The 115343-nt window shown below is 65.1% G+C and carries 93 protein-coding genes; 52 read left to right on the top strand and 41 right to left on the bottom strand.

Annotated features, from left to right (window positions below; genetic code table 11):
- Positions 1-140: 140 nt before the first annotated feature.
- The gene (gene cbiE / locus M1247_RS10650; RefSeq protein ID WP_317156621.1) at positions 141-1349 is read left to right on the top strand and encodes a precorrin-6y C5,15-methyltransferase (decarboxylating) subunit CbiE; all 1209 of its coding nucleotides are present in this window, start codon (positions 141-143) and stop codon (positions 1347-1349) included.
- Between the two features lie 18 nt (positions 1350-1367).
- Here cbiE and bluB read toward each other — a convergent pair whose 3' ends face one another.
- From bluB to M1247_RS10625, 5 genes are read right to left on the bottom strand one after another with little or no spacing between them, the layout of a single operon-like run.
- Complete coding sequence (gene bluB / locus M1247_RS10645) at positions 1368-2018, bottom strand: 5,6-dimethylbenzimidazole synthase (RefSeq protein WP_317156285.1); 651 nt, start codon at positions 2016-2018, stop codon at positions 1368-1370.
- 5 nt (positions 2019-2023) lie between these two features.
- The gene (gene cobM, locus M1247_RS10640; RefSeq protein WP_317156284.1) at positions 2024-2803 is read right to left on the bottom strand and encodes a precorrin-4 C(11)-methyltransferase; all 780 of its coding nucleotides are present in this window, start codon (positions 2801-2803) and stop codon (positions 2024-2026) included.
- Complete coding sequence (locus tag M1247_RS10635) at positions 2800-4329, bottom strand: precorrin-2 C(20)-methyltransferase (RefSeq protein WP_317156283.1); 1530 nt, start codon at positions 4327-4329, stop codon at positions 2800-2802. Before M1247_RS10635 ends, cobM begins: the two co-directional genes overlap by 4 nt.
- Positions 4326-5006 carry a precorrin-8X methylmutase gene (locus M1247_RS10630; RefSeq protein WP_317156282.1) on the bottom strand — a complete coding sequence of 227 codons (681 nt, stop codon included), beginning with the start codon at positions 5004-5006 and terminating at the stop codon, positions 4326-4328. Before M1247_RS10630 ends, M1247_RS10635 begins: the two co-directional genes overlap by 4 nt.
- Entirely contained in the window at positions 5003-5914 is a 912-nt protein-coding gene (locus tag M1247_RS10625; protein WP_317156281.1) for a ferredoxin-like domain-containing protein, read from the bottom strand. Before M1247_RS10625 ends, M1247_RS10630 begins: the two co-directional genes overlap by 4 nt.
- 171 nt (positions 5915-6085) lie before the next feature.
- Between M1247_RS10625 and cobA the strand changes: the two genes are divergently transcribed.
- Entirely contained in the window at positions 6086-7240 is a 1155-nt protein-coding gene (cobA, locus tag M1247_RS10620) for a uroporphyrinogen-III C-methyltransferase (RefSeq protein WP_317156280.1), read from the top strand.
- A 15-nt stretch (positions 7241-7255) separates the two neighbouring features.
- Here cobA and M1247_RS10615 read toward each other — a convergent pair whose 3' ends face one another.
- Positions 7256-8308 (bottom strand): enoyl-CoA hydratase/isomerase family protein, encoded by a 1053-nt coding sequence (locus M1247_RS10615; RefSeq protein ID WP_317156279.1) that lies wholly within the window; start codon positions 8306-8308, stop codon positions 7256-7258.
- A 118-nt stretch (positions 8309-8426) separates the two neighbouring features.
- Between M1247_RS10615 and M1247_RS10610 the strand changes: the two genes are divergently transcribed.
- From M1247_RS10610 to M1247_RS10590, 5 genes are all read left to right on the top strand, one after another.
- Positions 8427-8849, top strand: a complete 423-nt coding sequence (locus M1247_RS10610; RefSeq protein WP_317156278.1) for a cobalamin B12-binding domain-containing protein — start codon at positions 8427-8429, stop codon at positions 8847-8849.
- A complete protein-coding gene (locus tag M1247_RS10605; RefSeq protein ID WP_317156277.1) occupies positions 8849-10267 on the top strand; it encodes a phenylacetate--CoA ligase family protein in 1419 nt (472 codons plus the stop codon). The genes M1247_RS10610 and M1247_RS10605 overlap by 1 nt, the downstream gene beginning before the upstream one ends.
- Entirely contained in the window at positions 10264-11250 is a 987-nt protein-coding gene (gene meaB, locus M1247_RS10600) for a methylmalonyl Co-A mutase-associated GTPase MeaB (protein WP_317156276.1), read from the top strand. The genes M1247_RS10605 and meaB (M1247_RS10600) overlap by 4 nt, the downstream gene beginning before the upstream one ends.
- Positions 11247-12974, top strand: a complete 1728-nt coding sequence (locus tag M1247_RS10595; RefSeq protein WP_317156275.1) for a methylmalonyl-CoA mutase family protein — start codon at positions 11247-11249, stop codon at positions 12972-12974. Before meaB (M1247_RS10600) ends, M1247_RS10595 begins: the two co-directional genes overlap by 4 nt.
- 99 nt (positions 12975-13073) lie before the next feature.
- Positions 13074-13820, top strand: coding sequence for a FadR/GntR family transcriptional regulator (locus M1247_RS10590; RefSeq protein WP_317156274.1), 747 nt, complete (start codon positions 13074-13076; stop codon positions 13818-13820).
- 99 nt (positions 13821-13919) lie between these two features.
- Here the strand turns inward: M1247_RS10590 and M1247_RS10585 are convergent, their stop codons facing one another.
- Entirely contained in the window at positions 13920-14771 is an 852-nt protein-coding gene (locus M1247_RS10585) for a putative endonuclease domain-containing protein (protein ID WP_317156273.1), read from the bottom strand.
- Positions 14772-15093: 322 nt separating this feature from the next.
- Here M1247_RS10585 and M1247_RS10580 point away from each other — a divergent pair, with 322 nt between their 5' ends.
- Positions 15094-15576 carry a FadR/GntR family transcriptional regulator gene (locus M1247_RS10580; RefSeq protein WP_317156272.1) on the top strand — a complete coding sequence of 161 codons (483 nt, stop codon included), beginning with the start codon at positions 15094-15096 and terminating at the stop codon, positions 15574-15576.
- Here M1247_RS10580 and M1247_RS10575 read toward each other — a convergent pair.
- Together M1247_RS10575 and ilvC are read right to left on the bottom strand one after the other, a co-directional pair.
- Complete coding sequence (locus M1247_RS10575) at positions 15551-15994, bottom strand: hypothetical protein (RefSeq protein ID WP_317156271.1); 444 nt, start codon at positions 15992-15994, stop codon at positions 15551-15553. The genes M1247_RS10580 and M1247_RS10575 overlap by 26 nt on opposite strands.
- The gene (ilvC, locus tag M1247_RS10570) at positions 15994-17022 is read right to left on the bottom strand and encodes a ketol-acid reductoisomerase (RefSeq protein ID WP_317156620.1); all 1029 of its coding nucleotides are present in this window, start codon (positions 17020-17022) and stop codon (positions 15994-15996) included. Before ilvC ends, M1247_RS10575 begins: the two co-directional genes overlap by 1 nt.
- A 193-nt stretch (positions 17023-17215) precedes the next feature.
- On the opposite strand from ilvC, the gene M1247_RS10565 reads away from it, so the two are divergent.
- The 5 genes from M1247_RS10565 to M1247_RS10545 all read left to right on the top strand — a co-directional run bounded on the left by M1247_RS10565 (position 17216) and on the right by M1247_RS10545 (position 23985).
- Entirely contained in the window at positions 17216-18604 is a 1389-nt protein-coding gene (locus M1247_RS10565; protein WP_317156270.1) for an MFS transporter, read from the top strand.
- 47 nt (positions 18605-18651) lie between these two features.
- On the top strand, positions 18652-19971 hold the full coding sequence (locus M1247_RS10560; protein WP_317156269.1) for a GAF domain-containing protein: 1320 nt from the start codon (positions 18652-18654) through the stop codon (positions 19969-19971).
- A gap of 114 nt (positions 19972-20085) precedes the next feature.
- Positions 20086-21600, top strand: a complete 1515-nt coding sequence (locus M1247_RS10555) for an aldehyde dehydrogenase family protein (protein ID WP_317156268.1) — start codon at positions 20086-20088, stop codon at positions 21598-21600.
- Between the two features lie 67 nt (positions 21601-21667).
- Positions 21668-22333: a gluconate 2-dehydrogenase subunit 3 family protein gene (locus M1247_RS10550; RefSeq protein WP_317156267.1), complete on the top strand. Its 666-nt coding sequence runs from the start codon at positions 21668-21670 to the stop codon at positions 22331-22333.
- Complete coding sequence (locus M1247_RS10545) at positions 22330-23985, top strand: GMC family oxidoreductase (protein ID WP_317156266.1); 1656 nt, start codon at positions 22330-22332, stop codon at positions 23983-23985. The genes M1247_RS10550 and M1247_RS10545 overlap by 4 nt, the downstream gene beginning before the upstream one ends.
- A gap of 46 nt (positions 23986-24031) precedes the next feature.
- Here the strand turns inward: M1247_RS10545 and meaB (M1247_RS10540) are convergent, their stop codons facing one another.
- The 4 genes from meaB (M1247_RS10540) to M1247_RS10525 are packed head-to-tail and all read right to left on the bottom strand — an operon-like array spanning position 24032 to position 28695.
- Positions 24032-24973 (bottom strand): methylmalonyl Co-A mutase-associated GTPase MeaB, encoded by a 942-nt coding sequence (meaB, locus tag M1247_RS10540; protein ID WP_317156265.1) that lies wholly within the window; start codon positions 24971-24973, stop codon positions 24032-24034.
- A complete protein-coding gene (locus M1247_RS10535) occupies positions 24970-26631 on the bottom strand; it encodes an AMP-binding protein (protein WP_317156264.1) in 1662 nt (553 codons plus the stop codon). The genes meaB (M1247_RS10540) and M1247_RS10535 overlap by 4 nt, the downstream gene beginning before the upstream one ends.
- Positions 26628-27041 (bottom strand): cobalamin B12-binding domain-containing protein, encoded by a 414-nt coding sequence (locus M1247_RS10530; RefSeq protein WP_317156263.1) that lies wholly within the window; start codon positions 27039-27041, stop codon positions 26628-26630. Before M1247_RS10530 ends, M1247_RS10535 begins: the two co-directional genes overlap by 4 nt.
- 25 nt (positions 27042-27066) lie before the next feature.
- Positions 27067-28695 carry an acyl-CoA mutase large subunit family protein gene (locus tag M1247_RS10525; protein WP_317156262.1) on the bottom strand — a complete coding sequence of 543 codons (1629 nt, stop codon included), beginning with the start codon at positions 28693-28695 and terminating at the stop codon, positions 27067-27069.
- A 134-nt stretch (positions 28696-28829) separates the two neighbouring features.
- On the opposite strand from M1247_RS10525, the gene M1247_RS10520 reads away from it, so the two are divergent.
- From M1247_RS10520 to M1247_RS10505, 4 genes are all read left to right on the top strand, one after another.
- Complete coding sequence (locus M1247_RS10520; protein ID WP_317156261.1) at positions 28830-30545, top strand: 2-hydroxyacyl-CoA lyase; 1716 nt, start codon at positions 28830-28832, stop codon at positions 30543-30545.
- Between the two features lie 83 nt (positions 30546-30628).
- On the top strand, positions 30629-31357 hold the full coding sequence (locus M1247_RS10515; protein WP_317156260.1) for a GntR family transcriptional regulator: 729 nt from the start codon (positions 30629-30631) through the stop codon (positions 31355-31357).
- Positions 31358-31455: 98 nt separating this feature from the next.
- On the top strand, positions 31456-32184 hold the full coding sequence (locus M1247_RS10510; protein WP_317156259.1) for an AzlC family ABC transporter permease: 729 nt from the start codon (positions 31456-31458) through the stop codon (positions 32182-32184).
- Positions 32181-32504, top strand: coding sequence for an AzlD domain-containing protein (locus M1247_RS10505; RefSeq protein WP_317156258.1), 324 nt, complete (start codon positions 32181-32183; stop codon positions 32502-32504). The genes M1247_RS10510 and M1247_RS10505 overlap by 4 nt, the downstream gene beginning before the upstream one ends.
- Here M1247_RS10505 and M1247_RS10500 read toward each other — a convergent pair.
- Entirely contained in the window at positions 32477-33040 is a 564-nt protein-coding gene (locus M1247_RS10500) for a histidine phosphatase family protein (protein WP_317156257.1), read from the bottom strand. The two genes, M1247_RS10505 and M1247_RS10500, sit on opposite strands and share 28 nt — an antisense overlap.
- Positions 33041-33046: 6 nt before the next feature.
- Entirely contained in the window at positions 33047-33907 is an 861-nt protein-coding gene (locus M1247_RS10495; RefSeq protein WP_317156256.1) for a 3-hydroxybutyryl-CoA dehydrogenase, read from the bottom strand.
- A gap of 130 nt (positions 33908-34037) precedes the next feature.
- On the opposite strand from M1247_RS10495, the gene M1247_RS10490 reads away from it, so the two are divergent.
- A complete protein-coding gene (locus tag M1247_RS10490; protein WP_317156255.1) occupies positions 34038-34577 on the top strand; it encodes a gamma carbonic anhydrase family protein in 540 nt (179 codons plus the stop codon).
- A gap of 2 nt (positions 34578-34579) precedes the next feature.
- On the opposite strand, the gene M1247_RS10485 is transcribed toward M1247_RS10490, so the two are convergent.
- Genes M1247_RS10485 through M1247_RS10475 form a run of 3 tightly spaced genes read right to left on the bottom strand, consistent with a single transcriptional unit; the run spans position 34580 to position 38997 of the window.
- Complete coding sequence (locus tag M1247_RS10485) at positions 34580-36592, bottom strand: acyltransferase family protein (RefSeq protein ID WP_317156254.1); 2013 nt, start codon at positions 36590-36592, stop codon at positions 34580-34582.
- Positions 36593-36597: 5 nt separating this feature from the next.
- Positions 36598-37044 carry a hypothetical protein gene (locus M1247_RS10480; protein ID WP_317156253.1) on the bottom strand — a complete coding sequence of 149 codons (447 nt, stop codon included), beginning with the start codon at positions 37042-37044 and terminating at the stop codon, positions 36598-36600.
- A gap of 18 nt (positions 37045-37062) precedes the next feature.
- The gene (locus M1247_RS10475) at positions 37063-38997 is read right to left on the bottom strand and encodes an SNF2-related protein (protein ID WP_317156252.1); all 1935 of its coding nucleotides are present in this window, start codon (positions 38995-38997) and stop codon (positions 37063-37065) included.
- A 67-nt stretch (positions 38998-39064) separates the two neighbouring features.
- On the opposite strand from M1247_RS10475, the gene M1247_RS10470 reads away from it, so the two are divergent.
- The 7 genes from M1247_RS10470 (at position 39065) to M1247_RS10440 (ending at position 44038) form a co-directional block, all read left to right on the top strand.
- Positions 39065-39778, top strand: coding sequence for a hypothetical protein (locus tag M1247_RS10470; RefSeq protein WP_317156251.1), 714 nt, complete (start codon positions 39065-39067; stop codon positions 39776-39778).
- A gap of 105 nt (positions 39779-39883) precedes the next feature.
- The gene (locus M1247_RS10465; RefSeq protein ID WP_317156250.1) at positions 39884-40102 is read left to right on the top strand and encodes a hypothetical protein; all 219 of its coding nucleotides are present in this window, start codon (positions 39884-39886) and stop codon (positions 40100-40102) included.
- A 35-nt stretch (positions 40103-40137) separates the two neighbouring features.
- On the top strand, positions 40138-41943 hold the full coding sequence (locus tag M1247_RS10460) for a molybdopterin-dependent oxidoreductase (RefSeq protein ID WP_317156249.1): 1806 nt from the start codon (positions 40138-40140) through the stop codon (positions 41941-41943).
- 338 nt (positions 41944-42281) lie between these two features.
- A complete protein-coding gene (nthA, locus tag M1247_RS10455; RefSeq protein WP_317156248.1) occupies positions 42282-42908 on the top strand; it encodes a nitrile hydratase subunit alpha in 627 nt (208 codons plus the stop codon).
- Positions 42905-43219 (top strand): SH3-like domain-containing protein, encoded by a 315-nt coding sequence (locus M1247_RS10450; RefSeq protein WP_317156247.1) that lies wholly within the window; start codon positions 42905-42907, stop codon positions 43217-43219. The genes nthA and M1247_RS10450 overlap by 4 nt, the downstream gene beginning before the upstream one ends.
- A gap of 1 nt (position 43220) precedes the next feature.
- Positions 43221-43580, top strand: coding sequence for an SH3-like domain-containing protein (locus M1247_RS10445; RefSeq protein ID WP_317156246.1), 360 nt, complete (start codon positions 43221-43223; stop codon positions 43578-43580).
- A gap of 2 nt (positions 43581-43582) precedes the next feature.
- A complete protein-coding gene (locus tag M1247_RS10440) occupies positions 43583-44038 on the top strand; it encodes a nitrile hydratase accessory protein (protein ID WP_317156619.1) in 456 nt (151 codons plus the stop codon).
- Positions 44039-44060: 22 nt separating this feature from the next.
- On the opposite strand, the gene M1247_RS10435 is transcribed toward M1247_RS10440, so the two are convergent.
- Positions 44061-46436, bottom strand: coding sequence for a lysylphosphatidylglycerol synthase domain-containing protein (locus M1247_RS10435; protein WP_317156245.1), 2376 nt, complete (start codon positions 46434-46436; stop codon positions 44061-44063).
- 174 nt (positions 46437-46610) lie between these two features.
- Between M1247_RS10435 and stpK7 the strand changes: the two genes are divergently transcribed.
- Positions 46611-48413 (top strand): serine/threonine protein kinase StpK7, encoded by a 1803-nt coding sequence (gene stpK7, locus M1247_RS10430; protein WP_317156244.1) that lies wholly within the window; start codon positions 46611-46613, stop codon positions 48411-48413.
- Between the two features lie 10 nt (positions 48414-48423).
- Here stpK7 and M1247_RS10425 read toward each other — a convergent pair whose 3' ends face one another.
- Positions 48424-48921, bottom strand: coding sequence for a flavin reductase family protein (locus M1247_RS10425; RefSeq protein ID WP_317156243.1), 498 nt, complete (start codon positions 48919-48921; stop codon positions 48424-48426).
- 91 nt (positions 48922-49012) lie between these two features.
- On the opposite strand from M1247_RS10425, the gene M1247_RS10420 reads away from it, so the two are divergent.
- The gene (locus M1247_RS10420) at positions 49013-50194 is read left to right on the top strand and encodes a zinc-dependent alcohol dehydrogenase (protein ID WP_317156242.1); all 1182 of its coding nucleotides are present in this window, start codon (positions 49013-49015) and stop codon (positions 50192-50194) included.
- 1 nt (position 50195) lies between these two features.
- Here M1247_RS10420 and M1247_RS10415 read toward each other — a convergent pair whose 3' ends face one another.
- The 3 genes from M1247_RS10415 to M1247_RS10405 form a co-directional block, all read right to left on the bottom strand.
- Positions 50196-50759, bottom strand: a complete 564-nt coding sequence (locus tag M1247_RS10415) for a hemerythrin domain-containing protein (RefSeq protein ID WP_317156241.1) — start codon at positions 50757-50759, stop codon at positions 50196-50198.
- Between the two features lie 99 nt (positions 50760-50858).
- On the bottom strand, positions 50859-50993 hold the full coding sequence (locus M1247_RS10410) for a hypothetical protein (protein ID WP_317156240.1): 135 nt from the start codon (positions 50991-50993) through the stop codon (positions 50859-50861).
- 90 nt (positions 50994-51083) lie between these two features.
- Entirely contained in the window at positions 51084-51953 is an 870-nt protein-coding gene (locus M1247_RS10405) for an NYN domain-containing protein (protein ID WP_317156239.1), read from the bottom strand.
- A 120-nt stretch (positions 51954-52073) separates the two neighbouring features.
- Here M1247_RS10405 and M1247_RS10400 point away from each other — a divergent pair, with 120 nt between their 5' ends.
- On the top strand, positions 52074-53210 hold the full coding sequence (locus M1247_RS10400) for a fatty acid desaturase family protein (protein ID WP_317156238.1): 1137 nt from the start codon (positions 52074-52076) through the stop codon (positions 53208-53210).
- Positions 53211-53380: 170 nt separating this feature from the next.
- On the opposite strand, the gene M1247_RS10395 is transcribed toward M1247_RS10400, so the two are convergent.
- Positions 53381-53812, bottom strand: coding sequence for a DUF6194 family protein (locus M1247_RS10395; RefSeq protein WP_317156237.1), 432 nt, complete (start codon positions 53810-53812; stop codon positions 53381-53383).
- A gap of 62 nt (positions 53813-53874) precedes the next feature.
- Here M1247_RS10395 and M1247_RS10390 point away from each other — a divergent pair, with 62 nt between their 5' ends.
- Both M1247_RS10390 and M1247_RS10385 read left to right on the top strand, forming a co-directional pair.
- On the top strand, positions 53875-54612 hold the full coding sequence (locus tag M1247_RS10390; RefSeq protein ID WP_317156236.1) for a MerR family transcriptional regulator: 738 nt from the start codon (positions 53875-53877) through the stop codon (positions 54610-54612).
- Between the two features lie 57 nt (positions 54613-54669).
- The gene (locus M1247_RS10385) at positions 54670-55920 is read left to right on the top strand and encodes a KasA/KasB family beta-ketoacyl-ACP synthase (RefSeq protein ID WP_317156235.1); all 1251 of its coding nucleotides are present in this window, start codon (positions 54670-54672) and stop codon (positions 55918-55920) included.
- Here M1247_RS10385 and M1247_RS10380 read toward each other — a convergent pair.
- Together M1247_RS10380 and M1247_RS10375 are read right to left on the bottom strand one after the other, a co-directional pair.
- Positions 55914-56801 (bottom strand): cyclopropane mycolic acid synthase family methyltransferase, encoded by an 888-nt coding sequence (locus tag M1247_RS10380; protein WP_317156234.1) that lies wholly within the window; start codon positions 56799-56801, stop codon positions 55914-55916. The two genes, M1247_RS10385 and M1247_RS10380, sit on opposite strands and share 7 nt — an antisense overlap.
- Before the next feature lie 40 nt (positions 56802-56841).
- Entirely contained in the window at positions 56842-57762 is a 921-nt protein-coding gene (locus tag M1247_RS10375) for a cyclopropane mycolic acid synthase family methyltransferase (protein WP_458695212.1), read from the bottom strand.
- A gap of 227 nt (positions 57763-57989) precedes the next feature.
- Between M1247_RS10375 and M1247_RS10370 the strand changes: the two genes are divergently transcribed.
- Complete coding sequence (locus M1247_RS10370; RefSeq protein WP_317156233.1) at positions 57990-59021, top strand: patatin-like phospholipase family protein; 1032 nt, start codon at positions 57990-57992, stop codon at positions 59019-59021.
- 17 nt (positions 59022-59038) lie between these two features.
- Here the strand turns inward: M1247_RS10370 and M1247_RS10365 are convergent, their stop codons facing one another.
- A complete protein-coding gene (locus M1247_RS10365) occupies positions 59039-59728 on the bottom strand; it encodes a sensor domain-containing protein (RefSeq protein WP_317156232.1) in 690 nt (229 codons plus the stop codon).
- 208 nt (positions 59729-59936) lie between these two features.
- On the opposite strand from M1247_RS10365, the gene M1247_RS10360 reads away from it, so the two are divergent.
- Positions 59937-60149 carry a hypothetical protein gene (locus M1247_RS10360; protein WP_317156231.1) on the top strand — a complete coding sequence of 71 codons (213 nt, stop codon included), beginning with the start codon at positions 59937-59939 and terminating at the stop codon, positions 60147-60149.
- A gap of 81 nt (positions 60150-60230) precedes the next feature.
- A complete protein-coding gene (locus tag M1247_RS10355; protein WP_317156230.1) occupies positions 60231-61583 on the top strand; it encodes a cytochrome P450 in 1353 nt (450 codons plus the stop codon).
- 19 nt (positions 61584-61602) lie between these two features.
- On the opposite strand, the gene M1247_RS10350 is transcribed toward M1247_RS10355, so the two are convergent.
- Positions 61603-62763, bottom strand: a complete 1161-nt coding sequence (locus tag M1247_RS10350) for an ROK family protein (protein WP_317156229.1) — start codon at positions 62761-62763, stop codon at positions 61603-61605.
- Between the two features lie 214 nt (positions 62764-62977).
- Here M1247_RS10350 and M1247_RS10345 point away from each other — a divergent pair, with 214 nt between their 5' ends.
- Genes M1247_RS10345 through M1247_RS10335 form a run of 3 tightly spaced genes read left to right on the top strand, consistent with a single transcriptional unit; the run spans position 62978 to position 66711 of the window.
- Positions 62978-64429, top strand: a complete 1452-nt coding sequence (locus M1247_RS10345) for an APC family permease (protein WP_317156228.1) — start codon at positions 62978-62980, stop codon at positions 64427-64429.
- A 42-nt stretch (positions 64430-64471) separates the two neighbouring features.
- Positions 64472-65494, top strand: coding sequence for an SIS domain-containing protein (locus M1247_RS10340; protein ID WP_317156227.1), 1023 nt, complete (start codon positions 64472-64474; stop codon positions 65492-65494).
- A gap of 29 nt (positions 65495-65523) precedes the next feature.
- Entirely contained in the window at positions 65524-66711 is a 1188-nt protein-coding gene (locus M1247_RS10335) for an alanine racemase (RefSeq protein ID WP_317156226.1), read from the top strand.
- A gap of 55 nt (positions 66712-66766) precedes the next feature.
- On the opposite strand, the gene M1247_RS10330 is transcribed toward M1247_RS10335, so the two are convergent.
- Complete coding sequence (locus M1247_RS10330) at positions 66767-67438, bottom strand: DUF4352 domain-containing protein (RefSeq protein WP_317156225.1); 672 nt, start codon at positions 67436-67438, stop codon at positions 66767-66769.
- Between the two features lie 150 nt (positions 67439-67588).
- Positions 67589-68080 carry a hypothetical protein gene (locus M1247_RS10325; protein WP_317156224.1) on the bottom strand — a complete coding sequence of 164 codons (492 nt, stop codon included), beginning with the start codon at positions 68078-68080 and terminating at the stop codon, positions 67589-67591.
- A 93-nt stretch (positions 68081-68173) separates the two neighbouring features.
- Here M1247_RS10325 and M1247_RS10320 point away from each other — a divergent pair, with 93 nt between their 5' ends.
- From M1247_RS10320 to M1247_RS10310, 3 genes are all read left to right on the top strand, one after another.
- Positions 68174-68920, top strand: a complete 747-nt coding sequence (locus M1247_RS10320) for a Mut7-C RNAse domain-containing protein (protein WP_317156617.1) — start codon at positions 68174-68176, stop codon at positions 68918-68920.
- A gap of 78 nt (positions 68921-68998) precedes the next feature.
- On the top strand, positions 68999-69667 hold the full coding sequence (locus M1247_RS10315) for a thioredoxin domain-containing protein (protein ID WP_317156223.1): 669 nt from the start codon (positions 68999-69001) through the stop codon (positions 69665-69667).
- A 211-nt stretch (positions 69668-69878) separates the two neighbouring features.
- The gene (locus M1247_RS10310; RefSeq protein WP_317156222.1) at positions 69879-70901 is read left to right on the top strand and encodes an alpha/beta fold hydrolase; all 1023 of its coding nucleotides are present in this window, start codon (positions 69879-69881) and stop codon (positions 70899-70901) included.
- 113 nt (positions 70902-71014) lie between these two features.
- Here M1247_RS10310 and M1247_RS10305 read toward each other — a convergent pair whose 3' ends face one another.
- The 7 genes from M1247_RS10305 to M1247_RS10275 form a co-directional block, all read right to left on the bottom strand.
- A complete protein-coding gene (locus tag M1247_RS10305; protein WP_317156221.1) occupies positions 71015-71437 on the bottom strand; it encodes a hypothetical protein in 423 nt (140 codons plus the stop codon).
- A gap of 205 nt (positions 71438-71642) precedes the next feature.
- Positions 71643-72923: an amino acid ABC transporter substrate-binding protein gene (locus tag M1247_RS10300; protein ID WP_317156220.1), complete on the bottom strand. Its 1281-nt coding sequence runs from the start codon at positions 72921-72923 to the stop codon at positions 71643-71645.
- A 16-nt stretch (positions 72924-72939) separates the two neighbouring features.
- Positions 72940-73653, bottom strand: a complete 714-nt coding sequence (locus M1247_RS10295) for an ABC transporter ATP-binding protein (RefSeq protein WP_317156219.1) — start codon at positions 73651-73653, stop codon at positions 72940-72942.
- Entirely contained in the window at positions 73646-74362 is a 717-nt protein-coding gene (locus tag M1247_RS10290; protein ID WP_317156218.1) for an ABC transporter ATP-binding protein, read from the bottom strand. The genes M1247_RS10295 and M1247_RS10290 overlap by 8 nt, the downstream gene beginning before the upstream one ends.
- Positions 74359-75387 carry a branched-chain amino acid ABC transporter permease gene (locus M1247_RS10285; protein WP_317156217.1) on the bottom strand — a complete coding sequence of 343 codons (1029 nt, stop codon included), beginning with the start codon at positions 75385-75387 and terminating at the stop codon, positions 74359-74361. The genes M1247_RS10290 and M1247_RS10285 overlap by 4 nt, the downstream gene beginning before the upstream one ends.
- Positions 75384-76259 (bottom strand): branched-chain amino acid ABC transporter permease, encoded by an 876-nt coding sequence (locus M1247_RS10280; RefSeq protein WP_317156216.1) that lies wholly within the window; start codon positions 76257-76259, stop codon positions 75384-75386. The genes M1247_RS10285 and M1247_RS10280 overlap by 4 nt, the downstream gene beginning before the upstream one ends.
- Positions 76260-76495: 236 nt before the next feature.
- Positions 76496-76858: a hypothetical protein gene (locus M1247_RS10275; protein WP_317156215.1), complete on the bottom strand. Its 363-nt coding sequence runs from the start codon at positions 76856-76858 to the stop codon at positions 76496-76498.
- Between the two features lie 727 nt (positions 76859-77585).
- Here M1247_RS10275 and arr point away from each other — a divergent pair.
- On the top strand, positions 77586-78014 hold the full coding sequence (gene arr / locus M1247_RS10270; protein ID WP_317156214.1) for an NAD(+)--rifampin ADP-ribosyltransferase: 429 nt from the start codon (positions 77586-77588) through the stop codon (positions 78012-78014).
- Here arr and M1247_RS10265 read toward each other — a convergent pair.
- The 3 genes from M1247_RS10265 to M1247_RS10255 all read right to left on the bottom strand — a co-directional run bounded on the left by M1247_RS10265 (position 78011) and on the right by M1247_RS10255 (position 80372).
- Complete coding sequence (locus M1247_RS10265) at positions 78011-78433, bottom strand: type II toxin-antitoxin system VapC family toxin (protein ID WP_317156213.1); 423 nt, start codon at positions 78431-78433, stop codon at positions 78011-78013. The two genes, arr and M1247_RS10265, sit on opposite strands and share 4 nt — an antisense overlap.
- Positions 78430-78681 (bottom strand): FitA-like ribbon-helix-helix domain-containing protein, encoded by a 252-nt coding sequence (locus M1247_RS10260; RefSeq protein WP_317156212.1) that lies wholly within the window; start codon positions 78679-78681, stop codon positions 78430-78432. The genes M1247_RS10265 and M1247_RS10260 overlap by 4 nt, the downstream gene beginning before the upstream one ends.
- A gap of 104 nt (positions 78682-78785) precedes the next feature.
- On the bottom strand, positions 78786-80372 hold the full coding sequence (locus M1247_RS10255; RefSeq protein WP_317156211.1) for a serine/threonine-protein kinase: 1587 nt from the start codon (positions 80370-80372) through the stop codon (positions 78786-78788).
- A 160-nt stretch (positions 80373-80532) separates the two neighbouring features.
- On the opposite strand from M1247_RS10255, the gene M1247_RS10250 reads away from it, so the two are divergent.
- The 11 genes from M1247_RS10250 (at position 80533) to M1247_RS10200 (ending at position 114293) form a co-directional block, all read left to right on the top strand.
- A complete protein-coding gene (locus tag M1247_RS10250; RefSeq protein WP_317156210.1) occupies positions 80533-81531 on the top strand; it encodes a glycosyltransferase family 4 protein in 999 nt (332 codons plus the stop codon).
- Positions 81528-83213 (top strand): alpha-glucosidase, encoded by a 1686-nt coding sequence (locus tag M1247_RS10245; RefSeq protein ID WP_317156209.1) that lies wholly within the window; start codon positions 81528-81530, stop codon positions 83211-83213. Before M1247_RS10250 ends, M1247_RS10245 begins: the two co-directional genes overlap by 4 nt.
- A 129-nt stretch (positions 83214-83342) precedes the next feature.
- Positions 83343-83729: a CDGP domain-containing protein gene (locus M1247_RS10240; protein WP_317156208.1), complete on the top strand. Its 387-nt coding sequence runs from the start codon at positions 83343-83345 to the stop codon at positions 83727-83729.
- Between the two features lie 98 nt (positions 83730-83827).
- On the top strand, positions 83828-86923 hold the full coding sequence (locus M1247_RS10235) for a DEAD/DEAH box helicase (RefSeq protein ID WP_317156207.1): 3096 nt from the start codon (positions 83828-83830) through the stop codon (positions 86921-86923).
- 180 nt (positions 86924-87103) lie between these two features.
- A complete protein-coding gene (locus M1247_RS10230; RefSeq protein WP_317156206.1) occupies positions 87104-90463 on the top strand; it encodes a hypothetical protein in 3360 nt (1119 codons plus the stop codon).
- Complete coding sequence (locus M1247_RS10225) at positions 90460-95400, top strand: DEAD/DEAH box helicase family protein (protein WP_317156205.1); 4941 nt, start codon at positions 90460-90462, stop codon at positions 95398-95400. Before M1247_RS10230 ends, M1247_RS10225 begins: the two co-directional genes overlap by 4 nt.
- A 158-nt stretch (positions 95401-95558) precedes the next feature.
- A complete protein-coding gene (locus M1247_RS10220) occupies positions 95559-98846 on the top strand; it encodes a helicase-related protein (RefSeq protein WP_317156616.1) in 3288 nt (1095 codons plus the stop codon).
- Positions 98847-98849: 3 nt separating this feature from the next.
- The gene (locus M1247_RS10215) at positions 98850-103457 is read left to right on the top strand and encodes a DNA methyltransferase family protein (protein ID WP_317156204.1); all 4608 of its coding nucleotides are present in this window, start codon (positions 98850-98852) and stop codon (positions 103455-103457) included.
- A 3-nt stretch (positions 103458-103460) separates the two neighbouring features.
- Complete coding sequence (locus M1247_RS10210; protein ID WP_317156203.1) at positions 103461-109844, top strand: DEAD/DEAH box helicase; 6384 nt, start codon at positions 103461-103463, stop codon at positions 109842-109844.
- Entirely contained in the window at positions 109845-112061 is a 2217-nt protein-coding gene (locus M1247_RS10205) for a 3'-5' exonuclease (RefSeq protein ID WP_317156202.1), read from the top strand. It abuts the gene before it with no gap.
- 30 nt (positions 112062-112091) lie between these two features.
- On the top strand, positions 112092-114293 hold the full coding sequence (locus M1247_RS10200) for a GmrSD restriction endonuclease domain-containing protein (protein ID WP_317156201.1): 2202 nt from the start codon (positions 112092-112094) through the stop codon (positions 114291-114293).
- Between the two features lie 3 nt (positions 114294-114296).
- Here the strand turns inward: M1247_RS10200 and M1247_RS10195 are convergent, their stop codons facing one another.
- Positions 114297-114656, bottom strand: a complete 360-nt coding sequence (locus M1247_RS10195) for a hypothetical protein (RefSeq protein ID WP_317156200.1) — start codon at positions 114654-114656, stop codon at positions 114297-114299.
- 177 nt (positions 114657-114833) lie between these two features.
- Here M1247_RS10195 and M1247_RS10190 point away from each other — a divergent pair, with 177 nt between their 5' ends.
- Complete coding sequence (locus M1247_RS10190; protein ID WP_317156199.1) at positions 114834-115283, top strand: hypothetical protein; 450 nt, start codon at positions 114834-114836, stop codon at positions 115281-115283.
- Positions 115284-115343 lie beyond the last annotated feature (60 nt).

The raw sequence follows: 115343 nt of genomic DNA, 5'->3' as shown, positions 1-115343 counted from the left end.
CGGCTCGGATCACCGCAGCGGGCCTGTTCCTCGCTCTGAATGGCTTCTCCCCGGACGCCTGCTGCGCCGTTTCCGACACAGGGGCACGCGGGGCACCTTGCGCATGTCACGCTAGCATCGCCGCCGTGCCGGTCTCCCACATGCGTCTCACCGTGGTGGGTATCGGCGCGGACGGCTGGGCCGGACTCGGCGCGACCGCCCAGGCGGTGGTCCGCGACGCCGAGGTGGTCCTGGGAGCCCCGCGGCAGCTGGGACTGCTGCCCGAGGTGGCAGGTCAGGAGCGTGTGCCGTGGCCTACCCCGCTCCGAAGCGGGCTGCCCGCGCTGCTCGAGAGCCGGTCCGATCGGCGGGTGGTGGCGTTGGCCTCCGGTGATCCCATGGTGAGCGGTATCGGCACGACGCTTGTCGAGGTACTCGGTGCCGAGAACGTCACCGTGGTGCCGCACGTGTCGTCGACCGCGCTGGCCCGCGCCCGGCTCGGCTGGTCGGCGGAATCGACCGCCGTGGTCAGCGTCGTCGGACGCGCCGTACATGCCGTGCTGCGCGAGTTGGCTCCTGCCCGTCGCGTGCTGGTGCTGTCCTCCGATGAGACGACGCCCGGGGAGCTGGCCACCCTGCTCGTGAATCGGGGCTATGGCGCCAGCAGGATCGTGGTGCTCGGGAACCTGGGCAGCGACTCCGAGACCCGGGTGGAGACCGCGGCGGCGGACTTCGGCGCCGCGGTGCCGAAGTCGCGGGTGCCGCGGCTGAATGTGGTGGCGCTGGAACTGGCGGGGCCGCTGCTGGCCGGCTGGGCACCTGGATTGCCCGACGACGTCTTCGAAAACGACGGGCAGCTCACCAAGCGCGATCTGCGGGCTGCGGCGCTGGCCAGACTGATGCCTGCGCCGGGTCAGCTGCTCTGGGATGTGGGCGCGGGCGCCGGCTCCGTCGGCATCGAGTGGATGCGCGCCCATCCGGCCTGTCGCACCGTCGCGGTCGAGGCGGACGACACCCGCGCCGCGCGAATCGGCCGCAACGCAAGCACTCTCGGGGTGCCTGCACTCGAGGTCGTGCACGGCAGCGCGCCGGAGGCACTGGCCGGCCTGCCCGCGCCCGACGCCGTCTTCATCGGCGGCGGCGGCACGCGTCCCGGCGTGCTGGACGCATGCCTGACGGCGCTGCGGACCGGTGGGCGACTCGTGGTGCACGGCGTGACCGTCGAGACCGAGGCGCTGCTCGCCGAGTGTTACCGGCAGCATGGCGGCGAGCTCACCCGGATCCACACGGAGCGCGCCGCCCCGGTGGGTTCGTTCACCGGGTGGACACCGGCCCGCGCCGTCACCCAGTGGGCGTTTACCAAGCTCTGAGAGCATTCACATCCCTTGTCAGCGTGGGCGGTAGCGCTCCTCGTGCACCACAGTGTCGAGCGGGCAACGGTTGCGCCAGCCGTAACGTTCGAGGTCGGGCACCTCGGGGAGATCGGCCACCTGGCCGACGCACAGCCAGGCGACCGGGCGGACGTGGTCTGGCATGTCCACCAGCGACCGCAGGAACTCCTCGCGGTAGAACGACACCCAACCCACGCCGAGCCCTTCCACCGTGGCGGCCAGCCACAGGTTCTGGATCGCGCAGATCACCGAGTACAGCCCGGCATCGTCGATCGCGTGGCGCCCGAGGATCTGTGGGCCGCCCCTGGTGGGGTCATAGCCGACGACGATTCCGAGGCCCGACTCGCAGATGCCCTCGATCTTGATGCGGGCGAACACCTCGGCCCGTTCGCCGGACAGGGTGTCGGCGAACACCGCGCGTTCCTGCGCGACGTGGTCGCGAAACGCCGCCAGCGTCTCCGGCGCGCGCACGAGGACGAAGTCCCAGGGCTGTGACATGCCGACCGACGGCGCAGCATGGGCGGCCGAGAGCACCCGCATCAGCACGTCGTCGGCGATTGGAGCGCCGGTGAACTCCCGGCGGGTGTCTCGCCTGCGGTGGATCACGTCGTAGAGACCGCCGAGTGACGGTGGTGCGGCAGTGTTCATCTCACTCATCCCCGACCGCCCGTCTGCTTCACCGAGCGGTCGCGCAGCGGGTCGTAGAGATAGCTGTCGGTGCCGTCCGGCCGCTCGGCCAATGCGCGACCGACGAGAATCACTGCCGCCTGGCGTAATTCGGCGGCTTCGACCTGGTCGGCGATATCGGCCACGGTGCCGCGGAGGACGAGTTCTTCGGGCTGGGTCGCGCGGTAGACGACCACGACGGGGCAGTCTGGTCCGTACTCCGGCGCGAGTTCGTCCATCAGCGAGCGGGTATGGGCGATGGCCAGATGCAGCACCAGTGTCGCCCGGGTCGCGGCGAACGCCGCCAGTGACTCCGACTCCGGCATCGCCGTCGAGCGTTGCCTGGTCCGGGTGAGCACCACCGACTGCGTGACCAACGGCACGGTCAGCTCGCGGCCCACCCGGGCCGCCGCGGCGGCGTAGGCAGGCACACCCGGGGTTACCGACCACCGCACCCCCGCGGCGTCGAGTCGACGCGTCTGCTCGAACACCGCGCTGTAGAGGGTGGGATCACCGGATACCAGGCGCACCACCCGCAGGCCCTCGCGATGGGCCGAGACCACGTGGGCGATGATGGCGTCGAGGTCCAGATCCTGGGTATCGACGAGTTCTGCGTCGGGAGAGCAGTTTTCGAGGACCGCGGGGTCAAGGTAGGTGCCGGGGTAGAGCACCACGTCGGCCTCTGCGAGCATCCGGGCGGCGCGCAGCGTGAGCAGATCCGCCGCGCCGGGCCCGGCGCCGACGAACTGGACCTCATTGACCGTCATCGGACCCACCGCGGCGTCCACACCCGACCGGAAGGCGTCACGCGCGTACTGGAAGCACCCACCAGCAGAAGGCATTTCATGTCGATGGCGTCGGTGTCGAGGTCACCGAGTGTGGTGACCTCCAGCGACTCGTCCTCGCGGCCGATGTCCCGTCCCACCACCACGACCGTGTCGGCGGCGCGATGTTCGAGCAGCAGCTTGCGGGCGACGGCGATCTGATCCGGCCGGGACCGGGAGGCGGGGTTGTAGATGGCGAGCACCAGATCGGCTTCGGCGATCGCGGAGAGCCTGGCCTCGATCACCGGCCACGGTTTGAGCCGGTCGGAGAGGCTGAGCACCGCGAAGTCCGCGCCGATGGGAGCCCCGGCGCGGGCCGCGACGGCCTGCACTGCCGACACCCCGGGCACCACCCGGATCGGAACCCCGGTGAACAGGTCTTCCTCGGCGGCCTCGAAAACTGCTGAAGCCATGCCGAATACGCCGGCATCACCGCCCGACACCACCGCCACTTTCTCACCTCGGCGCGCGAGGTCCAATGCGAAGCGGGCGCGGTCGACCTCGACGGTGTTACCGGACGCGTGACGCTGCAACCCTTCTCGTTGCGGCACACGTGCGACGTACGGGCCGTACCCGACCACATGGTCGACCTCGCTCAGTGCTGCGTTCGCCTCGGGTGTGAGCCAGCCCTCGGGTCCCGGGCCGAGACCCACGACGAGCAGTTCGGCGGCGTCACAGGCCGGCTCGCTCACCGAGACCGCGGTCTGCCCTGCAGGCGTCCGCGACCGTCGTCCGTTGAGCGAGTCCCCGTTGACCACGATCAGAGACAGGTACGGCACGGTGCTCTCGTCGACGTCGGCAACGGGCAGCCACCGCTGATGGGGGTGACTTGCCTTCTCGACATAGAAGGCGTGTGCGAGGCGGCCCGCGGACGCCAGGGCGCGGCGCACCGCGGGAAAGGTGCGGCCGAGCTTCATGATGATGGCGCCGTCGGTGTCGGCCAGGCGGCGCGCCAGTTCGGCTTCGGGAAGTGTTCCCGGCAGCACGGTGAGGACGTCGGTCTGGCGCACCAGCGGCGAGGAGGTGGCGGCGGTCGCCGCGACGAATGACGGTAGGCCGGGGACGACTTCGGTGTGGAAGCGATCCTTCAGCCGGTCGTGCATGTACATGTAGGAGCCGTAGAACAGCGGGTCGCCTTCGGCCAGCAGCGCCACTGTCCGGCCGGCTTCGAGATGGGCGGCCAGTCGCGCCGCGGACTCCTCGTAGAAGTCGGCGAGCGCGCCCGCATAACCGCCGGGATGATCGGTGCTCCCGGTGGTGATGGGGTAGCGCAGCTCCTCCTCGATCACGCCGTCGCGGATGAGGCCTGCGGCGATGCCGCGGGCGTATGACTGCTTGTTGACGCCGGCGTGGTAGGCCACCACATCTGCCTGGCCGATGATCCGCGCGGCCTTGAGGGTGATGAGCTCGGGATCACCGGGACCGAGCCCCACGCCGTAGAGGCGGCCCGGCGCCTGGCTGCTGGTCATTCCGCCTCCGATGCAAGCGCATTGAGGGCCGACGACGTGATCGCGGACCCGCCGCGGCGGCCCCGGATCGTCACGTAGGGAATGTCGATCCCGTGGTCGCGGGAGAAATTGACCAGCGCCTCCTTGGACTCCCTGGCCCCAATGAATCCGACCGGACAGCCGACGATGGCGGCGGGGCGCGGTGCGCCCTCGATGAGCATCTCCAGCAGGTGGAACAGCGCCGTCGGAGCATTGCCGATCGCAACGACGGCGCCGTCGAGCACCGGTGCCCACAGCGAGACCGCCGCAGCGGTGCGGGTCGTGCTCCATTCCCGGGCCAACGCAGGCACCCGGGCGTCGTGCAGGAAACAGTGGACGTCGTTGTCCGCGGGCAACCGGCTCGCGGTGATTCCGGTGGCCACCATCCGCGCATCGCACAGGATCGGCGCGCCCCGGCGCAACGCCGCCTGGCTCGCCCGTACCATCTCGGGGTGAATCACCAAGTCGCTCACCAGATCCGGTTGACCGGTGCCGTGGATCATCCGCACCGCCAGTTTCTCGGCGTCGGGTGGGACGGCGGACAGGTCGGCCTCGCGACGGATCGTGGCGAACGAGTCGAGGTAGATCGCCGGACCGTCGTCGACGTACTCGTAGCGTTTGGTGGGCCGTGATACTTCGCGGGTGGGGGAGCTGGTCAAGGGTTTGCCTCCAGTGTTCGTGGGACCAGGATGCCGTGCCACGGCGTCACGACGAATTCGGCGTCCTCCGAAGCGCTGTGTTCGAGTAGTGAGCGCGCCGGCTCCGGGCGCAACAGGCCGTCGGGCACCTGCCTGTGGGTGCCGCCGGGCACGGGGCCGTAGGGCAGTGGCGGGGCGGGTGCCGGTACCCGCGGGTCCGCTGCCAGCGGCGTGCGCAGCGGAGCCGGCAGCTCCCGCAGGTGCCAGGCCGCGTCATCACCGGTTCCCCGCACGTCCAGGAAGGCGGCGGCCAGCGCGACCAGGTGCAGGGCCGACTCGTCGAGCCGCACGACCTCACCCCAATGGTCGCCCACCCGCAACTGCACTTCGCTCTCGGAGAGCGCCACAAGTCCCAGATCGGTGCCGCGGCGTCCGGCACCGGTCAGCCTGTCGATCAGGTCTCCACGGCCGTCATCGAGGGTGAACAGGAAGCGCCCCGGCAGCCGGGCCAAGTGCGGATCGGCGCGCAACGCCGCGTCGAGGCACTGCGCGACCGGGCGCAGGTTCACCCGGCCACCGGCCAGCCCGGTCTGCGGTGACACGAGGATGTTCCGCACCAGATCATGCTTGCGCGATGGCACCAGCCCGGTGGACTCGATGGCGGCCAACACGCTCGGCGGCAGCTGACCGCCGTCGTCGGGCAACCCCCGGAGCTGGAGGTTGGCGCGACTCGTGAGGTGGATGTTGCCGTCGCCGAACTCGGCGCTCACCCGAAGCAACCGGGCCAGCGACCCGCCGTGGAGGAGTCCACCGACGAGGCGTAGCCGGACAAGGAGACCGTCCTCGGCCACCCACGGCCGGAGTACACCCGGGCACATATCCTGGCGTCGGCGCCGCGTGGTCACCCCGACGGCCCGAGTGATCTGCATGCTGACATCCTCCCTGTGTAGCCCAGATCACCTTACGCTATGTATGGTAGAACCACGCTGTGGTCTACCGGGGTGAAATCCCTGAGGCCGGACTTCCCATCCTGCGGAGGGTACGAACATGGTCAATCTCACCCGGATCCACCCGCGAACCGGAGACGGCGGCGCCCGACTGTGAGTGGCGCAGGCGTCCTTGTCGAAACGACCGGGCAACGCGACTCGCAGTATTCGGCCGCACTCGATATCCGGGGCCGCGCGGCAGTGGTGTTCGGCGGGCGCGGGACAGCCGTGCGCCACGTCGCGGCCTTGCTGCAGGCGGGTGCGTCGGTGACGGTGGTCAGCGCGGACGTTGACGCGACCATCGAAGATCTGGCTGGGCGGGGCCTGCTCACGTGGCATCGGCGCGACTTCGAAGACCCTGACCTCGAGAACATGTGGTTGGCCGTCGCCGCGACCGAGCATGCCGATGCCGATGAACGCATTTCGTTCGCGTGCGAGGCCCGGCGCCTCTGGTGTCTTCGCGAGCCGGGCGGTGAGAACCGTCCCAGCGGCCGGGGCCGGGTAACGCTGGTGGGAGGCGGCCCCGGCGATCCCGACCTGTTGACCGTCGCGGGCCTGCACGCCCTGCGTAACGCCGATGTCGTGGTCACCGACCGGCTGGCCCCGGTTTCGGTGCTCGCCGGGCTCGGGCCGGCCGTCAAGGTGATCGACGTCGGCAAGATCCCGTTCGGGAAGGCCACGCCCCAGGATGAGATCAACCAGATCCTCATCGACCACGCCCGGGCAGGCAACGCGGTTGTGCGGCTCAAAGGCGGTGACAGCTTCCTGTTCGGCCGCGGGGGCGAAGAACTGATCGCATGTGCCGCGGCAGGGGTACCGGTGTCCGTGATACCCGGTGTCACATCGGCGTTCGCGGTCCCGGCCTGTGCGGGGATCCCCGTGACCCACCGGGGCGTGACGCAGGGCGTCACTGTCGTCTCGGGCCACGTGCCACCCGAGGACCCGGCATCGACCGTCGACTACGCCGCCCTCGCCAGATCCGGCACCACGCTGGTGTTCCTGATGGCGGTGAACACGTTGCCTGCCATCACTGAAGCGCTGTTACGGCACGGCATGGCGGCGGGCACGGCGGCCGTCACCATCGCCGACGGCACGCTGGCGCAGCAGCGGACCGTGCGGGGCACGCTGGCGGGTATCGCCCCGGCAGTGCTGGCCGCAGGCATCAAGCCACCGGCCATCACCGTCATCGGCAGCGTCGCCGATTTCGACCCGGCGGTCCCGGAGTTGGCCGGGCTCAGCGCATCCCGGTCCTCGGTTGCTGTGCGCTGACTGACGTCTCCGGTGTCACCAGGTACCGAACTGCAGCCGAGGTCCGATCGGTTCGAAGAATGAACTGACCTCGGTCGCGGAGACCTCGGCCACCGTCGGCGGACTCCACTTCGGTCGACGATCCTTGTCCACGACCCGTGCCCGGATGCCTTCGGTGAGATCGGGATGCCGCGAACAATGCTGGCCGACCCGCAGGTCCTGTTCCAGGCATTCCGCGAGATCGCGCATGCGCGCGGCTCGGCGCAACGCTTCGTGGGTGACACACAGCGCGGTGGGTGAGGCGCTCGTCAGCGCGGAGAGGGCGGCCTCTGCGACGGCCGTGTCCGTTGTCGCGTGGGCCGACTCGATGATCCCGGCCACCGAATCACCACCGAACATCCGGTCGATGGCTGCGCGGTGGTCGGCGATCCACGACGGCGGCCGATCGGTGAATTCGCCGAATACCGTTGCGGCCGGGAGGTTTCGCAGGCGCTCGGTCAGTTCTTCGATGCGGTCATCGGGCACGTAATGATCGGCCAGGCCCATGTGCAGCGCGTCGCCGGCGTGCAGATGTGCGGCGGTGAGCGCGGCGAACGTCCCGGTGTGGCCGGGTGCCCGCGAGTACAGCCACAGCCCGCCGATATCGGGGGAGAGCCCGATCAGCACCTCGGGCATACCCATCCGCGTCGAATCGGTCACGACCCGGTGGGAGGCGTGCGACGCCAGTCCCATGCCACCTCCGAGCGTCAGGCCGTGGGCAATCGACACCACGGGTTTGGGACAGGTGGCGATCAGATGGTCGAGGCGGTACTCGGCGGCCCAGAAGGCGGCGAGGCGGTCCAATTCGCCCGAAACGATCATGGTGTGGACCTGTTTGATGTCGCCTCCGGCGCAGAATCCGCGCTGCCCTTCGCCGCGGATCAGGATGGTGCCCACCGTCGGATCGGCCACCGCGTCTCGGAGTAGCCCGGTGATGGAGTCGATCTCCTCCGGGCCGATCGCATTGATCGTCGCCGGCTTGCACAGCGTGATCGTGGCGAGCCGATCCGCGACATCCAACGAAAGGCCTGCGGCTGTTTCTGAGGTCATCCCTGTCCTTTCCACCCACTGTGTCGCGGGGTTCATCCGCCGGCGACTGTTGCGCGTATCACGCTACCTGTTCTATGGTAGAACCACAGTTTGGTCGTCCCACAGAAGAGGCAAATCCATGAATGAACCGTCGGCGCTGCCCATCCGCGTGATGCTGGCCAAGATCGGACTCGACGGACATGACCGTGGCGTGAAGGTCGTCGCCCGGACCCTGCGAGACGCGGGCATGGAGGTGATCTACACCGGCCTGCACCGCAGCCCGGCCCAGGTCATCGAGGCGGCGACCCAGGAGGACGTCGACGTCCTCGGCGTCAGCCTGCTCTCCGGGGCGCACATGCCGATCTTCACCAAGATTTTCGAGCTTCTCGATCAGATGGAGGAGCGGCCGCGCTTCTCGATCGTCGCCGGCGGCGTCATGCCGGACGAAGACGAGATCGAACTGCAGAAGATGGGCGTCGCGGCAGTTCTCGGCCAGGACACCACGCCGGAGAAAATCGTCGAGACCATCAAGGCGGCGGCCCCTGTGGAGGCGAACTCCTGATGCCGCAGATGGAGTCGTGGAGCTGGCCTCCGCGCTACGACGCCGACTACCGGCCGCCGCCCGATCAGCAGCACTGGTTTCCGGTGCGCGAGACGATGGATCCCGAGCAGCGCGATGCGGCGATCCTCGAACGTATCCAGCAGTTGATGGCATACGCGTGGGAGCGTGCGCCCTTCTACCGGCGCAAGTGGTCTGAGGCGGGCCTGGAGCCGGGAGACATTGCCTCACTGGAAGATTTCGAACAGGTCCCGGTCATCTACAAGGACGAGTTGCGCGCGGACCAGGCCGAGAACGAGCCCTACGGAAGCTATCTGTGCATCGATCCTCTCGATGTCACCCACATCAAGGGCACCTCGGGTACCACCGGTCGCCCCACCGCCTTCGGGATCAGCCAGAACGACTGGCTCGCGGTCGCCAATGCGCATGCCAGGGTCATGTGGGGCATGGGGATCCGGCGCGATGACGTCGTTCTGATCGGATCCCCGCTGACCCAGTACTGGGGTTCCTGGGGCGCGTACAGCGGCGCGGAACGCCTTGGGGCTGCGGTATTTCCGTTCGGCGCCGGGTTCTCCGGGCAGAGCCTGCGGACGTTGCAGTGGATGCGGCAGATGTCGGCGACGGTGTTCTACGGCACGCCGTCCTATGCGCTGCGCCTCGCCGAGGTGGCCGTGGAGAACGGTATCGATCCGCGCGGCCTCGGCCTGCGCAAGATGTTCTTCTCCGGTGAGCCGGGGGCGAGCGTGCCCGCCATCCGTCAGCGCATCATCGACGCCTTCGATGTCGAGGTCTACGACTCCGGCAGCATGGGCGAGGTCGCGCCCTGGATGCATCTCGGAGCGAGCAGGAACGAACCGGGCGTATTTGCTTGGCAGGACCTGGTTTACACCGAGGTGTGTGATCCGGCGACGATGAAGCGGGTGCCCTACGGGAGCGAAGGCACTCCGGTCTACACGACGCTGGAGCGCACGTCTCAACCCATGATCCGGCTGCTGTCCAACGACCTCACGCGGTGGGAGGCCCCCGATGCATCGCGCGGGCGAACGTATCCGTTCCTGCCGAAGGGCATCTACGGGCGGCTCGACGACATGTTCCAGATCCGCGGGGAGAACGTACAACCCAACGCCATCGACGAAGTGGTGATGAGCGCCGAAGGGTACGGCGGCGAGCACCGCATCATCATCTCCCGCGAAGCGGCGATGGACGAGTTGCTGGTCCAGGTGGAGTTCGACCCGGCCCTGACCACGATGAGCGAGGACGTCTGGGTCAAGCGGGTCGGGGAGGACCTGCGCACCGTCCTGGGTGTCGGAGCGAAAGTCGTGACGGTGACGCCGGCGACCTTCGAGCGCACCGATTTCAAGGCGCGCCGGGTCATCGACGACCGCAACCTGTTCGATTCGCTCGATAGGAGGTCATCATGAGTCAGGCCACCACCGCGCGTCCGGTTGAGGCCATGGCCGACCGGATCCGCGCCGGATCGCAGGTGTCGCTGGCGCGGGGACTGACTCTCGTCGAGAGCCGGTCGGACGCGGCGACGGAACTGCTGGCCGAACTCTGGAAAGACAGCGGCCGTGCCCACGTCGTGGGCATCACGGGACCGGCGGGCAGCGGCAAGAGCACGCTTGTGCTCCGGATGGCGCAGGAGTACGTCGCCAGGGGGATGCGGGTGGCGATCCTGGCCGTCGATCCCTCGAGCGCGTACTCGGGTGGCGCCATCCTGGGCGATCGCATCCGGATGACCGAACTCTCGGGTCAGAAAGACGTCTACATCCGTTCCATGGCCTCACGGGGCGCCACCGGAGGCCTGTCCCGCGCCGTCCTCGACGGGATCGTCGTGCTCGATGCCGCCGGCTTCGACGTCGTGATCCTCGAAACCGTGGGGGTGGGCCAGGCCGAGGTCGACGTGATCAGCGTGGCGCATTCCGTCCTCGTGGTCAGTGTTCCCGGGCTCGGCGACGACATTCAGGCGATCAAGGCAGGACTGATCGAGATCGCCGACATCCACGTGGTCAACAAGGCGGACCGCCCTGGCGCCGACCTCACCGTCAAACAACTGCGGGAATCACTTCGGCTGGCGCACAACCTGGCCAGTAAATGGGACGTCCCGATCAAGAAGGTCACCGCGGCCACCGGTGAAGGTGTCGCGGAACTCCTCGACGAAACCGCCAAGCACCGGGCCTGGATCAGCGAACACGGTGCCCTGCAGGAGATCGAACGGCGTAATGCCGCGACCCGGATCCGTTGGGCAGCAGAAGCTCTCATGGCCAACCGGCTTCGGACCGGTCATCGGGATTTCGACAACGCCGTGGACAGACTGATCGCCCGTGAGGAAGAACCGCGACAAGCCGCAGCACGGCTGTTGACCGCCATGGCCGTAGAACCAACAGGAGAAGGAAGACGATGACCGCTGAGAACACCGTCGAGACGTCGACGTCTGAGGAACTGCGTCTGGCCACCGATGCGCTGCGCAAACGCGCCCAGGCCGAACTCGAGGAATGGGAAAGCGACGAACTCGCCGAATTCCTCAAGCGCGCCCCCGAGTCGCGGGAGAACTACCTCACCGGCGCCGGGATGCCGGTCAAGCGCGTCTACGGCCCGCAGGATCTGCCCGAAAGCCTCGAAGAGATCGGCCTGCCCGGTCAGTATCCGTACACGCGGGGTCCCTACCCCACGATGTACCGGGGCCGTAAGTGGACCATGCGGCAGATCGCCGGTTTCGGCCAGGCCGAGGAGACCAACAAGCGGTTCCAGTACCTGATCGCCCAGGGGCAGACCGGTCTGTCCGTCGACTTCGACATGCCCACGCTCATGGGGCTGGACAGCGACGACGAGATGAGCCTCGGCGAGGTCGGCCGCGAGGGTGTGGCGATCGACGTCCTGCCCGATATGGCAGCGCTGTTCGACGGCATCGACCTGGAGAACATCTCGGTGTCGATGACCATCAATCCGTCGGCGTGGATCCTGCTGGCGATGTACGTCGCCGTCGCCGAAGACCGCGGCATGGACCTCAACAAGCTGTCCGGCACGATTCAGAACGACATCCTGAAAGAATATGTCGCGCAGAAGGAATGGGTCTTCCCGGTCCGCCCGAGCATGCGCATCGTGCGGGACTGCATCGCCTATGGCGCCGAGAACATGGCGCGTTACAACCCGGTCAACATCAGCGGGTATCACATCAGCGAGGCCGGCGGTAATGCGTTGCAGGAGGTCGCCTTCACGATGGCGATCACCAAGGCCTACGTCGAGGATGTCGTCAAGGCGGGTATCGATGTCGACACCTTCGCCTCGCGGCTGTCGTTCTTCTTCGTCTCTCAGGCCGATCTGTTCGAAGAGGTCGCCAAGTTCCGGGCGGTCCGGCGCTACTACGCGAAGATGATGAAGGAGCACTTCGGTGCGAAGAAGGCGAACTCGATGCGGCTGCGTTTCCACGCGCAGACCGCGGCCGCGACGCTGACCAAACCGCAGCCCATGGTGAACATCGTCCGCACCGCGCTGCAGGCGCTGTCGGCCGTGCTCGGTGGCGCGCAGTCCATCCACACCAACGGGCTGGACGAGGCGTACACGATCCCGAGCGAGATGGCGATGAAGTTGGCGCTGCGCACGCAGCAGATCATCGCCGACGAGACCAATGTCCCCAACGTGATCGATCCGCTCGGCGGTTCGTACTACGTGGAAGCCCTGACCGACGAGATCGAAAAGGGCATCGGCGAATACATGGACAAGGTCGAGGCGATGGGTGGGGTGGTGCCCGCCATCGAACAGGGTTTCTTCCAGAAGGAGATCTCCGACAGCGCCTACGACTACGCCAAGCGCAAGGCCACCGGTGACCGTCCGGTGATCGGCGTCAACAAGTACGTCGACGATCAGGAAGACCAGAAGATCGAGGTCCACCAGCTCGATCCCGAGTCCGAGGCGCGCCAGATCGCCCGGCTCAAGAAGACCCGTGCGGACCGGGATCCGAAGCGGGCCCAGGCCGCGCTGGCCAACCTCCTGGAGGTCGCCCGCGACGAGAACGCCAACCTGATGCCTGCCACCATCGAGGCGGTGCGTGCGCACCTCTCGATGGGCGAAATCACCGGTGCCCTCAGGGACGTGTTCGGCAGCTATCAGGAAACGCCGGTGTTCTGATCGGTTTCCGACGTGCCGACCACTGACCGGGTAAACCAACTTGTGGTCGGTACGATCGGATTCCCAGGGGAACTTCACGATGAAGTAAGAGGTGCGCGCGTGTCCGAGGAAACTCAGCCGCAATGGAAACCGCTTCCGCGCCTGCGTACGCATGAGCAGGTGGTGGCCGAGATCGAGAACCGCCTGGTAGCGGGCACGCTGAAGGCGGGGGACCGGTTGCCTCCCGAGCGGCAGTTCGCCGAGGCGCTCGGCGTCAGCCGGGGAGCGGTGCGCGAGGCTCTGCGCATCCTCGAAGCGATCGGAGTCGTCGAAGCGGGCACCGGCTCCGGCCCCACGTCGGGATCCATGATCGTTCGGGACAGCATCGCCGGGATGGCGATGGTGCTGCGGATCCATCTGCAGCTCGCGTCCTTCACGCAGGAGGACCTCGTCGAAATCCGCTTGCTGATCGAGAGTATGGCCGCCCGCAAGGCGGCCGAAAGCGCCACCGACGACGACATCGCCGGCCTCCGCGGATTCGTCGAGGAGATGCGCGGCACGCACACCACGGCGTCCTACAACGATCTTGACTCGGCATTCCATGTCGGCATCGTGCGGGCTTCGGGCAACAGCCTGGCGGCGGTGCTCATGGCGGCGCTGCGGGAAGCACTGCGCCAAGCCATGGTCACCGCGTTCGAAAGCCTCGAAGACCCGATGTCGACGATGAAGACGTTGACCGATGAACACGCGGCGATCGTCGAGGCCATCGCCGGCCGCGATGGAGACCGCGCCGCCGAGTTGGTGACCAGCCACATCCGCGCCTTCTACCGCGCCGTCGGATTCAGCGATATGAAGTGGGCCGGTTGATTTCAACCGCCGGCCTGAAACTCCAGTCGCTTACTACCGGCTATTTGCTTTGACGCCGATTTCGACACCAGGGCTGCGAAATCGGCGTCACAGCGACCCTCATGTCGAAGTCGGCGAATAGCCGCGACGTGTGAATGCCTCTCGCACCCGGTGCAGGATGAATGCTCGGCTGTGTTCGGCGACCACGTGGATGTCGATCCAGCCCTGACGGTCGATGAGCTCGTTACGCCCGATGTCGTGCAGGTAGCGAGGTCGATCCGTGGCGTGGTGCTTGCCGTCATAGTCGATACCGATTTTCGGGTCGTCGTAGCCCATGTCGATGAACGCCTTGTTGAATCCGTCAGTCACGCGGATCTGCGTGCGCGGTCGCGGTAATCCGCCGTCGATGAGGATGAGACGTACTCGGCTTTCCTGTGGCGATTGGGCGCCACTGTCCATCAGGTCGAGGGCGGTTCGTGCACTGCGGATTCCGCGTAGTCCCGGGTATCGGGTTGCCAGTTCGAGAACCTGTCCGGCGTCGATGCCGGTGGCACAGCCGAGCGCATCGAGGTGGGCCACTGCGGAATCGCGTGGGAGGAACCGTGCGAGGTCGAGCGCCGTCCGAAGAGGGGTGGTGACGCGCAGATCGCCGAGTCGGCAGGTTTCGTCGCGCCCGATGCGTTCGTCGCGCACCACGATTCCGGGTCTGCGGCGCCCATGCTTTGCGATCAATTCGACCGGGGCGTCGACATCGACGTATTGCGCACCGTGAAGTGCGGCGGCGGCCCGGCCGGCGATGATCGCGCGGCGACCGGTCCACAGCCATGCGGCCACTGTGTTGTCGGCCAGGGTCAGGGCGGCGCCCTTCGGTACGTAGACGCGCGGCTGAGCCGCGGCGTACCTCCATCGCAACTGTCCACGGGTAAGCGTGCCGCCGTCGATGGCCTCGGTACCCAGAAATGCCTCGCTCATGTGGGGATGCTGTGCGCAGGCGCCGACAATTCGGCTCGCCGTTGGCTGCTTCTAGGCCGGGGTTGTGGATAACTGCGGCTCGTCGTCGCGCCGATTTCGACACTACGGTCGCTGCGTCACGGGTTTCACCGCCCTGGTGTCGAAAACGGCGCAATAGAGGGGTGATGCCCTAGTATTGAAGGCGCGAGCCCGATGAAGCTGGTGTGAATCCAGCACAGTCGCGCTACTGTGACATTCCTGCTCAGCCAGGGGTGAAGTCAGACCTGACGGTTCGCGCCGCATCCATTGATCAGGGACGCAGATATCCCTGCAGGAGGTCACCATGGCGAGGCCCGAAGCTGCATACACGGCGCAGTGGAAACCATTGGCACGCATGCGCACTCATGAGCATGTCGTCGCAGAAATCGAGAACCGTCTGATGACGGGCCGGCTCAAGGCGGGTGATCGGCTACCCCCGGAGCGGCAATTCGCAGAGATCCTGGGCGTGAGCCGCAGTGCGGTCCGGGAAGCATTGCGAATCCTCGAGGCCGTCGGGGTCATCGAAGTCCGCACCGGGTCGGGGCCCGGTGCCGGATCGGTGATCGTCAACGACAGTGTGTCCGGGATGGCGATGGTGTTGCGTATGCACCTGCAGGCGGGCTCTTTCAGCCGGGACGACCTGGTCGAGGTTCAGCTGTTGCTCGAGCCGCGGGCGTCGGGCAATGCGCTGGCCGAGGTGCTGACCACTGCGCTGCAGGAAGTTCAAACACACACTGAGGCAACGGCACTCGACGAGACCCCTAACGGGCTGAAATGGGCCGGCTGAGGCCTGGCCCTGCCAGTGCGTACTCGCGGCTCCCGGCGGCGTTGTGGTCGAGCGCCCACCCCGTGATGTCCAGGACTGCGCGCAGGAACTGTTCGAATGTCGCGAATGGCAGGTGTCCGAGGCCGGGCCGCGTCCGGTACAGGTGCCCGGCCCACGGCTCATCGGCGGCGACGATGAATTTCCGCTTGGTCGATGGCTTTTCGCGGCAGCGACCGACCCGCGGCCGCGCATTCTGCGGCGGTTGGCCCGCGCCGGCAGCCGAAGCTGCGTGAAGCGGCCACGCGGTGACCGCCAGCACCGCACTGCAGAACGTTTCCACCGTGTTGAACGGGAGCCGCTGGTGACCGGGGCGGGTGAGATAGAGCTCGCCGGTCCACGGGGCCTCGGCCGCGACGATCAGTTTCCAGGCCATGGTCATCAGACCCGGGCTGCGGTACCCGTGTAGTCGGCGTCCTGCTGGATCCAGCTCATCAGCTTGCGGAGGTCGCGGCCGGTGCTCTCGATCGGGTGCTGCTCGCCGTTTTCGCGCAACTTCCGGAACTCGGCAGCTCCGCTGTCCTGATCGTCGATGAATCGCTTGGCGAAGGTTCCGTCGACGATGTCGGCGAGCACCGCCTTCATGTTGTCCTTGACGTCCGGGGTGATCACCCGGGGCCCGGAGACGTAGTCGCCGAACTCCGCGGTGTCCGAGCATGACCAGCGCTGTTTGGCGATGCCGCCCTCGTACATCAGGTCGACGATCAGTTTGAGCTCGTGGAGGCACTCGAAGTAGGCGACCTCGGGTTGATAGCCGGCCTCGATCAGCGTCTCGAATCCGTACATCACCAGTTGCGACGCACCGCCGCACAGCACGGACTGCTCGCCGAACAGGTCTGTCTCGGTTTCTTCGGCGAAGGTCGTCTTGATACCGCCTGCACGCAGGCCCCCGATCGCCTTGGCATACGACAGCGCCAGCGGCCACGTTTGACCGGAATGGTCCTGTTCCACCGCGACGAGCACGGGCACACCACGGCCGTTCTCGTACTCGCGGCGCACGAGGTGACCGGGGCCCTTTGGCGCGACCATGAACACGTCGACATCCTCGGGCGGGGTGATGTAGCCGAAGCGGATGTTGAAACCGTGGCTGAACACGAGGGTGTCGCCTGCGGTCAACCCCGGTGCGATGTCGTCGGCGTACAGCGTGCGCTGGTGCTGATCGGGGACCAGGACCACGATGACGTTTGCCTCTTTGGCCGCCTCGGCGGGGTCGAGGACGCGCAGGCCCTGTTCTTCGGCACTGGCGCGACTTTTGGACCCGGGCTGCAGGCCGATCCGGACGTCGACGCCACTGTCGCGCAGCGACAGGGCCTGGGCATGCCCCTGGCTGCCATACCCGAGGACCGCCACCCGTTTGCCCTGGATGAGGGACAGATCAGCGTCGTCGTCGTAGAACATCTCGGCGGCCAAGGCGTACTCCACTTCATCAATTGACTCACGGCCTCCATCTCGGACGACCATATATGTGGTCGGACCATACCGGGGTGTTTCGTAGCATGTCAAGAAGCAGACTGTGTTGCGAGCAACTGGACTCGATCGCTTGTGGCGCGTACCACAATTGTGGTAGGACCATAGTGAGATCCGCCCAGCATTGGAGACGCCCATGCATCAGCAGAGCCCTGCTCTGAATCTCGGTCAAGAACCGCCAACGGAACGCCGGAAACTTCGAAAAGTCGGTGCGGCGAGCCTGATCGGCACGACCATCGAGTACTACGACTTCTTCGTCTACGGCACCGCTGCCGCCCTGGTGTTTCCCACGATCTTCTTCCCGGAGGCCAGCCCCGCGATGGGCACGATGGCGTCGTTCGCGACGTTCGGTGTGGCGTTCTTCGCGCGGCCGGTCGGTTCCATTCTGTTCGGCCATTTCGGTGACGTCATCGGCCGCAAACGCACCCTGGTGTGGACGCTGTTGATCATGGGCCTGTCGACGGTGTTGATCGGCCTGCTTCCCGGCTATGACTCCGGAACGTTCGGGCTGTTCGAGAACGGCATCGGGCTGTGGGGCCCGCTGCTGCTGGTGGTGATGCGATTCCTGCAGGGCCTGGCGCTGGGTGGGGAATGGGCCGGGGCGACGTTGCTGACCGCCGAATACGCCCCGAAGAAGCAGCGGGGCCGAATGGCGGTGTACCCGCAGCTGGGACCGGCGTGCGCGTTCTTCCTCGCCAGCGGAACGTTCTTCCTGACCTCGATCACCATCGGCGATGCCAGCAAGGCGTTCATCAACTACGGGTGGCGCTTCCCGTTCATCGCCTCGCTTCTGCTGGTCATCGTCGGGCTGTGGATTCGGTTGTCCGTGCAGGAGACTCCGGTGTTCCAGGAGCATCAACGGAATCGGGATCGTCAGGCCGCGCCGGTGAAATTGCCGTTCGCCGACGCGATCCGGTCGCAGTGGCGCCAGATTGTCATCTCCGGTCTGGCGATGTCGACGGTGTTCTCGATGTTCTACACCGGGGCGACATTCATGACCAGCTACGGAACATCCACACTGGAGTTCAGCCGGACGATGATCCTCGGCTGCGGCATGGTCGCTGCGGTGGTGCTCGGCATCGTCACCGCCGCCGCCGCCATCTATTCGGACAGGGTGGGCCGCAAGAAGGTCATCGCGGCGGCCTACGCCGGCACGGTGGTGTGGTCGCTGTTGATGTTCCCGCTGCTGGACACCGGTTCGCCCATTGCCTTCCTGATCGCCGTGACCATCACGCTGTCGGTATACGGCGTCGCCAACGGGCCCGCAGGAGCGCTGCTGCCGGAGATGTTCGAATCGCGGTTCCGCTATACCGGTGCCGGGCTGAGCTACAACCTCGGCGGCATCATCGGTGGCGCGATTCCGCCGATCCTGGCGGCTCAGATCGTGGCCAGCCACGGCAGTTTCTGGGTGGGTGTGCTGCTGGCGGCACTTTCGGCGGTCAGCCTGGTGTGCGTGTTGGCGCTGCCGGAGACGAAAGACAACGTGCTCGAAGAGGCGTCTGCGGATGCGGGTTCTACCGATTAATTAGGATGGGCGGCAGTGCTCCACACCTAACCGACGGAGAGCTGGCGATGAGATTTCGCTCTGTTCTACCCGAACCATCGGTCGCAGTCGGCCAAGATCCGCGGAGCTATGCGCGTCTGATGTCGGCTGTCTACGATGCCACGATGGCGGGCGATTCAGCGCCGGCTCGGCCTCGACGGATCATCTGGGAATCGTGGCAACGATTGATGCGCAAGGGGATCCGCCCGGATCGGCGGCCTCCTCCGGCCGTGGGGAAAGGGCAGGTCGACGTACTGCGGCAGGCTTCTGGGCTGATGTCTGTCATCGACGAGTTGACTCGGGGTTTGGACCCGCTCATTGCCAACGGAGACAGCATTCTGGCTGTGACAGACGCGGACTGCACCGTGCTGTGGCGGTCGGGCGCGCCGAAGGTGCTGCACAACGCGGACAAGCTCGGATTCGTCGAGGGTGCGCAATGGGCGGAAACTGCGGTCGGCACTAACGCTTTGGGAACCGCATTGGTCTCCCAACGCGCAGTCCAAACCTTCTCGGCCGAACACTACAGCCGCAGTCAGCATCCCTGGACCTGTGCCGGTGCGCCGATTCGAAACCCCCGTACTGGCAAGGTGATCGGAGTCGTCGACGTAACAGGGCCCGCTGCGACAGTGCATCCGACCACCATTGCTCTCATCGATGCTGTGGCCAGATTGGCAGAGTCACACCTGCGCGAGGACCGCGATCTGACGTTGAACCGGTTGCGCATGGTGGCCGCACCGATCTTGTCCCGCATCAATGCACCGGCATTGGCTGTCGACGCAGACGGTTGGGTGGCCGCCGTTGACGCATTACCCGTGCACAACCGGATCTTGCTTCCGCCTGAGATCGCACCGGGACACACGTGGGTGCCGGGGCTGGGCCTATGTGATATCGAGCCGCTGCCCGGGGGCTGGTTGATACGCCTAATCGAGGACGACCTCGAGCAGGCAGTGACACGGGTGACGGTGGATCTGCGCGACAGCGGAGCCCCGCTGCTCGGAATGGTCGGACAGTTCGGAAATTGGCGCCATGACATCTCACTTCGGCACGCTGAGATCTTCTTGATCCTCGCCCTGAAATCGGGCCGTTCCGCCCACGAGTTGGCTGGGGATCTGTACGGAGATCCGTCGCGTGTGGGCGCGGTACGCGTCGAAATATCGCGAATACGGAAGCAATTCGACGGGATCGTGGCGGCCAGGCCGTATCGCTTCGCCGATTCAGTATCCGTCGAGGTGCTTTTTCCTGACGACGGTGCGGACCTGCTCACGGCATCGGTGGCCCCGGCAATTCGCGCGATGCGAGCCCGCCCGAAGTACGAAACCGTCGCACGAAATGCAGGTAACCTCATGTAACCATTGCCGGACCCCTCCCGCGACGTGTGTGCTGATTCACATGTTGCACTTATGTGAGTCCAATCCCTCAATCGGTGTGGCGGGCACACCCGAGTTCCGCCAGGGTGCAGTTCGATGACCCAGACGATGGCGACCGACTTCGAAGCGCGTACGGCCGAGTCGGCTCTGATGTACGTCGACGGTCAATGGATGCCTGCACGCAGCGGCGCCAGCTTCCCGACCTTCGACCCCAGCACTGGTCGCCGCATTGCAGACGTGCCTCGCGCAGATGGGACCGATGTAGACGCCGCAGTCAGGGCCGCGGCCGACATCGCCGTGGAATGGCAATTCACCGACGCCATCACCCGAGCCACGCTGTTGCGCCGCCTTGCCGTACTGGTGACCGAGAACGCCGAAGAGTTGGCTCGGATCGAAGCTATCGACTCCGGGCACTATCTGGCGAAGGCGCGTGAGTTGGTGGGCGCACTCCCGATGTGGCTCGAATACTGGGCCGGCGCGGCCGACAAAGTAGGCGGCCGGACCATCGAGGTTCCGGGTAACAAACTGAGTCTCACCTTGCTCGAACCGCTCGGTGTCACCGCGCACATCGTCCCGTGGAATTACCCCTTGCTGATTCTCGTGCGCTCGGTCGCCCCGGCACTGGCCCTCGGGAACACATGCGTGGTTAAACCTGCTGAGGATACGTCGCTTTCGGCTCTGAAGTTTGCCGAGTTGGTGCATGCGGCCGGCTTTCCGGATGGGGTATTCAATGTCGTCACGGGCTACGGAACCGAGGCGGGAGCGGCCTTGGCCGCGCACCCCGAGGTCCGAGGCATCACCTTCACCGGCTCCACGGAAACCGGACGGGAAATCGCGCGCCTCGGCGGCCAACACATCGCCCAGGTCAACCTGGAACTCGGCGGCAAGAGCCCACTGGTGGTCTTCCGGGACGCTCCACTCGACGATGCCGTTGAGGTCGCAGTGCAGGGATTCTGCTCACGGGCGGGTCAGGTGTGTGTGGCAGGCAGCAGACTTTTTCTCCATGAGGACATCGCCGACGAATTTCTGGAAAAGCTCGTTGCCCGACTCCGCACCGCCACCGTCGGTGATCCCTTCGACGAGCGCACCAAGATCGGCCCGCTGGCGTCACAGAAACACTACGACCGCGTGCGGGAGTACATCGACATCGGGAAGCAGGAGGCAACGCTCCTTTACGGTGGCGGGGTTCCGCCAGACGTCGACAACAGCGGATACTTCGTCGAGCCAACAGTTTTCGTAGATGTCGCCAAAGATGCACGGATCGCCCGCGAGGAAATCTTCGGTCCCGTCGCTGCTGTCATGCGTTGGTCGACCACCGACGAGCTGATCGAAACAATCAACGATTCCGAATACGGCCTTTTCGCCGTCTTGTGGTGCCAAGACATCACGGCAGCACTGGACACGGCGAAACGACTCCAAGTGGGTTCGGTGATGATCAACGATTGGTTCGGTGAACTTCCGATGACGCCGCACGGCGGCCACAAGCAAAGCGGCGTCGGACGGGAGGAGGGCCTTGAGGCCGTCCCCGGATACACCCAGATCAAGCACATCGGGATCAACCTGGACAGGTCGCCTGCACAGGCCACCGACTGGGCCGGTGCTCCGCTGTGACCACCGGTCGAACCGCAGATTCCCCGGCGCTCCGCGCGAAGCGCAGCACACCCACGAAGGAGAAACAATGAGCCAAGACGAATCGTTGGCGAATGCTCCCTTTGGAGCCCCGGCGCTCGGCGCGGACCGTCCCGACCAACCGCATTTCGAAACCGGTCGGCCACGACTGGGTGGATTGGCCACACCGGTCGAATTCACCGAACCCGAGGCGCGGGTTCTCGAAGCCATTGCCGACACACTCATCCCACCCGACGGTGGCTTCCCGGCCGCCAGCGCGGTGGGAATAGTCGACTTCTTCGGCCGGTATGTCACGCCAACCGGCTACCGAGCCAAGCATTTTCCGTACTTGGAGGCCGACGTACTCAAAGAGTTGCTGGCGCGGCTCGGCGCCGGGTTCGTCTCTGCCGATGCCGACCGCCGGGTCGAGGAGATCAAGGGACTGGAGAAAGAGCGGGAGGAGCTTTTCAGCCAACTCCGCAGCCTGGTCTATTACGGCTACTACTCCGCAGCCGAGGTCACTATGGCGATTCAACGGGAGATTCCGGCGGGACGCGACTATCACGGCCCGCCACTGCCTTACGGCTATCTGCACTGCATTGAGGACTGGGATGAGGGGTTGCTGGCGACCGCCGGACAAGGTGCCGGCTATGTCCCGACCGAGAGCGTAGTTCGCGTGGACCTCAGCAAACTGCCGTTCCTGCAGGCGCAGCACGACAAGGAGAATGTGAAATGAGTTCGACGATCGATGACACCGATGTCCTGGTGATCGGCGCGGGCCCTGGAGGTGCCGGGGTGACGTTGAAACTGGTGCAGGCCGGCTACAAGGTGACCTGCCTCGAGCAGGGCCCCTGGATCACCCCGAGCGATCACCCGCACTACCACCGCGAGTGGGAGATCGAGAAGCAGCGGGGTTGGGCGTACGACCCGAATGTCCGTGGTTTGCCGGAAGATTATCCGATCACCGGGTTCACCACCCCGTACCTGATGAACAACGTCGGTGGCAGTGCGATGCACTACGTGGGGCACTGGCCGCGCTACAAACCGGTGGACTTCCGAAAAGGCACCGAGCACGGCCTCGAAGGCACCATCGACTGGCCCATCAGCTACGAGGAACTCGCGCCGTATTACGACGAGAACGACGCGATCTACGGTATTTCCGGCATGGTGGGCGACCCTTCGTACCCGCAACGCGATGGTGTTGACCGAGACCCGCCGATCCTGCCAGGAAAACTCGGCCGCAATTTCGCGACGGCGTTGGGTGGTTTGGGTTGGCACTGGTGGCCCTCGGACAATGCGATCATCACCCGACCGCGCGAGAACCGTGACGCCGATGTCGCGGCAGGCAACGAGCTTTCGGGAAGCCCCACCGGCTCGCTCAGCACCCCGACGCACACCCACTGGCCGTTCGCCATCGCGCTGGGTGCAGATCTGCGGACCCACGCCCGAGTCGAACAGATCCACGCGAAGAACGGTAAAGCGACCGGTGCGACCTACATCGACACCCGCACCGGCAGGCGGCACGAGGTTACGGCCAAGATCGTGGTTGTCGCGGCTAGTGGGATCGGCACGCCCCGTCTGTTGTTGATGAGTGCTCAGAAGGGCCACCCCGACGGGCTGGCCAACAGCAACGGCCTCGTCGGCAAGTTCCTCATGCACCACATTTTCGCGTTCTGCGACGCATGGTTCGACAAGCCGATGGAAGGTTACAAAGGCGCGTTCGGTGCGCCGTTGTACTCGCACGAGTTTTACCGCACCGACACCGACCGGGGATTCGTCAACGGTTTCGGCATGCAGGTCGCTCGCAGCTTCGGGGCGGCGTTTTCTGCCATGGGCGCCCATACCGGCTACGTTGCCCCCTGGGGCGCTGACCACCGGAAGTTCTTCAACGAGCACTTCGGCAACCATCTGATGGTCTTCATGTTCGGTGAAGACCTACCGGTCGAGACCAACTGTGTGACCCTCGATCCTGATGCCAAGGATTCCAGCGGACTTCCTGCCGCACATGTGAATTGGGAACCGCACCCCAACGACATTGCGCTCGGAAACTTTGGTATTGACCGTATCTTCGACGCGGCCAGGGCGCTGGGTGCTGTGGAGACAAACGATACCGGAGTGCTCCACCCGCCGCCGGGTTGGCATCTCATGGGTACGTGCCGCATGGGCAACAATCCTCACGACTCCGTCACGAACAAATGGCACCAGACGTGGGATGTGCCCAACCTGTTCGTCGTTGACGGAAGTTCGCTCACCACCGGCGGCGCCGTCAATCCGACCTCGACGATCGGAGCTTTGGCGGTGCGGGCCGGCGAGTACATTTCGCAGAGATTCACTGACATCGTGGGTCAGCGGACCACGCCCAGCAATGCGGACGCGCCCGTGATCTGAGCCGCGCAGTCGCCGAAACTGCGTACAGGGTCGTGAATCTCGACTTTCAGGACCCTGTGCGCAGTCTCAGTCCGGTGCCCAGCCATTGGTCGGCGGCATCCCGCGGTGTGAGCGTCCCGTCGAGCACCCTCTGCCGCAGGTCGGCGAGCGTGGCCGAGTCCGCCATCGTCTCGCGCAGCATCGCCACGACCCGGCTCTCGATCGCGCGGGTGAGCTCACTGCTCTGCTGTTCCTGGCGTCGCCGCAGCCGCCGCCCGGAGGCTCGATCCCGCTCCTCGACGGCGCGCAGTTGCTTCCACAGTTCGTCGACACTGTCGCCTGACAGGGCGACCGTGCAGCACACCGGCGGCATCTCCGTGTGACCCTGGCGGGCTCCGACGGCCAAGGCCTGCTTGAGATCTCGCACGAACCGCGGAGTCTCCGGCCGGTCGGCCATGTTGACCACGAACAGGTCGCCGATCTCCATGATCCCGGCCTTGTTCATCTGCATGGTGTCGCCGAGGCCGGGCACCAGCACCACCGCCACCGTGTCAGCGACGGTGAGCACGTCGAGTTCCACCTGGCCGACGCCGACGGTCTCCACGATCACCACGTCGTAGCCGGCAGTTGAGAGGACCTTGACGGCGTCGCGGGCCGCGCGGGCCAGTCCGGTCGTGGAACCGCGGGTGCCCATGCTGCGGATGAAGATCCCGGGGTCTTGCGTGTGCGACGACATTCGCACCCGGTCACCGAGCACCGCCCCGCCGGTCAGGTGGCTCGACGGGTCGATCGCCAGGATCGCGACGGTCCGGCCGTCGGCCCGGATCTCGCTCGCCAGCACATCGACGAGCGTGCTCTTCCCCGAGCCCGGGCTTCCGGTGATGCCGATGACCTGCGCCTCGCGATCACCCGCGAGGGTCATGTCACTCGCGACGTCGGTGATCTCGCCGCGCTCGACCTGGCTGATCAGGCGGGCGACATGGCGCTCTGGGGGCAGGTGAACAGTCAACTGGCACTGCCCTTCTCGACAAGATGGTCGACGCCTCGTTTGACCGTCCAGCCGGCCTGTTCGCGGTCCCATTCCGCGCGCGAGTCGGGCATGGCCCGCAGCGTGCGCTTGAGGACTTTCCCGGTCGGGGTCTTCGGCAGTTCGCCGATGTACTCCAGATAGCGGGGAACCGCGAAGTAGGGGAGTCGTTTGACGCAGTGGCCCAGCACCGCGAGCGGGTCGGGTTCGGTCACGCCGTCGGCGAGCACCAGGAACGCCTTGATGTCGTCCTCGCCCTCGGCGGCCGGCTTGGCGACGACAGCACAGTCCTCGACGTCGGGAAGCTCGGTGAGCGCCACCTCGATGTCATAGGCGGTGACGTTCTCGCCTTTACGCCGGATCCGGTCGTTGAGGCGGTCGAGGAAATAGTAGTAACCGTCGGCATCCCGCCGTCCGGCGTCACCGGTGTGGAACCACAGATTGCGCCACGCCCCAACGGTTCTCTCCGGCATCGCGTGATAGTGCAGGAACGTGGTGAACGGAATCCGTGGGCGGACCACGATCTCACCGACCTCTCCGTCCGGCACCGGCTCGTCGGTTTCGGGGTCGACGACGGCCACCTCGAACCACTCCTCGAGCGCCTTGCCACAACTGCCAGGACGCAACGGCTCGTCGATCGGCCGGTAGATGGGCAGGCAGGTCTCGGTCATGCCGTAGGCCTCGACGCAGGTGGTGTCGAAGCGCCGCTCGAAGTCCTCGGCGATGACGGCGGGGATCGGAATGGTGATCATCCGCCGCACGCCGTGCTCGGAGTCTCGCGGGGTTTCCGGGCGGTTGAAGACGTACTGTGCCATGATCCCGAGCAGGCTCGTCACCGTCGCCCCACACCCGCGCAGATCGTCCAGCCAGCGGCTTGCGCTGAAGGAATCGGCCAGTACCGCGGTGGCTCCGGTCATCAGGCACGGATAGGCCTGCATGAACTGGGCATTGGCGTGGAACATCGGCAGACAGATGTAGTACACGTCGTTCTCGGCGATGCGCAGCTGCTCGACGACGTGGGCCGAGAAGGCGTACATGTGGCCGTGCGGCACGACGACGCCTTTGGCAGGCCCGGTCGTGCCGGAGGTATAGATGATCGAGGCGGGATCACGGTAGCTGACCTCGACCTCGGGGACCGCGGCGGTGGACGTGTCGAGATCGGCCAGAGCGGTGGTCTGCCAGGGCAATACGGGCAGCCCGCCGCGGACGACGACGGTAGCCAGGTTGGCGACCTCGCCGGCCACTTCACCGAGCACCTCGGCGTACTTCACGTCGATGACGGCCACCTTGGCGCCCGAATTGTTGGCGACGTGCACCAGGCTGGCCCCGCGGTTGGCGGTGTTGACCGGCACCTCGACACCGCCGAGCAGGTTGATGGCGAACCAGGAGACGATCATGTCGATCGAGTTGTCCATGATCAGCAGCACCCGGTCACCTTTGGCGACCCCGAGTGCGGCCAGGCCCGCGGCCCGCCGTTCGGTCAGCGCCAACAGGTCTGCGTAGCTGAGGCTGTCGCCTGACATGGTGCGGACGCACGGTTTGTCGGGGTGGCTGGCGGCCGTGCGTCGCAATACCGCGGGCAGGGTCCAGCCCTGTCGGTCCACGGCTGCGGGCGAGACCGGTCTGGTCGGGGCGCTCATGCTTGAAGGTGCTGCGTGCCACGCTGTTCGGTGACGCGCTCCTCGATGAAGGACACGATGTCGGCGGTGTCGGTGCCGGGTGGGAAGCAGCCGTCGATGCCCATCTTGCCCAGCGCCTCGATGTCCTCGGGCAGCAGGCTGCCGCCGGCGACCATGAGGATGTCGTGGGCTCCCGCGGCGTCCAGGCGCTCTTTGAGCTCCTTCATCAGGCGGACATGCTGAGCCGAGAGATTGGAGACGCCGACGACGTCGACGTCCTCCTGGACGGCGGCGCGCGCCACATCGGGGATCGTGGTGCGCAGGCCGGTGTAGATCACTTCCATGCCTGCGTCGCGCAGCGCACGCGCGACGATCTTGACGCCGACATCGTGACCGTCGATACCGGGCTTGGCGAGGAGTACGCGAATCATGACTTGCCTTCCTGTTCAGGAAATCTCAGTAAATCGGGGGAGCGATGTACTCGCCGACCTCGGCGATGACCCGTTTGACGATCTCGCCCTGGGAGGCGTGCGCCTTGCTGGCGGTGATGACGGCGTCCATGACGTTGCCGCCCTCGGCCACCACGGTCTGCAGTTCGTCGAGGGTGCGCTCGACCGCGGCGGGGTTGCGTTCGGCGCGGACCTTGTTCAGCCGGCGGATCTGTTCCTCTTCCGAGCGCTCGTCGACGCGGAACGTCTCGATGGGCCGTTCACCTTGCGTGCCTTTGAAGTCGTTGACGCCCACGATCGTTCGGCTCCCGTTCATGATCTGGAGCTGCTGGGTGTGGGCAGTGTCGGACACGGTCTGCTCCAGCCAGCCGGTCTCCACGCCGCGCACGGCGCCGCCCTGGGCGTCGACCTGCGCCATCCAGTCCCAGGTACGACGCTCGATCTCGTCGGTGAGGCTCTCGATGTAGTAGGAGCCGGCCAGCGGGTCGACGACGTTGGTGATACCGCTCTCGTAGGCCACCACCTGCTGGGTGCGAAGCGACATGCGCTGCGCGAACTCCGAGGGAATCGAGAACGCCTCGTCGAAGCAGGACACCGCCATCGACTGCACGCCGCCGAGTGCGCCGGCCATCGCCTGCAGGGCGCCGCGGACCAGATTCACCTCCGGCTGCTGATACGTCATGGTGCTGCCGCCGGTCTGGACGTGCGTGCGCAGCTTGGCGTTCTTCGGGTCGGCGCCGTAGCGGTCGTGCACCAGCTGTGCCCAAACCCGGCGCGCGGCCCGCAGTTTGGCGATCTCCTCCAGGAAGTCGTTGTGCACGTTGAAGATGAAGGAGAACCGGCCGATGAAGCTGTCGATCGGCAGGCCGCGGCCCAGCAGGTCTTCGATATAGGCGATCGCGTGCGCGAAGGTGAACGCCAGTTCCTGATCGGCGGTGGTGCCCGCCTCGCGAATGTTGTAGCCGTTGAGGCTGATTCCGTTCCACCGCGGCATGTGCTGCGCGCAGTACTCGATCAGGTCGCACGCCAGCCGCACCGAGGGGGCCGGTGGGAAGATGTAGGTCTTCTGGGCGTAGAAGTCCTTGAGCGGATCGTTCTGCACGGTGCCGCCCAGTTTGCGCAGATCGAAGCCGCGCATCTGGGCCGCGGCGATGTACTGGGCCACCAGCACGAACGCCGGGTGGTTGATCGTCATGGAGACGCTGATGTTCTCCAGGTCGATGCCGTCGAACAGGTCGTACATGTCGGGCAGGGTGTCGATGGCCACCCCGGTCCGGCCCACCTCGCCCACGGCGCGGGGATCGTCGGAATCGAGGCCGATCAGCGTCGGCACGTCGTAGTCGTTGGACAGGCCGGTCTGGCCCTGCTCGATCACGTACTTGTTGCGTTCGTTGGTCTCCGGCGCGGTGCCCAGTCCGACGACCTGGCGGCGGGTCCACTGCCGGGTCCGGTACATCGTGGGGTGGGGCCCGCGCGTGTACGGATACTCGCCGGGCGCTCCCAGCTTGTCGTTGGGACTCCAGTCGGCGAGCTGAGACGCGTCGTAGCGCTCGTGCACCGGAATGCCGGAGAGGGTCTCGAAGACCGGATTGTCGGTTTGCTGGCTGGCGCTGGACCGCGCATCTGAGACGGTCATTCGATCCCCTTTGGCTGTCGGTGTGAGCGGCGACATGTGGTTCGACCACTGTGACCCATGCTACTATGGACTCTGGATCCAGGATTTGCAATACACGCAACGTCAGCGTCGTCATCTCGCAGATTGGTGGTCACATGACCGATACGACCGTCTCCCAGCTCATCGCGAACCGCTTGAAAAGTCAGGGCGTACGCCGCATCTTCGGTCTCTGTGGCGGGCACATCCAGCCACTCTGGGACGCGGTGGCGCGCGCGGGCATCGAGGTCATCGATGTTCGCCACGAGGCGGCCGCCGTCTACATGGCCCAGGCCTCGGCGGAGCTTTCCGGTGAGTTGAGTGTGGCGATGGTGACCGCGGGCCCAGGTCTCACGAATGCGGTGACGGCGATCTCCAACGCGTTCGTCTCCCGCAGCCCCGTCCTCGTCATCTCCGGGCGCCCGCCACGTCTGCAGACCGGGATGGGCGCGATGCAGGACATCGCCCAGGCGGACATCGTCCGGCCCATCTGCCGCCTGGTGGAGCAGGTGTCCGAACGCCACCACGTGATCCCCAGGCTGGACAAGGTGATCGCGGCGACGCTGGGCGGCGCGACCGGTGCGACGGGCCCCGCCTACATCGACTTTCCCACCGACCTACTCGAGGAGACCGTCCATGAGGCCGACGTTCCCGCCCTGGCGCTGGAGCCGCGCCTGGCCGTGGAATTGGCCCCCGATGCCGCGGCCGTCGACCAGGCCGCCGAGCTGATCCGTGGCTCGTCGCGGATCGTCGTGATCGGCGGGCGCTCGGTGCGCACGCTGTCCGCCGAACTGAAGAGCTTCCTCACCAACGCCAACGCGCTGTATCTCGACTCCGGTGAGAGCCGCGGCGTGATCCGCGACGACGTGCCGTCTTTCGTGCCCGCGGTCCGGGGACGGGCCATGCGCGAGGCCGATCTCGTGATCACGCTCGGTCGGCGACTGGACTTCCAACTCGGCTACGGATCGCCCGCGGTGTTCGCGCCCGATGCCCGTTTCCTGCGCATCGGTACCTGTTTCGAAGAACTCGGCGAGAACCGTCGCGGCGACGTCGAGATGCATGCGAGCACAGGATCGGCGCTGGCAGCGTTGGCGTGGGCAGGCGCGGTACCGGACGCACCGGATGTCGCCTGGATCGGGGACATGCAGGAGTCCAACGCCAAGCGCGTGCGCCGACTGGCCGAGAAACTCTCCTCGCCGGAGCCTGACGCGGATGGCCGGATGTCTCCGAATTTCGTCGTCGGCGCGGTGAACGACCTGTTGTCGGACCGCTCGGTGGCGGTCGCCGACGGCGGTGACATCCTGTCCTTCGCCCGGGTGGGCCTCAAGCCGGTCGACTATCTCGACTGCGGGGCACTGGGCTGTCTCGGCGTCGGTGTCCCGTTCGCGATCGCCGCGGCGCTGCAGCGACCCGACGAGCCCGTGGTCGCCGTGATCGGCGATGGCAGTTTCGGTTTCACGGCGATGGAAGTGGACACCGCCGTGCGGCACCGGGCGAAAGCGGTGTTCGTCGTCGTCAACAACGAGGCGTGGAATATTGAACGCCACGACCAGGTCGACCGCTTCGACAACAACCTCGTCGGGGTGGATCTCCCCGGTTGCCGCTACGACCTGCTCGCGCGCAGCCTCGGCGCCCACGGCGAGCGGGTCGAGGACGCCGGTGAGCTGGCTGACGCGTTGAAGCGGGCCATGGACAACGCGCCCGCGGTGGTCGACGTCCTGGTGTCGCGGAGCGCCAAGTCCGCCGATTATCTGAGCGGGCTGGCCGAGGTGCCGCCGCGCCAGGCCGTGGGCCCGTGGAACGCCGCGGAGTTCGAGCGGTACGCGCGGCAGTGACGGTGCACGCAGGCTCGCGGGTCATAATGGCTCGTGGATCCACGCGACACCGCGGGACTCAAGCGGATACAAGGAGGACGGTTGTGAGCGTCAGCTCTGAAGGCATCACCGGCCTTGGGCGCCCGGATCCGTCCAGCTTCTCGGCACTGACGGCGCTGCCGCCCCGCGACGCCGGCGCCGTGGCCAGGTCCGTGCGGGATCGCCTGCGTCTGGCGATCGTGCTCGAAGAGTTGCCTGCGGGTGTGCGCCTGAACCAGGTCCAGGTTGCCGAGCAGCTCGGAGTCAGCCGCATGCCGGTGCGCGTGGCATCGGCGGACCTGGTCGTCGAAGGACTGCTGGAACCGTTGCCCACCGGGGGAGTGGCCGTCAAGGCGTTGTCGAAGCGCGATGTCGAGGCGGCGTACAAGGTCCGCGAGGCACTCGAGGCCCAGGCCGTGCGGGAGGTCGCTGCCGCGCGTCCCGAGGCCGGGCTCAAGGAACTCTTCGCGATCCTGGATCGGCATGAGGAGCTCGGCGGGGTCAACGACACCCAGACCCTGCTGGAGCTGGATCGGGCCTTCCACTGGACCATCCTCGATGCGACCGACAACCCGTACTTCAGCCGGGCGATGGTGCCGATGTGGTCGGTGGTCGAGCGCGCGATGGTCGGCATGCTGCGCACCGTTCCCGACATGTTCGATCTGGCGTGGCGCGAGCACCGGCAGATCGCCGAGGCGCTCGCGGACGGCGATGCAGACCTGGCCGAGCAACGCGCCAGGAAACACATCAGGGATTCCGCGGAGAAGTTCACGAAGTCCATCGACGACCAGTAGGTCAGCCGTCCGAAGTCGGTGGCGGTTCTTTCGCGAATCGTGGCTGGCTGCCGGGCTTGTTTTCGAGCCCGGCAATCGGATTCGTTACAGGAGCTCTTATGACCGAACAGGACGAAGAGCGGGTTTCCAGCGGGAGCCCGAGACGCCGGGCGATGCGCACCGGCGCCATTGCGATGCTTCCCATCATGATCGGCATTGCCCCGTTCGCGGCAGTCGCCGGCCTGGCCGGTACCCATAACGGGTTCAGTATTGTTGAGACAGCGGCATTCTCGCTGTTCGCCTACGCCGGCGCGGCGCAAGTGGCGGCACTGGATCTGATCGGTGGTGGGGCCGGGGCCGCGGTGGTCATCGTGACGGCGCTGATCATCAATCTTCGTTTCATCGTGTATTCGGCTGCGCTCGCGCCCATGTTCGCCGATTCCGGTTTCAAGGAGCGCGCCGCCGGCTCCTACCTGCTGGTGGACCATGCTGTCGCTCTCGTCTCGACGCGGACGAAGGATATGTCGCGGCGCGACGCGGTCGCGTTCTACACCGGAGCCTGCCTGGTGTTCTGGCTGACCTGGCAACTCTGCTCGCTGATCGGGTCGTTCCTGGGATCGCTGCCCGAGACCGGCGTGGCCGCATTCGCCGTGCCGATCTCCTTCCTGGCTCTGCTCGCACCGCAATTCACCGAACGGCCAAAGGTTTTCGCTGCGCTGGTCGCCGCCATCGTCGCGGTCGCCTGTGCGGGTCTGCCCGCCAACCTGGGCATGATGCTGGGGACCGCGGCGGGGATCGGGACCGGTGTGGCGATGGGCTGGAGCGCGGCCGGGGAGGAATCCGCATGAGTACCGCCACCATCTGGTTGGTCATCGCCGCGATCGCCGTCGGCGGATTCGCCTTGCGCGCCGCCTTCATTCTGGTGCCGGTGCTGCCGAGGCATCTTCCGCCGCGGCTGAGTCTGGTGCTCGGGATGGTGCCCGCCGCAGCGTTCGCGGCGCTGGTGGCTCCCGCGCTGTTCATCGACGACGGCGGCCGGTTCGAGCCGATCTCGCCTGCCACGTTGGCCGGCGCCATCGCCCTGCTGATCTCGTTGCGCTGGAAGAACCTTGCGCTCACCATCGTGTGCGGGCTGGTGGCCTACGCCTGCCTCGATCTCGTGCTGTGAGGGTTCATCAGCTCGGCCGGGATCGGCACGATGCACCCGTTCTCGGGTGGGGTGTCATCGGCTCTGTGCGCCTGCCACATCGAGAGTGCCGCGCGGATGACGTCGCCGTGCGTGACCACCACCGTCGGACCGTCGGCCGTGGTCAACGCCGGTGCCAGCCGGCGCAGGCGGGCGACGACGTCGTCGCGTGATTCACCGTGCGGCACAGGTTGATCTGCCTTCAATGCTGACTCTGCCAGCCGCCCTTCTGCTGCGGGCCTGCCCTCGAACACTCCCCAGCAGCGTTCGCGAAGCAGCGCGGTGAATTCGACCGGCAGAGCCAGCCGGGCGCCGATGATGTGTGCGGTCTCGGCTGCCCGTCGCAAATCGGAGCTCACGATGCGGACGGGTCGGTAGTCCAGGAGCTCGTCGACCACGGCACGCGCCTGGCGGCCACCTCTGGATGTCAGTGCCGGCCAGTGTGTTTGGCCCTGCATCACGCCGGCCCGGTTCCATGTCGACTCACCGTGGCGCACCCAGAGCGTATCTGCCCGCATCGGCGCCTAACTGTAGGTGAAGAACCCGCGACCGCTCTTGCGGCCGAGCAACCCCGCTTCGACCATCCTGGCCAACAGCGGTGGGCAGGCGTAGTGCGGGTCCTTGTATTCGTCGTAGAGCGAATCGGCGATGGCTCGTACGGTATCGAGCCCGATCAGGTCGGACAGTGCCAGCGGGCCTTGCGGGTGCGCGCAACCGCGCACGAAGCCCTCGTCGATGTCTGCTGCCGTCGCGACATCTGCCTCGACCATCCGGATCGCGGACAGCAGGAATGGGATGAGCAGCGCGTTGACCACGAAGCCGGCGCGGTCCTTGCAGTCGATCGCGTGCTTGCCCAACACATCCTGAACGAACGTGCGTGCGCGTTCGGTTGTCGCGCCGGCCGTCAGGAAGCTGGGCACCAGCTCCACCAACGTCAGCACCGGGACGGGGTTGAAGAAGTGGATGCCCATCACGTATTCGGGCCGCTTCGTCGCCGTGGCCAGTTTGATGATGGGAATCGAGGAGGTGTTGGACGCGAGGATCGCCGCGGGGTCGGCCACCACGCGGTCCAGGTCGCCGAAGAGCCGGGTTTTGACGCCCTCGTCCTCCATGATCGCCTCGATCACGATGCTTCGGTCGCTGAGCGCCTCGATGCCCTCGACTACCTCGATCCGATCGAGGACCTCAGCTGCCGAGTCGATCTTGCCGCGCGACTCTGCCTTGTCCAGCGAGGTCTCCAGCCGTCGCCGGCCGGCGTCCACCGCGGTGGCATCCGTTTCGACGACGATGACGGATTGACCTGCGCGGGCGCAGGTTTCGGCGATACCGGCACCCATCAGGCCGCAGCCGACGACGCCGACCTTCTCGTGTGCAGAAGTTGTCATGTCCTACCTCCAGCGTCTCTGTCGGACCACTGCGTGGTTCTACCATAGATAGCAATTCGCAGTGTGTGCAACAGCCAGACCCGGCCATGGTCGATTTCATCTGCCGCGGGCGCCTCGGCAGAATGTGCCCATGCCGCAACCGCTCATCCTCGCCGTACAGGGACACACCCCGCGATTGCATCCCGAAAGCTGGGTTGCCCCGAACGCGGCGGTGATCGGCAACGTGACTCTGGCCGAGAAGGTCAGCGTCTGGTATTCCGCCACGGTTCGCGCGGAATTCGATCCGGTCAGTGTCGGCCCGGGATCCAACATTCAAGACAGCGCCACGGTCCACGCCGACCCGGGTTTCCCCGTCACGATCGGTGCGCACGTCACCATCGGCCACAACGCCGTGGTGCACGGGTGCACGGTCGACGATCGCTGCCTGATCGGGATGGGCGCCATCATCGGCAACGGAGCCAAGATCGGCGCCGGCTCGCTGATCGCGCCGGGAGCGGTGGTGCCCCAGGGGATGACCGTTCCGCCGAGATCATTTGTGGCGGGCGTTCCGGCGAAGGTCCGCCGAGAACTCAGCGACGAAGAAATGGAAGTCAACGGCATCAACGCGCCGGCCTACGAATATCTGATCGGCATCCACAGCGCAGGGATCCCGGTCTCATCTGATGGGTGACGTCACCACCACGCGGTCGCGTCGGACATCTGCCGTGCGAGTTCCCGGGTGAGCGTGCGCACATAGGTGGCCGACAGGTGGTGGGCGTCGTGGTAGACCAGCACGTTGCCTTCGGCGGCGCGACAGATGGTCGGCCGGCACACCGCGTCGCTCAGGTCGAGCACGTTCATCAACGGATAGTCGGGCAGATGCTCCAGGGTCGGGTTGCGCGCGGCGAGTGCTTCGTCGCGCGGTAGGCCGCAGGTGTCGGCGTCGCCGCCGGCCGACAGGCAGTCGACGGGGGCGAAGAACATGCCTTCGCGCAGCATCCACGGGGTGTCGCGGATGCCGAGCATCGGAATGCCGTTGGCGGACAGCTCGTCCCAGATCCCGAGGTAATAGTCGGGCACGTAGTCGCCCGGCCCGTTGAGGATCGGCCGGGTGGTGGTGAAGAAGACGTAGTCCGGCCGGTCGGCGATGATCTGCGCCAGCGCGTGGTCCGACCAGGTTCGGCACTGCGGGTAGGGGTTGAATGCCCCCGCGATGATCGGCACTTCCTTGGTGGTCAACGGGCAGCCCATCTTCAGGTAGGTCGTCACCTTGAACCCGTGTTGGCGGCCGAGCGTGTGCAGTGCGGTCAGCCAGTGCTCCGAATGCGATCCGCCGGCCAATGCGATGGTGCGGTTCGCGGTGGGGTCGCCGTAGACACAGCGGATGACCTCCATGCCGGGGAAGTCGGTCGCACAGCCGTCGACCGTCGATGGCGGTACGTCGTCGGCAGCTTCCAGGACGGTGGGCCGCACCGGCACCCGGGGCGCCTTGTAGTTCTCGACCAGGGCCTGTGCGCCCGGGTAGTCCCGTGCGAGCAACGTGCTCAGTTCGGCGCCCTTGGCGCGGGCCGGGCCGAGTTGTCCGAGCCATGTCAGTGACGCCACGGCCAGGGCCACCGCGAGCAGCGCGACGGGCGGACCCCAGCCGAGCCGTGGTCGCCACCGTCTGGTCACGTACGTCGTCACGTATGCCGCCGCCACGGACACCGCGATGACCGCGACGCCGTCGAGAGCGCCGACGGCGTCGTCGTTGAGGTAGGCGAGCCAGAAGATCAGCAGCGGCCAGTGCCACAGATACAGCGGATACGCCATGGCGCCCAAGGCGACCAACGGGCGGCTGCCGAGCAGCCTGCCCGTCCACGGCCCGGCGCCGCCGAAGATGAGCAGCACGGTCGCACCGACCGGCACCAAGGCCCACCACCCCGGATACTCCGCGACCCCGTCGATCACCAGGCCGCACCACAGGATCGCCGCGAGCCCGACGGCCGCGGCGACGGCGCGCAGCCGGCCGGGCCAGCGCACCCGCGTGACGACCGCCGCGGCCAGCACGCCCGCCAACAGCTCCCACGCGCGCGTCGCACTGCTGTAGTAGGCGGCGGTCTGGTTGGTGCCGTGCGCCGTCACCGCGTAGGCGAATGACGCAACCATCGCCACACCGGCTACCCCGATCAGCACGTTGCGCCGACTGCTTCGCACCGTCTTCGTGACCAGCCAGGCGAGCACGAGGAAGGCGACGAAGAACTGGCCCTGTACCGACATCACCCACAGGTGCTGCAGCGGCGTGACCGTCTCACTGGCCTGCACATAGTCACTGGCCGTGGTGATCAGTTGCCAGTTCAGGTAGTACCCGAGGCTGGCCAGCGTCTGTTCGGCGAACGCCTCCCACCGTGTCTGCGGCTGGATGAGCACCGTCAACACCGCGCACACCGCGAGCACCAGCACGAGTGGCGGAACGAGCCGGCGCACCAGCCAACCAGTTTCGGCGCGGAGGGACAGGGCGTCGATGCGGCGCAGCACTCGCGCGCCGACGAAGAACCCCGTCAGCACCAGGAGGACGTCGACGCCGCCCGAGACCCGTCCCAACCAGACGTGACAGATGACCACCAACGCGACCGCGACGCCGCACAGCCCGGTGAGGTCGTCGCGGGTGTCTCGGGGGAGGGCTCGGTTTCGGGTGAGCAGCGGGTAGCGGACTGTGTCATGCAATGCCGTCACCGTCGTGGAATCTTCACACCCAGCAGTGCCAGCGCGTCCTTCATCCGCTTGTCGGCGCGGTCGATGGTCGTGCTCAATTTCAGCAGCGCGGTCGGACTGCTGTCGGGCGTCAATGCGACGCACTGGTCGGCCATGCTGCGGAAGCCTTCGATGCCGTCACGGAGTGCTTCGTTGACGTTGTTGTCGGGGCCGGGCAGCACTTGGTGCTGCATCGTGTCGAGCGAGGTGCGCAGGTCACCGCAGCTTTTGCGAAGCGCCGGGTAGTTGGTGGGCGCCATCGCGCTGGCAATCGGGCCCATCGCGTTGCCCAGCTGGGCGACCGCGCCAAGGACGGCATTACGCCATTCGTCGGTGACCGGGGCCGCCGTCGGTTGGCCCTCGATGGCGGAGGAGCAGCCGGTGAGCAAGGCCAGTGTGGTCACCAGCACCAAGACGTACCTCATGTAGAAGCACCTTATGGGCTACCCGCCCAGGCGCTCCTGCTCGGCCCGCACCAGGTCGTCCTGATGCGGCGGCGCCTGGTCGCGATTGCGCGCGAGCCGCCGCAACGGTTCGTCGATACTGCCCCGGGCCAGCAGCCGATGCACCCGCAGATTGGGCAGCTCGCTGATGCGCTGGGTCCGCCCGATCACCTGCCGCTCGACGCGTGGCTGCCAGTGCGGTTCGGCGACGATGACGACGAGCGGTGTCTCCAGCTTGCGCAGATCCAGCGCACCCGCATCGGTCCGCGCCAGCAGGGTGGCCGGGCCGCGGTGGGTGGCGAATTCGTCGATCACCGCCTGCTGATCCGGCACGGATTCATCGACAGGGCCGAAGGTGGTGGCGGGCAACGCTTTCCGGATGACATCGAGCACCGGCAGAAACTGTGAGAACACCACCACCCGTGCCCCGTTGATGTGGCTCTCGGCGGTGAGTTCGATCAGGCGGTCCAGCTTGGCCGCGGGCACCGGTGAGCCGGACGGCCACGCCCCCTGCCGGATCGCGGTGAAGTTGCCGCCGGCGACGGCCCGCCGGTAGCGCTCCCGGTCGGTGCGGGTGAACCTGACCCACTCCTCGGTGGCGATGCGCAGCGGTAACTCGTCGACGACATCGCGGTAATCGCGGCGCAGATACACCCCGTCGACGGCCCGGCGGAATGCGATCGACCCCCGCATTCCCGCGTTGGGCGCGACCCGGCCTGCGACGTCGGGTTGCAGAAAGTCGGCCAGGTGGCGGAAGCCGTCGATCCTGTTGTGCATCGAGATGCCGGCCAGGAACACGATGCGGTTGTCCGATGAGAGCACATTGCGCACCGCCCGGGTCCGGTCCGAGCTCGGGTCGCGCAGCAGGTGCGCCTCGTCCACGATGACCAGGCCCGGCCGTTCGGGCAGCTTGATCCGCTGCAGCCCGGTGAACGTGACGATCGCCAGGCCGCCCGTGGCCTTCCAGTCCGCCAGCCGGGCTTCGCGGTGACTACCCCGGATCTCGATCGGCCTCAACTCGGTGTGCTTGAGGGTCTCCTCCACCCAGTGGATGCTCAGGTGTGACGGGCAGATCACCAGCACATGGCGCATGTTGTCGACCGCCGCGAGGTGCGCCGCAACGGCAAGTGCCTGCACGGTTTTGCCGAGCCCGAGTTCGTCACACAGCAGCACCCGTTGCCCCGCAAGCGCGTACTGCGCGCCGAAGCGCTGATAGCCGCGCAGCTGGGTGCGCAGCAGCGACAGATCCAGGTTGACCTCTTCGGCCTCGGCCGCGGCCTCTGCGCCGACGAAACCTCGTTCGGCATCCACACCGGTTGTTCCCGAAGCGAATTCAGCTAGCAGGGTGTCGACGGCGGCGGGGTCGCTGCGGTAAGCGGCCCAGAGGTCGGACTCCGGTCGGCGGGCTTCGGTGATCCGGTCGAGCAGCTCGGCGACCTTGTCTGCCACCGGCTGCGCCTCGTCGGGCATGTCGAGCCGGGCACGCAACGGGGGAAGCAGCCGTCGCAACTGCTTGACCGGGGTGTCCGCCCGGGTCAACACGAGCAGGTCGGTCAGCAGCGCGGTGTCGCGCTCGTTCTCGGCGTTCAGTCGCGGTCGCACGCCTGCCCGGATGTGGTCGGCTTTGGCCTGGGCTGCGGTCTGGACGGCGCGTGCCGTCGCGATGTCGACCCCGGGCACCTGGGTCAGCGTCCGCGCAGGCACGGTGTGGATCTCGGCGACGGTGTGAAATTTGGAGTTCGCCAGCCCACCGATGCGGGTGCCCCGGGCCAGGTAGGGCCGCAGGCTGTCGATGGGCGCGGCCTGCAGGGTCTGGGCGACAACGTCGTCCGCACTGGATCGGATGCCTGCGGCGATGTCCGAGCGGAGTTTGCCGATGTCGTCGAGGGCGGCTTCAGCGCGGCGGACCAGCTCAGCGAGTTCTGCGCGATCCATGACTGCACATCATCCCACTTCAACGTCACGACGGCTGCGCCGAGTGGACCGGGGCTACGGTGGAGACATGGACGAGCCATCCTCGGCCCACAACCCCGCCACCGTGGAGCGGTACCGGCAGATGGCCCGCAACCCGCTGCTGCCGCGCAGCCAGGTGCAGGGTCTGCTCGCAGAATTCGACCGGTTACTTGAGGTTTCCGCACCACCGGCGGGCTTTCCCGCTCTGGGGACGACGGCGACGTCGCGGGCCGCGGCAGACGCCAAGCACGGCCTGCAGCTGGGCCTGGATGAGCGCGCCGCCGGAGATCGTGCCGAACCGCGCCGCGAGGAGCTTTCCGACCGGGTGCTGGCGGCACTGACCGCGCTGACGGCGTGCATCGACGGCATGCAGACGCTGGAGCGAGCCAAGATCGACGCCGAAGCCGGTGCCACCGCCGACGGTTTCGTCGTGCAGGAGGACTGGTGCATAGCACTCGGGCCCGGGCAGGTGCGCACTGACGAGCTCCAAAAGGCCCGTGCCCGCCACGAGCACTGCGTCATGTCGGCGCTGGCCGGGATGGAACAGCTGCAATACCGCACCGTGCATACGATCCGGGACCAGTTGGGGGTCGACGAGGGTGGGATTCCCTGGACGCTGATGGAATGCGCGCGGGCCGGGCTGGATCTGGGTGGCAGCTTCGAAGCCAGTGCCCGCCTGCCTGATTCGCCCTTGCGTGATCTGATGGAGCAGCTCGCCGACGACATGCGGCAGGCCAACGCGGTGGTACGCGGCGAACGTTAAGTGAGTCCTCAGCCAATATTCATGGTGCAGGCGCATATTGGAGTCAACCGTACGAGAGGTCGGGAGGTACGGACGATGAATATTCGCCCTGTTGCAGGTGTTCTGATGGCATGTGCCGCGGCGTCGATCGGGTTGGCGCCCATCGCGCAGGCAGCGACCGTGACCGCCGAGCCCGCAAGTCAGCACATCGCGCCGGCTCCGCAGTCGTGCACCACGACGAATGCGGGCAGCCAATGCATATCGCCGGGAAACGCGCAGATCAACGATGCTCCGCCGTTTGTGGACAACTTCCCGATGTACGGGTATTTCCCGTGGATTCTGTGATTGATTGACCGCGACGCGTCGCAGGAGGTCATTGCATGACTATCGATGACCCGCGCGCTGAGCGACTCACCGCCGACAGCCAGTTGGGAGCGCTGCTCGATCAGCACAACCCCAACGGCGCCCTTCAGGAGCGAATCGATGTAGCCGCCTTCGGCGGTGGGATTCCTCAAGTGCGGGCGCGGATCCCGATGATTCGGATCGGTCGGCGGTGGGTCAGCAGCGTGTGGTTGGTGGTGATCGGCGCTGTCGGGCTGCTCGTGCTCATCGCGGTGGCTCAGCAGCTGCGGCACTACGGCTGGGTGCAGAGCTTCATCGCCCGCTATCCAGGCACCGCAACGAGTTTCGCGCCTGCAGTAACCTCCGGATTTCCCGCGTGGCTGCGGTGGCAGCACTTCTTCAACATCATCTTCATGATGTTCATCATCCGGTCCGGGCTGCAGATTCTGGCTGACCACCCGCGGCTGTACTTCAATTCGGGGTGCAAACCGGGAACCGAATGGCTGCGGATGCGTGATCCAATACCTGCCGACCGTCTGGACAAGAATGATCCGCAGCGGGTGTGGACGTCCAAAGACGATGCGGTGGCCTTGCCGAAGAGCTTGGGTATACCGGGCTTTCGCCATTCGATCGGCCTGGCCCGCTGGTGGCACTTCAGTTTCGACCTGTTCTGGTTGATCAACGGGGCGATCTTCTATGTGTTGTTGTTCAGCACCGATCAGTGGCAACGCATCGTGCCGCAGTCGTGGACCGTGTTCCCCAACGCGCTGTCCACCGCGATCCAGTACGCCTCACTGAATTTCCCTGTCGATCAGGGCTTTACGAACTACAACGGCCTGCAGGTGCTGGCATACTTCATCACGGTGTTCATCGCCGCTCCGTTGGCGTTCCTCACCGGTCTGTTGCAGGCGCCTGCGGTCGCGGCACGGTTCGGTACGGGCCGTGGCGTGTTGAACCGGCAGGTCGCCCGGACCATCCACTTCGCGGTGCTGGCCTGGATGCTGGTCTTCATCGTCAGCCACGTCACCATGGTGCTGCTCACCGGCGCGGTGGGGAACCTCAATCACATCACGTTGGGCACCGACACCCATTCCTATTGGGCGGTGGTGATCGTCGTGATCGCCGCGGCGGTCGTGGGCATGTTGTGGCTGATCGCGTCGCCGTTGACGCTGCGCTATCCCCGGGTGGTGCAGCAGACAGGCCGGTTCGTCGTGGGCTGGGCGAAAGAACTGATGGAGCGCATGCCGGCCCGGGCGTCGTATCAGGAGAAGGACATCACCCCGTACCACTGGGCGAACGGACGGATTCCCGATTCCGAGCATTATCTGCGGCTGCGCCGCTCCGGCTGGTCGGAGTACGCGCTGCAGGTTCAAGGACTGGTGGAGAATCCGATCGTGCTGTCCTACGACGAATTACGGGCTTTGCCGAAGCACGAGCAGATCACCCAGCACTACTGCATTCAGGGCTGGTCGGGCGTGGCCAAGTGGGGCGGGATCCGGGTGAGCGACCTCATCGACATCGTGCGGCCGCTGCCCACCGCACGGTGGGTGGTGTTCTACTCCCTCGGCGACGGGCCCGAACCCGGGACCGGGCGGTACTACGCGTGCCACAAGATCTCCCACATGCGGGCGCCGATGGCCCTGCTGGCCTATGAGATGAACGGCGAGCCGCTCGGCGATCTGCACGGTGCGCCCCTGCGTCTGCGCAATGAACTGGAGCTCGGCTTCAAACAAGTCAAATGGATTGAGGCCGTTGAATTCGTCGCCGACATCAAAGATGTCGGGTGGGGGCAGGGCGGCTACAACGAAGACCACGAGTTCTTCGGGTACCGGATGCCGATCTAGGCTCGGCTGGTGGGTAATGCGGCGTACGCTGTGATGAACCTGTAGCTTCTTGATGCTTTTTCAGCCTGTGATCGCAAAAGGCTGCAGGCTCGGCACAGCAGGCCGCCAGAGAACCCGGGACGGAGGGGAGCTCCGAAGCGCTTGTGTCGAGGATTGTGGTCAGTAGGTGACTGAGATTCTCGGCTTAGTGCTGCGCAACGGGCGCCCACCTGCACAGGTGCATTGTTGCAGTTACCGCTGCAGATATTCGGATTGTGCGGTGCGCGAATGCTCGGTTAGATGTGGTCTAGCGCACAACCTGAGCCCGTGGCGGACCGGCAGAAGGGAAGTACCACATCATGGAAGAAATCCAGCGGAGCGATGGATACACCGACCCGCCACCGTATGCGGCGCTGCGGATCAAGGCGATCCAGTCGTTGTTGGTGGACAAGGGCATTGTCGATCCGGCCTCGTTCGACGAGATCGTTGACATCTACGAGAACCGGATCGGGCCCAAGGACGGTGCTGCCGTCATCGCTCGGGCTTGGGTGGAACCGGAATTCAAAGCCAAGCTGCTCGACGACGGTACGGCCACGCTGGCCGAACTCGGCATGACCGGTTTCGAAGGCGCGCATGTCATCTTCGTCGAGAACACCGATGAGGTGCACAACGTCGTCGTGTGCACGTTGTGTTCGTGCTATCCGTGGGCCGTACTGGGGCTGCCCCCCGCTTGGTACAAGGCACCCCAGTATCGCGCTCGGGTGGTCTACGAGCCGCGGGCGGTGCTGCAAGAGTTCGGCACCACTGTGTCCGGTGACGTCGAGATCCGAGTCTGGGACAGTACGGCGGAGGTTCGCTACGTGGTGATCCCACAGCGTCCTGCCGGTACCGACGATATGAACGTCGAGCAGCTCGCCGAGCTGGTCAGCCGCGACGCGATGATCGGCACGAAGCTGGCGGCGACGGCCGAAGGGGCAACGGTATGAACGGTATTCACGATGTCGGTGGCAAGGACGGTATGGGTGCCGTCCAGACCGAAGACAATGAGCCGGTCTTCCATGGTGAGTGGGATCGCGATGTCTTTTCGGTCATCGGACTGTACTTCGCCAGCGGGTTGTGCCCGTTGGACGAGTTCCGCCATTCGATCGAAGTCATGGACCCCGCTGAGTATTTGAGCACCCCGTACTACGTGCACTGGTTGCGCGCGGCGGAGAACCTCGGATTTCAGAACGGCTTGTTCACGAAAGAAGAGCTCGCCCAACGGGTCGCCGAACTTGCAGCAAGGGAGATGTCCTGACATGCAGAAGTTAGCGCCTGCACAGGTCTTCGGCGCCATTCGCACTCCCACTTCGTTCACGCGTGAGGTTACGGTCGAACCGCGATTCGCGGTCGGGGACCGGGTTGTCGTACGCAACCACAATCCGGTCGGCCACACCCGCTTGCCCGGTTACGCCAAACTCCACAACGGTGTCATCGACCTGCACCACGGCTTCTTCGTCTACCCCGACACCATGGCGCACGGGCTTGGCGATAACCCTGAGCATCTCTATTGCGTGAAGTTCAGCGCCGGTGAGTTGTTCGGCGAGCGGGGAGAGCCGAACACCTGGGTGTATGTCGACATGTGGGACAGCTATCTGGACCCGGAGCCGGCATCGTGAACATGCTGGTGACTGGCCGTGAAGATCCCGAGGTTGCGTTCGAAGAACCTTGGCACGTAGAGGCTTTCGCCGTTGTCGTGGCATTGACGCGGCAGCGCATGTTTACCTGGACCGAGTGGGTGGAGGAGTTTTCGACCGAGATCCTTCACCACCCGCGGCGTGACGACGAGACGGTCACCGAATCGTATTACCGTCAGTGGCTCGCGACGGTGACGCGGATGGTCGACAGGCACGCCTCCGTGTCGTCAGCGACCGTGGACGAACGGCACGAACAATGGCGGCGTGCCTACCTGGGCACACCACACGGCCAGCCGATTGAATTGTCCAATCATGTGCGGGTCCGGGAGGATTGCCCGACACCAGCGCACGATCACGATCACCCCGTGACGCCACTCGCCGACATCCGCGAACGGATCAAGCCCATCGCGGTGCACGCCGGGAACACCGCCGGCAACTGACCTGGGGCCCGTGTCGCCCCGCTCAGATCATCTCGTTCTTGGTCAGCCACCGCATCACGGGCCAGCCGACGAACACCGGCAGCCAGCAGGTGAGCACCCGATAGAGCAGCACCGCGGGCACACCAACCGCAGCGGGCACGCCGAACGCGGCCAAACCACCGATCAGTGCGGCCTCCACGGCGCCGACACCGCCGGGGGTGGGGGCGGCTGACGCCAGGGTGCCGCCGATCATGGTGACGACGGTGACGGTGACGAAGGAGGTGTCCCCGCCGAACGCCTCGACGCTGGCCCACAGTGCCAGAGCGGCGCCGAGAGTCGTTCCCGCCGCGCCCAATACGATCAGGCCGAGCCGTTGCGGTTCGCGGGCCAACTCGATGAGGTCGTCGGACACTTCTTTGAGTTTGGGCCGGATCTCGCTGGCCAACCAGCGCCGTAGCTTGGGAACCGCGAGGAACGCGCCGATGAGTCCAAGGGCCACGCCGCCGGCCAGGTACAGCACGGTGGCGTCTGGCACGAAATGCGACAGGTCGGTTGCCGCGCCTGCGGCGGTGGTGAAAAAGATCAGCAGCAGGATGTGCACGATCACCTGCACCGACTGCTGAAGGGCCACCGCCGCGGTGGCGCGCATCGTGCTCAGCCCGCCCTTTTGCAGGAACCGGGTGCTCAAGGCCAGTCCGCCGACACCGGCCGGGGTGGTGGTCGCGGCAAAGGTGTTGGCCACCTGCATGATCGACAGGTTGCGGAAGCTCACCGCGCCGTCGGCGCAGGCCCACAGCGCGGCTGCCGCACCGACATAGGTCAACGCCGAGACCGTCAGACCCATCAGGGCCCACCACCAGTTCGCGGTGCGCAGTTCGGAGAAGAACGTGGGCACGGTGCTGATGAACGGATACGCCACGTAGACCAGCGCGACGAGCAACACCAGCTGGATCACCTGGGTGCGGGTGAAGCGGGTGATGGTCTCGGTCTGGATCTGATCGGCGCCGGTCTGGTGCATCACCTCATCGCGGGCGGTGGCGATGACGGCCTTGGCGTCGGGCACGGCATCGCGCACCGGTGCAGGCACCGCGGATTTGGTGAGCCGGCGCGAAGCCGTCAGCACGGTGTCGCGGCCGAACGCCTCGATGGCGGCGCTCACCGCCGACGGGGCGTCGTACAGCGCGGTGGTGGTGACCAGTAGTTGCGCGATGTCGGATTGCAGTTGGGCCTCGGTGGCGCCGTATTCGGAATTGCCGAACCCACCGAACAGCACGGCCCCGTCCTCGACGGTGATCTCTTTGCTGCGCAGGTCGCCGTGCGAAATCTGGTGATCGTGCAGGGTCCGCAGCGCGCGCCACACCCGCCCGACGGTGGCATCGTCGGAGCACTTGTCCAGCGGGATACCGCGTTTCCGGTTGTGCGCATACAGCGTCCAGCCGCGATCGAGGGCCGCCACCGACATTGTCGACGTGCTGGCCAGGCCCAGATCGCCGATGGCGATGGCCATCAGCGCCTGGTGCTCGACGGCCCGGCGCATCGAGGTTTGCAGCGGGGCGGTTTCGTCGGTCCGGAACCGCAGTTTGCGCCACAGTTGGCGCATGGCACCGCCGCTGCGCTGGTTCGGGCCGTACAGCTCCACCACGGCGTTGGCGTCCGGATCTTGGGATGCGGCGTCGAGCAGCAGTGGCCCGGCCCCGGCGGGGCGGATCACGGTCAGTGCGGAGACCACGAATCCGCGCTGCGCCATGGCCCGTACCGCGCCGTCGAGCGGCACCTCCAGGGCCGGGGTGCCGACGATCAGCACCACCAGGGCGCCGACGAACCAGCCCACGGCCAGGCCCAGCAGCGACCGGGCCGGCACCACGGCGCTGACGACGAGGTGGATGGGCACGAACGCCAGCAGCAGCGTCCACCAGTACCGGCGGAGCCGACGCGACAGCCACGGGCCGGACACTGTGAGCACCGCGGCCAGCATGGCGATCCAGCGGGGGTCGTCGAGGAACTGTGACAGCTGGCTGTCGAGGCGGTCGTTCAGGTCGAAATGCCACTTCGGCGCCGCGATGCCGTTGCCGGTGATCGACAGCGACAGGATGGCGATCAGCCCGGCCGCGGCGTAGGCGCCGAGCAGCTTCCACTGCCGCGACAGGACCAGGCTGACCAGGATCACGAACGGCAGCGCGAGGATCGCGATGCCGTAGGCCAGATAGACCAGGTTGGACTGGGTCGGGGTCAGCACGCCGACGATCTCGGAGATCGACCGCTCCAGCGAGACCCATTCGTAGCGGGTGATCAGCGAGCTGGTGATGACCGTGGCGAGGAACAGGGTGGCCAGCGCCAGGCGCAGGATGTCATTGGTGCGTCGGGTCAGGGGTTGTAGCAGCCTGCCGGTGACGGTGATGTCCCGTCCGTCAACGCGCATGTTCCCCCCTTTCGCGGCTCGCCGACCAACGTAGCCGGAGGATTGTGCGATGTCGGTCATTGGTCGCCATCTGACGGAATTGTTTGCCGAGTCGTTGTGAGCGGGCGCTATCTGCAGGCAGGTGATGTAGTTTCGATCGACGACGCCGGGGGGCCGCTGCTGAGGAGTAATCGAGTGGATACGACACCATTCGGGCACTATCAGCTGCAAAAGCTGATCGGCCGCGGCGGCATGGGCGAGGTATATCAGGCCTTCGACACCAAAACCGACCGGATCGTCGCGCTCAAGGTACTGCCGCCGCACCTGGCCCAGGACAGCACGTTCCAGGAACGTTTCCGGCGGGAATCGCACGCCGCGGCCGGCGTCAACGATCCGCACGTGGTGCCGATCCACGGTTACGGCGAGATCGACGGCCGGCTCTATCTGGATATGCGGTTGATCGCGGGCCGCAACCTCGGGGCCATGCTGACCAGAACTGAACGGCCACTCGAACCGGCCTTCGCGGTGAATATGGTCGAGCAGGTCGCGACCGCCCTGGACGCCGCGCATCAGGCCGGCCTGACCCACCGCGACGTCAAGCCGTCGAACATTCTCATCACCGATCACGACTTCGTCTATCTGATCGATTTCGGCCTCGCCCGCACCGCCGGCGAAGCGGGGATGACCACCGCGGGCAGCACCCTGGGCACGTTGGCTTACATGGCGCCGGAACGTTTCGACGCCGGTCAGGTCAATCCACGCTCGGACATCTATGCGCTGGCGTGCGTGCTCTACGAATGTCTCACCGGGGCGCGGCCGTATCCCGTCGACAGCCTGGAACAGCAGATCGCCGGGCATATGGTGTCGCCCCCGCCGCGACCGTCGGCCACGGATTCCCGGTTGGCCGCCTTTGACGAGGTCATCGCCAAGGGCATGGCCAAGAAGCCGGGCAAGCGGTATCAGAGTGCGGGAGAACTGGCGGCCGCGGCGCGCGCGGCGCTGAGCGTGCCGGTCCGCACGACCGGCCGGTCGGGCCGGCATTCCGCGCAACGCGTCCGGACCCGGCCCCGGGTGCGGGTGCCGCGTCGTGTGGCGTTGATCGCGGCCGCGACGGTGCTCGTGGCGGCGGTGTGCGTGGTCGGGGTCTGGCAGTTGCGTGGCCACGGCGCGGAGCCGAGCCTGGCCGATACGGCGTCGACGACGGGTCCGGTGAAGGCGCCGATGGGGGCCGTCCCGGAGATCGCCGCGACGGTGCCCGCAGAGATCAAGGAGACGGGCCGGCTGGTGATCGGGGTCAATGTGCCCTACGCGCCCAACGAGTTCAAGAATTCCGACGGGGAGATCGTCGGCTTCGACGTGGACCTGATGAAGGCCGTGGCACGCACGCTCGGGCTGGTGCCGGACTTCCGCGAGACCGGGTTCGAGGGGATCCTGCCGTCGGTGCAGGACGGGAAGTTCAACGTCGGGATGGCGTCGGTCACCGACACCGTCGAGCGGGAACAACAAGCAGACTTCGTCACCTACCTGCAGTCCGGAACGCTCTGGGCGCAGCGTGCCGGGTCCTCGGTGGATCCCGACGCTGCCTGCGGGATGCGAGTTGGTGTGAAGTTCAGCGTGATTCAGGACACCGAGGAGATCCCGGCCAAGAGTGACGCGTGTGTGGCCGCGGGACTGCCGCCCGTCGACAAGGTCGCCTACACCCAACAGGACGAGGTGACGGCCGCGTTGATCGCCGGTGAGGTCGACGCCATGTCGGCGGATTCGCCGGTGACGGGGTTCGCGATCAAGCTCAGCGGCGGGGCACTCGAGCCGGCAGGCGACGTGTTCGACTCCGCGCCCTACGGTTGGCCGGTGGCGAAAGGCTCGGGGCTGGCCGAATCACTGCGGCAGGCATTGGAGCACGTGATGGCGACGGGCGAATACCGCACCATCGCCACCATGTGGGGCGTGGAGAAAGGCATGATCACCCAGCCGGTGATCAACGGGGCGCTCCGGTGATCAGCCCGGCTCAGGCCTGATGCCCTGGATCCAGGTCTTTCACATCGGCGAAGCTGACGAACGTCGGATGTGTGTCGGTGGCATACCCGGCGACCGGTTCCAACAGCTGGCCGACGTGATCGCCGAGATCGAAGCGGTCCAGGATCGAGCCGACGAACCAGGCGCACGCGGCATCGAGGATCGGCACGCCGGCGGGCCCGCGGTGCCAGGCACACCGGCTGAACTTGTCGAGCTGATCGCCGCTTTCGCTGCCGAACAGCTCCGCGAGTTCGACGTCGTCGCGCGTGATCAAATGCACCCCGAGATGGGTCGCGGCCCGGGCCACAGAGTAGGTGTGGTTGTTCGGCGACAGCCCGACCAGGAAACGCGGCGGGTCGATGCTGGACTGCGTCGCGAAACCCACCAGGCAGCCCGCGTTTTCGTCGCCGACACTGGCGGTGACGATGAACATCGGGTAATCGAGGATGCCGACGAACTCCTCGAACGCGGCAGCTGATCTTTCACCCATGCGGCCTCGCTTCCGGTTGACCCTGCCCAGTATGAAGGTGTTTGACCCATCGCAGCGGGGGTAGCCGACGCGGTATGAACAGGACAGTGCTGTGAAAGCGGTGACGTGGCATGGCCGACGCGATGTCCGGGTCGACACCGTCCCGGATCCGGTGATCGAGGAACCCGGCGACGCGATCATCGAGGTCTCGTCGACCAACATCTGCGGCTCGGACCTGCACCTCTACGAAGTGCTCGGCGCGTTCATGCACGAGGGCGACATCCTCGGCCATGAGGCGATGGGCACCGTGGCCGAGGTGGGCGGCGGGGTCGACGGACTGTCGGTCGGCGACCGGGTGGTGGTGCCGTTCCAGATCTCCTGCGGCCACTGCTACATGTGCCATGAACAGCTCTATACCCAGTGCGAGACCACGCAGGTGCGCGATCAGGGCATGGGCGCGGCGTTGTTCGGTTACTCCGAGCTCTACGGCCGGGTGCCTGGTGGTCAGGCCCAGTACCTTCGGGTGCCCCAGGCGCAGTTCACCCACATCAAGGTGCCCGACGGCCCGCCGGATGCCCGGTTCGTCTACCTCTCCGATGTGCTGCCGACGGCCTGGCAGGCCGTCGCCTACGCCGCCATCCCCGAAGGTGGCTCGGTGACCGTCCTCGGCCTGGGCCCGATCGGGGATATGGCCGCGCGCATCGCCCACCATCTCGGCTATCGGGTGATCGCGGTTGACCGCATCCCGGAGCGGCTCGCGCGCGTCCACACCCGCGGCATCGAGACCGTCGATCTCACCGCGGTCGACGGCTCGGTGGGTGAGGTGATCCGGTCCAAGACCGACGGACGGGGGACCGACTCGGTCATCGACGCCGTGGGCATGGAGGCACACGGCTCACCGATCGCCAAGATGATGCAACGCGTGACGGCGGCCCTGCCGGACATGGTGGCCAAACCCATGATGCAGACGGCCGGGCTGGACCGGCTCGACGCGTTGTACTCGGCCATCGACATCGTCCGTCGCGGTGGCACCATCTCACTGATCGGTGTCTACGGCGGCATGGCCGATCCGCTGCCGATGCTGACGCTGTTCGACAAACAGATCCAGCTGCGGATGGGGCAGGCCAATGTGAAGAAGTGGGTCGACGACATCATGCCGCTGCTCACCGATGCGGATCCGCTCGGTGTGGACAGCTTCGCCAGCCACGTGCTGCCGCTCACCGAAGCGCCGCATGCCTACGACATCTTCCAGAAGAAGCAGGATGGCGCGGTCAAGATGATGCTTAAGCCGTAGGTCAGGACATTGCGGCCTTCAGCGCATCCCGGCTGCGGTCCAACAGTGAGGCGAACGGACCGGCCGCGAAGTTGGCCAGCGACGATTCGGTGCCAGGATGCGGATGTGTGGGGGCGATCCGTTCGGCGGCTTGGACGAGGGTGGCGAGCTTGCGCAGCTCGTCTTCATCGAGGTCCGTACGCAGCGAGGCGAACTCGACCTTCTCCTCGGCTTCGGCGTGCTTGAGCACCGCATTCTGCAGATGGATGAGTTTCTTGCTGAATTCGGCAGTACCGTGCGGTATCTGCTCGAGTTCTTGCAGCGCGACCTTGGCGTCGTGTTCCTCGGCCAACCTCGCGTCGGCGACCGCATTGCCGTCATCAAGTTTGCGCCGTGCGCGGGGGTGCACAAACATCTCCTCGGCGGCCTCGTGCACAGCCAGCAGGGTCCGCAGCCGATTGAAGGCCGCACGCTGGGTATCGGCGTCAGAGGCGTCGAGTGTTTCGACGAAAAGGTCCCTGATCAGCTGGTGTTGATCTTGGAGATAGCTCACCACGTCGGTCTCGCTGGACGATTTCTGAGACATGTTTCCTCCCGGTGCTGGTATCGGAATTTTTCGGCGCAGGGGCTGCGCGCCTGAAAATTCGGATACCCGTCGCACCGCGAGGGCAAACTGTGAGGTTGGTCAGCGCTTCTTGGGGTGCAGCACATCCTCGGTCAACGCGGCGCTCGCACCCTTGGCGCGCTTGTCCGCGCGTTTCTCTTTCAGAGATTTCCCGGACTTTTTCGCCATACCCTGGCGCGGAGACTTATCGGCCATCGTGGCCCCTTTGATGTGGGGGCCTGTGTCGGTCCCGGTTCACACACCCTACGCGCACTTTGAAATTGCATGGGGCGCAGCGCACTGCCGTCACTCGCGCAACCGCACCATCCGCGTCGTCGTCGTCTCGTCCAGCTCCACCACATCCGACCGGGATCGCAGAAAATCACTGAAAGACCGGAAACCCAAAGATCTTTCGCTGAACGACGGATCCATGCGCTTCATCTGTGCCTTCAGCACCGAGTTGTGCAGCCAGTCGGCGTCGTCCTTATCCAGGCCGATCTGCAGTGCGCGGGTCAGCAGCGCGGTGGCCGCGGCCTGGGGGTCGGGTTCCTCCGGCTCCTCGGGTTCGGTCTTCTTGGTGCGGCGGGTGCGTTTCGGGGTCTCGGGCTCCGCGGACGGTTCGGGCTTGATCATCGGGACGCCCGGCAGCGCGTCGTAGACGACGAACTCATCGCACGCGGCGGCCAGGGCCCGGCTCGACGCACCGGCCACCCCGATGCCCACCACATAGCGGCCGAGCCGCTTGCAGCGCTGGGCGAGCGGTATGTAGTCGGAGTCGCCGGCAACGATCACCACGTGGGTCAGGTCGGGCAGCCGGAACATGTCTTCGACGGCGTCGACGGCCAGCCTGATGTCGGCGCCGTTCTTGCCGTAGGCCGCGGCCGGGAACAGCTGCACCAGGTCGACCGCGCGGCCCACCAACTGTTGGCGGTATCCGGTATTAACATCTGCTGACCAATCGGCGTACGCCCGGGTGAGGACCAGCGTCCCGAAGGAGGACGCATAGTCCAGGACGGCGCCGACATCGACCGTGGAGCGGGCCAACCGGTCGGATTCCAAGCCCTTGGCCTTGTCCCGCTGAAACGAGTTACGGCCGTTGACCTGGTCATACCGCGAAATCACGATGTTGTCGAAGTCCAGATAGACCGCGACTCGGGTAGGGGCGGGTTCGGTCATGCCCTCCAGTGTCGGGCATCGATCGGTGCGGTGGCACGGATCGGCATTCACGCCTAGGCTGACAGCAACATCGCAGGTGGCCCGGGACCATTCTGCCGCACTTCGACGGACCGGGAAATTTTGGCAATCAGTGACATCGCGGCATACGCACAGTTGAGCCGCGCGGACATCGAGGCATTCGGCACCGAGCTGGACGCCTTGCGTACGGAGATCGAGGAATCCCTCGGCGAGCGCGACGCGGCCTACATCCGGCGAACCATCCTGTTCCAGCGGACCCTCGACGTGGCCGCCCGGCTGACGATCGCGGGGACCCGTTCGAAGGCCGGCTGGCTGGTGGGGACGGCGGCGCTGGCCTACGCGAAGTCCGTGGAGAACATGGAGATCGGGCACAACGTCGGGCACGGCCAGTGGGACTGGATGAACGATCCGGAGATCCACTCCACCACCTGGGAGTGGGACATGGCGGGGCCGTCGGCGCAGTGGCGGTATTCGCACAACTACCGCCATCACGTGTTCAGCAATGTGCTCGGCGTGGATGACGACCTGGGTTTCGGTGTGCTGCGGGTGACCCGCGATCAGCAATGGGAGCCACAGCATCTGGTGCAGCCGCTGCGGAATCTGTTGTTGGCCGCAGTCTTCGAATGGGGCATCGCCCTGCACGATTTCTATTCCGAACGCGACCGCGCCGATACCGAGGACGGTAAGCGGGCGGCCAAGGCGGCGTTCCACTCCAAGGCGGGCCGGCAGTTGTTGAAGGACTATGTCCTGCTGCCTGCGTTGAGCCTGCGGCGGTGGCGACGCACGCTGGCCGCCAACGCCACCGCGAACCTGGTACGCAATTTCTGGGCGTACCTGGTGATTTTCTGCGGTCATTTTCCGGACGGCGCCGAGAAATTCGCCCCGGAGGCTCTGAAGGAAGAATCCAGGGCCGAGTGGTATCTGCGGCAGATGCTGGGTGCGGCGAATTTCAAAGCCGGTCCGGTGCTGGGGTTCTCGAGCGGCAACCTGTGCTACCAGATTGAGCACCACTTGTTCCCCGACCTGCCCAGCAACCGGCTGCCGCAGATCAGCGAGCGGGTGAGTGCACTGTGCGACAAGTACAACGTGCCTTACACCAGCGGACCTCTGACCAGCCAGTACTTCCAGGTCATGCGGACCATCTTCCGGCTTGCGCTGCCCGATGACGGCTGGCGCTCGGTGCGGCGGGAATGGCAACAACACTCAGCTGACTCAGCTGGAGCCACGCCACCACGCTGACCGGGATCCCGAAAAGGAACGTCACTTCTGTCGTCCCTGTGCCGTAATAGTCGAACAGGGAGAAGCTGTCGGTCAGCGGGCGGCGTGCCCTGAAACTCCAGTACACGCCGATTACGTGACCGTGTCAATGAAAACGGCGCTCAGGTTGGAAGGCCTTGCGGCACTGCGTCTTACGGGTTTTTCTTTCGACGGGTGAACTGATCGTGCGCGCGCCGGTGCGCAGAGCGGAGCAGGTCCTGCGCGACAGCGGCGGTGTGCCGGCCGGGATTGGCGATGGCCAGCCACCCTTGTCGCCCGTACACCGGGTGGGTGATGACGGTGTCGTCCCTGGCTTCCGGTGACGTGCTGCCGGTGTGCGCCGGTCCGGCCGCGATGTTCAGCCGGAAGGCGCCGGGCCGGTCGAGGCGGGATGCGGAGTCCCCCGGATAGTCCTTGGTGACGATGGTGGCGAACGGTTGGGTTTTGGGGACGACGCCGTCGGGGGAGTAGTAGAAGAACACGTCACCCCAGGCGACCTCGGGGGAGCCGTCGCCGGGCTGTGGTTGCAGGACCACGACGGCGTCCATTGCACGGACCAGGTCGATGATGTCTTCGATCGTCATAGACTCAAGCCTCACATTGAAGTGCTTATGTGGACTTTGACGACAATGTACTGGTGGTTTAGATGAAAAGTCTCAACCCAGGCCTTCGAACTGCCGATGTCGCACAGCGGACCGGCTACTCGGTGCAGCAGATTCGCAACCTCGAGCGCGCCGGCGTGCTGCCCACCGCGCCGCGTACGGCGTCGGGCTATCGGGTGTACAGCCACGCCCATGTGCGGTCGGTCGACGCCTACCGGGCATTTGCGGCGGCCGTCGGTCCGGTCGATGCCAAGCGGATCATGCGCGTCGTGCAGGGCACTGCATCGGAGGCGCTCGAGCTGGTCGACGAGGCGCACGCGCAGATCCACACGCAGCGTCGGGATCTGCGGCTCGCCCAGCGCGCGGTCGCGACGATCGTCGACGAACCCCTCGACGACGCCCGGCCGTCGGACTCGATGACGATCTCGGAACTCGCAGGGGCGCTGGGTGTTCGGGTTTCCGCACTGCGGCACTGGGAAGCGGAGGGACTCATCACTGCGGGCCGGTCCGCCGGCCGGGTCCGCAGGTATGCACCGCGGGATGTGCGCGACGTTCGGATCGTGCATCAGTTGCGGCTGGCCGGCTACCGCATCCCGCCGCTGCGGGCACTGATGCCCCTGCTGCGTGACGGACAGGACTGGGATGACGTCGGCGCCACGTTATCTGCCCGCGAAGACGACTTGGCGCGGCGGTCCCGGGAGTTGCTGGCGGGCGCTGCCGCACTGCACCTGTTGCTGTCCTCGACCGGCCAATCCGACCTCACTCGGGACGGGTCGTCCTAGAGTGGAACCAGTCACCGCAACAGAATGGCTCGCAAACGACGAAACGAGAGCACACCCATGGGTGCCAGGACCACCGGCGACGGATTGGCCGACGTCGTCGTCACCGCGGTCGCGTCGACGACTGCCCTTGCGGCCCAGGCCGAGGAGACCTGGGAACTGTTGCTGGAGGGCCGAAGTGGCATCCGCACCCTCGACAAGCCGTTCGTCACCGAGTTCGATTTTCCGGTGCGCATCGGCGGGCAGCTGACGGAGAGTTTTGAAGAAAGCCTGACCCGTGTTGAGCGGCGCCGCCTTTCGTACATGGAGCAGATGTCCAAGGTGCTCGGTCGCAGGCTCTGGGAGAGCGCCGGGTCACCCGACATCGACACCAGAGGGCTGCTCGTCTCGATCGGGCTGGCCCTGGGCTCGACCGAGGAAATGATCCTTCAGTACGACACCTGGCTGGTGAAGGGCCTGCGCGCGGTGCCGCCGACCGCGATCCAGAAGTACATGCCCAATTCGCCGGCGGCCACGGTGGCTTTGGAACGGCAGGCGAAGGCAGGCGTCATCTCACCGTTGATGGCCGACGCATCGGGGGCCTCGGCGATCGCGCACGCGTGGCGCCACATCATCCTGGGTGACGCCGACATCGCGATCTGCGGTGCCGTCGAGACGTGCATCGAGGCGGTGCCTGTCGCGGCATTCAGCCAGATGGGCATCATGTCGACCTACAACGACGATCCGCCCGCCGCGTGCCGGCCGTTCGACAAGGACCGCGACGGGATGGTGTTGAGCGAGGGCGGCGCGTTGATGCTCATCGAAACCGAGGAGCACGCCAAGGCCCGTGGTGCCCCGGTCCTGGCCCGCCTCATGGGTGTCGGCATGACCTCTGATGGCTATGACCTCGTCGAACCCAATCCCGACGGGGAGCTGGCCGGTGCGGCCATCTCCCGTGCCATCGAACTGGCCGGTCTCACCGCCGCCGACATCGATCACGTCAACGCCCACGCCACCGGCACGAGCTACGGTGACCTGGCTGAGGCCCGCGCCATCCACCACGCGCTGGGCCGCCACGTGCCCGCGGTGTACGCGTCGAAGGCGGCCCTGGGGCATACGCTGGGTTCGGCCGGGGCGGTGGAGGCCGTGCTGACCGTGCAGACCCTGCGCGACGGCGTCATACCGCCCACCCTCAACCTGAAGAACTGCGATCCCGAGATCGATCTGGACGTGGTGGCCGATCAGCCCCGCCGCGGCGACTACCGCTATGCGGTCAGCAACTCGTTCGGTTTCGGTGGCCTGAACGTGGCGTTGACCTTCGGCGCCTACTGAGCTCGCTTGGTGAAGGTGAACTGGGCCACCTCGGCGAGGCCGCGCCGGAAGAAATCGGCGCAGCCGGTCAGATAATGCATATAGCGGTCATAGACCTCTGCTGAGGTGATCGCGATCGCCTCGTCGCGGTGGTCGGCCAGGCTCGCCGACCAGGTGTCGAGGGTCCGCACGTAGTGCTCGTTCATGAGCTGCGGCTCGTCGGTGGAAAAGCCGGACCCGGAAGAGAACTCGCGCATGTCGTCGTCCGACGGCAGCTGTCCGCCCGGGAAGATCTCCTTGCCGAGAAACCGCGTGAACTTCATGTCGCTCAACGTGATCGGGATGCCATGCTCACGCCAGTAATCGATGGGATGGGTGAAGATCGTCTCCACCACCATGCGCCCATCCGGAGGCATCACCCGATGGGCAGTATCGAAAAATGCTGCATACCGGGACTTCCCGAACGCTTCGAAGGCCTCGATGCTGACGATCCGGTCCACAGGATCGTCGAACTGCTCCCAACCCATCAGGTGCACCAGGTGCGAGCGGTCGGTTTCGATCTTCTCCAAAAGGCCTCGGGTGTAGGCATACTGGTTTCTGCTGAGGGTCAGGCCGATGACGTTGACATCGTATTTCTCGACCGCGCGTTTCATCAGCGCGCCCCAGCCGCAGCCGACGTCGAGCAGCGTCATGCCGGGTTGCAGGCCGAGCTTGTCCAGCGCGAGATCGATCTTGGCGAATTGTGCTTGTTCCAGCGGCATGTCGTCGTACTCGTAGAATGCGCAACTGTAGGTCCGTGAGGGATCCTGGAACAGCGCGAAGAAATCATCGGAGAGATCGTAGTGAGCCTGCACCTCCTCGAAATGAGGTTGCATAGGTGCTGTTTCTGTCGTGACAGCCATGCGGACGACCTCCTCGATGGACGGATTTTTCTCGGCTGAGCTACGTCTTCTCGCAGGTGAACTGGCATACGTCGGTGTAGCCATCGCGGAACAGGTCCGCACAACCGGTCAGGTACTTCAGGTACCGCTCGTAGACCACGTCGGAGGTGATCGCGATGGCCTCGTCCTTGTGGGCTTTCAGATTGGCGGCCCAGGTGTCCAGGGTGCGCGCATAGTGCGGACGCAGCCGCTGTTTGCGGGTGACCGTGAAGCCGGCCTCGGTGGCGTTATCTTCAACCATCGCGATCAGCGGTATCCGGCCACCCGGGTAAATCTCGGTGACGATGAACCGGAAGAACCGCAGCAGCGACATCGTCGTCGGCAGCCCGAGTTCGGCCACTTCCTCCTTGCTGGTGGAGACGATGGTGTGCAACAGCATCACGCCGTCATCCGGCAGCAGCTCAAAGGTCTTCTTGAAGTAGTCGGGGTACTTCTCGAAGCCGAAGTGTTCGAACGCACCGATCGACACGATGCGGTCCACGGGTTCGTCGAAATCTTCCCACGGCTGCAGCCGAACCTCTTTGCTGCGTGGGCTCTCGGATTCGGCGAACCGCCGTTCGATGTGCTCGAGTTGGTTGTGCGACAGCGTCAGTCCGATGACATTGACGTCGTGTTTCTCCACCGCCCGCATGATCGTGGAGCCCCAACCGCAGCCGATATCCAGCAACGTCATCCCGGGTTGCAGGCCGAGCTTGCCCAGCGCCAGATCGACTTTCGCCATCTGGGCCTGCTCCAGCGTCATGTCGTCGCGCTCGAAGTAGGCGCAGCTGTAGGTCTGGGTGGGATCCTGCCAGAGTTGGAAGAATTCGTTCGACAGGTCGTAGTGGGACCGGACTTCGTCTGCCGTCGATCCGTGTCGCTCGCCGGGGCGGGCGCCGATGAAGGTGGTCGCGGTCTTCAGTTCTCGTGAAGTATCTGTCACTATCCGCCCCATTGAGACTCGGATTCGATAGTGGACCCGGCGTACCGCTTTTTTCATACGCCGTGACCGGAGATTACTCCTCCAAAACTGTGCGGGGAAGCGCTTTCGTCGAAGGTCCGCGCAGTCCGGTGTCTTCGTCCGAGGTGCGCGAACCGAAAAGCCGTATCCAGCACAAGAGTCGGCGGTTCTCCCGCCTGATTCCCAGCCTCGCGTGTCAGGCTGGGTCCATGAGTGCGAAACGGAACCAGCCGCGTCGCGCGGACCTCGTGCTTTCCGGTGGCGGGGTGAAGGGTATCGGCTTGGTGGGGGCGGTCGTCGCGCTCAAGGATGCGGGCTATGACGTACAGCGGGTGTCGGGCACCTCGGCGGGCTCGCTGGTCGGCGCGGTGGTGGCCGCGGCGTCGCAGGACGGCCGCCTGACGGGCGATCAGCTGCGGGATTTGGTGTTGAGTGTGCCGTACCGCAAATTCGGTGACGCCGGGCCGATCGAGCGGATCCCGCTGCTCGGCCCGGCCTGGGGACTGATGCGCGAGACCGGGGTGTACCGCGGCGACTTCGCCCACGACTGGATGCGCAGTGAGCTGAAGAACCTCGGCGTGCGCACGTTCGGTGACCTGGCCATCGACGACGACAATCTGCTGCCGGAGCGGCGCTACCGCCTGGTGGTCACGGTGGCCGATCTGACGACCGGGCAGCTGGTACGGCTGCCGTGGGACTACCAGCGGGTGTACGGGCTGGACCCGGACGAACAATGCGTGGCCGACGCGGTGCGCGCCTCGATGGCGATTCCGTTTCTGTACCAGCCGGTGACGTTGCGGACCGCGACGGGCCAACCCTGCACCCTGGTCGACGGCGGGGTGCTGTCGAACTTTCCGATCGACTCCTTCGACCGTCCCGACGGCGGCGAGCCGCGGTGGCCGACATTCGGGGTGACCGTGGTGCCGTACCTGCCCGCCCCGACGGTCGATCAGCTCATTCCGGGGCTGGGACCGCTGAACTGGTTCAAAACTACACTGCTGGAAAGCCTGATCAGCACCATGCTGGTCGGCCACGATCAGGCCCACCTCAGCCTGCCCTGGGTGAAAGCCCGTGCGATCCAGGTGGATTCGACCGATGTCGGGGTGCTCGACTTCGGCATCACCCGCGCAGAGGCCGAAGCGTTGTACGACAAGGGATATGCGGCCGCTGCCGAATTCCTGACCGCGTGGGACTGGCCGGCCTATCTGGACCGGTTCCGCCGGGCGCACCGGGTGGAATAGTTCGCGGGGTGGCCGCGTCAGAGCGCGTTGCGGCCGGCGATGGTCTTGGCCAGTTGCACCGCTGTGCCGTCGCTGATGTCCTGCCCGGTGATCCGCACGTCGACCACCATGTTGTCGACGGCCAGGATCGCGCGTCGGCTGCCGTATCCGGGGTAGACCGGTGAGTCGTTGTGCGTCACGTCGACGCCGTCGAGCACATCGGGTGCCGCCAGGAGGAACACGTCCGGGGTGTCATTGCCTGCTTCGCTGATGGTCAGGGTGTCGTTGGCGCATTGACGCCACACCGCGACCGTGCGGGTGACGACGGAGCGCGCCGCGGCCGGGTTGTCGAAGGTCGTGACGGCCTGGTCGACCTCCAGGTCACCGGTGTCATCGGTGAACAGTGTTTCGCGGAACTGGTGGTAATCGCTGTCGCGGTAGAGCCAGTCCATGGCGTTGCCGATGACGACCACACATTCCGGACGGGACGCCTGTTCATCCCCGTCGACCTTCGCGGGGACGCGTAGCGCGGTCTTGGGGCGCAGGGAATCGGTGCCCAGCATGGTGTTGAGCTCGGATTCACTGGCCAGCATGCTGCCCAGCACGTCGACCTGCGGGCCGTCGTCCTGCCGGGTTTCGGTCTGGCAGCCGGTGAGCGCGACGAGGCCGGCTAGTGCCAGGGCGGCCGCTGTGCGCCGCTTCGCGGGCGAAGCCTTGGTGTCGCTCATCAGCCCTTCTTCCTGTGCTGATCCTAGATCGGGTCGGGCGGCCCGGCGGGCGCCAATTTGTCGTTCCACCGATCGGGGGACACCGGGTTCACCCGGTGCGGGGGCCGGTCGGTCGATGGTTGGCGGCAGCGTTCGGCGGCATTCTTATCTCAACACCGGAACACACCGGATGAAGAACCGAAAAGCCTTATCCGACAAAGGAGTCGACATGACCACCATCGCCCGCCGCGCCGCCGCCGGTTTCACCCTCGCCGCCGCCCCCGTCCTGATCTTCCTGGGTGCCGCCAACGCTCAGGCCGAACCCGCCGCAACCCACACCGGCCCGACCGCCACGCACCACGACGCCTTCCCCCACCAGCACAACTTCCCCAAGCCCGGCACCGCCGAGCATCACCATCACCAGCGCAACCACGCCAAGTAAGCCGGCCGCGAAGCCCTGACGCCGAAACGGCGTCCGGGCTCTTTGGTGTTGTTCGGCCGATGAGGCTCGTAGGCTGGTGGTGTGAGCGCTTCCACGCCGGCGATGCTGCCGCCGGGGCCTCGACTTCCCCGGGCCGTGCAGGCCGCATTGATGCTGAGGTACTGGCCGCGGTTCGTGTCTGCCTGCCGACGCCGCTACGGCGACATCTTCACGCTGCGGGTCGCAACGCTGGGCACCCTGGTGTATCTGGCCGATCCCGCCGACATCAAAGTGGTGTTCGCCGGTGACCCGAGAGTTTTCCATGCCGGCGAAGCGAATTCGATGCTCAGTGGCCTGCTCGGCGACAGCTCGGTGCTTGTGGTCGATGAAGAGGTGCACCGGGATCGGCGACGGCTGATGCTGCCGCCGTTCCACCGCGACGCGGTGGCCCGGCAGAGCGAGATCATGGCCGAGATCGCCGCGGCGAACATCGCGGGCTGGCCCGTGGGCACCCCGTTCGCCGTGGCACCGAAGATGGCCGAGATCACCCTCGAGGTGATCCTGCGGACGGTGATCGGTGCGTCCGATCCGGCCCGGCTGGCCGCGCTGCGCACGGTGATGCCGCAGCTGCTCAGCGTGGGTGCGTGGGAATCGGTAGCGGTCGCCTCTCCCGGGCTGCAGCGTCGACGTCCGTGGCGGGCCCTGCGGCGCAACATCGGGGAGGCCGACCGGCTGCTGTACGCCGAGATCGCCGACCGTCGTGCTGACCCGCAGTTGGCCACCCGCACCGATGTGCTCGCGATGCTGGTGCGCGCCGCCCATGACGACGGCCGCGCCATGACCGACCGCGAACTGCGCGATCAGTTGATGACGCTTCTCGTCGCCGGTCACGAGACCACGGCCACCGGGCTCTCGTGGGCGCTGGAGCGGTTGACTCGGCACCCGGCGACCCTCGACAAGGCGGTGCGCGCCGCGCAGGACGACGACGAGTACCTCGACGCGGTAGCCAAGGAGACCCTCCGGATCCGGCCGGTGGTGTTCGATGTCGGCCGCATCCTCACCGAGCCGGTCGAGCTGGCCGGTTACCGCCTGCCCGCCGGGGTGATGGTGACGCCCGGCATCGGGCTCGTGCACGCCAGCGATTCCGTGTACTCCGATCCCGACCGGTTCGACCCCGACCGGATGCTGGGCGTGACCCATTCGCCGACAACCTGGTTCCCGTTCGGCGGCGGCAACCGACGCTGCCTCGGCGCCACCTTCGCGATGGTTGAGATGCGGGTGGTGCTGCGCGAAATCCTGCGCCGTGTCGAATTTTTCACCACCACCGCCGCCGACGAACGGCAACGCGTCAAGCACGTGACCCTGGTACCGCACCGCGGTGCCAGGGTCAGTGTGCGTGGCCTGCGGCAGGTGCAGGAACCTGAGTCTCCTCGGGCGTCGACGGCCGCACCCTGAGCGCAGAGACCGAGGGTAGCTATTCGCCTGCGGCGGGTTGGCGCGCCGTACGGACGTCGAACGCGTGGCGTCGGGCGATCTCCAGGCCGCTGGCGACGGCGCCCATAACGATCGCCTGCTGCCCGAGGGCGCCACGCGTCAACGGTGCGGTCATCGGTGAGATCGCGCGCAGCGCGGTCGTGATCGTCGATTCCATCAGATCAAAATTCTGGCCGATACCGCCTCCGAAAACAACCACCGCGGGATCGAACAGGGCGAGGACGGACGCGACCAGCTGTGCCAGTTGTTCAGCCTCGCGCTCAACGACTTTCAGGGCGATCGAATCGCCATTTCTGGCCGCGTTGAACACCGACTCTGCGGTGAGGGGCTCCGACATACCGAGATGGCGTGCCTGCGCGACGACAGCGTCGGCGGCGATCGCCTCCTCCAACATGCCGCGGGGGGGTCGGTCTGCAGGCGCCGGCACGAGCGTCTGACCCAACGGCAGATATCCGGCTTCGCCCGCGGCGCCGCGGGCACCGCGATACAGAGATCCGTTGAGGAACAGTCCGATCCCGACGCCGGTGCCGATCGTGATGTAGACGAAGTTGTCGATGTCGCGGACGGCGCCGTAGGAGTGCTCGCCGATCGCCGCGAGGTTTGCGTCGTTGTCGATGGTCAGCTCCGACCCGAGCTGCGCACTGAGCGCTTCTGCGATGCCGAGCCGTTGCCATCCCGGCAGGTTGGCCGCGTAATTTATCCGCTGCCGGGTGGCGTCGTACACACCCGGTGATCCAATGACTGTGTGTACCAACGCGCCTGCGGCGATGCCGGCTTCGGACTTGATCGACTCCACGGCCGAGCCCGTGAGGTCGACCAGACCCAGTGCGGTCGTGGCCGAGTTGCGGATGTCGGTCGCTGCAAGACGTCCACCGGTCAGGTCGGTCACGATCAGCCGCAGCCACTCGTGGCCGATGTCGACACCGACCACTGCACCGGCATCAGGGTTCGGCTCATAGGTGGCGGCGGGCCTGCCGTGCGCCACCTCGCTGAGGCCGGACTGGCGCACGAGGCCGACCGCTTCCAGGTCGTTGAGCGCTGCAATGACAGTCGGCAGTGAGAGCCCGGTGGATTGCGCCAGGCCCGGACGCGTCGCGGAGGAGTCGGAGAACAAGCGCTCGAGCAGCACGCGCTGATTCATCTGCCGCATTATCGACGGTGCCAGCGCCGGTCCAGAGTTGCGATTGCGCGCCACCAGGATCCTTCCTAAAGAGTCCTAGCAATTCTAGAGGCTGTTCAGCGCGTCGTTGACAAATAAAGAGTGTTGAGTAAATACTCTTTACTATGTCGAGAAGAGCCGGTTGCGCTGCGTTCGCCGTGCCCGGTCCTCTGTCCCTACGAATCGAGGTCCGCTCATGACCACTACGACTCGGGCACCATCCCATTCGCTCAAGGCCAACTCGGTGGGTGTGCTGAGTGCCGTTTTCATGTGTATGGCCTTCATGGGCCCGGCCATCAGCGTCGCGTACAACACTCCGGCCGCCGCCGGAGGAGCGGGCTTCGCGCTGCCGGTGTCGATTCTTTTCGCACTGATCGCTTGCCTGTTGGTCGCAAGTAACATCGCCGCATTCGCGAAGAAGCTGCCGTCGGCCGGCTTCGCCTACACCTACAACAGCCACGCCTTCGGCCCACACGCCGGCTTCCTGTCGGGGTGGGCAATGCTCACCGCCTACGGCATGGTGGGCCCGATGATCATCGCCGCTTTCGGCGGCTTCGCCTCGACGTTCTTGGAATCAGTGCTTCACATCAACCTGCCGTGGCAGTTGCTTTCCGCGGTCTTCACACTGTTCATCTGGGCAGTGCTTGCCGCGGGCATCACCGAGTCGGTCCGAGTGGCATTCGTGTTCCTGGCGATTGAGGTCGGCGTCATCGTCGCCCTCACCTGCACCATCCTCGCAAAGGGTGGCGCGAACGGGTTGAGCCTGCAAAATTTCAACCCCGCGGAGTCGCTGCACGGCATCGGCGGTCTTGGCACCGGAATGCTTTGGGGAATCTTGATGTTCATCGGTTTCGAGGCGGCCGCCACACTTGGTGAGGAAGCCAAGGGGTCGAGGCGCACCATTCCCGCCGCTCTCTTTACCGCGGTCATGGTGATCGGTGTCTTCTACGTCTTCGCCGCGTATGGATCGTCCACCGGCTTCGGGATCGACGGTGTCAGCGACTTCGCCTCCGATACGGACCCGTGGGCCACACTTGCTCAGAAGTTCTGGGGCGGAACCGCTTTGCTCACGCTGACCATCATCGCGAGCGCGGCGGCCAACGGTATCGCCGGTTCGAACTCCGCGGTGCGCATTCTGTTCTCGATGGGCCGGGAGTCGATCCTGCCTGCCGCGTTCGGCCGCACCAGTCGCAACGGCGTACCGCAGATCGCACTGGCCGCGTACCTGGCGTTCGCGCTGGGCTTCGTGCTCCTCATCGGCGTCGGGTACGGGCCTTTCGGAGTGTGGGGGTTCTGCGGCACTCTGCTCGGGCTGTCGATGGTGCTCATCTATATCGCCGTCAGCATCGCAGTCATCCCGTTCTATCTGCGCAAGCATCGCGACGAGTTCTCCGTGCTGCGCCACGGTGTCATCCCTGTCCTCAGTGCAGTTGTCATGCTGTTGCCGATCTACGGTCAGCTGCACCCATTGCCCGACTATCCGAACAATCTGGCCGTGTTCTTCATCCCGGTGTGGATGTTCCTCGGTGCCGCGTATCTGGTGTACCTGCACCGCAGGTATCCCGGCCGAGTGGCCGCCATGGGCCGGGTCTTCGACGCACCAGCCGAGACGGCGCCGGCAGCAACTGACGTGCCCGATCGGGTCTAGTCGCTTCAGACCATCCACTTCCGAGCGAAAGGAGCCGGCGCCATGCCTGGCGACTTCATGAAACGCGAGATCGCCGAACAACCTGGCGTATTGGCCGGGCTGGTCGCGCGCGGCAATCAGGTGTCACGCGAACTCAACAAAGTACCAACGGATTTCAAAGGCGTGGCGTTCCTCGCCCGCGGCTCATCGGATCGTGCCGCCCTGCTCGGCAGGTATGCGGTGGAAGCGGGAACGGGCCTGCCGACCTGCCTGATTGCGCCCAGTGTCATCGCAGGCGCACCGGCGCACCGGTTTGAGGGATGGCTGGTCGTCGCGTTGTCACAGTCGGGTAGAACCCCTGAGATCATCACCGCGGCCGAACATTTCCGGCGCAGCGGAGCCGTGGTCGTCGCGATCACCAACGACCCGTCATCCGCACTCGCGGGTTCAGCCGACGTGCATATCGACGTGGGCGCAGGGCCCGAGCGTGCCGTACCTGCCACCAAGACGGTAACCGCACAGATGCTGGCCTGCTTGCTGCTGGCCGGTGCGCTTGCCGAACCCGGCTATGCAGCGGGCGCGGACGAACTGGCCGAGATCCCGGACATCATCGGACATCTGCTGGCCGACGAGGATGCGGTGCGCTCCACCGCAGCTGAGTTGGCGGCCTACGACCGCGTCGCTGTGGTGGGGCGTAAATGGTGCTATCCCGCGGCGATGGAGACCGCGCTGAAACTGCAGGAAACCGTCGGGGTGATGGCGCACGGCTTCTCCTCAGCGGACTTCCGGCACGGCCCGATCGCAGTCTGCGGACCGACCGCCGCCGCGGTGCTGTTCGCCGGATCCTCGGGTGCCGCCGACGACGACACCCGAGCGCTCGTCGATGAACTGCGCGGCCGTCGGGCCTGGTCGATCCTGATCGGCGCGGGCCACGCGAGTTCCATCACTTGGCCCGCGCTCGGTCACGCCGGTGAGTGCATCCTGGCGACTGTGCGTGGTCAGCAGTTGGCATACCACTGGTCGATGGTGACCGGCGTGGACCCCGACCAGCCCGCGGGGCTGCGCAAAGTGACCCTGACCCACTGACCACCCGGTCCTGTCCCGAAGGCTCCGTCATGTTCCTCGACCCGCTGCGCCGTCGCAACCCTGGCCTGCTCGCCGCTGCAGTGCAGCTGCATCAGACAGGCGAACTCCCGCCCAACACCTTTGTTCTCGACCTTGATGCGATCACTGCCAATGCGGCCGCGATTGCCGACGAGGCTGCAAAGCATCGCCTGACCGTGTACGCGATGACCAAACAGCTCGGCCGCAACCCTGACGCCTGCGCGGCGATCGTCGCCGGCGGGATCACCGCCGCGGTCGCGGTCGACGTTGACTGTGCGCGTGCCACGACGGCCGCCGGAATGGAGCTCGGTCACGTCGGCCATCTGGTTCAGATCGCCGGCGCTGACGCCGACAACGTTGCAGACATGCGTCCGGCGCACTGGACCGTCTTCTCCGAGCACAAGGCCGCAGAGGCCGGCGCAGCCGCGGCACGACGGGATCGCCGACAGGCACTGCTTGCCCGGATCTACGCGCCCGGCGACGAGTTCTATCCCGGACACGAGGGCGGCTTCGACGCCGCCGACATCCTGCGGGTCGCCGACCGGCTCGACGCGTTGCCGGGCGCTGAGTTCGCTGGTATCACGACATTTCCAGCCCTGCTGTTCGACGCCCAAAGCGGCACGCTGCGCGACACCCACAACCTGCGCACACTCGAACAGGCAGCCGCAGTGCTAGCTGGACGCGGGCGGAAGATTCAGATCAACGGACCCGGAACCACGTCAGCGGTGGCCCTGGCGCAGCTCGCCGCGGCCGGTGTCACGCAGGTCGAGCCCGGCCACGCGTTGACGGGGACCACGCCGCTGCACGCGGTGCGCAGCGACCTGCCGGAGGTGCCGGCGGTGTGCTACCTGACCGAGGTCAGCCATTCCTACGGCGGGCGCGCCTACTGCTTCGGCGGGGGAATGTACATCGATCCGGTCTTCCCCGATTACCAACTGCACGCCATGGTCGGCACCGACCCGGACGGGCTACGCCACGTACCTGCCACGGTGCCGCCACCGTCGGCTATTGATTACTACGGCCAACTGCACGCCGACGGGCCCATCCCGGCCGCCGGTGCGAGCGTCGTATTCGCTTTCCGCGTCCAGGCTTTCGTCACCCGCGCGCAGACCGCGGGCGTCGCTGGAATTTCGACCGGCAATCCTCGGGTGGCCGGCATCTGGTCCGCCGACGGTCTGCACCCCGGGGTGCGGCGCTGACCAGGTCGACGAGGACTCGGACCGCCGCACCACGGGGCTGCCTGCACGTACGCGCCTACGGCGTCAGATTCACCGTGACCCCGCCGGAGAACATCGAGTCATGCAATTCGATGCTGGCCGGAACCGCGGCGACCGGCATGTCGTAGACCAGTGACACGTCGACCGCATTGCCGGGATTGATGTCGTCCCACACGGGAATGTCGGAGTCGCCCAACGCGATCTGCGCTCCGGCGTCGCTCTCGAAACTGCGGCCCTGGGCGTCGAACAACTTCTGATTCGACGGGCTGAACCCCTGCGCCTGATCGCCGATGTTCTCGACGCTCAGCGTGACGATGACAAACTGGCCCTGCGCCTTCTGGTTCAGGAACGGGTTGTCACCGACCTCGGCCAGTCCGGGCTGCACCGACGTCACCACGAACTCGAACTTTCCGTCCCGCACCGGGGTGTTCATCGTCGCGGTGGTTGCGGGTTCGGTCGGGGCTTCGGCGGGAGCCTGCGCGGCGGGAGCCTTCGCGGCGACCGCGGCGGTATCCGAGAAGTTGGCGTCCTCCTTTTTGTCCCCGTCGGAAAAGACCGACACCGCGACCACGAATGCGACCACACCGCCGATGATCGCCGGCCACTTGCGCTTCTTCTTGGCGGGTGGTGGCGGCGGAGGATACTGGCCGGGAAACCCCTGCGGGCCAGGTTGACTGGGATCTCCGGGGTGTTGATAGGGAGTGCTCATCGTGATCGTTCCTTCTTGTCCTGCGCCGGGCACCCATGCCAGGCGAACAGGCGAACGTACAACCCGGCACCGACAAGTTGGCTGTGCGAGTTTCACGGCCACCACCGATATCGACTTCGGGGTGGTGCGGATCGATTCGGAGGAGTGTCCCTAAGAGGGGGTTGCGGGTGTCAACCGGATGGCGGCGAGATGCTCTCGGCCGACCGCCTCGGTGAATTCCGCGAGCGTCGGTATCCGCTGCTCGCGGAATTTCAATCCCATCAACCGCTGTGCGGATCTGGCGCCGTAGGACTCGGCGCAGCGGCGGAACAGATCGGCGACCGCAGCGGGGTCTTCGATGAGCTCGCCGCGCATGGTCGTCGTCTGCCCGTCGTGGAGGACCTCGGCGGTGGCGCCGCCGCGGAAGTTGTGTTTCCACACCGCGTCGGTCATGGCATAGAGGTTGTTGTCGATGCGGTGCGCGGTCAAGGGAATCGCGTACTGCCGTCCGGTCTTTCGGCCGGGGACCGTCACCACCATGAAGTGCTTGCGCGCGGAGCCCGGGATCGGGGTGCGCAGCAGGAACCGCAGGATCGGGTTGACGGTCCGCAGCATCAAGTGCGGCGGATGAGCCACGGTGACCGCGGGTGACGGTTCTGTCATGGGCTCACGGTAGGCCGGTTGTCGGGGATTGCCCAGGTGGTCACGGGCCGCGACACCGTTGCGGCCTGCGAACCGGCGCGCGACCATGGCGGTATGGCTGGCTGCGTGAGCGTCCGGGCATATGCCGAGCTCAATGACTTCCTCGGCCCCGAGTCGCGCGGCCGGACCGTGCGGCGGCCCTGCCAGAGCCATCAGACGGTCAAGGACGTCCTCGAGGCGATGGGCATTCCGCACACCGAGATCGACCTGATCCTGGTGAATGGGGAGCCGGTGGGCTTCGAACATCGGCCTGCAATTGACGACCGGATCGCGGTGTATCCGATGTTCGAGGCGCTCGACGTCGCGCCGATGGCCCGGCTGCGGCCGGTGCCGCTGCGTGATCCGCGGTTCGTGGTCGACGTCAACCTCGGCCGGCTGGCCCGGCTGTTTCGCGTGCTCGGGTTCGACGTGTGGTGGTCGAGTGACGCCGACGACACGACGTTGGCCGCCATCAGCCTGGACGAGCAGCGGATCCTGCTCACCCGCGATCGTGGCCTGTTGAAGCGTCGTGCGATCACGCACGGCCTGTTCGTGCACTCCCAGCAGGCGGAGGCTCAGGCGCTGGAGGTGCTGCGACGGCTGGATCTGCGGCGACGGATCGCACCGTTCACCCGCTGCGTGCGATGCAACGGCAGGCTGTCGACGGTGACGAAGGACGAGGTCTTGCACCGCCTGGAGCCGTTGACCCGTCGCCATTACGACGAATTCAGCCGCTGCACAGGCTGCGGCCAGATTTATTGGCCGGGGTCTCATTTCGCGCGGTTGAACCGGCGTATCGATCGGCTCCTGGACCAACTCTGACCAGTTTGGGGCTGACCCGGCGGTTGTGGATGAGACCGCCCTAATCACTTCCCTCGGGCGACACGACATGATGGAGTCATGGACGGAACAAGGGTGAACCGGCCGATACGTGCCCTCGGGGCGGTCCTTGCGCTGGTCGTGGCGCTGTTGATGTGCGGACCGATCGCCGGGGTGGCCCAAGCGGACGTCGCCGCGCCGGCGGGGGATGCCATCTCGATCGGCGACCCGGCCGCGCCCGGGCAGATCGATCTCTACGTGGACCCCCTGTGCCCGTTCAGCGGGAAAATGATCCAGTCCAAGGGCGGGGAGATCGGTCAGCGCATCGAGGCCGGCAAGCTGCACGTCAACCTTCGGTTCGTGGACTTCCTGGACAAATACTCGGCCAGCGGCTCGTACGACAATCGGGCGATCTACGCCACCTACGCGGTGGCCGGTATGTCCCAGTCAAGCGACATCACGTGGCGCTTCGTCCAGCGGATCTTCTCGGCCGAGCAACAGCCGAAAGAGCATGGACCCACCGATCTCAGCAACGATCAGCTGGCCGGACTCGCACACCACGTGGGCGCACCGCAGACGGCCCAGGATCTCATCAGGTTCGGCCTCCCGATCGGCTACGACGCGCGTGCCGTCGCGTCCAACAACTACACCGCCCTGCACCGGTTTCCCAAGCCTTCTGTCCCGCTCGTCGTGATCGATGGCCAGCCAGTCGACGGGGCGTCGAACTGGCTCGACCAACTCCCGCGCTGAGAGAAAAAGGCGGCGACACATCGCCGCGAAAAGTGGTACCGCCGGCGGTACCACTTTTCCAGAGGCATCCGCACCCAGACCCGCGCTCGCCACAATCATCAATCTCGATGATGACGGCTATGAAAAGGAATCGTTGGACGAGATGACCGTTTCTGGGGTCTGATTGCGTCATGCGATACGCCGCCGACCTCCTCAGAATGGAACCGCGACTGTGAACGGCATCTCCCGAAGGAATTTCGCCCGCATCACCACGGCGGCCGCCGGAGCGCTGACACTGGCCGCGTGCGCGCCGAAGCCGGAGGATGCGGCGGCGAAAACCGCCGCGCCCGCGGCTCCCCGGCACACGCTGGGACCGGTCAAACAGATCGACACCGGGCCGCTCAGCACGGGCTACGTCGAAGCCGGCCCGGGAGACGGCCAGCCCGTGATCCTGCTGCACGGCTGGCCGTACGACATCAACAGTTATGCCGACGTCACGGCCGACCTTGCCGAGCAGGGCTTCCGGGTGATCGTGCCGTTCACCCGCGGGTTCGGCCCCACCCGCTTCCTGTCCGGCGACACCACCCGCAACGGGCAGCAGGCCGCCCTGGCCCACGACGTGATCGATCTGATGGACGCACTGAAGATTCCCAGTGCCATTCTCGGCGGATTCGACTGGGGCGGCCGCACGGCCAATGTCGTGGCGGCGCTGTGGCCCCAGCGGGTTTCCGGCTTGGTCGCGGTGAGCGGATACATCGTCGTCAACCTGGCCGCCAACGCCCAACCGTTGCCGCCGAAGGCCGAACAGGGCTGGTGGTATCAGTACTACTTCGCCACGCCGCGAGGCGAACTCGGCTATCGGCAGAACACCAAGGAGTTCAACCGGCTCATCTGGCAGAACGCTTCGCCGCTTTGGCATTTCGATGACTCCACCTACGACCTGTCCGCCGCGGCCTTCGACAATCCCGACCACGCCGACATCGTGCTGCACAACTACCGGTGGCGGCTGAGCTTGGCGCCCGGGGAAGCTCGCTACGATGCCCACGAACGTCGCCTGGCCGACAAACCTGCGATCACCGTGCCGACCATCACCATCGGAAGCGATTTCGACGGCGCCGCCAAAGATGGTGCGGGCTACCGGGACAGCTACACCGGTCCTTACGAGCACCGGGTCCTCGACGGCATCGGGCACAACGTGCCGCAGGAAGCTCCCGCCGAATTCACCGCCGCCGTCGTCGATGTGAGCCGGATGTAGCGCAGCACTCAGGTCAGCGGCGGCAGCGGGTAGATGATCGGTGCCTGGGCCGAGTCCGGCGGTGACCCGTAGGCATCCTGGAAGGCCTTCGCATAGTCGGCGGCCGAGCCGAATCAGGGCTTGGAATCGGCGGCTGGGGGCGTCAGACGCATGGCACCGTTCCCCCACGGCTCGATGAGCACGTCGGATCCGAAGGTGTAGCCGTCGGCACGCAGGTAGTCGCCACCGACCGTGACAGTCTTGACGACGGCACCGCGATCTTCGAACACCAGCAGGCTGCCTGATTGGTGCGTACCGGCGGAGATGACCGGGGATCCCACGATCTTCTCGATTGCCTCGCGCCGGGTGTGTTCGTTGAACAGGTGTACCTCGTCCCAGCTGAAGTCGGTCAGTTCACTCAGCGGCGCGGACTGTCCGTTCGCCTTCAGTTCGGACAGTTTGGACTCCAGCGGGTCGTCGCTTTTGACAACGCCACAACCGGCGATCGCGATACATGCGAGCAAGGCGATGATCCCCCGGCTGATCCGCGTCTTCATGGGTCCCCTTGTCGAATTCTGGGTTTTGGGTTGCGCCCGCGAGCAGTTCAACGACTTAGCCCCCTGCCGGCGGGTATGGCGGCAGTGGAGCCGGGGTCTGGGGAATCTCAGTAGGGCGACATGATGGGAGCCATGGCCTTCGCGCCCGCTGTCCTTGGCTTGGTCGTGGCGCTCCTGAGATGCGGACCGGCCTAGCCGGCAGCACTCAGGTCAACGGCGGCAGCGGGTAGATGATCGGTGCCTGGGCCGAGTCTGGCGGTGCGATCGCCTTGATCTGCCCGCCCTGGATCTGGACCAGCATCGGGTCGAGTGCGGTGTTGTTGTGGAAGTGGTCGCCCTCGGTTGCGAACTTGATCGGCCCGTAGAAGGTTTGCAGGTCGGTGGCGGCGATCAGGTCGTTGAGCTTGGTGCGGGCATCCTCGGACAGTGACGGTGTCTCGCCCAGCTTCTCGACCGCGGCCTGCAGCACCCGCCCGGCAGCGCTGCACCCGGCGGCGGTGTAGTCCGGCGGTGAGCCGTAGGCATCCTGGAAGGCCTTCGCATAGTCGGCGGCAGAGCCGAACAGGTCGTCGGTGAACTTCGCGGTCGGCAGCCACACCGAGATGCCCAGCACGCCGTCGGATTGGGGGCCAAGCGCTTTCGCGAAGGACGCATCGGTGATCCCGTAGTGCTCGATGATCGCCTTGGGGGTGTAGCCGGTTGCGGCCATCGCCTTCACGAAATCGACCAGCAGGATGTCGTGGCCGCCGACCGCGACGATGTCGGGCCGTTGCGCCGCGACCACTTGGGCGACCGGTGCCAGGTCGGCATTCGGCGGAAACAGCGAGAAATGCACCACATTTAGCTTCGCGGCCTCGGCGCCCGAGCGGAACCCCTGGGCAGTGTCGTCGGAGAACGGCTCGTTGGCGCCGACGACCGCGGCGGTGACCGGCTTGGGATTGGCGGTGTCCACGATCGACTGGATGGAGCGGGCCGCCGTCAGGTCGACGGCGGGGATGACGCCGTAGGTGAACGCGGGCTGCTTGCGCCAAACGTTGGGCGACTCCGCCGACCCGGCGATGCACGGCACCTTGTATTTGGCGCAGATCGGGTCCATCGCGAGCTGCACGCCGCTGGTGTACGCGCCGAAGATGGCGTTCACGCCGTCCTCGGTGACCAGCCGGGACGCCGCGTCGGCGCCGGTGGCGGGGTCACTCTTGCAGTCCTGCACCACCAGGTCGACGTTGTACTTCTTGTCGCCGATGGCCAGCCCACCGGCCTTGTTCACCGTGTCGGCCCAGAGCTGGTAGCCGCGCTGGGCGATCTGCCCACCGGTCGCGGATTCACCGGAGAGCTCGAGGACGGCGCCGACCTTGAACGTGTCGGTCGTCCCGCCGCCGCCGGTGTCGCCGCCGCATGCGGCGAGCAGGCTCGGGCCCGCCACCACACCACCCGCGAGAATGCTGGCTCGGGTGAGAAAGAGCCGTCGGTTGATGTTGTTGGACATAAACATTCCTCTCGGTTCAGCGGCCCCCCAGATAGAGGTGCATGAGTTCGCGGTCGTCGGCGACGTCGGCGGGGGTGCCGTCGAACCGGTTCCGTCCCGCCACCAGGACGTACATCCGGTCGGCCACCCGCATCGCCTCGCGGATGTTCTGCTCGATCATGATCACGCCCACGCCGCGCCGGGACAGCTCGGCCGCGCGGGCCAGGACATCTCCGACGAGCTTGGGGGACAGGCCCGCTGACGGCTCATCGAACAGCAGGAACCGTGGGTTCAAGATGAGTGCCCGGGCGATCGACAGGATCATCTGCTCGCCGCCGGAGAGTTGACCGGCCGGCACGGCGTACCGCTCGCGCAGTCGCGGAAAGTCGGCCAGCAGCTCCTCGATCCGCTCGTCCAGCTGCTTGCGGGAGCGGATCGTGTAGCCGCCGATGCGGAGGTTGTCGCGCACCGAGAGGTGGGGGAACACCCCGCCGCCCTGCGGCATCATCGCGATCCCCCGCCCGAGCGTGCGGTGCGACGGCAGGTGGGTGAGGTCGTCGTCGTCGATCGCGACGCGGCCCGCCCACGGGTCGATCATCCCGACCATCGCCTTCAGCAGCGTGCTCTTGCCGCAGCCGTTCGGCCCGAAGATGCAGGTGACCTCGCCGGTGCGGGCCGTCATCGACACCTGGTGCAGGATCTGCACGCGGCCATACCCGGCGTCGAGGTCTTCGACGGTAATCTCACTCACTCGTCGGCACCCCCAGATACGCCTCCATCACGTGCGGATCGTGAGAGATCTCCTCAAAGCTGCCCTGCGCCACGATCTTTCCGGCGTCCATCACGATGATCCGGTCGCAGATGTCCTGCGCGAGTTCCATGTCGTGTTCGATGACCAGGAACGTCGTGCCCGCGTCCCGCAGGGTCCGGATGGCGTCGAGCATGATCTGGCGCAGCCGTGGGTGCACGCCGGCGGCCACCTCGTCGAGCAGCGCGACCTTGGGTTTGCGCATCAGCACCCGGCCCATCTCGAGCAGCCGCTGCTGACCGCCGGACAAGCTGCTGGCGAGATCCTCGGCGACATGGGTGAGCTCGAGCCGTTCCAGCACCGCGTCCGCGTCGGCCCGGGCGTTGTCCCAGTCGAACTGCACCGCGGCGGTCCAGAGGTTTTCCCGCACCGTCATGTTCACGAACAGCGCCGGGATCTGAAAGGTGCGCCCGAGGCCGGCGCGGGCGATCTTGTGGGGAGCCAGCCGGGTGATGTTTTTCCCGAACAGCGAGATGGTGCCGGCGTCGGGCTTGAGAGTGCCGGTGAGCAGGTTGAACAGGGTGCTCTTCCCACTGCCGTTCGGGCCGATGATGCCGACGATCTCGGCCTGCTCGACGTCGAACGTGACCCCGTCCACGGCGCGGATACCGCCGAACGCGCGGAACAGACCGTCAACCGCCAGCACCGTCATTGTCGGGCCTCCTCGGCAGCGTCGTCGGTGCGCCGGGGCACGACGTCGTCGCGGGCACGGCCAAGGAGCTGACGTACCAGGCGCATTCGTCTGGCCCGACGCGCGAGGCTGACCAGCCCGTCGGGCAGGAACAGCACGACCGCCATCACCAGGGCGCCGACGACGATGATGTACGCGGTGGTCTCGCCGTAGCTGACGCGCAGCTGCTCCTGCAGCAGGTACAACGCAGTCGCGCCCAGCGCCGGACCCCACGCGTGCCCAAGCCCGCCGACAAGCACCATCACCACCAGCTGGTCGGTGATCAGGGTGTTCAGCACGCTCTGCGGGTTGATGAACGTGATCCAGTAGGCGTTGATGCCGCCCAGCACGGCCGGGATCATCGCGCTCAGCACGAAGGCCTCGATCTTGACCAGGGTGGAGTTGATGCCCTGCGCGCGGGCGGCGATTTCGTTGTCGCGCACCGCCTTCACCCGGAAACCGAACCGGGACCGTTCCAGCAGCAGATAGCACATCGCATAGGCGATCGCCGCGGCGCCGAGCATGGTGTAGAAGAAGAAGTTGTCGTCGGCGCGGATGGGTGTGCTGAGACCTCCCGAGCCGCCGGTGAAGTCGAGGATGGTAGTGAGCTCGCGGACCGCCTCGGCCAGCGCCCAGGTCGCGATGGCGAAGTAGGCGCCTTTGAGTCGCAGCGCGGGCCAGCCGACCAGGGCCGCAACGCCGCCGGCGATAACGGCCGCGACCGGAAGGGTCGCCCAGAAGTTCCAATCGTGCTGGGGCTGCATCAGAATCGCTGTGGTGTAGGCGCCGATGCCGAAGAAGGCGACGTGGCCGAAGCTGATGTAGCCGGCGTACCCGCAGATCACGTTCCAGGACAGGGCGATTCCGGCCCACAACGCGACGCCAGTGGCGACCCGGATGTAGTACGGCGAGGTCATCATCGGCAGCAGGCACATGACGGCGACGACGAGGACGAGCACCCCGAGATTGAGGAACGGATTGCCCCCGGACGCGGGCCTGCCCCTCATGCGAGTCCCCGCCGCGAGATGCCCTGCGGGAACAGCAACAGCGCCAGGAACAACACCGCGAAGACCACCAGCAGGGTGTAGTTGGCTCCGACATAGGTGGTGACCACCGACTGCAAGATGCCGAGGAACAGCCCGGCGGCCAGCACCCCGACCACCGAGCCGAGCCCGGCCAGCACCACCACGAAGAACGCGAACAGCGTGTAGCGCAGGCCGACTTCCGGCGTCATCGCGTAGATGGCGCCGAGCAGCGCGCCGGCCATCGCGGTCAGGCCGGTGTAGATGGCGTACACCAGGCTGCTGATCCGCTTGACGTCGATGCCCATCAGCCCGGCGTTCTCTTTGCTCTGCGCGGTGGCCCGGATCGCGAGGCCGGTGCGGGTGTAGAACAGGAACGCCAGGAACAGGCCGGTGGCGATCACGGCGAAGGCGAAGCCGGCCACCCGGATCGTGGGGGCGGTGATGCCCAGCAGTTCGACGTTGCCGGGGAACAGGTCGGTGTGCACGGTGCGCGGGTTGTAGCCGAACGCCGTGAGCAGGCCGCCGCGGATCAGGGTGGCGAGCCCGAAGGTGAACGCCAGCCCCATCAGTGCCGGCAGGGCGTATCTACTGGTCCGGACCCGATAGATCAGCGGCGCGATGAGCCAGCCGACGACCCCGAACACCACGAACACCGCCGGGAGCAGGGCGAACGCGTCGACCTTCAGCGCCTCGCTGGCCACGACGGCCGCATACGCGCCGATGACCACCCACATCCCGACGGCGAGGTCGACGACATCGAGGACACCGAAGGACATCGAGAAGCCGATGCTGATCGCGACATAGAGACCGCCGATGAGAATCCCAGCGACAAGCGCTTGCGCGAGCCCGGCCATGGAGTCCTCTCGACGGGCGGTCAGGACTCTTCGGAGCGTATCCACGGCATGGGGGTGTTATCAGCGGATCGCTGGAATTGGCTGAGCGTTAGGGGGATTGGGAGCGGGTGTGATGCCGACGAGCCGGTGTGTGGGTGTTTGGACTAATCCCTAGTGCGAACGGATGCGGAACCGAAAACCGTTACCCGGCAAACAAGTCGACATATACTGTCGTTGCCCAGCATCGGCTATGGCAGTCACCTGGCCTGATCGCCACGATCGTCATGCGTTGCCTGCCTCCGCGGCACTTCCGTTTCGGCTTCGGCGTCCTCCTCCTCGTTCGGCCGGTCAACGACCTGGATGCATGCCACGAGGATGGCGAGTGCCACGATGACGGGGACCGAAATAAACCAGGCGGTAATCACCATGATGGGGCCCCACATGGTGATGTTCACGATGAAAAGACGAACGTATTCCCCCGTTGGGACGGGGGTGGGGTCACTACTGCCGACGATCATCGCGGTGGACATAGCGATCCCCACGACCACGCACACGAACACCATCACTATCGCGGCGCACACGAGAGCCCGTCGCACGCTGGGTTTGACGAATTTGATCATCAGCGGCCTTCGCTCACCTTGGGGAACGACCCGTCAAAAGGGTCGTCCAATTTCGTCGTGTGGGTGACGAACGGGTCGGGTGCAAATCCTGTAGACCAGTCGCGGAGGTTCCGATCCAACCAGATGTTGCCGCCTCAATGTCGGCGTTTGCCACGCGGTGGGCTTCGGTATGTTCCGCCTCGCGCATGTCGAGGTGATCGGCCGACATGAACAGGTGTGTGGGATCAACTCTCGAGGACTCCGCCATTGCTCCCCCTCAATAGCAGTGTTCGCTCCAGATTACCGCTGGGCTATTAGTCGCTCGTCACGAGAATGTCGAGGGCTGCCTCAGGTCCTGGTGTTTGGAGGTCCCGGCGATGCAGCGAGGGCCTATCGAACTGCGAGAGGCGGACCATCAGAGATGGGCACCGCACTAGGGATCATTGTCAGCGACAACTGAAGGCTGCTGAGTAACGCGGAATCCCGGGCGCAGCTGCTTCGCCGCATACTTGAGGTGCTTAGTCACGCTGAGGTGCAGCAGAAAGTTCTGCATCAGTATTATCCGGCGAAGATCCGCCGGCTGGACGCGGCGAGCCCGACAACTGTCGGCACGGTGCAGCTTGCACGTCCGGCGGCACCGCTGTCGGACGCCGCGCTGACGACGAATGTCCGCAATGAGCCGACGTTTGCGGCAAGGCCCTGTGCGTGCTGCACAATCGTCCGACCGTGAAGAGATGGGGGAGAGTTTGTGGCGAGTACGCCGACACCGTTTGAAGTGCACGAGTCCGGTGCGTTCCTGCACGGCACCAAGGCCGACCTGGCGGTGGGGGATCGCCTGGTGCCCGGACGCGAGTCGAATTACGAAGCGGGACGCATCATGAACCACGTCTACGTGACGCAGACATTAGATGCCGCGGTGTGGGGAGCGGAGTTCGCGGTCGGAGAGGGCCGGGGCCGGATCTACATCGTCGAACCCGAAGGTGAGTTGGAAGACGACCCGAACGTGACCGACAAGAAGCTGCCTGGGAATCCGACCCGGTCCTACCGGACCCGGGAGCCGGTGAGAATCGTCGGGGAGATCACCGACTGGGTGGGGCATTCACCCGAACAACTGCAAGCCATGCGGGACGGGTTGGCGGACCTTCGCAGGCAAGGGTTGGCAGTCATCTATGACTAGGTGCGGTGCCAGGGATTGATGACGGCGACGCCGGTCGCTTCGAACGCGGCCGTATCGCGGCTGGCTACCGTCATTCCGTTGGCGGCCGCCGTCGCGGCGATATAACCGTCGGCGGTAGCGACAGACAATCCGGCTTTACGGGCTTTGGACATCAGGTCGGCGTAACTCCGCGAGGCCGGCAGATCGAATGCGAGTACGCGGCCGGTGAACAGGGGAAGCACTTCGGTTTCCAAGCTGTGGCGAAGTCGGTCATGACGTTTGCCGACTGGTAACGAGGCCGCACCGAAGCGCAGTTCGGCGACGGTGATAGCCGACAGGTAGAGGATTTCAAGCGGCTGCGCATCGATCCATTCGATGACGCGTGTGTCCGGGGCCTTACGTAGAGGCTCCGATATGACGTTGGTGTCGACGACGATCATTCGAAGTCGATGGGTCGGGCCGGAGCTTGATCGCGCTGATCGAAGACCGCGAAATCTTCATCGGTGAGTTTGGCTTGGTGGCCGATGTCCGCAAGCAGAGATCCGAGTTTGACGCGTCCCTCGGGCTTGACGGCCTCCTCCAAGATGGCGCGCACTTCGGCCTCGGTACTGCGGCCGTGACGCGCTGCGCGCACGCGAAGAGCGCGATGGACCTCATCGGACACGTTGCGTACTGTCAAAGTTGCCATGAGTCATCACCTCGTGTTGCAGTCAGTGCAGTCATTTTATATGGATGCAGTCATCGTGGCCAGAGGTGTGCATCGCGGCACCCTTGCGCGAGGTCTGGGTCCGCTCAATTGAAGGCGGTGCTGCCGGCCACGGCGTGGGTCTTGCTGATGAGTTTCGCGTAGCAATGGTCGGAGTCGAAGCCATGGTCGGTGCACCAGGCCAGCGCCCCGCGTGAGTCTGGGAAGTAGATCGGCGCGATGGTGACCCAGAAGTTGGGTGCGTCGAATGTCGACCAGTCGCCCGACCACAGCAGCTTGGCCCCATAGCGCTGGCGCAGTTGCAGATGCTCCTGCAAGGTCAGAATGTTGTCCCACACCACACCCTCATCGACGACCCCTGGGCGTTTGGAACTCAACTGCGGAAACCACCGTCCGGATCCTTCGGTGCTCACGACGGTGTGGTCCTCGTCGGCGATCTGGCGTAGCTGCTGAAAGCTCGTGGACTCGGGATCGCGGACCGCAGTCGGCGTGTAGGACGGCGTCGGCAACTGCGCCGGTGTCGGTGGCGCCGTCTTGTACACCGTCGGCCCGGCGACGGTCACGCTCGGTGGCGGCGGGGCGACCGTCGACGCCCCCACCGGTGCGGAGTTGACGGTCTGCGCAGAGTTCTTCGAAATGAGAAGACCGATGACCAGGCCCACCGCGCCCAGCAGTAGCGCTGACACAAGTCCGACGACCGCCAGCGGCACCAGCGCTTGCCGGGAGCGCGTCTCAGGCGGCGTGTGCGCGAACTGTGCGAGAGCCGGTGTTGCGGTGTGCAAGGGCGGTGAAACGTACGGCCCCGCCATGGTTTCCGCACTTGCCGCGCGGGCTTCTTCCGGGCTGGTGTGCAGTGCCCGTTGGGCGGCGCGGCCCAAGGCGCCGGCACTGCCGTAGCGGTCGTCGGGTTCCTTCGCCATGCCCCGTGCGATGACCGCATCCAGGGATGTGGGAATGCCGGAGCGGACCGTACTCGGCCGTGGCGGCGGGGCCGACAGGTGAGCCGCAATCAGCTGCTCGTAGCTATTGCTTTGAAAGGGTGCATCTCCGGTCAGCGCCTCATACAGCACGCAGGCCAGCGAATAGATGTCGGCGGCAGGCGAACACGGCGCATCGCCGAACCGCTCCGGGGCGATATAGCCGAACGAACCGATCTGCATGCCCGTCTGCGTGAGACCCGCATCGCCCTGCGCCTGGGCGATGCCGAAGTCCAGCAGGTAAGCGAAGTCCGCCGGGGTGACGATGATGTTCTGCGGCTTGACGTCACGATGGATCAGCCCTTGAGCATGGGCGGCATCAAGCGCGGCGGCGATCTGCTCGACGATCGACACCGCGCGGTGCGGTTCGAGCGGACCCGTTCTAATGAGGTCGTGCAACGTCTGCCCACGGACCAGGCGCATGTCGATGTAGAGGTTCCCGTCGATTTCACCCCAATCGTGAATCGGCACGACGTGAGGTTCCTGCAAACTCGCGGCGGCATGCGACTCGCGCAGGAACCGGGCCCGGAACCGTTCATCGTGCGCGTACTGGTCGGGGAGGATCTTCAGGGCGACGGTCCTGCCCTTGTCGCTGTCCTCAGCCTCGTACACCTCGCCCATTCCACCGCTGCCGAGTAGCGCGGTGAGCCGGTATCTACCGAACCTGCTGCCTACGCGCGAGTTGTTTGCAACCATCTTGAGTCTCCTGGAAAGGGCCAACAGGCAAACATATCGCGCATCACCGACACCCCGCGCGTGATTGCCGCTCGTCACCCGTGCGCCGAGGTCGCCTGCGTAGGCTGAACAGATCGATATTCCCGAGCGAGTTCAGGCCCGCGACCCCATCCGCGTAGCCGTGCTCGCGCCGATCGCGTGGCGGACACCGCCCCGTCACTACGGGCCGTGGGAGCAGTTCGCCTCGTTACTCACCGAGGGGTTGGTGGCCTCCGGGCACCACGTCACCCTGTTCGCCACCGCCGACTCGATCACCACGGCGCGCCTGCACTCGACAGCCGCCTGCGGCTGGTCTGAGGACGAGTCGATCGACGCCAAGGTCGCGGAGTGTCTGCACATCGCCTCGGTGTTCGAGCGTGCCGACGAGTTCGACGTGATCCACAACGGATTTGATTTCCTGCCGCTCACCTACAGCGATCTGGTCAGCACCCCGGTGGTGACCACGATCCACGGTTTCTCGTCGAGCAGGATCGTTCCCGTCTACCAGCGCTACAACGGCACAGGCGCCTACGTGTCGATCAGTGACGCGGACCGCCATCCGGACCTGCATTACGCCGCCACGATTCATCACGGCATCGATGTCGACGGGTTCGCGGTTCATCCGGACCCTGGCGAGCATCTGCTGTTCTTCGGCCGGATCCATCCGGACAAGGGCACCGCCCAGGCGATCGAGGTCGCCCGCCGGTGTGGGCGCCGACTCGACATCGCCGGGATCATTCAGGACGAGGCATACTTTCGCGACGCGGTGGAGCCGTTCATCGACGGCCACCAGGTGCGCTACCTCGGTGCCGTCGATGCGTCGGCGCGCGCCGAGGCGCTCGGTGGCGCGCACGCCCTGCTGCACCTGATCGACTTCGACGAGCCGTTCGGCTACAGCGTGGTCGAGGCAATGGCCTGTGGCACACCGGTTGTCGCCAACAACCGGGGCTCGATGGGTGAGCTGATCGAGCACGGCGTCACCGGCTACCTGGTCGATGGCACCGACGCGGCGGTGGCCGCGGTCGGTGCGGCCGGCACGCTCGATCGTCCCACGATCGCCGCGCTCGCTGCGGGCCGCTTTACGGTCGGGGCGATGGTCGACAAGTACGTGGCTGTGTACCGCGAGGTGATCGGGACGTGACCGCCGCGGAGTGGTGGAAATCGGCTGTCGTCTATCAGATCTATCCACGCAGCTTCGCCGACTCGAACGGCGACGGGATCGGCGATCTGGGCGGGATCCTCGGGCGGCTCGACTATCTGGCCGAGCTCGGTGTCGACGTGATCTGGTTGTCTCCGATCTACCGTTCCCCACACGCCGACAACGGCTACGACATCAGTGACTACCGCGATATCGACCCGCTGTTCGGGACGTTGGCTGATTTCGACGAGCTGATCGCCCAGGTGCATGCCCGGGGGATGAAGCTCGTGATGGATCTGGTGGTCAATCACACCTCGGACGAGCACCCGTGGTTCGTCGAGTCGCGCTCAGCGCGGGACAATCCGAAGCGGGATTGGTATATCTGGCGCGACGCCCGCGACGGTGCCGAACCGAACAACTGGGGCTCGTTCTTCAGTGGACCGGCGTGGACATGGGATCCGGCCACCGGGCAGTACTACCTGCACCTGTTCGACCGGAAGCAAGCCGACCTGAATTGGGAGAACGCCCAGGTCCGAAAAGCCGTCCAGGACATCATGGTGTGGTGGTTGGACCGCGGTGTGGACGGCTTCCGCATGGACGTCATCAATTTCATCTCCAAGGCCGACGGGCTCCCCGACTCACCCGCTGATCCGCTGCAGCGATATGTCATCGCCTTCGACGGATTCGTCGACGGACCGCACGTGCATGCCTACCTTGCCGAGATGACGCGCAACGTCTTTGGTGACCGTGACGGCGAATTCCTCACCGTCGGTGAGATGCCGGGCGTGACGCCCGAGCAGGCCCGGCTCTACACCGATCCGGCGCGCGGTGAGCTGGACATGGTCTTTCAGTTCGAGCACGTGACCGTCGATCAGGGCCCCGCCGGCAAATTCGATCATCGCGAACTCGACCTGATCGTCCTGAAGAACGCGCTGCACCGTTGGCAGGCCGCGTTGGCCGAAACCGGGTGGAACAGCCTGTACTGGAACAATCACGATCAGCCCCGCGTGGCGTCCCGGTTCGGCGAAGACGACCCCGCGTACTGGGCCGCCTCGGCCAAGGCGCTTGCCACCGTGCTGCACGGCATGCGCGGCACCCCGTTCGTCTATCAAGGCGAAGAACTCGGCATGACGAACTATCCGTTCCGAAATCTCCAGGACCACAAAGACCTTGAGGCCGTCAACTACTACAACGACGTGGTCGACCTGGGCGGCGATACGGCCGCGGCGCTGGCCGGGCTGGCGAAGATGAGCCGTGACAACGCCCGCACCCCCATGCAATGGGACGGGGGACCGGGCACCGGATTCAGCACCGGTGAGCCGTGGTTGCCGGTCAACCCGAACCACAGCTGGCTGAACGCCGAGACGCAAACAGGCGCAGCGGATTCGGTCCTCGCGCACTATCGAGCTCTTATTCGGCTGCGCCACGAGTTGGCCGTCTTCGCCGAAGGTGACTTTACGCCGCTGACGGAGGACGACCCACAGATCTGGGCTTACACCAGAGCTACAGCGGATAGCAGGCTGCTGGTGATCGCCAATTGCAGCCGCGATCCGCGCACGGTCGACATCGGCCCGGACTGGATCTCAGCCGAGCTGTTGCTCGGTAACCTGCCCGGCACTCCGGCCGCGTCGGCGTCACTCGACCTTCTGGGCTGGGACGCGCGGATCTATTCGGTCGGGGAGTAACCGGCCGTCCCAAGGGACACACCCGGGCTGGAACTCCCGGTGCCCGAGTCTGCGCGACAAACGAGCGCCAACTTGATTTGTCGGTGCCTGGTGCCACTATCTCCGGTTGCTTCGAACCAGGAGAGAATCATGATCAGGTCTTTGGCATTGACTGCGGCCGCCGTAACCGTCGCCGCGACGATGGTGTTCGCGCCTTCAGCGAGCGCAGCGCCAGGATGCGAATCCGTGCCGTGGGGATTCCTGGGTAGCCAGGTACGCACGCTGTGTGATGGGCCGATGCTGGCCGATGGAAGCTGGATGCGGGCGAGGGTGGTCTGGGTCCCCGCACATCAGGTGCCGTTCCGCTGTACCTACAGCAGTTACAGCAGTTCTTGCTCGGGCGGCTACTTCGTCGACGATTCGGTGGTCAGCTCGGAGCAGTACCCGGTGCGGCCCGAGACCGTGCTGCCCGACGAGCCGGGCTACCTCGGGCCGGCGGGGGCGCCGGTGCAGAACCTGGGTACGGGGCTGTACTGAGCATGGGTAGTGACCGCGGAAACGAGCTGCACAACACCGCTGGGTGTGTGAGTGATCAATCCACGTCCCGCGAGCGGCCGCCGCGCTACCCTGCGCGCGTGGATGTCGGACTGTACGAATCGCTGCTCACTGAGCGGCTCAACACTGCCCTGAGTCAGCGGCCCGATCTGCGGGCTGATCTCAGCACGGTCGACGAGGCTGAGCAGGCAGGCACGATCGCCCGGCATCTCACGCCGCTCATCGAGCGCCAGTTGCGTGCCGCACGTAGCGCCAAGGAACGCGCCCAGCTGCTGCGCAGCATCCTTGCGGTGCTCGGCGATGCTGATGCGCTCACCGAGAGTCTGCACCAGGACGACCCAGCCAAGATCCGACGCGTCGACTCGGTCGGCACGAAAAGCCTTGGTGCTCTGGCGCCTCCACGACCGGCCACACCGTTGTCCGATGCGGCCTTGATGACCAATGCACGGAATGAGCCGACGCTGGCGGCTGAACTTCGGACCGAACTCGCCAGCGCCGACCATGTCGACCTGCTGTGCGCGTTCGTCAAATGGCAGGGCTTGCGGCTGCTGGAGCGCGAACTCACCGAACTGCGTCACCGCGGGGTGCCGCTGCGGGTCATCACCACAACCTACTTGGGCGCCACCGACGCACGAGCCCTCGATGCGCTCGTCAACGAGTTCGGCGCCGAGGTGCGGATCAACTACGAAACCGACCGCACCCGGCTGCACGCCAAGGCATGGCTGCTGCGCCGCAACACCGGCTTTCACACCGCCTATGTCGGATCGTCCAACCTGTCGCACGCCGCGTTGGTCGACGGTCTGGAATGGAATGTGCGACTCTCGGCGATCTCTACCCCGCACCTGTTAGAGAAGTTCCGCGCCACCTTCGACTCATATTGGGAGAACCGCGAATTCGAGATATACCGGCCCGAAGAGGACGGCGAAAGGCTGCGGGGCGCCCTGGAGATCGCGTCCGGAAAGAAACAACGTGACCCGCTCGCGATCACCCTGTCGGGGCTGGAGGTGACGGCCAAGCCCTATCAGGCCGAGCTGCTCGAACAGCTCGACGCCGAACGGGTCCTGCATGACCGACACCGGAACCTCATCGTCGCCGCCACCGGGACAGGCAAGACCGTCATCGCCGCGCTGGACTACCGCCGGCTGGTCCGCGAGGTACACGGCCGCGATCTCACGCTGCTGTTCGTCGCGCACCGCAAGGAGATCCTGCAACAGGCACGACGGATGTATCAAGAAGTACTCACCGACCCGGTGTTCGGTGAACTACTCGTTGACGGCGAACAGCCCACCCGCTGGCGTCACGTTTTCGCGAGCATTCAATCCCTCACCGCGGACCGGCTTTCCGGCATCGAACCCTCGCATTTCGACATCGTGGTGATCGACGAATTCCACCACGCACAAGCAGCGTCCTACCGCCGACTGCTTGACCACATTGCCCCGTTGGAACTGCTCGGGCTCACCGCAACGCCAGAACGCGGCGACGGTATCGATGTCCGAGAGTTTTTCGGCGGACGGGTCGCCGCAGAACTGCGGCTGTGGGATGCGCTGGAGCAGAACCTGCTGTGTCCCTTTCATTACTTCGGCATTCACGACGGCACCGACCTGGAAACGTTGCAGTGGAAGCGCGGCGGCTACGATCTGGCCCAGCTGAGCGAGGTCTACACCGGCAACGACGCCTGTACCCGGATCGTGCTGGATCAGTTGCGTGACAAGGTGGCCGATGTCGCCGCGATGCGGGCGCTGGGATTCTGCGTGAGCGTCGACCACGCTCGCTACATGACGGAACGATTTGTGGCCGCGGGGATCCCCGCCCGAGCGGTGTCGGCAGAGACCTCGACGTTCGACCGACACGCTGCCCTGGCCGCGCTGCGCAGCCGAGAGATCAATGTGCTGTTCGCTGTCGACCTGTTTAACGAGGGCCTCGACATTCCACAGGTCGACACCGTGCTGTTCCTACGACCTACCGAGAGCGCGACGGTGTTCCTGCAGCAACTGGGCCGCGGGCTGCGGCTCACCAAGGACAAGACCGTGTTAACGGCCCTGGACTTCGTCGGACATCAACGACGCGAGTTCCGGTTCGACCAACGGTTCCGGGCATTGACCGGCCTGGGGCGCAAACAGTTGGAACGGCAGATCGAGCAAGGGTTTCCGTTTCTGCCTTCAGGAAGCCAGATCGTGCTCGACGCGGTCGCGCAAAAGCTGGTGCTAGAGAACGTGCGGCAGCAGGTATCGCCGAAGAAGGCGGCGCTGGTGTCGGAGGTTCGGGCTCATCCCAATGACCGGCTGGCTTCGTATCTGGAGGAGTCCGGGCGCGGTATCGAAGACATTCTGCGGACCGATCGGTCGTGGACGACGCTGTGTCGCGATGCCGGGAAGTTGGGGGAGCAGCCCGGACCGCGGGAGGCCGAATTGGTCAAGCGGGTGAAGGCGTTGGCGCATGTGGATGATCGGCGACGTTGGGAGGCCTATCGGGGTCTGCTGGCAGGCAGCTTTGGGGCGAGCGTCGCCGAGAAGAGGCTGGCGGCGATGCTGTTCTATTCGTTGTTTCCCAACGCTGGCGGATTTGATAGTGCCGCAGCGGGACTTGGTGTGCTGCGGGGCGAAGCGGTGGCCGACGAAATGCGTCAGGTCATCGACATTGCCTTTGATGCTGCACACCGCAGCACCTACGTGCTCGGAGATATGGTCCCGGAGTTGTCTGAGGTGCCGCTTGCGCTGCACGCCACATACTCACGTGAAGAGATCCTCGCGGCGCTTGGGTGGGTATCCGAGAAGCGAGCCCCGGCCACCATGCGCGAAGGGGTGGCCTGGTGTGAGTCGATCAATGCCGACGCATTCCTCATCACGCTGAAGAAGTCGGACAACGATTATTCGCCGACGACCATGTATCGCGACTTTGCGCTCAGCCCCGAGCTGTTCCACTGGGAATCGCAGTCGACCACATCAGCCGCATCGAAGACCGGGCAGCGCTACATCAACCACCGCCGCGATGGCTCCCACATTCTGCTGTTCGTGCGGGAAGCGAAGACCAACGCGCTTGGTGCCTCGCCGTACATCTTTCTGGGGCCAGCCGACTACGTCTCCCACGAAGGAGAGCGCCCGATGGCGATCACCTGGCAACTGCGGCGGGCGATGCCGACGGAGGTCTACTTGGGTGCGCGGGCTGCGGTGGCGTGATCAGGTTCGCAGGTCAGCGCCATTGACCACTGGCGCTGACCTGCGCAAACTATGTAGTACGTCAATATTTGCTGTAGACGCTCCCGAATAACCCGCCGAAATGTCGGTGAAGTGGCTTACAGTGCCTCCGAAGTAGCAGATGGAGGCATCGTGTCGGACCGTCGAACGCTCACCGATTGGATGAGCGACACTGATCATGAATGGCGCACGCGACTGCGGCCGGTCAGCCTCGTCGTCGAGGCTGATTTTTCGGCCGAGGAGGTCCGTGTGGCCCAGCGACAGTTTGGTGCCGCAGCGCGGCACCTGTTGAAGCAAGACGAGCCGTACAACAAGATCATCAAGCGTTATCCGGCTCTGATTCTGATGATTCTTGCCGGACACGCATCGCTTGCTTATGACCACGGCGCGTACTGGGAGAGCTTCTGGGATGAGCTCGGTATGCCGCGTGACGCTGACTTCGAAAACGAGATCCGGAGAAGCCTCGTAGACCTTCTCGACAAGTTCTCCCTGGCGCGATTTCCGGACATAGAGCGCCAGAGCAACCGCAGGTACGTCATGATGCTCGCCCTTCACGCCGGCATTCCCATCCACTGTTTGCCGGATCTGCTGACCGTTATCAACGATCACATCCTGCAGGGCCGACCCTCTACGGGTGCGTCGCTGATGGAGTGGCTTCAGGAACCGGGCAAGGAGTACCGAGCGTCGGCGCTGGACGTACCTGTCCGCAACTTTCTGCTCAATGGCGCTGAGTTCGCCGCAGACATCCTCGACCGGATCATTGAGTTCATCGAGGAAGCGACAATCGACCCGACGGTATTCGACCGAGATCTCAATGCCTCTACGACAGGTCTGCCATGCGTGCTGCTCGAGGAATTGATATTGCAGCTGAAAGAAGCCCCGCTGCAATTCGAGCGGAAGCGACTGATTGGAACCTCGACGGCCCGCCCCATGGTCACCTACCTGATCGATGATGACGAAATCGTGCTGGAGATGCCGACACCGGCCGGCGGGTCGGACCTGCCATGGCGGGTATCTCTCGACGGTGAAGTCCGTGAAGTTCACGCCGCCCGACGATGGGGTGCAACCGACCAAACTGCCGTGGCCCGTGCGGCGGTGCCCGGGCCGATTCGCGAAGCGATCGTGTCCCATCCCGGAGTCGCAGCCCCATCATCGCTTCCACTGGTCGTGCAGGCGGATCCATTGCTCACCTTTGATGAGAAGGGCCGCTGGATTCCCCGGCGCGACGGGCTGAAGGACTGCGTGTGGGCGGTCTTTCCCGATGATCATCAACTGGTCGACCCGCATACCATGAAGCCGGTTGAGATCCGTGATACAGGGTGTCCGGCGGGCTGGCATCGGTGGCGCAGCGCGTTCATCGAGCTCGATGACGTCGATGCGCTCCAACTGCAGCGTGACGACGCGCTCGTGGGAACGCCGCGATGGGTCCGCAAGGACGCGCGGCCGCGATTCGAGCTCGGTGAGATTGCGACTGGTGTGGTCACGCCCGAGGGCCGGACCGTCTACAACACCCGACCGTGGGTGATGTTGCCTGCGAAGAGAACTGAGGAACCCCCGCGTTGGACCGTACGGGTACGGCGGGTCGGCGACTCCGACTGGCTCGTCGACGAGGAATGGCTCGGCGAGGACGGAGAGGTCTGTGTCGACCCGTTCGATGACGCCGAGGAAAGGCAACTCGGCTACTTCGAGGTGCTGGTGACTGGCCCGCTGGGATCGGACGCACGGTGCGCGGTGTTCCTGGCCGAAGGGCTGCACGCCAGTTTCGCACCCTCGATTCGTGTACCTGTGGCCGGCGGACTGACAGGGTGTGTCGGAGTGGTTGAGAGCGACGGGGTTTCCATCGCATCCGGCGATCCGATCACCTTTGGACATCGTGACCTTGAGCGACTGCTGGATGTCCACAGCGAGGACATGGAGGCCACGCTGCTACTGCGCCCACCGCACGTGGAGATCCGCAGCGGCGAAACCGGGGTCCCACTTGCCTGGCGGATGACGCCCGACGTGTGTGACCCCGAGGATTTCTCACAAGACCGCCTCGTTGCGGTCCGCGCACCAGGAGTAAGCCATGTCGAGTTCGGCTACGTCTCTGATTTTGGCGACATGCTTCAGATCGACTCCCGTCCGCGACAGCGGCAGGGCGACGTGTTTGAAACGCGCACCCAACAATTCGCGGACACGGTACGACATCACTCCGCCGGCCGGATCGTGGCGACGCTGCACACCGAGGACGGCCCTATCGAGGTCACGGTGCTGTCCGCGCATCCCCGTCTGTTGGCCACCGGCGTGCGCATGGTGGAGGGCGCGCTGGAGTTTGATGACGTTGCGGACGTGGAGGATTTGGCGACTTATGTCTGGAATGCGACCGCGCCTTGGCGCGCTGCCGAATCGCTGTCCGTCGTGGGCGGACGGGCCGTGCTGCCCGAGGCGTTCATCGACAGGGGAGAGCTGCGGTGCCAGCTCTTCGTCGACGACCCGTGGGTGTTCATCGACCCGCCAGCTGTTCCACCCGAATCGGCATTCCGAGTCGATCAGCTGGGCTGGTGCGATGACGGCACGCCTGCTCAGGTGAAGCTCGCACGTTATGCCGGTACGCAGTGCCGAGCACCGCGAGATGTGGGTGCTAGACCGGAGGTGTGGACCGCGCTGGCGAGGCTCCACACTGACGGCAAGACAGACCGTTTCGCTGGCCTGATCGAGTTGTTGGCTGACGATCCAAGACGAGCCCTGGAATGTCTCGGCGACAGCACTATCTCCGCCAGCGACAAGATGGCGATGCTGATTCGCAGCGAACTGGTCAACCACAATTTCACCGCCGAAGAGACGTTGAACGAGCTGCATTCGCACCCTTGGTTCGGATGCATGGTCGAGCTCGCCGATCTGCCGTCGCTGTACAACCGTCGCCATGAGGTTTCAGCTGAACGCGCAGAAACCTTGGCCTACTTGGGCGATCGCGGCGGGGAACCACTGACCGAACTGCTGCGGACGGGCAAGACCAGACGATTCCACAACACCTGCTTTGACTCAACGGTTCTGGAAATGAGTTTTGTGCCTCGCAACCGGGTCGAATCGAAACTGCACGAGATCCAGCAGATACCTCGTGCCCAACTGCACCACGACAACCTGCGGGCCGGGATTTACGAAGCGCTGTGCCGCCGTACGGAGTGGGTGACCTCCGGGTGGTCGCCCAACTTCGAGAAGCAGGCGTCGCTAGTGCTGAACCCCATGCGGCGGGCCTCGATGCTGGCCCACGAAACCATCACAATGCGCGTTGACAGGCTGAAGGGGATTGATACCGCCGCGCACCCATGGATGCTCATGTCGGCGCAATCACTGACTCTGTCGTTCCTGGCGAGGCTCGAGGCATATGGACGAATTGAGGGCCGTTACTTGAACTCTGGCCTGCTGCGGGATTGGTCCCGGATGGCGCAGCTGTGCCCGACACTGGTGGCCAACGACCTGCTCATTGCGGAAGCTGCCGTGCTGTATGACCGGCGCGGCGACCTGATCGGAGAAGACAAGTGATCGATCGGCTTGACCCACTTGAAGCCGCCAAGCAGATCGAAGGGAGCTACAAGCGCTATCTCAAAACGCTCTTGGCCCCGCGCAATGAGCAACTCGCCGCCGCGTTCGACGCCAAGATCGACAGCAGCACCGAACTGACCCGGGGCCCGATCCTGGAGATGACACCGCCCTACGAGACGGGTGCGACGTGTCGTGAACTCATCGACCAAGGCGTTCTGCATCCTGACTTCGCCCGCATTGATAGCGAGACATTCCGCATCGACCGGCCGCTGTATGTGCACCAGGAAACAGCGGTCCGCAAATTCAGTGCGGGACGCAACCTGGTTGTCAGCACCGGCACCGGGTCGGGAAAGACGGAAAGCTTCCTCATCCCGATCATCAACGCGTTGATCGAGGAATCCGCCCGCGGAACGCTGGGCCCCGGGGTACGAGCCCTTCTGCTCTACCCGATGAACGCCCTGGCCAACGATCAGCTGAAGCGGCTGCGTACCGTTCTCGCCGCCCTCCCAGAGATCACGTTCGGCCGCTACACCGGGGAGACCGCCGAACACGCCCGCGACGCGGAAGCTAAGTTTGCGCAGGGAAATCCAGGTGAGCGGCGCTTGCCGAATGAGCTGCTGAGCCGCGACGAAATGCGAAGCACTCCTCCGCATTTGCTGTTGACCAACTACGCGATGCTGGAGTATTTGCTGCTGCGCCCCGTCGACATGGATTTGTTCGACGGCCCGCACGTCGGAACGTGGCGGTTCATCGTGATGGATGAAGCGCATGTCTACGACGGTGCGCAGGGCTCCGAAGTGGCGTTGCTGATCCGCCGACTCAAGCAACGGGTCGCGCCAGGAGCAAGCCCGCAGTGCATCGCGACATCCGCTTCGCTCAACGGATCCGTGCGCAACGATCCGCGAGGCGAGGCAATGGAATTCGCCACCAACCTGTTCGACGCGACGTTCGAATACGCTGATGGCGACACGACCAAGCAGGACCTCGTCGAATCGGTGCGCAAGAAACACACACCGATGCCTACCTGGACGCTGACGGGCGATCAACTCCTGGGCCTGCGCGCCGGAGCGCTTCGCCCCACAGACGTCATCCCGCCGGGGACGAGTGCCGCGGAGGCGCTGGCCAGCGAAGGGTCCATGATCGATCTCAAGGATGCACTCGCAGCGGGGCCGGTCGACGTCCATGCCCTGCGGGAACGACTGTGGCCCAACGACGAGGGTTCCGCAGAGAAACTGGACGCACTGGTGGAGCTGGGCAGTGGCGTCCAAGACGATAGTGGCCACCCTGTCTTATCGGCCCGTTACCACCTGTTCGTACGGGCGACCGAGGGTGCTTACGTGAGCTTCAACGAAAATGGACCGCACATCTTTCTGGGTCGCCACGAGGTCGACCCCGAGACCGGGCGTGCTGTCTTCGAGTTCGGCACCTGCACGCGGTGCGGAGCCGTTCACTTGGCCGGCGACGTTGAGCATCGTGGCAAGCGCGAGTATTTCGTCCCGTCCAAGGCCGCGGATCGGAAAGTGACCTGGCTCGTGCTGGCCGACGAGCAGGGTGAAATCGTCCGCGACGAGGATGAGCTGACGCTGGCAGAAGACGACAAGCTGAAGACCGATCCCACCACTCGACGACTGTGCACAGGCTGCGGACTCCTTGTCGACGGCGTGGCCACCGCGTGCCCGGAGACAAACTGCGGTGAGGGACAGCTGCTGCTGGTTCGAGAACACCTCCACGCAACCCGGGTGATGAGCCGCTGCACGGAATGCGGCACGCAATCTCGTCAGGGTGCTCGACGGCTCCGCACCGACGTCAACGCCGCTCCCGCGGTCGTTACGACGGCGTTGTACCAGCAGCTCCCCGAAGCGATAGGTGAATCGGCTGACCAGGTTGGTGGAGGGCGAAAACTCTTGATGTTCTCCGACTCTCGCCAGGCTGCCGCGTTCGCGGCGCCCTATCTTGACCGTACGTACACCAGGATGCTGGAGCGCCGCTACATTACGCAGGCATTGCGCGATCCGGCTGCCACTGGCGACCTTACGGTCAACGATCTGGCCCTGTTGACCCGTGAAAGGGCGGATGCGGCAGGACACTTCCCGCGTGCCATGGGCAAGATCGAGATTAGCCAAGCGGTGAATCAGTGGATCTCGGGCGAGCTGATGACGCTGGAGACCCGACAGTCACTTGAAGGGCTCGGACTCATGCGCGTCGCCCTCAGGCCAACGACGTCTATTCCGATGCGGGGGTTTACGTCGTTGGGACTGACAGAAGATGAGTCCTGGGCGTTGCTTAACGAGCTCGCCAAGACTGTCCGCCTCCAGGGAGCCGTGACGGTACTTGACCGGGTTGATGTGAAGGACGAGCGATTCGCGCCGCGGAACACGCGGGTGCGGATGAAGTCGATCGGATCAGACCGCGCCAAGCAAATCATCAGCTGGAGTCCCAGCGGGGCGAGCGCCACGAACAGTCGCATCACCTTCCTCCGTAAAGTCCTCGCTGACCTGGCCAATGACACACCTGCCGAACGCATTCTTGAACGCTGTTGGAAGCTGCTGGAGGAGAGCAAGCTGCTGGCAGTCGAGGTGGAGCGCGGAGCGAGCGGGTACGTCTATCAGCTCGACCACAACCAGCTGAGCGTGTCCAATGGTGCCGACTACCAGTGGTACCAATGCGACGTCTGCCGGCTGCTGACCGCATTCTCCGTCCGAGGCATCTGTCCCAACAGCCGCTGCACCGGAAGGCTCAAACCATTCGAGATACCGGATGCAGCGGAGGACGCTAACCATTACCGCACTGTGTATCAGACCATGAACACCGCGCCACTGACCGCTCGTGAACACACCGCTCAATGGACTGCGGATGAAGCGGCTGAGATTCAGCGCGAGTTCATCAGCGGCGCGGTCAATGTGCTGTCCTGCTCGACAACATTCGAACTCGGCGTTGATGTCGGGGATCTGCAGTCGGTGGTGATGCGCAACATGCCGCCAAAGACGGCCAACTATGTCCAGCGCGCCGGACGTGCCGGCCGTCGGGCGGCCTCTGCCGCGCTAGTCGTGACCTACGCTAAGCGGTCCGCCCACGATCTCGCGCAGTATCAAGAGCCAACCAAGATGATCGCCGGCAACATGCGGATCCCCTGGGTACCGATCGACAATGCCCGCATCGCGCGCCGTCACGCCCACTCCGTTGCGCTCGCAGCCTACTTCCGGCACTGCTACGACACACGCAATGAGAAGTGGAAGACTGTCGGCCCGTTTTTCTCCCCGGCCGAAACTGGTGGACCGTCGCCGGCTGATGGAGTTCGCGACTATCTGACGCCGGTTCCCGCAATAGTCCGCGATGCGCTGACCGAGGCTCTTCCAGCGAGTGTGCAGGCCGAAATCGGCGTTCACGACGGGAGCTGGGTCGGCCCGCTCGTCGATCTTCTCGGACGGGTCCAGGCAGAGCTGATCCAGGATGTCAGCGACATCGAAGCCCGCATCGAAGAGTCATCCAAAGAACGCAAATTTCGACTGAGTGACCAGCTTGTCCAGACGAAGCGAACGATTACCGGTCGAGATCTGCTTGGTTTTCTCGGCAACCGAAACATACTGCCCAAGTATGGCTTCCCGGTAGACACCGTCGGACTCAGCACCATCAATGCGGCAGATCCGGTCGGTCGGCGCCTAGAGCTCGACCGTGACTTGTCGCTGGCGATCTACGACTACGCGCCAGGAAACCAAGTCGTGGCCGGTGGCAAACTGTGGACCTCAGCGGGCCTGAAGAGGCGCCCAGACAAGGAGCTGGTCCGCCACAAGTACCGAATATGTAACACGTGTCGTCGATTTGAGCGCGGCAATGATCTCGACGCGGCTGCACCGTGCCCTAGCTGTGGAGACGCATTCAAATCTATAAGGACCCTTATCATTCCTGAGTTCGGGTTCATTGCTGCTAACGATGCCCGAGACGTCGGCAGCGCTCCGCCGGACCGTCGGTGGCACGGCGGCAGCTATGTTGAATCACACGGTGACGAGATCGGCAAGTACCACTGGTCTGGGCCGAACGGACTCAAAGTAAGTGCCCGCTCGGGCGTTCGCGCCTGGTTGGCCGCCGTATCCGACGGTTCCGGCGAAGGTTTCCAGCTGTGTCAGTGGTGTGGGTGGGCGACTACGGCTGAAAGGGGAAGCCGGCGTCGTAAACACGAAAAGCCGACAAATGGGCGCGACTGTGACGGCCCGTTGGAAAAGATTTCGCTTGGCCACCGGTATCAGTCGGACATCGCAGAATTCACATTCGACGGTGTGCCATACAGCCAGGACCACGAAGCCAACTGGCTGTCGGCGTTGTACGCGATTCTCGAAGGTGCCTCCTACGCGCTGGAGATCACACGTGACGACATCGACGGGGCCTTGTCATGGAGCGCCGACCACCGGCGCAGCATCGTCTTGTTTGACACGGTGCCGGGCGGGGCGGGGGCAGCGAAACGGATAGCTGAGAATATCGGGCTAGTGTTGGACTCGGCCGTCAAACGGGTGACTGACTGTGACTGCGGCGTGGAGACGTCGTGTTACGGGTGTCTGCGGTCGTATCGGAACGGACGACACCACGAAGAGCTATCGCGTGGTGCCGCGCTGCAGCTGCTCGCCACGTCCAGTCCGCAAACGAACTCGGCGTCGTACCTGTTGCCAGCGGATTGGGAGCGGCTTTACGCGGTTGCCCTCGGATCAGAACGAGAAATGCTGATTGCACTTGCCGAGGCGGGTATCGCACGGCCCGAGCTCGGGTTTGAGAGCGTCGGTGGAATTCCGATCGGAATTGCCTGGCCGGACCGGTTTATTGCCGTGGACGATGCCCTGGCGGCGGCGGATCGAGAAGGCCTGGTGGCTGAGGGTTGGACCGTGCTTCCGCTGGCTGAACTCCTTCAGGCTGGTAGCCCTGTATCCGCGCAGCAGGCCATTTTCTAGGTACTGGAGATTGATCTAGATGCGCTGGCTAATGTCATGCGAAGCGGGACCAGCACGGAGGGCGGTCGAAACGGTAAATCGGTGGGTGGGCGTTGCCTAGGTACAAGTTTCGGTGGTCAAACCTGCCCAGCGAACTCGTCGATGAGCTCTGCCAAAGCCTGTTCGACGACTGCACTGGATTCGAGCCGGCCGAGGTGTTGCACGACGCCTACGGCGCCCGCCCGAAGGAGAACTTCGTCGCGGAGGCCTGGGACACGCTTCGTGAAGGTTGGCTGCACCACCACAAGGAGTCTCGTGACCGGGTGGTCACGGCGATGCGGGCCGTCCGCCACGAGAATGGGCAGATCACCAATCGCAAAGCCCAGATGGAGTATCTGCGCGAGCTGAGGAATGCCAAGACTCTGCGAGCCGTGGTCCTGCAGGCGTTCATCGACCGCGGTGAAATCGAGTCCGAGCCACCCGGGCCTGAACCGCCCGCGGTCGCGACACCGAAGCCGAGACCGCCCACCACAATCCCAAAGTCCCCAGCAACAAAGCCCGGAGAAGATGTGACCACCGCCGTTGTGACCAACCCCGCCGACCTCAACGTTGCCCCTGGCTCGATCGTCGTCATCCGCGACGAGGAGTGGCTGGTCACCTCGGCCGAGCAGGGTGCGGACGGCTGGTTGGTCCGGGTGCGTGGGCTCTCCGAGTTGGTGGCCGAGACCACCGCCGCCTTCTACTCCAGTCTCGACACGATCGAAGTGCAGGATCCCAAAGAGGCGAGAGTGGTCCCCGACGGGTCGTCCGGCTACCGGGATTCCCGGCTCTGGCTGGAAGCTCTGATCAGAAAAACCCCCGTCCCTTACGGCGATCAAAACCTGACCGTGTCGACCCACATGCTCGCCGACGCCCTGGCTTACCAACGGGCGGCCGTGACCAAGGCACTCGACCCGCAGCACATCCGGCCCCGCATCTTGATCGCCGACGCTGTCGGTCTGGGCAAGACGCTGGAGATCGGCATGATCCTGTCCGAGCTGGTGCGGCGTGGCCGTGGTGAACGAATCTTGATCGTGACGCCCAAGCACGTCCTGGAGCAGATGCAGCATGAGCTGTGGTGCCGCTTCGCGCTGCCGTTCGTCCGCCTCGACTCGACCGGCATCCAAAAGGTCCGCCAGAAGCTGCCGGCCACCCGCAACCCGTTCACCTATTTCAAGCGGGCCATCATCTCCATCGACACGCTCAAGAGCCCCCGCTACAAGGCCCATCTCGAACGCCAGCAGTGGGACGCCGTGGTCATCGACGAGTCGCACAACCTCACCAACGCCGGCACCCAGAACAACGAGCTCGCCCGCGTTCTCGCCCCGAACACCGAGGCGCTGATCCTGGCCTCGGCCACCCCGCACAACGGCAAGGAGGAATCCTTCGCCGAACTGCTGCGCCTGCTGGACCCGACGGTGGTACACGCCGACGGCACCTTCACCAAGGAGGACGTCGAGTCGCTTCTGATCCGTCGGCACCGGCACAGCCCAGATGTGGCCGCCGAGGTCGGCAGCGACTGGGCCGAACGCGCCGAGCCGGTACACCTGCTCGTCAAGCCGTCCGCAGCCGAGGACGCGGTCGCGGCGGAGCTGTCACAGACCTGGCTCCACCCGGCGTCCGGCAGTTCGCCCTACTCCGGTGACACCAAGGCGCTGTTCCCGTGGACACTGGCCAAAGCGTTCCTGTCGTCGCCGGCCGCGCTGGCCGAGTCGATCAAGCAGCGCCGCGCCAAGCTCGACCAGAACGTGCCGGCGCAGCGGGCAGAACTCAAAGCTCTCAACACCCTCGACGAGCTCAACCAGGAAGCCCTGGGCGACCAGGCTGGCAAGTTCGCCGCATTGGTCAAGCGTCTCAAGCACATTGGCGTCGGCAAAGGTTCCGAGACGCGGGCCGTGGTGTTCGCCGAGCGCATCGCCACGCTGACCTGGCTACGTAACCACCTGCCCACAGCGCTCGGCCTGAAAGACGAGAACATCGCCATGCTGCACGGCGGGCTCTCCGACGTGGATCAACAAAAGCTCGTCGACAACTTCAAGCTGGAGACCTCACCCATCCGGGTGCTGGTGACCGGCGATGTCGCATCCGAAGGTGTGAACCTGCACGCACAGTGCCATCACCTGATCCACTACGACATCCCGTGGAGCCTCATCCGCATCGAGCAGCGCAACGGCCGCATCGACCGCTACGGGCAGAAGCACCCGCCGGTGATCTCCTCGCTGATCCTCAAACCCTCCGATCCCGATTTCTCCGGCGACCTGCGGGTGCTGTCGCGGCTCCTGGAACGGGAGAACCAGGCCCACGAGACGCTCGGTGATGTTGCCTCGCTGATGGGCAAGCACAGCGTCACCGAGGAAGAGAACGTGATCCGGGATGCGCTCGCGAAGCGCGCCGATGTTGACGATGTTGTTCGTTCCGCCGACGACGTCGCTGCCGGAGATGATCTCGACGCGTTCTTCGCCGAGTTCGACGCGGTCGAGGCGACTGCGACGCCGCTGCCGGTGTCAGCACGCCAAAGCCTCTATCCCGACGACCTGACCTTCCTCGACGAGGCACTGCACGCCGCATTTCACGACAAGCCGCACGCCAAACCCGAGCAGGGTGGCATCGGCTGGACGGTCAGCGCGCCGCACGGCATCGCCGAATTGTCCCCGCCGCGCGATCTTCGGCAACGGTTCGCCCAGCTCCCACAGAACTATCTTCACCATGGCCGGGTGCTGGAGCGGCTCAAGCTCGCCACCAACCCGACTGTCGGCACCGCCCAGCTGCGAATCGCGCGAGAAGGCAAGGGCATCAACAACACCACCTGGCCCGAGGCGCACTACCTCGGCCCGCTGCACCCTGTGCTGGACTGGGCCAGTGACCGCGCCCTGACCGCGCTGGGCCGCAACCAGGTGTTTGCGATCCGGGGCGACGTCGACGCCCCCACGGTGTTGCTCATGGGCACGCTGAGCAACAAACGCGGACAACTGATCTCGCGGGTGTTCTCCACCGCGGTGTTCCCCAAACCGGCCAACCCCGACTTCTGCATGGTTGAAGCCCTCGAGGACATCGCCTTTCTCACCACGCAAACCGGGCTCAAACCCGGCGCGTCCAATCCGGGACCGATCGCCGAAGCCGAGCGTTACCAGGCGTTGATCCCGGTCGCGGTCGAGCACGCCAGCCGTGAGATGCGTCGGATACTCGACGCTCAGGAACAGGTCACCACCGAACGCCTGGCGCAGTGGCGTAAGCGGGCGCAGCGGTGGCACGCCGATGCCGAACAACTCGAACTGTTCGGGGCGCAGCGCTCAAAGGTGGGCAAGCTCGCGCAGCGCATCAACGAGGAGCAGCGCCTGGCCGACCTGCTCGCCCCCACCCAGCAACTGGTCCGCCCGCTGCTGGTTATCGTGCCCACCGACATCCCCGTCGCCGGAAAGGAACTCTGAGCCATGCCGTCCTACGATTCCATCGTCGTCGGCGAGGACTGGATCAGCGAGCACTACTTCACCACCGACTCCACCAAAGAGTCTTTCCAGGGCAAGGTGTTAGAGCTGCGCAAGCAGTGGGACGCCGAGACGGCCGAGGGTCGGGACACGGTGCGACGACGCCTGCTCGGCGCGGCCGGTGAACTGCAGACTGCGTTGTCGACCTTGGCCGAGAACCCGGATGGGGCGCCCGCGGCGCACGCCATGATTCGGACCGTTCTCGGTTTTCCCGAAACGCTCACCGACTTCACCGGCGAGCGTGCCGGCGCCGAGCTGCGGCTGCCCAATGCCCGGCCGGCCGGTGTGACGAGCACGTTGTTGCTGCAGGCTCGCCCGGTCGAATCGATCGATGATCTGCTCGATCCGGAAACCGGGCTGCTGCTCGAGGCGGGGCAGGAGGATGACAAACCTATTGTGTCGGTGACCAAAGCGGTCTCGGCCGCGTTCCGCGCCGACGATCCACCCGCGTTCATTCTGGTGCAGGTCGGGCAGTGGGTGCTGCTCGCGGAGGCGCAGCGGTGGGCCGAAGGACGCTATCTGGCGGTCGATCTGTTGGTGGTCACCGAACGCCGCGACGACAAGCGCGGCGGCGAACTCGACCGGGCCGCCGCGATCCTCGGACGCCAGGCGCTGTTGCCCGATGCAGACGGAAACATCTGGTGGACAGGTATTCTCGAAGATTCGGTCAAGCACACCGTCGGGGTGTCCAAGGATCTGCGTGAAGGCATCCGGCTGTCCATTGAGATCATCGCCAACGACGTGGTTCGCCGCCGCGCCGACCGCGGCTTGCCACTGGATGAGATCGACGCCCAGCAACTTGCCAAACACTCGCTGCGCTTCCTGTACCGCATCTTGTTCCTGCTCTACGCCGAAGCCTCCCCGGAGATGCGGGTGCTGCCGTCGGGCGCACCCGAGTACGGTGAGGGGTACGGTCTGGATCGGCTGCGGGAGCTGACACTGACAGAACTGGTGTCGCCCACCGCGAAATCCGGTACACACCTGTACGGATCGCTGGCAAAGCTGTTCCGGCTGGTCGATCGCGGTCATCACCCGCGCACACCCGTCGCTGGTGACGGCACCGACGATCCGGCCCCCGGGTTGGAGTTCAACGCACTGCGTGCCGACCTGTTCGCGCCCGCAGCGACGGCCCTCATCGACCAAGTCGGGCTGAGCAACGACGCAACGCAGCAGGTACTTCAGCACCTGCTGCTGTCCAAGGAGTCCAAGGGGCGCAAGGGTTCTGACCGCGGATTCATCTCGTACGCCGAGCTCGGCATCAACCAGCTCGGCGCGGTGTATGAAGGCCTGATGTCCTACACCGGCTTTTTCGCCGAGGAAGACCTCTACGAGGTCGCCAAGAACGGCGACCCGGAGAAGGGGTCGTGGGTGGTCCCGATGACCCGCGCCGATCACCTATCGGAGTCTGATTTCGTGACGACGGAGGATGAGGCCACCGGCGAACGCGTCCCGGTGATTCACCGACGGGGCACCTTCGTGTTCCGGCTCGCTGGCCGTGAGCGGCAGCAGTCGGCCTCGTATTACACGCCTGAGGTGTTGACGAAGTTCGTTGTCTCTCAGGCTCTTGAAGAACTGCTCGATCAGAACGGTGAGCGCACCTCGCCGGAACAGATCCTGCAGCTGACCATCTGCGAGCCCGCGCTGGGATCGGGAGCATTCGCGATCGAGGCGGTCCGCCAACTGGCCGCCGAATACCTCAAACGCCAGCAGGAAGATCGCCGCGAGGTCATCGACGCCGACCGGTACCAGGTCGAGTTGCAGAAGGTGAAGGCCTATCTCGCGCTACACCAGGTGTACGGCGTCGACCTGAATGCGACGGCGGTCGAGCTGGCCGAGATTTCGCTGTGGCTCGACACTATGGTCGCTGGGTTGCAGGCCCCCTGGTTTGGGCTACACCTGCGGAGAGGCAACTCGCTGATCGGTGCCCGACGCGCCGTCTACGCGCCCACGTCGTTGGCCAAGAAGGCGTGGCTGAAAGAAGTGCCCAAGGATGTGCCGCTCGGAGACGAGATCGGTGCGGGTATTCACCATTTCCTGCTGCCGGCCGAGGGCTGGGGCGCAGTCATTGGCACCCCCGAGGCCAAGACGTATGCCCCAGACATGCGCGAAGAACTGCGGCTGTGGCGCAACGGTATTCGGGCCAACCCGAGCGCGGCGATCAAGAAGAGGCTGGCCGCGCTGGCGCAGCGGGTAGAGACCCTGTGGGAGTTGACCCTTCGTCGGCTGACCATCGCCGAATCAGAGATCCGCCGCGACATCGACGTATGGGGTCTGCATTCGCACGACCGGTCGAGTGAAGCGGTGACCCGCGAACAGATCGAGGCGGTGCTCCAGGATGAGAACGGTGCCTACCGCCGGCTGCGCCGGGTGATGGATGCCTGGTGTGCGCTGTGGTCTTGGCCGCTGACCACTGATATCGAACCGCCCGACTGGGACCGGTGGGTCGGTGGGTTGGAGGCGATCCTGGGTGTGCCGCCCAAGGCTGGCAAGTTCGAAAAGCACGGACAGATCAGCCTTGCCGGTGACCTGTCGTGGCAGGATCTCGACGTTGCCGAGGACAACGACCGCACCTTCGCCCAAGTTCTACCCATTGACAATTTGCTCGACAGATTTCCGTGGCTGACTGTCGCGGCTGGCATCGCCGAAGTGCAGGGATTCTTCCACTGGGAATTGGACTTTGCGTCAGTATTCGTCACCGGCGGCTTCGACCTACAGGTAGGAAACCCGCCCTGGGTCCGGCCCGACTGGGATGAAGCGGGCGTGCTGGCAGAGTTCGATCCTTGGTGGCAAATCGGGACCCGGTCAATGGGGGGCGGTGAACATCAAAGGCGTACAGACCTTCTCAGCCGACCGGACGTTTGTGGAATCTACCTCGACGAACGTGCTGGCCAAGCGGGGATGATCGAGCACTATGGGTCCGCGATTGACCGACCCGCGTTAACTGGCCTGCGGCCAAATCTATATCGATGTTTTATGGAGAGAACTTGGCGATCGGCATCTTCGCGCGGAATAGTCACGTTGATTCACCCTGAAAGCCATTTCACCGAACTGCGGGCAAGAGGTTTGCGAAAAGAGGTATACCGGCGGCTGAGGCGGCACTGGCAATTTAGGAACGAGCACAAATTATTCGCAGAGGTAAAGGACACCCGACAATACGGAGTGTTCGTATATGGCCGCGACCGAGGAATTGTCAAATTCGTTCAAGCGTCGTCGCTTTACCATCCGGCGACGGCAATCCTGTCGATGCGACACGATGGAACCGGCGAGGTGCCTGGTGTGCGAGACAACAATGACAACTGGGATATGCGCCCTCACCGCGACCGCCTTGTGATGGTCGATGAGTCAGTTTTGGCTTCCTGGGGTGCTGTTATCGACGAGGTTGGCACGCCACCGATCGAGGCGAGAATGCTCTATTTGGTTAACGTGCCTACGTCGACGATCGTCAACAAGATTGCGCAATCTCCTAGACTTGGAATAACCGGGTACCGCTGGTCCTACGGTTGGGACGAAGCTGCCGAGAAAAAGCGGATGAACATTCGCTACAAGGAAGCCGTGCCCCGTGGACTCACCGATGTTATCTTACAAGGTCCTCATATCAGCGTTGCCGCGCCAATTTTCAAACAGCCTCGTCGCGACAGTCTCAAGAAGATTGACAATGAGGAAATCGATCTTGAAAAGATTGATATCAATTTTATTCCGCGCACAAACTATGAGCGATGTGAGGAATATGACAAGTACATCTCAACATATACTAAATGGGATGGAAAGTTTGCGAACGAATTCTATCGCCTGACATGGCGTGAAATGTGTGACTCGGCCACTGTGCGAACCCTTCACGCAACGATTCTACCTCCGGGTCCTACTCACGTTCTTACAATGCACTCTATCGGGGGGATACCACTTGACGATGTCGCGATTGCAGCCGGCGTGGCCGCCTCCCTTATTGCAGACTTCATGATGAAGATTTCGACTTCAGGCCACATAAATGTCGGTGCAATGGGACGTCTTCCGCATATCCGCGGGCACGTTCTCGAATCGCAACTGAAACTTCGGACTCTTCGGTTGAATTGTCTCACCCGCCCTTATGCAACGCTATGGGAGGAGGTTTACGACCAGTCTTGGCAGCGCGATTCGTGGGTGCCGCATATTGGCGTTGACTACCCCGGGCGCGAGCCGCTCGGTCATATCGGACGGAACTGGGAATGGGCGACTCCGCTTCGCCGCGCCGCCGAGCGCCGCCAAGCATTGGTCGAGATCGATGCAATCGTCGCGATCATGCTTGGAATCACATCCCAGGAGATGCTGACGATGTATCGCACTCAGTTCCCGGTGCTTCAAAAGTATGAGCGTGAGGCGCTCTACGACGCGAATGGCCGACAGCTCCCCGGCAAGTTGGCTTCCGAGTATCGCAAGAAGGGCACGCTGAAACCCGACGACCTAACGGTCGACGGCGTCACCTACGCGGAACCGTTCGTCCGGGTAGGTCGGGAGCGCGACATGGAGCTGGCGCACAAGCACTTCAGTCAGCTCGCGGAGTCTGGGTCGGGGGACTGACGCATGGGGGCGCTACTTCCCACTCTGCAGGCCACACACCTGAGGGAAGGCTTGACCGATTACTTGGCAACGACATTCGCGCTGACCGACCCCGACGCACAGGCGGTACTCACCGACTTTATTGGTGATCCCGAGAACGGCATGTTCAAGGGGCCGTATGTGCGGTTGAGGCTGCCGTTCGCTCCGGCCGGTGATGGCTGGCGTGACCATCTGGATTGGTGGCCAGGCGATTTCATCCCGTATGGCCATCAGGCGCGGGCGTTCGAGCGGCTGTCGACACACCACCAAGATCGGCCGCAGCCCACGCTGGTTACCACGGGCACCGGGTCAGGCAAGACCGAGGCATTCCTGTACCCGATCCTCGATCATGTGTTGCGGGCCAAGAAGTCCGGCGTCACCGGGATGAAGGCGCTGATCCTCTACCCGATGAACGCGCTCGCCAACGACCAGGCCGAGCGGCTCGCCAAGCTGACCTCCGGCGATCCGGCTCTGGCCGCGGTCACCGCCGGCCTCTACACCGGTGAACAGGGTGGCGGCGGGCGCACCCGGGTCTCGGCGGACGGGCTGATCACCGACCGAGCCCTCATGCACGATTCGCCGCCCGACATCTTGCTCACCAACTACAAGATGCTCGACCACATGCTGCTGCACCCCGGCCGCGCTGACATGTGGCGGTTGTCCGCCGAATCGTTGCAGTATTTGGTGCTCGACGAATTCCACACTTACGACGGCGCACAGGGCACCGACGTCGCCATGCTGCTGCGTCGGCTCGGCCTCACCCTCAAAGCCCACTGGACCGCCACGTCACGGGTCACCGACGACGACCGCTCCCGCCCGCTCGGCAAGGTCACCCCGGTCGCGACATCGGCGACCCTCGGTTCGCGCGCCGTCCCGACCGCCATGCTCGACTTCGCCTATACCGTGTTCGGGGAACCGTTCGGTGCCGACGCGATCATCGAGGAAACCCGGCTGAGCCCCGGCGGATGGCGCAAAGCCCGGTTGGGCAGCCACGACCATGCCTGGAAGCCGACCGAACCGGCGCTGCCCGACGCGCTCGACCGGATCACCGCCCTCGATCGAGGCGACGGCGACAACCATGCCGTGGCCACTGCGGTATTCGCCGAGCTCTTCGAGACGATGTTCCAATCTGATCGCTTTGCGAAGCCCACCCAGTCTGAACTTTTCGAGCAGCCCGTCCAATCTGACCTCTTTGAGAAGTCAGGACATGCAGGTGATCCCGCCACCGCGTCGGACCTGGACGCCGAAGAGATGCTCGACCAGCTCAAGCGGCATCGGTTCATCCAGGCCGTGCTGGAGAACTCCGTCGACGCGGTCTCCCTACCCGACCTGGCCGAGCAGGTATTTCCGGCGGTGCCCGTCGACCGTGACGCCGCCCGCACCCGCGACACCCGGATCCGGTTCCTGGAGTTCGTCATTGCGATGCTCTCGCATGTGCGTGCCGAGACCGGGCGCGCCGCGCTCAGCGTTGACGTGCACCTGTGGATCCGGGAACTCAGCCGCGTCGACCGTGCCGTGCGGGCCGCGACCGAATACCGCTGGGCCGACGACGGCACCTCCGTCGACGAGGAGCTGTATCTGCCCGCGGTGTACTGCCGCCACTGCGGACGTTCGGGTTGGGGCGCGCGGCTGGCGCCGACCGGCAGCGCCCTCGACGTCACCGACGAGGCGATCCGCGCCGACCACGCGGCCGGCGCCTCCCGGTTCCGAGCCCTGATCTCGGCGCCCGCCGAGGCTCAGGTCGCCGGTGGCGTGCACGGCCTGCGGTGGTTCCACCTGGACCACCGCGAACTCCTCGACACCACGCCGGACCTGCAGAGCCCTGATGTCGTCGACGGCCGGGTGCTGCCAGTACTCACCCTGATCGGGCCCGACGCCGACGAGCAATCCAAGAACGATGTGTGCCCGGCCTGCGGGGCCGCCGACGGGATCCGGTTCCTCGGCAGCGCGGTGGCCACGCAGTTGTCGGTGACCCTGTCGAACCTGTTCGGCGACATGCATCTTGACGCCGCCGAGAAGAAGGCGTTGATGTTCACCGACAGTGTGCAGGACGCCGCGCACCGCGCCGGTTTCGTGCAGGCGCGGTCGCACAGCCTCAGTCTGCGCACGGCACTGCGCGGGGCGCTGGGCGACGCCGAACTCGACCTGGACGAACTCGCCCGGGCCGTCATCGACCGCGCCGGCAACGATCCAATGCTGCGGTACCAGCTGCTGCCGCCGGACATCGTGGACCGCGACGAGTTCGTAGCGTTCTGGAAGCCCGACGTACATCCGAACTCGCGGCGGGCCGCCGAGAACAAGGCCAAGCGGCGGCTGCGGTTCGACGTCGACCTCGAATTCGGCCTGCAGTCCCGCACCGGCCGCACCCTGGAGCTCACCGGCAGCGTCGTGGCCGAGGTTTATCTCGGGGCGGCGCACAAGGCGCCGATCATCGGGCGGCGTGCCCTCGACAAGGCCGACTCCGCCCAGCTCCCGTTAACAGGGATGCCCGATGCGGCGCTGGCCCAGTGGGTGCGGGGGACGGTCGAACGGATACGTACCCGTGGCGGCATCCACCACGACTGGCTGCGGCCCTACCTGGAGAAGAACGCCAACCGCTACCACGTCTGGGGTGGGCGACCGCGTGGCCAGGGCATGCCCGCCTTCCCGAAAGGGCGCCCGGCCCCGGCCTTCCCGGCCCTCAAATCCGGAACCGGTGCCCTGCCGGAAGGTTTCGACCCGATCACCGCAGCGTCCTCCTGGTATGCGCAATGGACATCGCGATGCCTGGACGTCAGCCCCCACGACGGCACCTTCCTGGCCAAGGCACTGTTCGCCGAACTTGCCGAGCAGATGCTCCTGTCGACCGTGACCACAGAGACCGGTTCCACCGTCTATGGATTGTCGCCGGCCACCGTCCAGGTCAGCGCTCCGACGCTGGACGCGCTCGAAAGCGGGCGCCACCTTCTGGCCTGTGACATCTGCCAAACTTCGGCGCCGGGCAGTGCCACCACTGTCGACGAACTCGACGGGGCGCCCTGCGCGTTGATCCGCTGCCCGGGGCACCTGCACCGCAGCGCAAAGACCGACAACTTCTACCGTCGGCTCTACAACTCCACGGAGATGAAACGCGTCGTCGCGCGGGAGCACACCGGCCTGTTGCCGACCAAGACCCGGCTTGAGTACGAGACCGCCTTCAAACGCGGAGGCTCCGACCCACAGGCGCCCAACGTGCTCGTCGCGACCCCGACCCTGGAGATGGGCATCGACATCGGTGACCTGTCCACGGTGATGCTCGGATCGCTGCCTCGGTCGGTGTCGTCCTATCTACAGCGCGTCGGACGCGCTGGCCGGCTCACCGGAAACTCGTTGGTACTAGCCTACGTTCGCGGCCGCGGTGAGCATCTGCCCAAACTGTTCGAGCCGCTATCGGTGATCCAGGGGGATGTGCGCCCGCCGGCGACATTCCTCAGCGCCGAGGAGATTCTGCAACGTCAGTACATCGCGCACATCGCCGACCAGTTCGCCCGTGATCCACAGCTGGTGGTGCCCAAGGATGCGCGGTCGGTGCTCGGGGACACCGGCGAGGACGGCTGGCTGGCTCGGCTGATGGACACCGCCGCTTCCGACGCCGACACGCTGCTGGACCGCTTCCTGGCCCAGTTCGGTGACCACCTCAGTCCCGACGCTGTCGACGCTTTGCGAGCCTGGGCAAGCGCACCACAGAACGGCGGGCCCAGCGGCCTCACCCAACGTCTGATGGCTGCTGCTCACCAATGGCAACTCGATCTCAAGGAACTCACCGAACGGTTGGCGACCGTCGAGGCTGACCTGCCGGAGTTCGAACGCCGGGCCACTTCACCGGCCGCCACCGACGATGACCGGCGCGCCTTCAAGATCGCCAAGGGGTCACGCAAGCTGCTTGGGGCCCAGATAAATTCGCTGACCCGTGACTACTGGATCTCGGTGCTCGAACGCTACGGGGTGCTGCCCAACTACACATTGCTCGATGATGCGGTGACCCTGGACGTCGGCGTCACCTGGATCGACCCCGATAGCAACGACTACATGGGGGAGCAGCTCAGCTATCAGCGCGGCTCCCGGGTTGCGCTCACCGAACTCGCGCCCGGCGCCACCTTCTACGCCCAAGGGCTCGCGGTCACCATCGACGCGGTCGACTTGGGTGCCGGGGAATCCAACATCCACGCGTGGCAGGTCTGCCCGCAGTGCGGGTGGGTACACAGCAGCGCGTCTGCCGCGACGCCTGACCCGGTGTCCTCGTGCCGACGCTGCCACAGCACTGGCATCGCCGACGTGAGCCAGCATCTACCCGTCGTCGAGATGACTCGGGTGTCAGCGGAAGTGCGCCGCGACGAGGCCACCATCAACGAGACCCGAGATGACCGCAAGCGTGAACCGTTCACGGTGGTGACCGCCGCTGACGTCGACCCCACCCAGGTGGGCCGCACCTGGTTCCGCTCCAGCTCGGCGTTCGGTGCGGAATACCTGCGGCGCCTGGATATTCGCTGGATCAACCTCGGCGGACGCGCCTCCAAGGGCAAGACTCGGATGATCGCCGGGCAGGAATCGACCAGCGGTCTGTTCCGGGTCTGCGCGTCCTGTGGACAACTCGACCGGGATGCCGGCCGCAACAGTCGATACGAGCACCGCACCTGGTGTCGTCAGCGGGGCTCAACCGTCGAGGACGTCCGCGACATCGCCCTGGCGCGGCGGCTGCGGACTCAGGGCGTGCTGCTGCACCTGCCGCCGCAGATGGAGTACGACAACTTCGCCCATCCCAGCCTGGCCGCCGCAATCCTGCTGGGGCTGCGCGAGGTGATCGGTGGGTCGCCCGAACATCTCGACGTCGCCACCATCAGCGACGCGTTATGGGCGCCGGACCGGCGCGCGTTGCTGATTCACGACACCGTTCCCGGCGGCACCGGCTACCTCGCCGAATTCGCCGATCACACCAAGGTTTTCGCGGTGCTCGCGTCGGCCCGGCAGATTTTGAGGGAGTGCCCGTGCCGGGACGAGGAGCGGCTGGCCTGTCACCGCTGCCTGCTACCGTTCGCCGCGCCCTATGAGATGGACAAGGTGTCTCGGCTGACTGCGTTGAAATTGCTCGACGGCATCCTCGATGTCGGTACTCACGGCACGCCCGACCTGGAAACTTGGACCGCCGAAGTGGCCGAGCAGGCGCCGCCCAGCACGCCGCTCAGTGACGAGTCGTTCCTGGAACGCGACTTCTACTGCTCGTTCATCGAGCGGCTCAAGTTGATGGGTGCGGCCGTGGTGGAGAAGCCGGGTACCTATGGCCCATCGGCGACCATCACGATGCAAGGCAGCAAGGCACGCAAATGGTCACTGCGACCGCAGGTTTCGTTGGACTTCGTGAAGCCGGACTTTGTATTGCAGACGGCCGACCCGGACATCCCGCGAATCGCGATCTTCGCCGACGGGCGCGCCTTTCACGCGGGAACCGGAGATCGCAACCGCGTCGCCGACGATGCGGACAAACGGGCCGGGTTGCGGGCCGCGGGCTATCTGGTGTGGTCGTTCGGTCATGAGGATCTGCAGCGCTTCAAATCAGGTGACTCGGTCGAGCCTGCCTGGTTCGACCAGAAAGCAGCCAGCTTCATGACGGGTCAGTTCCACGTTAAGCCCAGTTTGGTTCGCTTGCAGGCCAAAGATCCTGTGTCGCAGCTTTTGGAGTTTGTCGTGACGCCTGACATCGAGGCTTGGCGACACTTCAGCACGTGGATGCCGTACTTGTTCGTCCGCAGCGACAACCGGGTGAAGTCTGATTCCGGCGACGTCACCGCAGCGGCGTTGGCGATGCAGGAGGGATCGACGCCGTTCGCCGCGGCCGGGCCCGACATGTGCTGGACGTACGCCGACGGAGGCGTGGCCGTGACCGCCGGTGTGCGTACCACGTCCGATCCACCACGGGCCGTGCTCGCCGTCGATGACCGAGACGAGCGGCTGGAAAGCCTGGACGGGAAGGCATGGAAAGAGTGGCTGCGGTTGTCGAACTGGCTGGGGATCAGCGACCCCGGTCGCGTCACCACCCGCACCCTCTTGGAGTCCGCCCCGGTGCCGGGGCCCGCGGCGACCGAAGAGGCCGAACTGCCGGCGGAATGGCAGTCGTTGTTGGATGAGGCGGTGTCGGACGCCGAGCGCGACCTCATCCGGGCCTTGGCTGCGGCAGGAGCCGCCGCACCCGAACTGGGTTATGAAACGGCGGATGGCGAGGTCTTGGATATGGCCTGGGCAGGTGGTCGGGTGGCTGTGGTGTTCGACGAAGGCGAACCGGTGGACGGTTGGTCAGTGTGCTCGCCTGATGTCGACGAGATCGTTGAGGCGTTGAAACTGAACGGAGTGGTGTAGGTGGCGAATCTGGTTATCGCGTCGAACAGCAAGGGCATGTCCAAGCTGGACGGTTCGATCAAGAACAAGGTGTACGACTTCTTCGAGAAGCTCACCGCCGACGACACTCAGCCCTCTCTGCACATCGAGCCGCTGCATGTGGCCATCGATCCTCGGGTGCGAACGGGCCGTGTCGATCTGCACTATCGTGCGGTGTTGTTCCGGGTGGACGACAAGTCGACCGGCCCGACGTACATCTACATGGGCACCTGGGGACACGACGATGCGATCAAACTGGCCGAGCGGGCGACTCTGCGGGTCAACCCCATCAACGGCACCCTTGAAGGGTTGATCGGAGAGTCCGCACCCGTCGAGGCTGAACAGACGACGCCTGTCGCGCCACCGGTTTCGAAGCTGGCACTGTCCTACCTTGCCGGGGTGGGCTACACGTTCGCCGACCTCACCGAGGGGTTGGGCATCAATTCGGTGCTCGCTGCGAAGGCGATGGAAGCACCGGACGAGTCCGCACTGCTGGAGGCCGCGGCGACCGGTATCGAATGGGAGGGAAGCGCGCTACTCGAACTGGCCACCGGCATCGCGATCGAGACGATCAGGGAGAACCACGGGTTTACCAAAGAGCCGGTGGACAAGAACCTCGACGAGAACCAGCAGATCATCGCTGCGCTGGAGCACCCGGCCTCGAAGATGCAGTTCGCCTTCATCGAAGACAACGACGAACTGCGCCGGGTCATCGAAGGCGGCGACTTTGCCGCGTGGCGGACGTTCTTGCATCCCGAACAACGTAAGTACGTCGAGTCGGATTTCTCTGGTGCATTCCGTCTTTCAGGTGGCGCCGGAACAGGTAAGACCGTCGTCGCGATCCACCGGGCCCGTCGCCTCGCCAGTGACAACCCGGATGCCAGGATCATCCTGACCACCTATAACAAGGCTCTCGCCGAAGGACTAAAGGCAGACCTCAAGGCACTGGACCCCGGTTTACGGATCGCCGACAAGCCCGGGGACCCCGGCGTCTACGTCGGTGGCATCGATGCGCTCGGTAGTGGTGTGCTGCATCGAGCCGGACCTGCCGTCGCGCCAGCCTGCGAGCGCTTGTTCGGGCATGGCATCGAATTCGGTTCCAAGCGAACCGCATCCGATGCGGTTTGGCGAGAAGTCGCCCAGTCCGTCGACTCGGGCCTCGACGCCAAACTGGCCGGCCCCACTTTCCTGGACAGCGAGTACGTGGCGGTGGTTCTGGCCAATCGCATGACCACGCTGGAAGAGTATGCCAAGGTCGCGCGGCCTGGTCGGGGAGTACGACTCAGCCGTCCGCAGCGCATCGGCGTCTGGAAGCTGGTCGAGGCGTTTCGTCGGCAAAGTCAGATGGACGAAACCATCAGCTTTCCGGAAGTCCTCGCCCTCGCTGCAGAGGCGCTGCGCGTGCGTGCTGAACGCGATGGGACCTACCTGGCCGACCATGTCATCGTCGATGAGGCACAGGATTTGCACGCCACACATTGGGCATTGTTGCGGGCATTGGTGGCCGAAAGACCCAATGATCTGTTCATCGCCGAGGATTCGCACCAACGGATCTACGGAAGTCCGATCGTGTTGAGCCGCTTCGGGATAAAGATCGTCGGCCGGTCCCGCCGACTGACGCTGAACTACCGGACCACGGCGCAGAACCTCCACTTCGCCGTGAGCGTGCTCTCCGGCGCGGAGTACCGCGATCTCGAACAGGGGGAGGAGTCGACCAGTGATTACCGCTCCGCGCGGAATGGCCCTGTACCGGAGCTGATTCCATGCTCTGATGTGGGTGCCGAATTGGAGGCGGTGGCGACGAAGGTCAAAGCGTGGTTGGCGGAAGACGGTGTGGAGCCCGAGAGCATTGCCGTGCTCACCCGCAGCCAGGACGAACGCGACCGCTTCGTTCGCGGGCTCGGCGAGCGCGGTGTCACCGCGCGTGCCGTCGACAAGAACGCGGCGACGCCAGGTCAACCACTGGTGATGACCATGCACCGGGCGAAGGGGATGGAGTTCTCGCGGGTTGTCCTCGTGGGCGCCGACGAGAAGCACGTGCCGTCACCGGCGACGCTGCGCAACGTGCCCGACGAAGAACGCGCGGAAGCGCTGCTGCGGGAACGTTCGCTGCTCTACGTCGCCAGTAGTCGCGCGCGGGATGCGTTGGTGGTCACGTGGAGTGGGAAGCGGTCCCAGCTGCTGGGCTCGGCTGGCTGAGCGTCGATCCCTAGTTATCGGAGGAGCGTGATGGAAACCCAGGTTCGGACACCGCAACTGGTGTTCATGCAGCCGCAGCGCCTTATCGTTCCATTGTTTCAGCGCCCGTACGTATGGAACCTGGAGAACCAGTGGGCGCCGCTGTGGCGCGATGTGGAGAGGCTCACCAACCGACTTCTCGCAGAGCCCACGGCGAAGCATCAGTCGCACTTTCTTGGAGCTGTCGTCGTGCAGCAGCTGCAGAATCCGGTCGGTTCGTTGCAGGCCCGAACGGTTATCGATGGCCAGCAGCGGTTGACCACTCTGCAGCTGTTGTTGGACGCGCTGCACGCCGAGTTGCTTGCTGTTGGAGCAGCCCAACCAGCGCTGAGGCTCGAAGCGTTGGTGAAGAATCCGGCGCCGTTCTGCGAGCAACGTGAAGATCAGTTTAAGGTGTGGCCGACGAACCGCGATCGCGCCGCCTTCAACAGCGTGATGTCAGCAGAGCCACCTATTTCATATGGAGCACTGCAGTATTCGGGTGAGCGGTTGGTCGAGGCACACCGGTACTTCGCCGAGCAAGCCCGAGAGTGGCTGCAGCTTGATGGTGCAGACGGCGTCGCTAAGCGCGCCGAGAAGATCGAACACACCGTGCGGGAACTACTTCAGCTGGTGGTCATCGATCTCACCGCCGATGAAAATGCTCAAGAGATCTTCGAAACTCTCAACGCGCGCGGGGCTGGCTTGACGGCTGCCGACCTGATCAAAAACTTTGTGTTCCAGCGTTTAATGGAACAAGGTGTCGACGTAGAAGCGGCATACGAACAGCATTGGAAGGAATTCGAAACCGGCTTCTGGGAAGTCGAAGTGAGCTTTGGCCGCCTTCGGTATTCGCGGTCATCGATCTTTCTCAATCACTGGCTGATCGCTCGCACCGGTGAGGAGATTGTCGCACGCGAGGTGTTCACTCGCTTCAAGCATTACGCTGACTTCGAAGCTGGCGTCTCGATGTCGGATCTGGTGGAGCAGATAGCCCGGGCCAGCGCCGTCTACCAACGGTTCATCGAAGGTGTCTCCGCGAACAACCCTATTGACCGTCTGCAGCTTTTCGCTTACCGCACGAACACCCTGGAGAGCGAGGTTTTCAAACCGATTGTTCTGTGGCTGTACGATCCCGAGTTGGAGCCGATTCCGTCCGATCAGGTGATGAAAGCACTCGAAGTGCTTGAGAGTTGGATGGTGCGCCGGATGTTGGTCCGAGCATCCACCAACTCCTACACCCAGATTGCGGCAGAATTGGTCACGCAGCTGCGCAAGGGTGAGAGACGCGTGGCCGGCGATATGGTCGAGGGCTTCTTCGCTGGCCAGTCGGTCGGCAGCCGTTACTGGCCAGACGATGCGGAAGTCGCCAATGAACTGGAGGAGCTGTTGGCGTACCAGCGGCTACGTCGTGGCCGGCTGCGCATGGTTCTCGAGGCGATCGAAGACCATCGTCGGGGATGGAAGGGCGCTGCCGAAGGCCTCGGTGGAGAGCGCGTTGCCCGCGGCAAGTTTCACATCGAACACATCATGCCTCGAAAGTGGCAGACGCACTGGCCTATCGACCGAGGTCGCGACTCCGAGTCTGAAAGAGACAAGCTGGTCCACACGTTGGGAAACCTGACACTTCTCACGTCGAAACTGAATTCCAAAGTGTCGAATGCGGCATGGACAGTCAAGAGAGGAGCCCTAATTGAACACGATGTGCTCAAGGTCAATGGGGCCCTTGTGGGGTCTGCGGGAGAGGCATGGACCGACGAAAAGATTCGTGCACGAGGTCAGGAAATGGCTGCGGCGGTCGTGGACATCTGGCCTGTGCCCGAAGGCCACAAGTCAGGCTTCGGGCGAACTGAGGCTCGTCAGAAACGGCGTGTAGGTCTGGATGATCTCATTGGTGCCGGTCTCGTCGAGCCCGGTGCGACCATATACGCACGCCGCAAAACGCTGGTGGGGCGAACAGCGACAGTCCTGCCGGACGGTCGGATCGACGTCGATGGAAAGGCTTTCGACAGCTTGTCTGCTGCGGCACGCGCGATCTCTGGGAAAAGCGAGAACGGTTGGTGGTTCTTCAACATGAGCCCCACAAACAAAAGGGCCATCGCCGAAGTGCTGCAGGAGTATGTCGACCAAACGGCCACCGACATCGACGAAGACGAGATCGACGAGGTCGCGGGCAGCGAAGACGACGACGAAGACGAGACAGCTGACGAGTAGGTACTAATCCTCCTCGGAGACGTCAACGTGTTCAGCATCGTCGAGGTTGTACATGACGTCATCGATGACCGCGACTTTGGTGCCTGGGCTCCATGAGTCGACGGTGTATGCATCTGTAGAGTCGACTTCCCATCGGCTTCCGTCGTCGAGGATGACTAGTTGGCCGTCGTACTTGATTTTGTCGATGTCCTCGACGACATGTTTGCCGGCTCTGTACATGTAGTACCCAAACTCACCGAGTGTGGCTTGCTGGGCGGTATCGAGGGCGTCCCAGCTGAGCTGTTCGCGCAAATGAGCGGGAACAAACACATCGAGATCTGCCATCTTGCCTTCCCCTTTCTTCAGCAGTTTGAGATGTTCCATCTCGAGGACTGATCGCGTACGCGAGATCATGGCATATAGGTACGACGAGCAGTGCCGGTACTCGGTAGTTGGATGTCCGCCATCTGTAGCACCAAACAGAGCGGAACGGCCTCGGCCGCCCGATGGTGCGTGCTTACATGTTCTGGCCTGAATTATTGGACGGCGAAGCGGATCGAAATGCAAACCTACGAGCTGTGGAACCAACAGCGCAGCACATGGTGTGACTACGATGTGGTCGGCGAAAAATCCTATGGCGCAAACATCCATCGGCTGCTGCCTCCCGACTGGTCACCGACCGGAACCGAGGTTCGGCGTGACTTCGAGCTGATTCCAGAACCGGACAATTCGAACGATCCTTGGGCGATTTCGGTCCGTGCCGACGGCCGCACAGTCGGCTATCTTCCCCGGGAGGATTGCCAAGCGTGGGCCGACCCGGTCCGTCGTGTCATGGCCTCGGGGTTCGTCCCCGTTGTCCCCGGCCGCGTCTACGCTTTCGACGCCGTTGACTGGGACCACTGGGACGGGGACGGCGACCCGCCGAAAGAGTTCGCTGCGAAAGTTCAGCTGAAGCTGGGGGATCCACACACGGCGCTACCCGTCAATGACCCACTGGCGTGTTCCCGGTGAATGAGTCCCACCAGTTTTAGAGTCCTGTAGCCCGATGTCGGGCGAGAAGGGACGATGAAA

It is taken from the genome of Mycobacterium appelbergii (genome assembly GCF_032883035.1).
GTDB lineage: Bacteria > Actinomycetota > Actinomycetes > Mycobacteriales > Mycobacteriaceae > Mycobacterium > Mycobacterium appelbergii.
This window is presented reverse-complemented; position numbering and strand designations above follow the sequence as displayed.

What these genes read in the sequence shown, in the direction of transcription:
- M1247_RS10595 (WP_317156275.1), top strand. Translation starts at nt 11,247, where the DNA reads ATGACCGCTGAGAACACCGTCGAGACGTCGACGTCTGAGGAACTGCGT.
- M1247_RS10625 (WP_317156281.1), bottom strand. Translation starts at nt 5,914, where the DNA reads ATGCAGATCACTCGGGCCGTCGGGGTGACCACGCGGCGCCGACGCCAG.
- M1247_RS10565 (WP_317156270.1), top strand. Translation starts at nt 17,216, where the DNA reads ATGCATCAGCAGAGCCCTGCTCTGAATCTCGGTCAAGAACCGCCAACG.
- M1247_RS10215 (WP_317156204.1), top strand. Translation starts at nt 98,850, where the DNA reads ATGCCGTCCTACGATTCCATCGTCGTCGGCGAGGACTGGATCAGCGAG.
- M1247_RS10480 (WP_317156253.1), bottom strand. Translation starts at nt 37,044, where the DNA reads ATGAGGTACGTCTTGGTGCTGGTGACCACACTGGCCTTGCTCACCGGC.
- M1247_RS10500 (WP_317156257.1), bottom strand. Translation starts at nt 33,040, where the DNA reads ATGCGGGCAGATACGCTCTGGGTGCGCCACGGTGAGTCGACATGGAAC.
- M1247_RS10580 (WP_317156272.1), top strand. Translation starts at nt 15,094, where the DNA reads ATGGCGAGGCCCGAAGCTGCATACACGGCGCAGTGGAAACCATTGGCA.
- cbiE (WP_317156621.1), top strand. Translation starts at nt 141, where the DNA reads ATGCGTCTCACCGTGGTGGGTATCGGCGCGGACGGCTGGGCCGGACTC.
- M1247_RS10495 (WP_317156256.1), bottom strand. Translation starts at nt 33,907, where the DNA reads ATGACAACTTCTGCACACGAGAAGGTCGGCGTCGTCGGCTGCGGCCTG.
- bluB (WP_317156285.1), bottom strand. Translation starts at nt 2,018, where the DNA reads ATGAACACTGCCGCACCACCGTCACTCGGCGGTCTCTACGACGTGATC.
- M1247_RS10230 (WP_317156206.1), top strand. Translation starts at nt 87,104, where the DNA reads ATGAGCGACACTGATCATGAATGGCGCACGCGACTGCGGCCGGTCAGC.
- M1247_RS10380 (WP_317156234.1), bottom strand. Translation starts at nt 56,801, where the DNA reads ATGGCTGTCACGACAGAAACAGCACCTATGCAACCTCATTTCGAGGAG.
- M1247_RS10505 (WP_317156258.1), top strand. Translation starts at nt 32,181, where the DNA reads ATGAGTACCGCCACCATCTGGTTGGTCATCGCCGCGATCGCCGTCGGC.
- M1247_RS10530 (WP_317156263.1), bottom strand. Translation starts at nt 27,041, where the DNA reads ATGATTCGCGTACTCCTCGCCAAGCCCGGTATCGACGGTCACGATGTC.
- M1247_RS10195 (WP_317156200.1), bottom strand. Translation starts at nt 114,656, where the DNA reads ATGGAACATCTCAAACTGCTGAAGAAAGGGGAAGGCAAGATGGCAGAT.
- M1247_RS10415 (WP_317156241.1), bottom strand. Translation starts at nt 50,759, where the DNA reads ATGTCTCAGAAATCGTCCAGCGAGACCGACGTGGTGAGCTATCTCCAA.
- M1247_RS10405 (WP_317156239.1), bottom strand. Translation starts at nt 51,953, where the DNA reads ATGACCGAACCCGCCCCTACCCGAGTCGCGGTCTATCTGGACTTCGAC.
- M1247_RS10605 (WP_317156277.1), top strand. Translation starts at nt 8,849, where the DNA reads ATGCCGCAGATGGAGTCGTGGAGCTGGCCTCCGCGCTACGACGCCGAC.
- M1247_RS10240 (WP_317156208.1), top strand. Translation starts at nt 83,343, where the DNA reads ATGATCAGGTCTTTGGCATTGACTGCGGCCGCCGTAACCGTCGCCGCG.
- M1247_RS10615 (WP_317156279.1), bottom strand. Translation starts at nt 8,308, where the DNA reads ATGACCTCAGAAACAGCCGCAGGCCTTTCGTTGGATGTCGCGGATCGG.
- M1247_RS10475 (WP_317156252.1), bottom strand. Translation starts at nt 38,997, where the DNA reads ATGGATCGCGCAGAACTCGCTGAGCTGGTCCGCCGCGCTGAAGCCGCC.
- M1247_RS10635 (WP_317156283.1), bottom strand. Translation starts at nt 4,329, where the DNA reads ATGACCAGCAGCCAGGCGCCGGGCCGCCTCTACGGCGTGGGGCTCGGT.
- M1247_RS10350 (WP_317156229.1), bottom strand. Translation starts at nt 62,763, where the DNA reads ATGAATCAGCGCGTGCTGCTCGAGCGCTTGTTCTCCGACTCCTCCGCG.
- M1247_RS10435 (WP_317156245.1), bottom strand. Translation starts at nt 46,436, where the DNA reads ATGCGCGTTGACGGACGGGACATCACCGTCACCGGCAGGCTGCTACAA.
- M1247_RS10365 (WP_317156232.1), bottom strand. Translation starts at nt 59,728, where the DNA reads ATGAGCGACACCAAGGCTTCGCCCGCGAAGCGGCGCACAGCGGCCGCC.
- M1247_RS10490 (WP_317156255.1), top strand. Translation starts at nt 34,038, where the DNA reads ATGCCGCAACCGCTCATCCTCGCCGTACAGGGACACACCCCGCGATTG.
- nthA (WP_317156248.1), top strand. Translation starts at nt 42,282, where the DNA reads ATGGAAGAAATCCAGCGGAGCGATGGATACACCGACCCGCCACCGTAT.
- M1247_RS10470 (WP_317156251.1), top strand. Translation starts at nt 39,065, where the DNA reads ATGGACGAGCCATCCTCGGCCCACAACCCCGCCACCGTGGAGCGGTAC.
- M1247_RS10260 (WP_317156212.1), bottom strand. Translation starts at nt 78,681, where the DNA reads ATGGCAACTTTGACAGTACGCAACGTGTCCGATGAGGTCCATCGCGCT.
- M1247_RS10290 (WP_317156218.1), bottom strand. Translation starts at nt 74,362, where the DNA reads ATGACGGTGCTGGCGGTTGACGGTCTGTTCCGCGCGTTCGGCGGTATC.
- M1247_RS10200 (WP_317156201.1), top strand. Translation starts at nt 112,092, where the DNA reads ATGGAAACCCAGGTTCGGACACCGCAACTGGTGTTCATGCAGCCGCAG.
- M1247_RS10410 (WP_317156240.1), bottom strand. Translation starts at nt 50,993, where the DNA reads ATGGCCGATAAGTCTCCGCGCCAGGGTATGGCGAAAAAGTCCGGGAAA.
- M1247_RS10300 (WP_317156220.1), bottom strand. Translation starts at nt 72,923, where the DNA reads ATGTCCAACAACATCAACCGACGGCTCTTTCTCACCCGAGCCAGCATT.
- M1247_RS10460 (WP_317156249.1), top strand. Translation starts at nt 40,138, where the DNA reads ATGACTATCGATGACCCGCGCGCTGAGCGACTCACCGCCGACAGCCAG.
- M1247_RS10335 (WP_317156226.1), top strand. Translation starts at nt 65,524, where the DNA reads ATGTTCCTCGACCCGCTGCGCCGTCGCAACCCTGGCCTGCTCGCCGCT.
- M1247_RS10305 (WP_317156221.1), bottom strand. Translation starts at nt 71,437, where the DNA reads ATGAAGACGCGGATCAGCCGGGGGATCATCGCCTTGCTCGCATGTATC.
- M1247_RS10585 (WP_317156273.1), bottom strand. Translation starts at nt 14,771, where the DNA reads ATGAGCGAGGCATTTCTGGGTACCGAGGCCATCGACGGCGGCACGCTT.
- M1247_RS10545 (WP_317156266.1), top strand. Translation starts at nt 22,330, where the DNA reads ATGAGTTCGACGATCGATGACACCGATGTCCTGGTGATCGGCGCGGGC.
- cobM (WP_317156284.1), bottom strand. Translation starts at nt 2,803, where the DNA reads ATGACGGTCAATGAGGTCCAGTTCGTCGGCGCCGGGCCCGGCGCGGCG.
- M1247_RS10385 (WP_317156235.1), top strand. Translation starts at nt 54,670, where the DNA reads ATGGGTGCCAGGACCACCGGCGACGGATTGGCCGACGTCGTCGTCACC.
- M1247_RS10275 (WP_317156215.1), bottom strand. Translation starts at nt 76,858, where the DNA reads ATGATCAAATTCGTCAAACCCAGCGTGCGACGGGCTCTCGTGTGCGCC.
- M1247_RS10360 (WP_317156231.1), top strand. Translation starts at nt 59,937, where the DNA reads ATGACCACCATCGCCCGCCGCGCCGCCGCCGGTTTCACCCTCGCCGCC.
- M1247_RS10315 (WP_317156223.1), top strand. Translation starts at nt 68,999, where the DNA reads ATGGACGGAACAAGGGTGAACCGGCCGATACGTGCCCTCGGGGCGGTC.
- M1247_RS10520 (WP_317156261.1), top strand. Translation starts at nt 28,830, where the DNA reads ATGACCGATACGACCGTCTCCCAGCTCATCGCGAACCGCTTGAAAAGT.
- M1247_RS10560 (WP_317156269.1), top strand. Translation starts at nt 18,652, where the DNA reads ATGAGATTTCGCTCTGTTCTACCCGAACCATCGGTCGCAGTCGGCCAA.
- M1247_RS10575 (WP_317156271.1), bottom strand. Translation starts at nt 15,994, where the DNA reads ATGACCATGGCCTGGAAACTGATCGTCGCGGCCGAGGCCCCGTGGACC.
- M1247_RS10280 (WP_317156216.1), bottom strand. Translation starts at nt 76,259, where the DNA reads ATGGCCGGGCTCGCGCAAGCGCTTGTCGCTGGGATTCTCATCGGCGGT.
- M1247_RS10610 (WP_317156278.1), top strand. Translation starts at nt 8,427, where the DNA reads ATGAATGAACCGTCGGCGCTGCCCATCCGCGTGATGCTGGCCAAGATC.
- M1247_RS10325 (WP_317156224.1), bottom strand. Translation starts at nt 68,080, where the DNA reads ATGACAGAACCGTCACCCGCGGTCACCGTGGCTCATCCGCCGCACTTG.
- M1247_RS10190 (WP_317156199.1), top strand. Translation starts at nt 114,834, where the DNA reads ATGCAAACCTACGAGCTGTGGAACCAACAGCGCAGCACATGGTGTGAC.
- M1247_RS10425 (WP_317156243.1), bottom strand. Translation starts at nt 48,921, where the DNA reads ATGGGTGAAAGATCAGCTGCCGCGTTCGAGGAGTTCGTCGGCATCCTC.
- meaB (WP_317156276.1), top strand. Translation starts at nt 10,264, where the DNA reads ATGAGTCAGGCCACCACCGCGCGTCCGGTTGAGGCCATGGCCGACCGG.
- M1247_RS10330 (WP_317156225.1), bottom strand. Translation starts at nt 67,438, where the DNA reads ATGAGCACTCCCTATCAACACCCCGGAGATCCCAGTCAACCTGGCCCG.
- M1247_RS10390 (WP_317156236.1), top strand. Translation starts at nt 53,875, where the DNA reads ATGAAAAGTCTCAACCCAGGCCTTCGAACTGCCGATGTCGCACAGCGG.
- M1247_RS10340 (WP_317156227.1), top strand. Translation starts at nt 64,472, where the DNA reads ATGCCTGGCGACTTCATGAAACGCGAGATCGCCGAACAACCTGGCGTA.
- M1247_RS10550 (WP_317156267.1), top strand. Translation starts at nt 21,668, where the DNA reads ATGAGCCAAGACGAATCGTTGGCGAATGCTCCCTTTGGAGCCCCGGCG.
- M1247_RS10525 (WP_317156262.1), bottom strand. Translation starts at nt 28,695, where the DNA reads ATGACCGTCTCAGATGCGCGGTCCAGCGCCAGCCAGCAAACCGACAAT.
- M1247_RS10345 (WP_317156228.1), top strand. Translation starts at nt 62,978, where the DNA reads ATGACCACTACGACTCGGGCACCATCCCATTCGCTCAAGGCCAACTCG.
- M1247_RS10320 (WP_317156617.1), top strand. Translation starts at nt 68,174, where the DNA reads ATGGCTGGCTGCGTGAGCGTCCGGGCATATGCCGAGCTCAATGACTTC.
- M1247_RS10465 (WP_317156250.1), top strand. Translation starts at nt 39,884, where the DNA reads ATGGCATGTGCCGCGGCGTCGATCGGGTTGGCGCCCATCGCGCAGGCA.
- M1247_RS10445 (WP_317156246.1), top strand. Translation starts at nt 43,221, where the DNA reads ATGCAGAAGTTAGCGCCTGCACAGGTCTTCGGCGCCATTCGCACTCCC.
- M1247_RS10555 (WP_317156268.1), top strand. Translation starts at nt 20,086, where the DNA reads ATGACCCAGACGATGGCGACCGACTTCGAAGCGCGTACGGCCGAGTCG.
- M1247_RS10370 (WP_317156233.1), top strand. Translation starts at nt 57,990, where the DNA reads ATGAGTGCGAAACGGAACCAGCCGCGTCGCGCGGACCTCGTGCTTTCC.
- M1247_RS10255 (WP_317156211.1), bottom strand. Translation starts at nt 80,372, where the DNA reads ATGGTTGCAAACAACTCGCGCGTAGGCAGCAGGTTCGGTAGATACCGG.
- M1247_RS10440 (WP_317156619.1), top strand. Translation starts at nt 43,583, where the DNA reads ATGCTGGTGACTGGCCGTGAAGATCCCGAGGTTGCGTTCGAAGAACCT.
- M1247_RS10450 (WP_317156247.1), top strand. Translation starts at nt 42,905, where the DNA reads ATGAACGGTATTCACGATGTCGGTGGCAAGGACGGTATGGGTGCCGTC.
- M1247_RS10535 (WP_317156264.1), bottom strand. Translation starts at nt 26,631, where the DNA reads ATGAGCGCCCCGACCAGACCGGTCTCGCCCGCAGCCGTGGACCGACAG.
- M1247_RS10510 (WP_317156259.1), top strand. Translation starts at nt 31,456, where the DNA reads ATGACCGAACAGGACGAAGAGCGGGTTTCCAGCGGGAGCCCGAGACGC.
- M1247_RS10210 (WP_317156203.1), top strand. Translation starts at nt 103,461, where the DNA reads ATGGGGGCGCTACTTCCCACTCTGCAGGCCACACACCTGAGGGAAGGC.
- M1247_RS10395 (WP_317156237.1), bottom strand. Translation starts at nt 53,812, where the DNA reads ATGACGATCGAAGACATCATCGACCTGGTCCGTGCAATGGACGCCGTC.
- M1247_RS10265 (WP_317156213.1), bottom strand. Translation starts at nt 78,433, where the DNA reads ATGATCGTCGTCGACACCAACGTCATATCGGAGCCTCTACGTAAGGCC.
- M1247_RS10285 (WP_317156217.1), bottom strand. Translation starts at nt 75,387, where the DNA reads ATGAGGGGCAGGCCCGCGTCCGGGGGCAATCCGTTCCTCAATCTCGGG.